Annotated in this window: 101 protein-coding genes, 4 tRNA genes and 1 pseudogene (2 of these 106 running past the window's edge); 38 read left to right on the top strand and 68 right to left on the bottom strand. The window is 66.3% G+C overall.

Features of this window, described 5'->3' with window-relative positions; translation table 11 throughout:
- Both NFL01S_RS04915 and NFL01S_RS04910 read right to left on the bottom strand, forming a co-directional pair.
- Nucleotides 1–885: the 5' portion of a wax ester/triacylglycerol synthase domain-containing protein gene (locus tag NFL01S_RS04915; RefSeq protein ID WP_062971879.1), read on the bottom strand. The gene continues 675 nt to the left of window position 1, outside the view; the window shows 885 of its 1,560 coding nt (coding positions 1–885); it begins with the start codon at nt 883–885; its stop codon lies off the left edge, out of view.
- A gap of 117 nt (nt 886–1,002) precedes the next feature.
- Nucleotides 1,003–1,200 (bottom strand): DUF397 domain-containing protein, encoded by a 198-nt coding sequence (locus tag NFL01S_RS04910; RefSeq protein WP_062972427.1) that lies wholly within the window; start codon nt 1,198–1,200, stop codon nt 1,003–1,005.
- A 475-nt stretch (nt 1,201–1,675) separates the two neighbouring features.
- Here NFL01S_RS04910 and NFL01S_RS04905 point away from each other — a divergent pair, with 475 nt between their 5' ends.
- From NFL01S_RS04905 to NFL01S_RS04895, 3 genes are read left to right on the top strand one after another with little or no spacing between them, the layout of a single operon-like run.
- Nucleotides 1,676–2,209: a DUF309 domain-containing protein gene (locus tag NFL01S_RS04905; RefSeq protein ID WP_062971877.1), complete on the top strand. Its 534-nt coding sequence runs from the start codon at nt 1,676–1,678 to the stop codon at nt 2,207–2,209.
- A 5-nt stretch (nt 2,210–2,214) separates the two neighbouring features.
- Complete coding sequence (gluQRS, locus tag NFL01S_RS04900) at nt 2,215–3,156, top strand: tRNA glutamyl-Q(34) synthetase GluQRS (RefSeq protein WP_084492411.1); 942 nt, start codon at nt 2,215–2,217, stop codon at nt 3,154–3,156.
- Between the two features lie 33 nt (nt 3,157–3,189).
- Nucleotides 3,190–3,894, top strand: a complete 705-nt coding sequence (locus tag NFL01S_RS04895; protein WP_245670522.1) for an RDD family protein — start codon at nt 3,190–3,192, stop codon at nt 3,892–3,894.
- A 9-nt stretch (nt 3,895–3,903) separates the two neighbouring features.
- On the opposite strand, the gene NFL01S_RS04890 is transcribed toward NFL01S_RS04895, so the two are convergent.
- Nucleotides 3,904–4,449 (bottom strand): DUF4190 domain-containing protein, encoded by a 546-nt coding sequence (locus tag NFL01S_RS04890; protein ID WP_062971870.1) that lies wholly within the window; start codon nt 4,447–4,449, stop codon nt 3,904–3,906.
- A gap of 37 nt (nt 4,450–4,486) precedes the next feature.
- On the opposite strand from NFL01S_RS04890, the gene NFL01S_RS04885 reads away from it, so the two are divergent.
- A complete protein-coding gene (locus NFL01S_RS04885) occupies nt 4,487–5,260 on the top strand; it encodes a queuosine precursor transporter (RefSeq protein ID WP_084492410.1) in 774 nt (257 codons plus the stop codon).
- 402 nt (nt 5,261–5,662) lie between these two features.
- On the opposite strand, the pseudogene tgt reads toward NFL01S_RS04885, so the two are convergent.
- The 5 genes and pseudogenes from tgt to NFL01S_RS04860 form a co-directional block, all read right to left on the bottom strand.
- Nucleotides 5,663–6,883, bottom strand: a pseudogene (gene tgt / locus NFL01S_RS04880) (tRNA guanosine(34) transglycosylase Tgt); the annotation flags it as partial.
- Between the two features lie 164 nt (nt 6,884–7,047).
- Entirely contained in the window at nt 7,048–8,955 is a 1,908-nt protein-coding gene (locus NFL01S_RS04875; RefSeq protein WP_062971867.1) for an ABC transporter ATP-binding protein, read from the bottom strand.
- Nucleotides 8,952–10,685 (bottom strand): ABC transporter ATP-binding protein, encoded by a 1,734-nt coding sequence (locus NFL01S_RS04870; protein WP_062971866.1) that lies wholly within the window; start codon nt 10,683–10,685, stop codon nt 8,952–8,954. The genes NFL01S_RS04875 and NFL01S_RS04870 overlap by 4 nt, the downstream gene beginning before the upstream one ends.
- On the bottom strand, nt 10,679–11,221 hold the full coding sequence (locus NFL01S_RS04865) for an RrF2 family transcriptional regulator (protein ID WP_062971865.1): 543 nt from the start codon (nt 11,219–11,221) through the stop codon (nt 10,679–10,681). Before NFL01S_RS04865 ends, NFL01S_RS04870 begins: the two co-directional genes overlap by 7 nt.
- A 15-nt stretch (nt 11,222–11,236) precedes the next feature.
- Complete coding sequence (locus NFL01S_RS04860) at nt 11,237–11,821, bottom strand: TetR/AcrR family transcriptional regulator (protein ID WP_062971864.1); 585 nt, start codon at nt 11,819–11,821, stop codon at nt 11,237–11,239.
- Between the two features lie 265 nt (nt 11,822–12,086).
- On the opposite strand from NFL01S_RS04860, the gene NFL01S_RS04855 reads away from it, so the two are divergent.
- A complete protein-coding gene (locus NFL01S_RS04855) occupies nt 12,087–14,471 on the top strand; it encodes an MMPL family transporter (protein ID WP_062971862.1) in 2,385 nt (794 codons plus the stop codon).
- Nucleotides 14,472–14,778: 307 nt separating this feature from the next.
- Here NFL01S_RS04855 and NFL01S_RS04850 read toward each other — a convergent pair whose 3' ends face one another.
- The 3 genes from NFL01S_RS04850 to NFL01S_RS04840 form a co-directional block, all read right to left on the bottom strand.
- A complete protein-coding gene (locus NFL01S_RS04850; RefSeq protein ID WP_245670520.1) occupies nt 14,779–15,498 on the bottom strand; it encodes a maleylpyruvate isomerase family mycothiol-dependent enzyme in 720 nt (239 codons plus the stop codon).
- Between the two features lie 355 nt (nt 15,499–15,853).
- A complete protein-coding gene (locus tag NFL01S_RS04845; RefSeq protein WP_062971860.1) occupies nt 15,854–16,285 on the bottom strand; it encodes a very short patch repair endonuclease in 432 nt (143 codons plus the stop codon).
- Nucleotides 16,282–17,415, bottom strand: a complete 1,134-nt coding sequence (locus tag NFL01S_RS04840; protein ID WP_174555645.1) for a DNA cytosine methyltransferase — start codon at nt 17,413–17,415, stop codon at nt 16,282–16,284. Before NFL01S_RS04840 ends, NFL01S_RS04845 begins: the two co-directional genes overlap by 4 nt.
- 279 nt (nt 17,416–17,694) lie before the next feature.
- Here NFL01S_RS04840 and NFL01S_RS04830 point away from each other — a divergent pair, with 279 nt between their 5' ends.
- Nucleotides 17,695–18,759, top strand: coding sequence for an alpha/beta hydrolase (locus NFL01S_RS04830; protein WP_084492456.1), 1,065 nt, complete (start codon nt 17,695–17,697; stop codon nt 18,757–18,759).
- 386 nt (nt 18,760–19,145) lie between these two features.
- Here NFL01S_RS04830 and hisC read toward each other — a convergent pair whose 3' ends face one another.
- Nucleotides 19,146–20,222 (bottom strand): histidinol-phosphate transaminase, encoded by a 1,077-nt coding sequence (gene hisC, locus NFL01S_RS04825; protein ID WP_062971853.1) that lies wholly within the window; start codon nt 20,220–20,222, stop codon nt 19,146–19,148.
- A gap of 94 nt (nt 20,223–20,316) precedes the next feature.
- On the opposite strand from hisC, the gene NFL01S_RS04820 reads away from it, so the two are divergent.
- The 3 genes from NFL01S_RS04820 (at nt 20,317) to NFL01S_RS04810 (ending at nt 21,349) form a co-directional block, all read left to right on the top strand.
- A complete protein-coding gene (locus NFL01S_RS04820; RefSeq protein WP_062971852.1) occupies nt 20,317–21,057 on the top strand; it encodes a dienelactone hydrolase family protein in 741 nt (246 codons plus the stop codon).
- Nucleotides 21,058–21,149: 92 nt separating this feature from the next.
- Nucleotides 21,150–21,239: transfer RNA gene (locus NFL01S_RS04815), tRNA-Ser, on the top strand.
- A gap of 37 nt (nt 21,240–21,276) precedes the next feature.
- Nucleotides 21,277–21,349 (top strand) — tRNA-Arg (locus tag NFL01S_RS04810).
- Between the two features lie 98 nt (nt 21,350–21,447).
- Here the strand turns inward: NFL01S_RS04810 and NFL01S_RS04805 are convergent.
- From NFL01S_RS04805 to NFL01S_RS04760, 10 genes are read right to left on the bottom strand one after another with little or no spacing between them, the layout of a single operon-like run.
- On the bottom strand, nt 21,448–22,602 hold the full coding sequence (locus NFL01S_RS04805) for a tyrosine-type recombinase/integrase (RefSeq protein WP_062971851.1): 1,155 nt from the start codon (nt 22,600–22,602) through the stop codon (nt 21,448–21,450).
- A 3-nt stretch (nt 22,603–22,605) separates the two neighbouring features.
- Entirely contained in the window at nt 22,606–22,797 is a 192-nt protein-coding gene (locus tag NFL01S_RS04800) for a helix-turn-helix domain-containing protein (protein ID WP_062971849.1), read from the bottom strand.
- A complete protein-coding gene (locus tag NFL01S_RS04795; RefSeq protein WP_062971844.1) occupies nt 22,794–24,497 on the bottom strand; it encodes a replication initiator in 1,704 nt (567 codons plus the stop codon). The genes NFL01S_RS04800 and NFL01S_RS04795 overlap by 4 nt, the downstream gene beginning before the upstream one ends.
- Nucleotides 24,497–25,174: a hypothetical protein gene (locus NFL01S_RS04790; RefSeq protein WP_062971842.1), complete on the bottom strand. Its 678-nt coding sequence runs from the start codon at nt 25,172–25,174 to the stop codon at nt 24,497–24,499. The genes NFL01S_RS04795 and NFL01S_RS04790 overlap by 1 nt, the downstream gene beginning before the upstream one ends.
- A complete protein-coding gene (locus NFL01S_RS04785; RefSeq protein ID WP_062971840.1) occupies nt 25,171–25,356 on the bottom strand; it encodes a hypothetical protein in 186 nt (61 codons plus the stop codon). Before NFL01S_RS04785 ends, NFL01S_RS04790 begins: the two co-directional genes overlap by 4 nt.
- Nucleotides 25,353–25,547 (bottom strand): hypothetical protein, encoded by a 195-nt coding sequence (locus NFL01S_RS04780; protein WP_062971839.1) that lies wholly within the window; start codon nt 25,545–25,547, stop codon nt 25,353–25,355. The genes NFL01S_RS04785 and NFL01S_RS04780 overlap by 4 nt, the downstream gene beginning before the upstream one ends.
- A gap of 45 nt (nt 25,548–25,592) precedes the next feature.
- Nucleotides 25,593–26,888 carry an FtsK/SpoIIIE domain-containing protein gene (locus NFL01S_RS04775; protein WP_062971837.1) on the bottom strand — a complete coding sequence of 432 codons (1,296 nt, stop codon included), beginning with the start codon at nt 26,886–26,888 and terminating at the stop codon, nt 25,593–25,595.
- Complete coding sequence (locus NFL01S_RS04770; RefSeq protein WP_062971835.1) at nt 26,888–27,118, bottom strand: hypothetical protein; 231 nt, start codon at nt 27,116–27,118, stop codon at nt 26,888–26,890. The genes NFL01S_RS04775 and NFL01S_RS04770 overlap by 1 nt, the downstream gene beginning before the upstream one ends.
- A gap of 30 nt (nt 27,119–27,148) precedes the next feature.
- The gene (locus tag NFL01S_RS04765; RefSeq protein ID WP_084492455.1) at nt 27,149–27,802 is read right to left on the bottom strand and encodes a DUF2637 domain-containing protein; all 654 of its coding nucleotides are present in this window, start codon (nt 27,800–27,802) and stop codon (nt 27,149–27,151) included.
- A 26-nt stretch (nt 27,803–27,828) separates the two neighbouring features.
- Nucleotides 27,829–28,329 (bottom strand): hypothetical protein, encoded by a 501-nt coding sequence (locus NFL01S_RS04760; RefSeq protein WP_245670519.1) that lies wholly within the window; start codon nt 28,327–28,329, stop codon nt 27,829–27,831.
- Nucleotides 28,330–28,496: 167 nt separating this feature from the next.
- On the opposite strand from NFL01S_RS04760, the gene NFL01S_RS04755 reads away from it, so the two are divergent.
- Complete coding sequence (locus NFL01S_RS04755) at nt 28,497–29,177, top strand: GntR family transcriptional regulator (RefSeq protein WP_062971829.1); 681 nt, start codon at nt 28,497–28,499, stop codon at nt 29,175–29,177.
- 58 nt (nt 29,178–29,235) lie between these two features.
- On the opposite strand, the gene NFL01S_RS04750 is transcribed toward NFL01S_RS04755, so the two are convergent.
- On the bottom strand, nt 29,236–30,069 hold the full coding sequence (locus NFL01S_RS04750; protein ID WP_062972423.1) for a class I SAM-dependent methyltransferase: 834 nt from the start codon (nt 30,067–30,069) through the stop codon (nt 29,236–29,238).
- A 366-nt stretch (nt 30,070–30,435) separates the two neighbouring features.
- On the opposite strand from NFL01S_RS04750, the gene NFL01S_RS37535 reads away from it, so the two are divergent.
- From NFL01S_RS37535 to NFL01S_RS04740, 3 genes are all read left to right on the top strand, one after another.
- Nucleotides 30,436–30,657, top strand: coding sequence for a DUF2510 domain-containing protein (locus NFL01S_RS37535; RefSeq protein ID WP_084492408.1), 222 nt, complete (start codon nt 30,436–30,438; stop codon nt 30,655–30,657).
- Nucleotides 30,658–31,480: 823 nt separating this feature from the next.
- On the top strand, nt 31,481–33,700 hold the full coding sequence (locus NFL01S_RS04745) for an MMPL family transporter (RefSeq protein ID WP_062971827.1): 2,220 nt from the start codon (nt 31,481–31,483) through the stop codon (nt 33,698–33,700).
- Between the two features lie 4 nt (nt 33,701–33,704).
- Nucleotides 33,705–34,286: a TetR/AcrR family transcriptional regulator gene (locus tag NFL01S_RS04740; protein ID WP_062971825.1), complete on the top strand. Its 582-nt coding sequence runs from the start codon at nt 33,705–33,707 to the stop codon at nt 34,284–34,286.
- A 73-nt stretch (nt 34,287–34,359) separates the two neighbouring features.
- Here NFL01S_RS04740 and NFL01S_RS04735 read toward each other — a convergent pair whose 3' ends face one another.
- Both NFL01S_RS04735 and NFL01S_RS04730 read right to left on the bottom strand, forming a co-directional pair.
- Nucleotides 34,360–35,718, bottom strand: coding sequence for an MFS transporter (locus NFL01S_RS04735; RefSeq protein ID WP_062971822.1), 1,359 nt, complete (start codon nt 35,716–35,718; stop codon nt 34,360–34,362).
- Between the two features lie 194 nt (nt 35,719–35,912).
- Nucleotides 35,913–36,638 (bottom strand): TetR/AcrR family transcriptional regulator, encoded by a 726-nt coding sequence (locus NFL01S_RS04730; RefSeq protein ID WP_062971821.1) that lies wholly within the window; start codon nt 36,636–36,638, stop codon nt 35,913–35,915.
- Between the two features lie 101 nt (nt 36,639–36,739).
- Between NFL01S_RS04730 and NFL01S_RS04725 the strand changes: the two genes are divergently transcribed.
- The gene (locus NFL01S_RS04725) at nt 36,740–37,963 is read left to right on the top strand and encodes an FAD-dependent monooxygenase (RefSeq protein ID WP_210744537.1); all 1,224 of its coding nucleotides are present in this window, start codon (nt 36,740–36,742) and stop codon (nt 37,961–37,963) included.
- Nucleotides 37,964–37,981: 18 nt separating this feature from the next.
- A complete protein-coding gene (locus NFL01S_RS04720; protein WP_062971820.1) occupies nt 37,982–38,422 on the top strand; it encodes a DUF6640 family protein in 441 nt (146 codons plus the stop codon).
- 36 nt (nt 38,423–38,458) lie between these two features.
- Here the strand turns inward: NFL01S_RS04720 and NFL01S_RS04715 are convergent, their stop codons facing one another.
- Nucleotides 38,459–39,280, bottom strand: coding sequence for an SDR family oxidoreductase (locus NFL01S_RS04715; RefSeq protein WP_062971818.1), 822 nt, complete (start codon nt 39,278–39,280; stop codon nt 38,459–38,461).
- 184 nt (nt 39,281–39,464) lie between these two features.
- The gene (locus NFL01S_RS04710) at nt 39,465–40,070 is read right to left on the bottom strand and encodes a TetR/AcrR family transcriptional regulator (protein WP_062971816.1); all 606 of its coding nucleotides are present in this window, start codon (nt 40,068–40,070) and stop codon (nt 39,465–39,467) included.
- Between the two features lie 195 nt (nt 40,071–40,265).
- Here NFL01S_RS04710 and NFL01S_RS04705 point away from each other — a divergent pair, with 195 nt between their 5' ends.
- The gene (locus NFL01S_RS04705) at nt 40,266–41,066 is read left to right on the top strand and encodes a ferredoxin reductase (RefSeq protein ID WP_062971814.1); all 801 of its coding nucleotides are present in this window, start codon (nt 40,266–40,268) and stop codon (nt 41,064–41,066) included.
- Nucleotides 41,067–41,286: 220 nt separating this feature from the next.
- Here the strand turns inward: NFL01S_RS04705 and NFL01S_RS04700 are convergent, their stop codons facing one another.
- Nucleotides 41,287–42,141: a hypothetical protein gene (locus NFL01S_RS04700; RefSeq protein ID WP_157116242.1), complete on the bottom strand. Its 855-nt coding sequence runs from the start codon at nt 42,139–42,141 to the stop codon at nt 41,287–41,289.
- A 214-nt stretch (nt 42,142–42,355) separates the two neighbouring features.
- Here NFL01S_RS04700 and NFL01S_RS04695 point away from each other — a divergent pair, with 214 nt between their 5' ends.
- A complete protein-coding gene (locus tag NFL01S_RS04695; RefSeq protein WP_157116240.1) occupies nt 42,356–42,592 on the top strand; it encodes a hypothetical protein in 237 nt (78 codons plus the stop codon).
- Between the two features lie 53 nt (nt 42,593–42,645).
- Nucleotides 42,646–42,888: a GNAT family N-acetyltransferase gene (locus NFL01S_RS04690; RefSeq protein WP_168433880.1), complete on the top strand. Its 243-nt coding sequence runs from the start codon at nt 42,646–42,648 to the stop codon at nt 42,886–42,888.
- Nucleotides 42,889–43,509: 621 nt separating this feature from the next.
- On the opposite strand, the gene NFL01S_RS34140 is transcribed toward NFL01S_RS04690, so the two are convergent.
- Nucleotides 43,510–44,286 carry a recombinase family protein gene (locus tag NFL01S_RS34140; RefSeq protein WP_084492407.1) on the bottom strand — a complete coding sequence of 259 codons (777 nt, stop codon included), beginning with the start codon at nt 44,284–44,286 and terminating at the stop codon, nt 43,510–43,512.
- Between NFL01S_RS34140 and NFL01S_RS04680 the strand changes: the two genes are divergently transcribed.
- Both NFL01S_RS04680 and NFL01S_RS36730 read left to right on the top strand, forming a co-directional pair.
- Nucleotides 44,285–44,929, top strand: coding sequence for a class I SAM-dependent DNA methyltransferase (locus NFL01S_RS04680; RefSeq protein WP_062971806.1), 645 nt, complete (start codon nt 44,285–44,287; stop codon nt 44,927–44,929). The two genes, NFL01S_RS34140 and NFL01S_RS04680, sit on opposite strands and share 2 nt — an antisense overlap.
- Before the next feature lie 144 nt (nt 44,930–45,073).
- Nucleotides 45,074–45,277 carry a hypothetical protein gene (locus tag NFL01S_RS36730; protein WP_245670518.1) on the top strand — a complete coding sequence of 68 codons (204 nt, stop codon included), beginning with the start codon at nt 45,074–45,076 and terminating at the stop codon, nt 45,275–45,277.
- Here NFL01S_RS36730 and NFL01S_RS34135 read toward each other — a convergent pair.
- The gene (locus NFL01S_RS34135) at nt 45,231–45,560 is read right to left on the bottom strand and encodes a mycothiol transferase (RefSeq protein WP_245670540.1); all 330 of its coding nucleotides are present in this window, start codon (nt 45,558–45,560) and stop codon (nt 45,231–45,233) included. The genes NFL01S_RS36730 and NFL01S_RS34135 overlap by 47 nt on opposite strands.
- A gap of 448 nt (nt 45,561–46,008) precedes the next feature.
- Here NFL01S_RS34135 and NFL01S_RS04675 point away from each other — a divergent pair, with 448 nt between their 5' ends.
- Entirely contained in the window at nt 46,009–46,416 is a 408-nt protein-coding gene (locus NFL01S_RS04675; protein ID WP_210744538.1) for a VOC family protein, read from the top strand.
- 219 nt (nt 46,417–46,635) lie between these two features.
- On the opposite strand, the gene NFL01S_RS04670 is transcribed toward NFL01S_RS04675, so the two are convergent.
- The 4 genes from NFL01S_RS04670 to NFL01S_RS04655 all read right to left on the bottom strand — a co-directional run bounded on the left by NFL01S_RS04670 (nt 46,636) and on the right by NFL01S_RS04655 (nt 48,369).
- Complete coding sequence (locus NFL01S_RS04670) at nt 46,636–47,016, bottom strand: putative toxin (RefSeq protein WP_062971804.1); 381 nt, start codon at nt 47,014–47,016, stop codon at nt 46,636–46,638.
- A gap of 194 nt (nt 47,017–47,210) precedes the next feature.
- Nucleotides 47,211–47,298 (bottom strand) — tRNA-Ser (locus tag NFL01S_RS04665).
- Nucleotides 47,299–47,354: 56 nt separating this feature from the next.
- On the bottom strand, nt 47,355–47,801 hold the full coding sequence (locus tag NFL01S_RS04660) for a nucleoside deaminase (RefSeq protein WP_174555644.1): 447 nt from the start codon (nt 47,799–47,801) through the stop codon (nt 47,355–47,357).
- A gap of 28 nt (nt 47,802–47,829) precedes the next feature.
- On the bottom strand, nt 47,830–48,369 hold the full coding sequence (locus NFL01S_RS04655) for a tRNA adenosine deaminase-associated protein (protein WP_062971800.1): 540 nt from the start codon (nt 48,367–48,369) through the stop codon (nt 47,830–47,832).
- Between the two features lie 58 nt (nt 48,370–48,427).
- Here NFL01S_RS04655 and NFL01S_RS04650 point away from each other — a divergent pair, with 58 nt between their 5' ends.
- Complete coding sequence (locus tag NFL01S_RS04650) at nt 48,428–49,396, top strand: prephenate dehydrogenase (RefSeq protein ID WP_062972415.1); 969 nt, start codon at nt 48,428–48,430, stop codon at nt 49,394–49,396.
- A 127-nt stretch (nt 49,397–49,523) separates the two neighbouring features.
- Here the strand turns inward: NFL01S_RS04650 and NFL01S_RS04645 are convergent, their stop codons facing one another.
- From NFL01S_RS04645 to NFL01S_RS04625, 5 genes are all read right to left on the bottom strand, one after another.
- Nucleotides 49,524–50,138 carry a putative glycolipid-binding domain-containing protein gene (locus NFL01S_RS04645; RefSeq protein ID WP_280507582.1) on the bottom strand — a complete coding sequence of 205 codons (615 nt, stop codon included), beginning with the start codon at nt 50,136–50,138 and terminating at the stop codon, nt 49,524–49,526.
- 112 nt (nt 50,139–50,250) lie between these two features.
- A complete protein-coding gene (locus tag NFL01S_RS04640) occupies nt 50,251–50,664 on the bottom strand; it encodes a type II toxin-antitoxin system VapC family toxin (protein ID WP_062971798.1) in 414 nt (137 codons plus the stop codon).
- The gene (locus tag NFL01S_RS04635) at nt 50,657–50,908 is read right to left on the bottom strand and encodes a type II toxin-antitoxin system Phd/YefM family antitoxin (RefSeq protein ID WP_062971796.1); all 252 of its coding nucleotides are present in this window, start codon (nt 50,906–50,908) and stop codon (nt 50,657–50,659) included. Before NFL01S_RS04635 ends, NFL01S_RS04640 begins: the two co-directional genes overlap by 8 nt.
- Nucleotides 50,909–51,041: 133 nt before the next feature.
- A tRNA-Ser gene (locus NFL01S_RS04630) sits at nt 51,042–51,126 on the bottom strand.
- A gap of 79 nt (nt 51,127–51,205) precedes the next feature.
- The gene (locus NFL01S_RS04625) at nt 51,206–52,381 is read right to left on the bottom strand and encodes a lactate 2-monooxygenase (RefSeq protein WP_062971794.1); all 1,176 of its coding nucleotides are present in this window, start codon (nt 52,379–52,381) and stop codon (nt 51,206–51,208) included.
- Between the two features lie 481 nt (nt 52,382–52,862).
- Here NFL01S_RS04625 and NFL01S_RS04620 point away from each other — a divergent pair, with 481 nt between their 5' ends.
- Nucleotides 52,863–53,861 (top strand): NAD(P)H-quinone oxidoreductase, encoded by a 999-nt coding sequence (locus tag NFL01S_RS04620; RefSeq protein ID WP_062971792.1) that lies wholly within the window; start codon nt 52,863–52,865, stop codon nt 53,859–53,861.
- Nucleotides 53,862–53,879: 18 nt separating this feature from the next.
- Here NFL01S_RS04620 and NFL01S_RS04615 read toward each other — a convergent pair whose 3' ends face one another.
- Complete coding sequence (locus tag NFL01S_RS04615; protein ID WP_062971790.1) at nt 53,880–55,082, bottom strand: cysteine desulfurase-like protein; 1,203 nt, start codon at nt 55,080–55,082, stop codon at nt 53,880–53,882.
- Nucleotides 55,083–55,252: 170 nt separating this feature from the next.
- On the opposite strand from NFL01S_RS04615, the gene NFL01S_RS04610 reads away from it, so the two are divergent.
- From NFL01S_RS04610 to NFL01S_RS04585, 6 genes are all read left to right on the top strand, one after another.
- Nucleotides 55,253–55,843 (top strand): bacterial proteasome activator family protein, encoded by a 591-nt coding sequence (locus NFL01S_RS04610; protein WP_174555638.1) that lies wholly within the window; start codon nt 55,253–55,255, stop codon nt 55,841–55,843.
- A gap of 204 nt (nt 55,844–56,047) precedes the next feature.
- Complete coding sequence (gene wzm / locus NFL01S_RS04605) at nt 56,048–56,902, top strand: galactan export ABC transporter permease subunit Wzm/RfbD (RefSeq protein ID WP_062972408.1); 855 nt, start codon at nt 56,048–56,050, stop codon at nt 56,900–56,902.
- Between the two features lie 13 nt (nt 56,903–56,915).
- On the top strand, nt 56,916–57,797 hold the full coding sequence (gene wzt, locus NFL01S_RS04600) for a galactan export ABC transporter ATP-binding subunit Wzt/RfbE (protein WP_062971788.1): 882 nt from the start codon (nt 56,916–56,918) through the stop codon (nt 57,795–57,797).
- Nucleotides 57,794–58,858: a galactofuranosyltransferase GlfT1 gene (gene glfT1, locus NFL01S_RS04595; RefSeq protein ID WP_245670517.1), complete on the top strand. Its 1,065-nt coding sequence runs from the start codon at nt 57,794–57,796 to the stop codon at nt 58,856–58,858. Before wzt ends, glfT1 begins: the two co-directional genes overlap by 4 nt.
- Nucleotides 58,859–58,983: 125 nt before the next feature.
- Nucleotides 58,984–59,700: a hypothetical protein gene (locus tag NFL01S_RS36725; protein WP_245670516.1), complete on the top strand. Its 717-nt coding sequence runs from the start codon at nt 58,984–58,986 to the stop codon at nt 59,698–59,700.
- A 296-nt stretch (nt 59,701–59,996) separates the two neighbouring features.
- Nucleotides 59,997–60,848 (top strand): SDR family oxidoreductase, encoded by an 852-nt coding sequence (locus NFL01S_RS04585; RefSeq protein ID WP_062971784.1) that lies wholly within the window; start codon nt 59,997–59,999, stop codon nt 60,846–60,848.
- A gap of 436 nt (nt 60,849–61,284) precedes the next feature.
- Here NFL01S_RS04585 and NFL01S_RS04580 read toward each other — a convergent pair whose 3' ends face one another.
- Together NFL01S_RS04580 and NFL01S_RS04575 are read right to left on the bottom strand one after the other, a co-directional pair.
- The gene (locus NFL01S_RS04580) at nt 61,285–63,183 is read right to left on the bottom strand and encodes a glycosyltransferase (RefSeq protein WP_062972404.1); all 1,899 of its coding nucleotides are present in this window, start codon (nt 63,181–63,183) and stop codon (nt 61,285–61,287) included.
- 74 nt (nt 63,184–63,257) lie between these two features.
- A complete protein-coding gene (locus NFL01S_RS04575) occupies nt 63,258–63,800 on the bottom strand; it encodes a GtrA family protein (RefSeq protein WP_084492404.1) in 543 nt (180 codons plus the stop codon).
- A gap of 98 nt (nt 63,801–63,898) precedes the next feature.
- Here NFL01S_RS04575 and NFL01S_RS04570 point away from each other — a divergent pair, with 98 nt between their 5' ends.
- Nucleotides 63,899–64,894, top strand: a complete 996-nt coding sequence (locus tag NFL01S_RS04570) for a glycosyltransferase (protein WP_062971780.1) — start codon at nt 63,899–63,901, stop codon at nt 64,892–64,894.
- A complete protein-coding gene (locus NFL01S_RS04565) occupies nt 64,891–66,411 on the top strand; it encodes a DUF2142 domain-containing protein (protein ID WP_062971778.1) in 1,521 nt (506 codons plus the stop codon). The genes NFL01S_RS04570 and NFL01S_RS04565 overlap by 4 nt, the downstream gene beginning before the upstream one ends.
- A gap of 46 nt (nt 66,412–66,457) precedes the next feature.
- On the opposite strand, the gene rfbB is transcribed toward NFL01S_RS04565, so the two are convergent.
- A complete protein-coding gene (gene rfbB, locus NFL01S_RS04560; protein WP_062971776.1) occupies nt 66,458–67,468 on the bottom strand; it encodes a dTDP-glucose 4,6-dehydratase in 1,011 nt (336 codons plus the stop codon).
- Between the two features lie 271 nt (nt 67,469–67,739).
- Between rfbB and NFL01S_RS04555 the strand changes: the two genes are divergently transcribed.
- Nucleotides 67,740–68,441, top strand: a complete 702-nt coding sequence (locus NFL01S_RS04555) for a DUF8020 domain-containing protein (RefSeq protein ID WP_062972402.1) — start codon at nt 67,740–67,742, stop codon at nt 68,439–68,441.
- 117 nt (nt 68,442–68,558) lie between these two features.
- On the opposite strand, the gene NFL01S_RS04550 is transcribed toward NFL01S_RS04555, so the two are convergent.
- Complete coding sequence (locus NFL01S_RS04550; protein WP_062971774.1) at nt 68,559–70,541, bottom strand: hypothetical protein; 1,983 nt, start codon at nt 70,539–70,541, stop codon at nt 68,559–68,561.
- A gap of 113 nt (nt 70,542–70,654) precedes the next feature.
- Nucleotides 70,655–71,695 (bottom strand): ATP-grasp domain-containing protein, encoded by a 1,041-nt coding sequence (locus tag NFL01S_RS04545; RefSeq protein ID WP_245670539.1) that lies wholly within the window; start codon nt 71,693–71,695, stop codon nt 70,655–70,657.
- 594 nt (nt 71,696–72,289) lie between these two features.
- Between NFL01S_RS04545 and rfbA the strand changes: the two genes are divergently transcribed.
- The 3 genes from rfbA (at nt 72,290) to NFL01S_RS04530 (ending at nt 74,630) form a co-directional block, all read left to right on the top strand.
- On the top strand, nt 72,290–73,162 hold the full coding sequence (gene rfbA / locus NFL01S_RS04540) for a glucose-1-phosphate thymidylyltransferase RfbA (RefSeq protein ID WP_033243851.1): 873 nt from the start codon (nt 72,290–72,292) through the stop codon (nt 73,160–73,162).
- Nucleotides 73,163–73,170: 8 nt separating this feature from the next.
- The gene (locus NFL01S_RS04535) at nt 73,171–73,725 is read left to right on the top strand and encodes a dTDP-4-dehydrorhamnose 3,5-epimerase family protein (RefSeq protein ID WP_062971772.1); all 555 of its coding nucleotides are present in this window, start codon (nt 73,171–73,173) and stop codon (nt 73,723–73,725) included.
- Between the two features lie 425 nt (nt 73,726–74,150).
- A complete protein-coding gene (locus tag NFL01S_RS04530; protein ID WP_062972398.1) occupies nt 74,151–74,630 on the top strand; it encodes a hypothetical protein in 480 nt (159 codons plus the stop codon).
- A gap of 211 nt (nt 74,631–74,841) precedes the next feature.
- Here the strand turns inward: NFL01S_RS04530 and NFL01S_RS36040 are convergent, their stop codons facing one another.
- A complete protein-coding gene (locus NFL01S_RS36040; protein ID WP_245670538.1) occupies nt 74,842–75,279 on the bottom strand; it encodes a GtrA family protein in 438 nt (145 codons plus the stop codon).
- A gap of 379 nt (nt 75,280–75,658) precedes the next feature.
- Between NFL01S_RS36040 and dprE1 the strand changes: the two genes are divergently transcribed.
- Together dprE1 and dprE2 are read left to right on the top strand one after the other, a co-directional pair.
- Nucleotides 75,659–77,134 carry a decaprenylphosphoryl-beta-D-ribose oxidase gene (dprE1, locus tag NFL01S_RS04520; RefSeq protein ID WP_062971769.1) on the top strand — a complete coding sequence of 492 codons (1,476 nt, stop codon included), beginning with the start codon at nt 75,659–75,661 and terminating at the stop codon, nt 77,132–77,134.
- Nucleotides 77,131–77,910, top strand: coding sequence for a decaprenylphospho-beta-D-erythro-pentofuranosid-2-ulose 2-reductase (dprE2, locus tag NFL01S_RS04515; protein WP_062971767.1), 780 nt, complete (start codon nt 77,131–77,133; stop codon nt 77,908–77,910). Before dprE1 ends, dprE2 begins: the two co-directional genes overlap by 4 nt.
- A 263-nt stretch (nt 77,911–78,173) precedes the next feature.
- On the opposite strand, the gene NFL01S_RS36035 is transcribed toward dprE2, so the two are convergent.
- The 6 genes from NFL01S_RS36035 to NFL01S_RS04490 form a co-directional block, all read right to left on the bottom strand.
- On the bottom strand, nt 78,174–78,335 hold the full coding sequence (locus NFL01S_RS36035; RefSeq protein WP_168433881.1) for a hypothetical protein: 162 nt from the start codon (nt 78,333–78,335) through the stop codon (nt 78,174–78,176).
- Between the two features lie 122 nt (nt 78,336–78,457).
- Nucleotides 78,458–81,826 carry an arabinosyltransferase domain-containing protein gene (locus NFL01S_RS04510; RefSeq protein WP_084492403.1) on the bottom strand — a complete coding sequence of 1,123 codons (3,369 nt, stop codon included), beginning with the start codon at nt 81,824–81,826 and terminating at the stop codon, nt 78,458–78,460.
- 481 nt (nt 81,827–82,307) lie between these two features.
- Nucleotides 82,308–84,530 carry an arabinofuranosyltransferase gene (locus NFL01S_RS04505; RefSeq protein ID WP_062971763.1) on the bottom strand — a complete coding sequence of 741 codons (2,223 nt, stop codon included), beginning with the start codon at nt 84,528–84,530 and terminating at the stop codon, nt 82,308–82,310.
- A 163-nt stretch (nt 84,531–84,693) separates the two neighbouring features.
- Nucleotides 84,694–85,122 (bottom strand): PIN domain-containing protein, encoded by a 429-nt coding sequence (locus NFL01S_RS04500; protein WP_062971761.1) that lies wholly within the window; start codon nt 85,120–85,122, stop codon nt 84,694–84,696.
- Entirely contained in the window at nt 85,119–85,343 is a 225-nt protein-coding gene (locus NFL01S_RS04495) for a type II toxin-antitoxin system VapB family antitoxin (protein WP_062972394.1), read from the bottom strand. Before NFL01S_RS04495 ends, NFL01S_RS04500 begins: the two co-directional genes overlap by 4 nt.
- A 73-nt stretch (nt 85,344–85,416) precedes the next feature.
- A complete protein-coding gene (locus tag NFL01S_RS04490) occupies nt 85,417–88,734 on the bottom strand; it encodes an arabinosyltransferase domain-containing protein (protein WP_062971760.1) in 3,318 nt (1,105 codons plus the stop codon).
- Nucleotides 88,735–88,926: 192 nt separating this feature from the next.
- Between NFL01S_RS04490 and NFL01S_RS04485 the strand changes: the two genes are divergently transcribed.
- Complete coding sequence (locus NFL01S_RS04485) at nt 88,927–89,427, top strand: peptidylprolyl isomerase (RefSeq protein WP_062971758.1); 501 nt, start codon at nt 88,927–88,929, stop codon at nt 89,425–89,427.
- Nucleotides 89,428–89,495: 68 nt separating this feature from the next.
- On the opposite strand, the gene NFL01S_RS04480 is transcribed toward NFL01S_RS04485, so the two are convergent.
- The 16 genes from NFL01S_RS04480 to NFL01S_RS04405 all read right to left on the bottom strand — a co-directional run.
- Entirely contained in the window at nt 89,496–91,040 is a 1,545-nt protein-coding gene (locus tag NFL01S_RS04480; RefSeq protein ID WP_062971756.1) for an acyl-CoA carboxylase subunit beta, read from the bottom strand.
- Nucleotides 91,037–96,568: a polyketide synthase Pks13 gene (gene pks13 / locus NFL01S_RS04475; protein ID WP_062971754.1), complete on the bottom strand. Its 5,532-nt coding sequence runs from the start codon at nt 96,566–96,568 to the stop codon at nt 91,037–91,039. The genes NFL01S_RS04480 and pks13 overlap by 4 nt, the downstream gene beginning before the upstream one ends.
- Nucleotides 96,569–96,874: 306 nt before the next feature.
- The gene (fadD32, locus tag NFL01S_RS04470; RefSeq protein ID WP_062971752.1) at nt 96,875–98,785 is read right to left on the bottom strand and encodes a long-chain-fatty-acid--AMP ligase FadD32; all 1,911 of its coding nucleotides are present in this window, start codon (nt 98,783–98,785) and stop codon (nt 96,875–96,877) included.
- A 184-nt stretch (nt 98,786–98,969) separates the two neighbouring features.
- Nucleotides 98,970–99,989: an LLM class F420-dependent oxidoreductase gene (locus tag NFL01S_RS04465; protein ID WP_062972392.1), complete on the bottom strand. Its 1,020-nt coding sequence runs from the start codon at nt 99,987–99,989 to the stop codon at nt 98,970–98,972.
- A gap of 424 nt (nt 99,990–100,413) precedes the next feature.
- A complete protein-coding gene (locus NFL01S_RS04460) occupies nt 100,414–101,406 on the bottom strand; it encodes a cutinase family protein (RefSeq protein WP_062971750.1) in 993 nt (330 codons plus the stop codon).
- A gap of 9 nt (nt 101,407–101,415) precedes the next feature.
- Nucleotides 101,416–101,952 (bottom strand): DUF732 domain-containing protein, encoded by a 537-nt coding sequence (locus NFL01S_RS04455; protein WP_062972390.1) that lies wholly within the window; start codon nt 101,950–101,952, stop codon nt 101,416–101,418.
- Between the two features lie 284 nt (nt 101,953–102,236).
- Nucleotides 102,237–104,090, bottom strand: a complete 1,854-nt coding sequence (locus NFL01S_RS04450; protein WP_084492402.1) for an alpha/beta hydrolase-fold protein — start codon at nt 104,088–104,090, stop codon at nt 102,237–102,239.
- Nucleotides 104,091–104,267: 177 nt separating this feature from the next.
- Nucleotides 104,268–105,287: an alpha/beta hydrolase gene (locus NFL01S_RS04445; protein ID WP_084492401.1), complete on the bottom strand. Its 1,020-nt coding sequence runs from the start codon at nt 105,285–105,287 to the stop codon at nt 104,268–104,270.
- Nucleotides 105,288–105,724: 437 nt separating this feature from the next.
- Complete coding sequence (locus NFL01S_RS04440) at nt 105,725–106,774, bottom strand: alpha/beta hydrolase (RefSeq protein WP_062971748.1); 1,050 nt, start codon at nt 106,772–106,774, stop codon at nt 105,725–105,727.
- A 286-nt stretch (nt 106,775–107,060) separates the two neighbouring features.
- Nucleotides 107,061–108,152 (bottom strand): alpha/beta hydrolase, encoded by a 1,092-nt coding sequence (locus NFL01S_RS04435; RefSeq protein ID WP_084492400.1) that lies wholly within the window; start codon nt 108,150–108,152, stop codon nt 107,061–107,063.
- Between the two features lie 170 nt (nt 108,153–108,322).
- A complete protein-coding gene (locus NFL01S_RS04430) occupies nt 108,323–110,299 on the bottom strand; it encodes an arabinofuranosyltransferase AftB family protein (RefSeq protein WP_084492399.1) in 1,977 nt (658 codons plus the stop codon).
- Complete coding sequence (locus tag NFL01S_RS04425; protein ID WP_062971746.1) at nt 110,277–111,203, bottom strand: decaprenyl-phosphate phosphoribosyltransferase; 927 nt, start codon at nt 111,201–111,203, stop codon at nt 110,277–110,279. Before NFL01S_RS04425 ends, NFL01S_RS04430 begins: the two co-directional genes overlap by 23 nt.
- A 1-nt stretch (nt 111,204) precedes the next feature.
- The gene (locus tag NFL01S_RS04420; protein WP_051157035.1) at nt 111,205–111,771 is read right to left on the bottom strand and encodes a phosphatase PAP2 family protein; all 567 of its coding nucleotides are present in this window, start codon (nt 111,769–111,771) and stop codon (nt 111,205–111,207) included.
- A gap of 5 nt (nt 111,772–111,776) precedes the next feature.
- Nucleotides 111,777–113,711, bottom strand: a complete 1,935-nt coding sequence (locus NFL01S_RS04415; RefSeq protein WP_062971744.1) for a glycosyltransferase — start codon at nt 113,709–113,711, stop codon at nt 111,777–111,779.
- Nucleotides 113,708–114,937, bottom strand: a complete 1,230-nt coding sequence (glf, locus tag NFL01S_RS04410; protein WP_062971742.1) for a UDP-galactopyranose mutase — start codon at nt 114,935–114,937, stop codon at nt 113,708–113,710. The genes NFL01S_RS04415 and glf overlap by 4 nt, the downstream gene beginning before the upstream one ends.
- Before the next feature lie 160 nt (nt 114,938–115,097).
- On the bottom strand, nt 115,098–115,343 hold the 3' end of the coding sequence (locus NFL01S_RS04405) for a hypothetical protein (RefSeq protein ID WP_062971740.1). Its footprint extends 363 nt past the window's final position; the window shows 246 of its 609 coding nt (coding positions 364–609); its start codon lies beyond the right edge, outside the window — the gene reads right to left on this strand; its stop codon occupies nt 115,098–115,100.

Raw genomic sequence — 115,343 nt, 5'->3', positions numbered from 1 at the left:
GGGCGGATATCCGGGTCCGGGCGGCGGAATCCGGCCGGCCGCGGTAAGGGCCGCGAGTTCGTTCCGCGCCCGCGCGGCGGCCATACCGCGCCGGACGGTCCGGACGACACCTACGGGCAATGTCACGGCGGCACGCAACGCGGCGAGCCGGACAGAAATCACCGACGGCCGCGCACCACGCTGTGTGGGCACCTGCACGGTGCCGGGCACCATCGCGGATTCGCCCGGAGACGCGAGGTCCCGTTCCGCGGGCGGACAGCGCTCGGGTTCGGCCTGCGATATCGGCTCGCCTGCTCCGCGCAGGGACAGATCCTCGTCCGGCTCCGGAGCCTCGGCACCGACGGGCCGCGCATACTCGTCTTCTGCCGTACCGGGCTTCCCGGACGACATCGGCGCGGGCCCGGGCCCCGGTGGCGTGGGCCCGGCGAACAGGGCACGAGCAATCCGCGAAGCACCGTGACCGTCGACCAGTGCGTGCGATATCTGCAGCACGACAACCGTCACCTGTGGGTCGGATACCGGACTGTCGCGGATCCCGCGGAAGATATGCACTCGCCAGGGAGCTACCTGCGCGTCGACACCGGTGCCGGTCAACCGGCCGAGGGCGGCGAGCAGTTCCGGCCAGTGTGGCCCGGGGAGCCGGTGCTGTTCGATATGCGCCGCGGTGGGCTCGGCGCGAGTCCACCGCGGATAGGCCAGGCCCATGGGGTCGTCGTGTAATCGCAGCCGCAGTTCCGGGACAGCGGCGCACCGTTGCAGGATTTCGGCGCGTAATGCGCTGTCCGTTCGGGCGGGTTCCGCGAAGCAGTAGAGCAGGAACTGGTCGTTGCGGGTTCGCCGGGACAGCCAGTACATGGTGGCGTCCGGGGCTGCCAGCGGGATCACCGGCTCGACCCTAGCCGCCGCCGCGACCCCTATCGCGAACAGGCCGAAGGCGCGCGGACAGGCAAAGGCCCCGGGCCAACCGGACCCGGGGCCGTACTGCCTGATATCGGGATAACCTCAGGCGCCGTGGTGGTCTCCCGCCGACACGCCGGACAGGAACTCGGCCCATTCGCCGGGCGCGAAGGCCAGCACCGGCCCGTTGCCGCGATCCTTGGTATCCCGGACCGCCACGTTGCCGTCTACGAGAAATGCCACCTCCACGCAGTTCCCGTCCGGGCCACTGTATGAACTTTTCCGCCACACAGCACCCGTCATATCCACCTTCACGGCACTGCACTCCTTCGCTGCGTCGATAACGATATTGATTCCTGCACAGTTCTCGAACTAGCTGGTATCCGGTAGTGACACCGAATACTTCCGATGCACGCGCAGATAGCGAGCAAATTTCCGGTTTGCCGGGTTCGGTCTATCGGACTCGCACTGTCCGCGAACACACCTGACGCGGTGACTCAAACCCCTTGTGAGCGGCCCCGCATCCGGAAGACTAGCACCTCCATGGCTAATTTGCCCATATCTTGCCAACGGGGCCAATAGGGTTGCCAATTCCGCTAAGATGCGCCATTGCCACGCAATTGCGGACTTATAAGGATGACTTTGCTCGAAAATATCTGAAATGGTCTGGACGAATGATTCCGGAAACGTCCGACGTGATTGTTACGTGATCGCTTATTCATCCTATGTCAATCCCCCTGGCGCACACTTCGCGCGCATGGAGCGCAATGATGGCCGCATGCCCGAACGCGATCGCGACGATCAGGGACGCGCCACCAATGCCCGGCCGCGCGACCGGCTGGGACGACCACTACCACCGGGTTCGCCCGGAGTTCCGCGAATCCCCGACGATCTGGACCTCCCCCCCGGCGAGGCAGTCGACTACGCACAGCAACTCCTGGACCAGGGGCTGGCCTTCAACGCCCACGAGGTCCTGGAATCGGTCTGGAAGAACGGCCCGGCCGCCGAGCGCATGCTGTGGCAGGGCCTCGCGCAGTACGCGGTCGGGCTGACCCATATCCAGCGCGGCAACCCCAAGGGCGCCCGGACACTGCTGAGCCGCGCGATCGAGCGCATCCAGGCATTCGACCCCGCCGCCGCCGGCCATCCCGCCGGGGCGCTCCCCTACGGTCTGGACGGACCGGGCCTCATCGCCCATGCCGAAGCGCTACTGGCCGAACTGGACGAACAGATCCCGGCGCGACCGGGCACACCCACCTCCCTCGCCGAACGCGCCGGGCTCATGCCCCGCCTCACCGGCGACCTACCATGACAGCGATGCCCACCGACCCCGCGCCCAGCACGCTCACCGCCGGCGCCGGCCGGTACGCCCCGAGCCCCTCCGGCGATCTGCACCTCGGCAACCTGCGCACCGCCCTGCTGGCGTGGCTGTTCGCCCGCAGCACCGGCCGTCGCTTCGTTCTCCGCATCGACGACCTCGACCGGGTGCGGCCCGGCGCCGAAGAACGCCAACTCGGTGATCTCGCCGCCCTCGGCATCGATTGGGACGGCCCGGTACTACACCAGTCGGACCGGCTGGGGCGGTACGACGCGGCCGTCGGCCGGCTCACCGAAGCCGGGCTGACCTACGAATGCTTCTGCACCAGGAGAGAGATCCAGCAGGCCGCCACCGCCCCGCACGGCCCGCAGGGCGCCTACCCGGGCACCTGCCGCGCACTCACCTCGGCCGAACGCGAAGCCCGTCGCGCCGCCGGCCGACCGGCTGCGCTCCGGCTGCGGGCGGCCCGCCCCGATTTCGAGATCACCGATCGCCTGCACGGAAGGTACCGCGGTCCGGTGGACGATCTCGTGCTCCGCCGCGGCGACGGAATCCCGGCATACAACCTGACCGTGGTGGTCGACGATGCCGAACACGGTATCGACCAGGTGGTACGCGGCGACGATCTGCTGCCCTCCACCCCGCGGCAGGCCTACCTCGCCACCCTGCTCGACCTGCCGGTCCCCGAGTACGCGCACGTTCCGCTGGTGCTGAACACCGCCGGAGGGCGACTGGCCAAACGCGACGGCGCGGTCACCCTCGCCGATCGGCGCCACCGCGGCGACTCCGTGCGCGATGTGGTCGCGCTGTTGGCTGCCTCACTGGGATTGTCGGGCGGAAGCGCGGACGAACTGCTCACCGGATTCGATCCCGGCCGGCTGCCGCGGACCCCGTGGATACTGGACCCCGACAGCTTGGTGTGCACGGCCGGCGGTCCGTAATCTGGCCTGCGACCGGGTCTTTACGATTTTCGAGTGCAGGCAGGCGACATGACCAGTGGCGGGTACGACCCCAGCAACCACCCCCAGGCCGGGCAGCCGTACGGGCAGCCGCCGCAGTACGGCGCTCCCGGCCCGTACGCGCCGCCGCCGGGCCCGCCCGGACAGCAGCCGCCGCCTCCGCAGCCCTACGGGCACCAGCCCCCGCCGCCGCCTCCCCAGCAAGAGCGGCCGCTGTATCAGCAGACCGTGCACCCGCAGCCGCAGTACGGCGGCCACCGGTACGGTCAGTTCGATCCTGCCTTCGGTGTACCGGGCAAGGTGTGGCCTCGATTCACCGCCCGGGTGATCGACAATCTCATCGTCGGGCTCCCGCTGGCGATCCTGCTGAATTTCGTCATCATGCCGAATATGAGTGGTCTGTCCGGTATGTCGGTCAGCTACGCGATCGTCTTCGCCGCCATCCTGCTGTACTTCGTCCTGATGGAGAGCCGGACCGGCGCGACGCTGGGCAAGCGAATCATCGGACTCAAAGTCGTGGCCCCCAACGGGGCACCCACCGTACCGCCGCTGGCCTCCCTGAAACGCAATGTCTACCTGGCCGTATCGATCATCCCGTGCCTAGGCTGGCTGGCCGGGCTCGCGCTGATGATCTACATGGCCGCCACCATGGACAAGGACCCCAACAAACAGGGCTGGCACGACAAACTCGCCGGCGGTACCCACGTTCTGGAGGCCTGAGCCAACCGGCTAGGACGCGGCGAAGATCAGCACCATGTACAGAACCCACAGCACGATCCAGGCGACACCGACCCAGATCCCGGCCAGCGCCATACCGCGCCCCTGCTGACCGTTGTCCCGGATCTGGCCGAGCGCGATCACGCCCATGATGATTCCGGCAATGGCCCCGATACCGCAGCCGATACCCACCAGCGAAGCGATCAAAGAGGCGATCGCCAACCCGTTGGTGCCGTTGGCCGCCGGATATCCGTAGGGCTGATAGCCCATCGGATATCCCTGCCCGGGAGGCGTACCGGGATACGACGGATTCGCGGGATACGACGGATTCGCCGGGTACGCGGGCATCGCCGGATACGGGTTGGCCTGCGGCGGCGCGGGCGGCACTCCATAGGCCGGGGGCGCGGGCGGCGGCGTGGGAGCGGGCGCCGGAGAGGAGGGATACGACGGGTAACTGGACGGTTCACCCGCGGACGGTTGTGCGTTCGCGGGATCCGACGATACGCCCGACCCCCCGTACTGCTTCCACCATTCGTCGGAGTTGCCGGGGTTCGTCATGCCTACACCCTATTCGAGAGTTTGATTGGATAGCCGGGTGGAAGACTCCAACAAACCCCCGTTACCCGGCAAGTCTGGACACCCCGCGCCCGTTCACGTGGCATTCGCCCAGGTGGCGCGGGGGTACTACACGCCGATCGTCGTATTGTTCACCGCCACACTGCTCATCTCCAATATCTGCGCGACCAAGGGCGTGCAGTTCTTCTCCGGTAGTTCGGTGAGCCTGGGCCCCCTGGAGGTCCTGCCCATCACCACCGACGCCGCCTTCTTCCTGTTCCCCCTAGCCTACGTTCTCGGTGACGTGCTGAGCGAGGTCTACGGTTTCCGGGCCACCCGGCACGCCGTGTTCTACGGTTTCACCGCCCTGCTCGTCATGGTGCTGTGTTTCGCCGTCGCGATCCACTTGCCGCCGGCGGTGTTCTACGAGAACCAGGAGGCGTTCCGCAGCGTTATCGGCACCACGCCACAGCTGGTGGCGGCCGGGCTCGCGGGCTATGTCGTGGGCCAGCTGCTCAACTCCGCGACCCTGGTGCTGATCAAGGAACGGACCCGCGAGAAGTACCTGTGGGCCCGCCTGATCGGTTCGACGGTGGTGGGTGAACTCGCCGACACCCTGATCTTCTGTTCCATCGCGGCCACGGCGATCGGAATCGACAGCTGGAGTCAGTTCGTCAACTACGTGATCATCGGGTTCCTGTGGAAAACCCTGGTCGAGGTGCTGATGCTCCCGATCACCTACCAGGTCATCGGCCTGCTCAAAAAGCACGAACCCACCTACGCCCCCCGCGAAACCACTCCCCTGCGTTCCTGATCCGGATGGTCCAGGCCATGGGCGGGGCCCGCCCCTGGTCTGGACTGACGGAGCGGAGAAGCGAAGACCACGGGTCGACAGCGCCTCGAGCCGCGGAGCGGCTCCGAAAACACAGCCCCGTCCTTTGCGAACGGCCCGCCCGCGTATCCCACCTCTCCGGAGGGTGCACCTTCCCCGGGGTGGGGCCCGCCATGTTCTGGAGCGATGGAAGCGGAGGAGCGCAGGAGTGAAGACCCGGGCCCGACAGGGCCCCACCCTCGAGACGAGGAGCGTCTCGAAAATTGCGGCCCGCCCCTACGCGAACGGTCTACCCTCGACAACTGGATTCGACCGGGAATCCGGCGCCTGCGCCGGGACCGCGACAGGATCGGGCGCACCTCGAGGCGCGGTGATCCGCCCTTGCCAGCGCCCCATCGTCTCCGCCCGGAACTCGTCGAAATACCCACCGTCGATACTGGCCCGGATCCGGTCCACCAGCCGGATCGTGAACCGCTCGTTGTGGATCGTGCACAGCGTCGAGGCCAGCATCTCCTTGGCCTTGAACAGGTGGTGGATATATGCGCGGGTGTAGTGCGCGCAGGTGTAGCAGTCGCACGTGTCGTCGATCGGGGTGAAATCCCGTTTGAACCGCAGGGTGTCGATATTGAACCGGCCGGCGTCCACATAGATTCCACCGTTGCGCCCCACCCGGGATGGGTTCACACAGTCGAAGGTGTCCGCACCCGCCTCGATGGCGGCGAACATATCCTCCGGTTCGCTGATCCCCAGCATATGCCGCGGTTTGTCCTCGGGCAGTTCGTCACAGCACCAGCCGACGATGGTGCCGAGGTTGTGTTTCTCCAATGCGCCGCCGATACCGTAGCCGTCGAATTCGGTGCCCTCGGCGCCGCGGATCTCCGCGAGGTCCCGGGAAGCCTTACGCCGCAGGTCCTCGTACTGCGCGCCCTGCACTACCGCGAACAGCGCCTGATAGGGCCGATGTGCGCGAGCGGCGGTGAGCCGTTCGTGCTCATCGATGCAGCGCTGCGCCCACTGATGGGTGCGCTGTACCGATTTCTCTTGGTAGCCGCGGGTGTTCATCAAGGTGGTGAGCTCGTCGAAGGCGAACATGATGTCGGCGCCCAGCTGATGCTGGATCCCCATGGACACCTCGGGTGTGAACCGGTGTTTCGACCCGTTCAGATGCGACCGGAAGGTGACCCCCTCGTCGTCCACGGTGGCCAGCCGTTCCTTGCCCTTGGCGATCACGTCGTCGTTCTGCACGTCGACGGTTTCCATCGCCAGCACCTTCTTGAACCCGACGCCCAGCGACATCACCTGGAAACCGCCGCTGTCGGTGAAGGTGGGGCCGGGCCAGTTCATGAACGCCGCGAGCCCACCGGCCTCGTCGACGATATCGGGGCCCGGCTGCAGATACAGGTGGTAGGCGTTGGCGAGCAGCGCCTGCGCCCCGAGGTCGCTCATCGCCTCGGGCAGCACGGCCTTCACCGTCGCCTTGGTGCCCACGGGGATGAAGGCGGGCGTGGCGACGGCCCCGTGCGGGGTCTGGATCACTCCCGTCCGGCCGTGCCGGCCGTCGAGGCGGGTACCGATACTGAAGGAGAAGCCGGGGCTGTCGGACACGCCGATATCCTCGCAGGCGGTGTCCGCCGGGCCGGAGCGAGGGCCCTGCGCGGTCACGCCCGGCCACCGCATCTGCGCCTGACTCGTTCGAGCCGTGCCGCCCCGTCCCGCGTGGTCACCCCTCGCCACCGTCTCCGGACCCGACTCGAATCAGGCCCGGGGTATCAAGCCTCGACCGCGGCCGCCGCGAACTGCGAGTTGTAGAGGCGGTAGTACGCCGCCTGCCGGGTCAGAAGCTCCTCGTGGGTGCCCTGTTCGACGATGTGTCCGTCCTCCATCACCACGATCAGGTCGGCATCGCGGATGGTGGAGAGCCGGTGGGCGATGACGAAACTGGTGCGATCACGGCGCAGTTCCGCGGTGGCCTGCTGCACCAGGAGTTCGGTGCGGGTATCCACCGAACTGGTGGCCTCGTCCAGCACCAGGATGGTGGGTTTGGCGAGGAACGCGCGCGCGATGGTGATCAGCTGTTTCTCCCCCGCACTGACCCCGGTGCCCTCCTCGTCGATCACGGTGTCGTACCCGGCGGGCAGCGAATGCACGAAGCGATCCACGTAGGCGGCACGGGCGGCGGCGAGGATATCGGCATCGCTCGCATCCGGGTCACCGTAGGCGATGTTCTCTTTGATGGTGCCTTTGAACAGCCAGGCGTCCTGCAGCACCATGCCGATCCGGGAACGCAACCTGTCGCGGCCGATCTCGGTGATATCCACCCCGTCGATGGCGATCGTGCCGGAATCGAGTTCGTAGAACCGCAGCAGCAGATTGACCAGCGTGGTCTTCCCGGCACCGGTGGGTCCGACAATGGCCACCACGTGCCCTGGTTCGGCCACCAGTGAAAGGTCGTCGATCACCGGGGTCTGCGGTTCGTACCGGAAGGAGACATCGGCGAATTCCACCCGCCCCCGCTCGGGGCGCGCGGCGGGTTCGGACACGGGATCGGGGCTCTGTTCCTCGGCATCCAGGATTTCGAAGATCCGCTCGGCCGAGGCCACACCCGACTGCAGCAGATTCACCATGGCACCGATCTGCGTGAGCGGCTGGCTGAACTGGCGCGAGTACTGGATGAAGGCCTGCACCTCGCCCAGCGACAGCTGGCCGGAGGCGACGCGCAGGCCGCCGATCAACGCGACCAGCACATAGTTCAGATTTCCCAGGAACATCGACGACGGCATGATCAGCCCGGAGATGAACTGTGCCTTGAAGCTGGACTGGTACAGATGCTCGTTACGCTCGTCGAACGCGGCGCCGACCTGCTTGCTGCGACCGAACGCGGTGACGATCTCGTGCCCGGTGTAGGCCTCTTCCACCTGGGCGTTCACGAGCCCGGTGTACTTCCACTGGTCCACGAAATGCGGTTTGGACCGTTTGGCGATCTGCGCCGTCACGATGATCACCGCGGGCACCGTCAGCAGGGCGATCAGCGCGAGCAGCCACGAGATCCAGAACATCATCCCGAGAATGCCGAGCACGGTGAGCAGTGAGATCAGCAGCTGGCTCATCGTCTGCTGCAGGCTCTGCGAGATATTGTCCACATCGTTGGTGACACGGCTGAGCACATCGCCGCGGGGTGCGGTATCGAAATAGCTCAGCGGCAGCCGGTGGATCTTGTCCTCCACATCGGCGCGCAACCGTTTGATGGTGCGGTTGATCAGGTTGTTGAGCAGATACGCCTGCAGCCAGCCGAACAGCGCGGCGCCCAGATACAACACCAGCACCAGGGTCAGCACCCGGCCGACGGCGGCGAAGTCGATCCCGGCGCCCGGTACGACCGCCATCCCCGACAGCATGTCGGCGAAGGTGTCCTGCCCCTGCGCGCGGAGGCCGGCAATGGCCTCTTCCTTGCTCAGCCCCGCGGGCAGCTGCCGGCCGACCACACCGTCGAAGATGAGGTTGGTGGCCCTGCCCAGCAGGTAGGGGCCCGCGATATTGAGCACCACCGAGACGACGCCGAGGGCGACGATGACCGCCACCAGCACGCGTTCCGGTGCGAGCCTGCCCACCAGCCGCTTCAGCGAGGGTTTGAACGATTTCGGTTTTGCATCCGGGGCGCCCGGCGTACCCGGTCTCATCGCGCTTCCTCCACACTCAGCTGGGATTCCACGATCTCCCGGTATTCGGCGCAGTCGCGGACCAGCTGATCGTGGGTGCCGAGCCCGACCATGGCGCCGTCCTCGAGTACCACGATCTGGTCGGCGTCGCGGATGGTGGCGATCCGCTGGGCCACGATGATCACCGCAGCGTCCGCCGTTTCCGGCTGCAGGGCAGCCCGCAGCCGCGCGTCGGTGGCGACGTCCAGTGCGGAGAAGGAATCGTCGAACAGGTACACCCGCGGCCTGCGCACCAGGGCGCGGGCGATGGCCAGCCGCTGCCGCTGCCCGCCCGAGACCGTGGTGCCGCCCTGCGCCACGGGTGTTTCCAGGCCCTGTGGCATGGCCCGGACGAAGTCGGCGGCCTGGGCGATCTCCAGGCACCGCCACAGTTCCTCGTCGCTTGCGTCCGGATCGCCGTAGCGCAGATTGCTCGCCACGGTGCCGGAGAACAGGTAGCTCTTCTGCGGCACCAGCGCGATCCGGGTTCGCAGCTCGTGCAGGTCGAGGTCGCGGACGTCGGTGCCGCCGAGCAGGACGGCGCCCTCGGTGGCGTCCATGAGCCGCGGGATCAGGTTCAGCAGGGTGGTTTTACCGGCGCCGGTCGATCCGACGACGGCGGTGGTCTGCCCGGGGTCCACCCGGAAGTCGATGGTGCGCAGGACCGGCTGTTCGGCGCCCGGGTAGCTGAATCCGGCGTCGCGGACCTGCACCTGGGCGGGGTCGCCTCGGAACGGCTGCGGACGTTCGGGGGAGCGCACCGACGATTCGGTGTCCAGTACCTCGGAGATGCGATCCGCCGAGACCGCGGCGCGCGGCGCCATCATGGCCAGGAACGAGGCCATCATGACCGCCATGAGGATCTGCATGATGTAGGACAGCAGCGCTGTCAGCGATCCGATCTGCATCTCCCCGGCGTCGATCGCTTTACCGCCGAACCAGATCACGGCAACCGAGGTGACGTTGCTGATCAACATGACGGTCGGGAACATCAGCGCCATCAACCGGCCGACCCGCACCGAGATATCGGTGAGTTCGGTATTGGCCACGTCGAAACGCCAGACCTCGAGCCGTTCGCGGACGAACGCGCGTACCACCCGGATACCGGTGATCTGCTCGCGCAACACCCGGTTGACCTCGTCGAGCCGGGTCTGCATCAGGCGGAACGCGGGCACCATCCGGGCGATGATCAAACCCATACTCAACGCCAGCGCGGGCACCGCGATCAGCAACAACCAGGACAGGCCGAGATCCTCGCGCAGAGCCATCACGATGCCGCCCACGCACATGATCGGTGCCATCACCGCCACCGTCGAGGCCATGACGACGAGCAACTGCACCTGCTGGACATCGTTGGTGTTGCGGGTGATCAGCGACGGCGCACCGAACACTCCTACTTCACGAGCCGAGAAGGTGTTCACCCGGTGCAGCAGCGCGGCACGCAGATCGCGACCCGCACCCATCGCGGCCTGCGCGGCGAGCAGCACCGAAGAGGCCGAGGCGACGATCTGAACTCCCGATACGGCCAGCATCCGCAGGCCCGCGGTCCAGATATAGCCGATATCCCCTTTGGTGATGCCCTCGTCGATCAGATCGGCGTTCAGGCTGGGTAGGTACAGCATCGCGATCACGGAGATCAGCTGCAGCACCACGATCCCGGCCAGCTGTTTCCGGTACGGGACGAGGAAGTCGCGGAGCAGTCTGATCAGCATGATGACCGAACGCTACCGTCTGGTTTTACGGATCGCCCGGCAATTTCCGGTGGGTCCGGTGGCGCCGGATCGCCGGGTTCACGGCGGGCCCAGGCGCCGGGGTCGGCGGTGAGGTCCGCCACGAAATCCGGTAGTGCGCCGCCGGCGATATCGGCCAGCGTCACGTTTTCCAGGACGGCCCGGATATTCACCCGTAACGCGATCCATACCTGCTGTAGCGGTTCGGCCGCGCCCGGATACCGCACTTCCTCGGGCCGCAGCCCGCGCACCGACGCGAGAGGTCCCTCGACCGCGCGGATCACATCGGCGATCGAGATGGCGTGCGCCGGGCGGGCCAGCCGATAGCCACCGTCGGGTCCGCGCCGGCTCGTCACCAGTCCCGCCCGGCGCAGCTCGGCGAGGACGCTCTCCAGCACTTTGGGCGCAATCTGCTGGCCGGCCGCGATGACCTCCGCCTTCACGGCCGTGGCCTGATCGGCTGCCGTGATCTCGAGCAGTGTGCGCACGGCATGGTCCACCTTCGCGGTGATGTGCACGACCAACCTGACCTTTCATTCCGCCAGCGCCGCGAGCGCGGCGTCCAGCAGCGTCGACTCCACCACATCATCCCCCGCGTCCGGTGCAATCTCGCTCGAAATCAGGGCGACGGTCACCACCTCCATGGCCGCACTGGCCCGCAGCAGCTGCACCGGTGTGGGATCGCGCCCGGCCAACCAGTTGCGGACGACCTTGTGGGCGTCCACGATCACCGGATACTGATCGGCCACCGCGTTCACGATGGCCACCGCGTTGCGAACCATCATTTCTCCGGCATCCCGGTTCCGGATCATGGCCCGGATATAGCGGCGCAACACCGCGCGGCGGCCTTCGGCGTCGGGTGCCGGCATCGCTTCGACCTCGTCGGCCATTGCGCGTAGTTCGTCCAGTAGTGGGTTGATGACCGCGACCAGAAGGTCGAGTTTCGATGAATAGTGATAGTAGAGCGACGGTTTTGTGATTCCGACCGCATCTGCCACTTCCCGCAGGCTGGTCTGCTCGAAACCCTTGTTCACGAACAGTCGCACGGCGGCGTCCAGGATCGCCTTCTTGGTGTCCCGACCTGCGGTAACGTGATGGTCAGTTCGCTGATTCGCCATGCTCGGTCCTCTCGTTCTCCCGGCCGCCGGGCGCGGTAGGCCGCCGGAAGTCGAGCTTGTTCCTCCGTTTAACCTACCGGTAGCCTACCTACCGTACGGTAGATACAAGGCGTCCACCGTGTAGGCGGATCCATACCGATCACGCGATCCGAGGTAGACCCCCGTCCGCGCGATCCGGTCCGCGAAAACGACGTCGGCCGTCAGTTCGTCACAGCAGAAGCACATACGACCAAACCGTTTCGGCCTCGCCTAGGAGAAATCCCTCGTGTCCGTATTCCTGTACAGATGGGGAAAGTTCGCTTTCCGCCGGAAATGGATAGTGCTGCCCGTATGGGCACTGATACTCGTCCTACTCGGCGGGGCCGCCGGCGCGCTGGCCAAACCGTTCCAGGACAGCTTCGAAATGCCGGGCCTGCCCTCGGAACGGGCCACAGCCATCCTCGAAGAACATATGCCGCAGATGGCCTCGATGTTCAGCATCGACGCCGTCACCGGTCAATACGTCATCGCCGCACCGAGTGGCACGCTGACCGACGAACCCAATATGACGGCACTGGACGCGCTGGTCCAGCGGCTGAACGAACTCGATATCGTCGACCACAGCGAACCGGTCGTCAACCCGGTCACCGCGACCGTGATGATGCCGGCCAGCCAGGAGGCCGCCGCGGAACAGGCCGCGGCAGCGGCCGGTCTCGAACCCGGCCGAGCCCCGCCCATGCCGGAACCGAACTGCCTCGACGGTCAGAACTCTCCTGACTTCAAAGCGTTGTGCGGTGGCGCCCCGCTGAACGTGCTCAGCGAAGACCGGCCGCAAACGGTCGCCGTGATCGACGTGAAGTTCACGATGCCGACCTTCGCCGATATCACCGAGGAACACCGGCAGGCCGCCGAGGCCATCGCCCAAGAAGGCCGTAACGCCGGGCTCACCGTCGAGATGAGCGGCGCCATCGCGCAGACCCAGCCCGAAACGGGGCAGGCCGAGATGATCGGTATCGGAGTCGCGCTGATCGTCATGATCATCGCCTTCGGTGCCATCGTGGCCGCCTTCGTCCCGATCATCACCGGAATCGTCGGCGTCGCCTCCGCGGGCGCCCTCATCCTGACCGGCACCTCATTGACCGAGGTCCCGACGTTCACGCCGATCCTGGCGTCGATGATCGGCCTGGCACTGTCCATCGACTACGCCCTGTTCATCGTCTCCCGGTACAAACACGAACTCGCCGTCCAGGATTCACCGGAGGAAGCCGCGGGTGTCGCGGTGGGCACCGCCGGTTCGGCCGTCGTCTTCGCCGGGCTGACCGTGGTGATCGCACTGCTCGGCCTGTCCGTGGTCGGCATCAGCTTCCTCACCGCGATGGGTGTCGGCGGCGCCCTCGCCGCCGGGTTCGCCGTACTCGCGGCCACCACTCTGATGCCGGCCCTGCTCGGCGCGCTCGGTAAATCGCTGTTCAAACCGAAACTGCCGCTGATCGCCCAGCACGATCCCGAAGACGACACCTCGGTCACCAACGGGATGCGTTTCGCGCGGCTCATCGCCCGGGTACCGGTGCTCACGCTGATCATCAGCGCGATCGTCCTCGGCGCGCTCGCCGCCCCGGCAGCCCAGCTCGAGCTCGGCCTGCCCGGCGGCGACAGCATGCCGGAGGACTCCTCGGTCCGGAAGGCCTACGAACTACAGACCGCGGGCTTCGGCGAGGGCAAGAACGGCACGCTGGTGGTCGCGGTCGATCTCTCCGAGACGCCCACCGAGCAGCGCGATGCCGCGCTCACCGCACTCCGGGATCAACTGACGGGCTACGAGGGCGTGGATTACCTGAGCGTCGCGCAGCCGAGTAGGGACGGCCAGGCCGCGCTGTTCCAGGTGGTACCCGAAACCGGGCCCAACAGTGCGGAAACACAGAATCTGGTCGAACACGCCCGCGATGCCGAAGCCGCACTGCGGGATCAGTACGGCATGGAATACGGCATCACCGGTCAGACGGCCATCTACGCCGATGTCAACAGCGTGCTGCTCGACAGCATCATCCCGTACATGGCCATCGTCGCGGTGGCGGCATTCATCCTGCTGCTACTGGTGTTCCGGTCGATCCTGGTGCCACTGACCGCCGCGCTCGGCTTCCTGCTCTCGATGGCCGCGACCTTCGGGGTCACGGTGCTGATCTTCCAGGAAGGCGCCTTCGGCCTCGTCGACGACACCCATCCGATCATCAGCTTCCTGCCCATCGTGCTGATCGGGCTGGTATTCGGTCTGGCCATGGACTACCAGGTATTCCTGGTGACCCGGATGCGCGAGGAATACGTCCACGGCAAGGAACCGAAAAAGGCCATGGTCGACGGCTACCATCACGGCGCCCGCGTGGTCGCCGCGGCGGCCATCATCATGATCTCGGTCTTCGGCGGTTTCATGCTCTCGCCCGACATCACCTCCAAATCCATGGGCTTCGCCTTGGCAGCGGGCGTTTTCTTCGACGCCTTCCTGGTGCGGATGGTGCTGATCCCGTCACTGCTGGTGTTGCTCGGCAAATGGGCCTGGTGGATGCCGGCCTGGCTGGACCGGATCCTGCCCGATATCGACGTCGAAGGGACGAAGCTGCGCGAACTGCAGGAACGTGCCAAGACGAAGGCAGTCGAGGAACCCGCCGGGGTCTGATACAGGCGATACGCAACCGGCCGGCACCTACACGGGTGCCGGCCGGTTCTGCTCGGTACGGACCCCCAGGCATCTATCGCTGGGTGCCGGACGCGGTAGCCGCACACCGCCGCCCGCAGTGCGCTGTGCCGCATTTCCCACAGCCGCAAGGTCGGCGGCGGCCGACCACCGCATCTGCTGCCCTGGATCAGCGGGACATGTGCTCGGCCCAGCAGGAGCCGGGCACACGACTCGACACCTGCCGGCCCTGCACGGGCCGACGTCGGCGGAGACGCCTTGTCCAGCGCAGACCAGGGTATGCCGCGGGTCAGCGCCAAGCGGGCAGCTGCGGGAGCTCCGCGGGCAGAGTCTCGTCCGCACCGCGTCCCAGTAGCCAGGCCAGCAACGCTGCGGCCGGTGCCGCTACCTTCCGATCCGGGGCACCGGTGCCGACGATCGCGCCGAAACCGGTATCGGTCGCCCGGATTTCGAACGGTTGCCCGTCCGGGCGCGCGCCCAGATCGGCGGCGACCTCGGCGAGCAGTTCCGCTACGAAATCCGCCGGCCAATCTGCCGGGGTGTAGCCGGCATTCAGGTCCACATGGTGGATCAACAACTCCTGCAACCGCATCCAGGGAATCCGGTGCGCCGGCAACGGCCGCCCCTGCCGCGTGCGAACTTCCACCTGCCACTGCTCGGCAGTCGGCACTCGAGCCATCCCGATCAACCGATCCGCCGAGTCCACCAGATCGGCCCGCTGTTCGGCGAGCGGACGCGGGGCACCCAGCTCGATATCGGCATCGCGCAGCGCGGCACTCGCGTATTGCGGCGTCTCCACTCCGGTATGCGCCCAGAGCAGCAGATTGACCAGGCTGTCGGCATTACGCGAGATATGCGCGAGTACATGCCCCCTGGTCCAGCCGGGAAGCGCGGACGCGTCGGCGAGCGACGCATCGTCGAGCGTATCCACAGTCGCAAGCAATTCGGTGGTCGCCGCGGCAACCGCCGCCATCCGCGTGGTGAGCGATTCGATCAGATCCCTGGGCACGACACCGACCCTAATGCCGCCTTCTCGGACTTCCGCAAGAGTCTCGGCCCGGACCACGAGGGCAGCCAACAGGGTGCACCCCACTACTGGGGTGCACACCGTGATCAAGCACCGCGCCGACGCCTCTGGGCGCTACCGGCCGCGGTTCCGCTCGCCCGCACGGCCGTCCGGATCTGCCCTTTTTGCGCACGTACACCCGTTCGACCGTGTTCACATGTTCCCCGATGTGTACCAACCGCCGACCGACGTCCAGGCGATAACAGCGACCCCCCAGCTCGGCCCGGAAGTTCATACAAGGTTGCCCTGCGCCCAGCCGCCGCCCGGAGTTGTACCGACCTCAGCTGCGGAATTCCGCTCAGGACTCCAAGGCCGTCTGCACGCGGTCCGCCGCGCACACCGGGTCTTCGTGCTCCCATATCCGAACCACCTGCCAACCCGCAGCGGTCAAGGCCGCGTCGGTGGCCCGATCGCGTGCGACATTGCCGGCCAGTTTCTCCGCCCACCACTCCGCGTTGTTCTTCGGGTCGGTCGCATGGACCGGGCAGCGATGCCAGAAACACCCGTCCACATACACCGCGACCCGGCGCCGCGGAAACACCAGATCCGCCCGCCGCCGCTGACCACGGATCGGGGCCCGATCCACGAAGTAGCGGATACCGCGCCGGTGCAGTTCGCGCCGCAATGCCAGTTCCGGCGCGGTATGCGCCCGCCGCTGCCGCGACATCCGCGCGCTGGTCACCGGATCGGTGGCCGGGCGGTGGCTGCTGCGGGCGGGTTCGCCGGTCATGCCGCCGAACCACCCATCCGCACCAGATGCGCCTGCACATCGTCGAGGAAACCAGCCGGGAAACGCAGGGTGCCCATCCCGGTCCGGCGCAGGAAACCGGCCGTGGCCCGCGCCGACAGCAACCGGGTGTCGGTGAGAAAGAACCGCAGATCCTCGTAGGGTTCGTGGACCGGCCACGGCGACAACGGCACCTCGAACGCCTGCCCGGCATGTCCCCACGCCGCCCCGGGCCACGGGCTTCCGGGCGGTAGCGGAATATGCCCCGGTATCGGTTCACCCGGCATCCGCAGCCGCGACCCCACCCACGACGCCATCCGCACACTCACCGCATTACCCACCAGCCGCCAGCGCTGACCGGGCCGGAAACCGGGCACCGCCAGCGCCGGCTCGGTCCAGCCGGGAGCGAACCCCTGGAGGCGTTCACCATCGGTGATCCCCGGCGTGACGATTTCCCCGGACGGCAACCGCACCGCCGGCGCGCTCGGAATGCCCAGTCCGGACCCGCCCTTGAGGGTCGGCACAGCGTTGACGACCCAGCCCAGGCCGCGCACACCCTCGGTCCAGTAGAAACCGCACGGGTCGGTCTCGACACAACCCAGTAGTCGCGGTCCGGCGTCGTCGGCGAACAGCACGGTGCGCGGGTCCTCGGTCCGTGAGGCCAGCATGAGCACCCGATTGCGCCGCTGCGGCAGGCCGAATGCCCGCGCATCCACCACCCGGTAGGCCCAGGTGTAGCCGAGTTCATCGAGTGCATCGGTGATATGGCGCATGGCCGCACCGCGACCTAGTTGCAGCATGAACGGCACGTTTTCGATCAGCAACCAGCGCGGTCCGCGTTTACGCCGGACCAGGCGGAACACATGGTCGACCAGACTGGATTTGGTTCCGGTGATCCCGGCGGTGCGGCCGGCCTGGGACAGGTCCTGACACGGGAACCCCGCTGCTACCAGCTCGGTTTCCGGTGGCAGCGCCCGCAACCGGGTGATATCGGTGTGGAGTTCGGCATCGGGAAAACGTGCCCCCAGTACCGCCCGCGCACCGGGTTCGATCTCGCACAGCAGCGTGCTGTGCCAGCCGTGCGCCGCCAGTCCGAGCTCCAGCCCTCCGATCCCGGCGAAAAGCCCCACCATCCGCGCGCCCGTCACGAGGTCCTCTCTCCATCCGGTCCGGCTCCCGAAGCGAGATTACTCCGCGCGTCCGGCGGGTCCGCCGGGTCCGGGTGAGCACCGGCACACCGGCCGGCCGACCCGCGATGACCGGTGCGAACGATACGGCCCCCGTCCGCGAGTCGATCGTCACCACCCGAGATCCATTCCGCGGCAATACCATAGAAAACGCTGGTCAGAGCATATAAATAGGCGTCTTTCGGTATTCCGGTGCACACCGCCGGGTCTGGCAGTATGGGCGCCATGAGGTATCGCGTCGGCCTGGCCACCGTCGTATCGGGCGCCGTCGCCCTGTGCGGGGCTGTCGCGCCGGGCGCAGCGCACGCAGACCCCGACGGACTGCATACCGCGCCCGCTCAGCCCGGTACCGGCTCGGCGGAGGACCCCGGACCGGTCGAACGCCCGGAGGCGGTCCGGGCGCCGCGGGCCGCCATCGTGGGCGTCCAGCCGGTGCACGAACGCCTGATGCGGGTATTCGTCGATTCGCCGGCCATGCACCGCACGGTGCAGGTCATGGTCCTGCTACCGGCCGACCGCAGCAAACCCCGCCCCACCATCTACATGCTCGACGGCCGCAGCACCCAGATCGACAGCAACAACTGGCTCGACCGGGGCGGTGCCGCGCAGTTCTACGCCGACAAACCGGTGAACGTCGTCTTCACCGTCGGCGGCCCCGCCAGTTTCTACACCGACTGGCAGCGCCCGGACCCGGTGCTCGGAATCAACAAATGGGAGACATTTCTCACCGAGGAACTCCCCCCACTACTCGACGCCGAATTCGCCGGCAACGGTCGTAATGCCGTGGTCGGAACCTCCATGGGCGCCGAAGGGGCCATGATGCTGGCCATCCGGAAACCCGAACTCTATTCCGCCGTCGGCGCCCACAGCGGCTGCTTCTCCACCGGCACCGACCTGGGCCAGGCGCAGGCCCGCATGGTGGTCACGACCTTCAAAGGCAACCCCGAGAACATGTTCGGCGCACCCGACGATCCGGCCTGGCTGGCCCATGATGTCACCCTGCACGCGGAAGCCCTGCGCGGTAAGAAGCTCTACCTCTCCGCCGGCAGCGGACGGCCCGGTGTGCACGATGTGCTGACCAACCCCGAGACTCCGGTGAGTGTGCTGATGGGCGGCCCCCTCGAGGCCGCCACCGATTTCTGCACCCGCCGGCTGGCTCAGCGCCTCGACACCCTCGCTATCGACTACACCGCCCACTTCCGTCCACAAGGCACCCATTCCTGGCCGTACTGGGCCGACGAACTGGTCACTTCCTGGCCCACCATCTCCGAGGGCCTCGGCATCGCCTGAGCCGCCTCTCACCACTCGGCTCGGCCGCCGGTGGAGGTGCTACACCGGCCTCCTGGCAGGACGAGGCCATTGCGGGAGCCGGGCGCCGACGGCTCCCAGCATGCGGATTGCCCCGGTCACGGACACTCTGATTACGACGCCACCGCGGACACCAGACCGTGCCGACGGATCCGAAGGGGCTGTGATCCCCCTCCGGCAGCGACGTGCAGGCTACGCAGATACGAAGCCCTTCCCCTCGTCGCCGCATCCACTCGACCGCTGGTCGGGTATCTGCCGATCGTACAGTCGGCGGCACCGGGATCTGTTTGCTCTGCCGGCCCGCCCGTAGCTCACGGGCGGGCCGAGGGCGCGGACGACGCCTGCGTGGCAGGGCTCGGACGGTGCCGTCAGGCGCCCACAAAACGCGCGACAGTTTCCGCCGCCGTGGCGAATCGCAGGAACAGGTCGTTCTCGTGCGGATCACCGGCGGTGACCCGCACACCTTCGCCCGCGAACGGCCGGATCAGCACCCCCGCCGCCGCGCTCGCCTCGGCGAACTCGGTCGTCGCCGCGCCCAGCTCGATCCAGACGAAATTCGCTTCGCTCGACGGCACCCGGTAGCCCGCGGCCAGCAGGCCCGCGCGCATCCGCTCCCGTTCGGCGATCACCGTGCCGGTACGGTCCAGCAGTTCGTGCCGAGCCTCCAGCGATGCCATGGCCGCCGCCTGTGCCACCCGGCTCACGCTGAAAGGGATATGCACCTTCAGCAGCGCGGCGATCACCTCCGGTGCGCCGACCGCGTACCCGACCCGCAGACCGGCCAATCCGTAGGCCTTCGAGAAGGTCCGCAGCACAACGACGTTCGGCCGTGTCCGTCCCAGTTCCACACCGTCGGGATGGTCACCGGGAATGCGCAGGTACTCGTAGTACGCCTCGTCCAGCGCCACCAGCACGCCGGCGGGTACCCGGTCCAGGAAACGGGCCAGCTCTGCCGCGCCGACCGCGGTACCGGTCGGGTTGTTCGGATTGCAGACGAACACCAGCCGGGTCCGGTCGGTGATCGCGGCCGCCAGGGCGTCCAGATCGTGCACATGGTCGCGTAGCGGCACCGTCACCGCGGTCGCGTTACCGACCTGGGTGATGATCGGGTACGCCTCGAACGAACGCCACGCGAAAAGCACTTCGTCGGACGGATCCCCGCAAGTGATCTGCACCAGCTCCTGGCACAGCGCCACACTCCCGCAGCCGACCGCGACCTCGGCCGGCGTCACGCCGAGAAACTCCGCGAGCGCTGCTCGTAGTTCGCCGGATTGATTGTCCGGATAGCGGTTGGCCAGCTCCACCGCCTCAGCGACGGCTTTGCTCGCGGCAGGCAACGGACCGACGGTCGTTTCGTTGCTCGCCAGTTTGACCGCGCCGGGATGGCTGCGGCCGGGAACGTACGCCGGAATGGAATCGAGGTCCGGCCGGATGTGCGCGGTCACGTATCGAGCTTAGTTCCGATCTCGATCGTGCCACGTTCGGGCTGTTCACCTGCCAGTTCTTCCCGCTCCGCGGATATCGCCCTACGCTGGGAACATGTCGGGCACTTATGACGATATTGCGCCCCTGCGGCGCCACGAGCCGGAAACCCCCGGACCCGATCAAGAGCCGACAGCGGCCGCCACCAGCCCCGCTACCGACGAGCACGTGCCCATCACGGTGATCGAACCGGAAGGCTATGCCCGTGGCGGGATCGTGCTGCTCCACGAATCCCGTGAGTTCACCGGATCGTTGCTGGAGTTCATGCGCGCCCTCGCCGGCGAAGGCTGGCTGGTGGTCGCGCCGAACCTCTTCCACCGGGCCACTGCCTCTTCGGCCGGGGTATACGGCGACGAACTGTTCGAAGATTTCGACGCCTGCTTCGATTGGCTCACCAATCGCGGGGTCTTCCCCGACTGCATCGGCGCCCTCGGTTTCGACACCGCCGGCACCGCGGCGTTCCTGGTGGCGACCAACCGGCCGATCGGCGCCGCGATCAGCGTGGCCGCCCGCGGTATCACCGCTCCGCTGGCCGACCAGGCCGAAGCCCTCGTCACTGCCGCCCCCCGGCTACAGGCTCCGTGGCTCGGCCTGTTCGGCGCGGAATCGACCACTCCCGCCGACGAGATAGACCAACTCCGCGACGCCACTGCCCGCGCCGCGGTCGCCAGTCTGGTGGTGACCTACCCGGGTCTGCTGCACCGCGCCGACCAACCCGGCGACGACGAGGACGACGCCGACGAACTCATCGACTCGCAAACCCGCATCTTCGACTGGTTCGACAGCCACTTACGCTGATCAACCAGCCGTTTTGCAGTTTCACACCAAGCTCGGGTAGCCTTTCTGCTCGGCGGTTCGAAAGGACCGGTGCCCTCGAAGAGAAGGCTCCAGGAGGCGTGCCAGAGCGGCCGAATGGGACTCACTGCTAATGAGTTGTCCCTTCACGGGGACCGGAGGTTCAAATCCTCTCGCCTCCGCCACACCCGGTTCACCGGGTGACAACTGAATAACGCGTACGCGCCCGTAGCTCAACGGATAGAGCATCTGACTACGGATCAGAAGGTTAGGGGTTCGAATCCCTTCGGGCGCACAGAGAACAGCCCCCGACCTGCAAAAGCGGATCGGGGGCTGTTTCGTGGTCTCGATGAAGAGACCGGAATCCCATACTTTGCCCGTACAAACGAGCCCTTACTTTCCTCCTGCGTACCGGTCGAGAGCGCTCCGGACATCCGGGCCCTGTGTCTGGCGCTGGAAGTAGTGCTGCTCGGTGGTGGACAGCTTCGAGTGCGACAGCTGAGCCTGAGCCTCGGCCGGCCCGAGGTCATCACGAACCACCGTCGCCACAGTCCGGCGGAAGCTGTACGGCGTGACCCACCCCAACTCATCGGGAAGCGCTGCCCGCAGTGACCGCCGGAGATTTGCCAGGCTCATCCACCCGCCGTCACGGTTGGCGAATACCGGTCCTTCTGGGTCGGTGGCATCGCCGAACAAACCGGCCAGTGCTTCGACGGCCAGTTTCGGGAGGATGACGGTGTGATCAGGAGCGCCGCCCTTGCGCTCATCCTGCCGATGGACCGCCTTACCGACCACTCTCCCGTGATCCAGCGTCGTCCCTGTGAGCGTCATGGTCGGCGGGTCGCCCAGCAGGTCCACGTCACACCACCGCAGCCCCAGCACCTCATTCGGGCGGCACCCGGTCGAGGCCATCACGTCGATGAACTCCAGCAGCAACCGCCCCGGACGAGGCCCACTGACACCCGGCCGATCGCGATACGCCTGCACTGTCGAACGAACCACCGCAAACTCATCGGGTGTCAACGCACGCGCCGGCGCCGCCTTGCTTCTCCTGCGGGTTACCTCCCGGATCGGATTCACCGTCAGGATGTCGTACCGGACCACCGTCGAAAACATGCCGGTCAGTACCACCCGAAGAATCTGCGCCCGCGAAACCGGAATCGTCGCCAGGTACCGCTCAGCACGACTCGTCGAGAGCTCACGCACCCGTAACGCGCCAAGCTGAGACTCGCCGTATTTGTTCCACACCCGGCGATAGTCGTCGCGTGACTGCTGCTTCAGCCTGTCCTTCGACGCTATCCAGACCTCGAACAGTTCCGACAACGACGTCCGCTCAGTGATCGCAGCGCCATGGACAGGTGTAGTCCGGTTCTTGAGATGCCGCAGCAATGACCGCCGCGCATCTTCCTCACTCGAACCGGTCCGCTCAGCCTGCCGACGACGCCCGTCCTCATCACGGACATACGTGGACGCCGCATACCGGCCGGGCCCCACCTTCTTCACCGTGATCTTCCCCCACTCGCCAGGGGCCATGCGCTGTCTGGGCACTGGTCAAGCCGCCTGATCCAGGCCAGCGATGTAGTCGGCGATGGCTTCTTCGGTGACGAACCGCCGGCGCCCGATCTTCACCGACCGCAGCGCCCCCGAGCTGATCAGCTCGTAGTACTTGCTGTGGCCGACCGGAATGCGCTGCCGGACATCCTTCTCCGTGAGCAACCGTGCCATGGTGGTTTCCTCTCTCATGCCGCTACCGGGATTGCCGAAGTGTCTTGGAGTGCAGGTGGACCGGCCGCGAGCAAGGCCCGGGTGTATTCCGCACGCCAGGTTTTGCGCTGGGCAATGGCCGCCATGATCAGGTGATCCCGTGGCGGTGCCGACCGGTCGCCGGGTTTGACCACCGACAGTTGCAGGTGGGAGGTATCCGGCTTGACGATCCCGACCGAGGCCAAGAGTTGCCGAACGAACTCGGCGCGGTCGGCCTTGTGATCGGGAAGGGTCTTGTTCGACCATTGCCGCGAGACAAGGACCCGGCGACCGGGCAAGCCGAGGGTGTCGCGGCGGTGCGCCTTTCCCTTGCAGCGACCCGAAACCGTCTTCTCGGTCGCCCCCCGCGGGACGATGCCATAGCGCAGCCAGACCGGGCACCGAGGCGAGCACGGGGTGTGCTGCAACTCGGCATGCAGCCGCTCGTAGTGCCGGCGAGTGCGGTCGGAATCGGTATCCAGAATGTCGCTGATGGACTTGGTCAAGTACTTGGTGACGTAGCCGACCGCCCGATTCGCCTTCTCCCCCGGCACGAAACCGCGGATATCCGCACGGTCCATCTGATCCCCGAACCGCACCACATGCGCCGGTTCCAGGTCCTCCACGTCATCCAGGAGGTCTTGCACGTCATCGAACCCGAGTAGCGCCGAACCAGTGCCCGGATCGGTGAAGGTCATCTTCGCCGGATCCCAGACGGGGACGATATCGCCGGGAAAGACCTCGCTATCGCGATCGTGCGAGGGCCACCACACCTGGTGATAGGTGGCCGCGGTGACCTGGCGGATGAGGTCACGCGACACCGTGCCCCGGATCAGAATGTGCAGATGCGGTGCGCCGCGTTTCTGCGGTTCGACGGTAGCGAAGTACTGGATGTTCCAGCCCACCGCACGCCGGAGGTTTTGTATCCAGCGGTCGAACAGCGCGGAGAAGTGCACGACATCGCGGGCGGCACGCTCGTAGTCGTAGGAGTCCGGGTCCCGAGGGGAGCCGTCGCCGACGACTTCGCCCTTGTTGTTGGTCGCGCCGTCCCGGTTGATCGCCCCGTACGAGGGCATCGTGAGCGTGATGAACATCGACGGCTGATGCCCGCCGGTGTAGGTGCGCCCGACCGTGGTTTTGGCGACCTTGAGCCGCGGCAGGTTCGGTGCGTCCTGGCGCCGGCGAGTGGACCGAGCACGCCGCGGTTTCTTGTCCTTGTCGAGGGCGGGCAGTCGGCCGCGAAATCCGGAGGCTTTCATTTCCTCGTCGAGGTCGGCGACGATTTCGCGGACCCCGGACATCATCTCTTCGTCACCGTCGGCTTTGGCCTGCTGGTAGGTCTCGAACAGATCCGACCGGGCTGCCAGCAACGCTGTCTGATGCTCCGTGGGTTCGGTTTTCTCGTTTTCGGGTTCGTGGTCGAGATGCCAGCCCTCTCGGCACTGGGTGATCCGAAGGAACCGTGCCTTATCCGCACACGCCGGGCACACAGAGGCGACAGTGGACTTGCACGGGGCACCGAGATAGGAAGCGGTGCCGGTGGTGGGGTCAATGGCCCGCATAGGCAGGGGCCGGATGCAGATGTGTTCTTGTTCGGCGAGGTTCTGTGCGATATCCCGGAAATCCGGCAGGCTACGACGCTGGGCCGCAGTCTGCCGGGCACCAGGCCCCTCGTGCAGAACCGAGGTAGCAACACTCATCAGGCGGAAGCTCCTTCCGGTTTGATCCAGTGGTCCACGCGAGGCAGGAGCACGGTGTCGGCGAGGGCGTCACCGAAGCGGAACCGCAGCTCGACGGTGGCGGGGCCGACAATCGTGGCGTGGCACTGCTCGGCCTTGAACGCGTGGGCGATGGTTTCGGCGCGGTTGTCGTAGTCCGCCGGGCACTGGCCTTCGAGCATCCGCAGCCGCACCCGGTCCGTGCCCTTACCGATCTCCACGCCAGCGAGGCGCGGTGTCACAACGCGGGTTTGGGTGGTGACCGTGAGGTGGCAAGCTTTCATCAGGCGCACCCAGTTCCGGCGATACCGCCACCAGGTCAGAAACCGGGTCCGGGCCCGGTGAGTGATCCACCGCTCGAACATCTCCGGACTCCTGCGTCGCCACAGCATGATCACCGCAGCGAACGCCACCCCGAGCGCGATCCCCGAAGGCCACCCGAACACCACACCCCCGGTGATCGCGAGGCCGATCGGGACCGAGATCGGCGGGAACAGAATGGCCCAGTGGATCGCGGTAGCGAGACCGGTGACCAGGTACCAGCCCGAGTTCAGGACCACGAGTCCGAGCAGGTCGAACGGGTCGCGGCGGGTGCCATTGGTGGAGATGGTGGCAGTGGAGGAATCGCCGTGGTTGGTGGTCGAAAGGGTCAGGCTCATGACTGGTTCTCCGGCTCGAACAGGGCCATTTGACCGGGTCCGGTTTCGTCGGGCTCGTAGTGATAGCAGTGGGGGCAGTGCCACATCGACGACCAGAACCGCGACCATGCCAGCGATTTCGGGGTGGGTTTCACGATCATCGGTGTGCCGCATTCGCAGACCTTCGTGGTCTTGCTGGTCATGCCGCCCACCCCGAACCATCGGTGTCGTCGTTGTCGTTGGTGAAATCCCAGCCGGGCACCGAACCGGTTTCGGCGAGCATGTGCACCGCGACCGATACCGGGTCATGGCCGGCACGTTCGAGGGCACAGCGGCGACGGCTCGCGAGGTCGATGACATCGGCGGGGGCGGTGACAATCAGGTGGCGAGACATAGGGGTAGCTCCGTTCCAGGGTGGGGATGGCTGTGGATAGATCAGTCAGGCCGCGAGCGGGCCCTGTTCGTCGCCGAGGTCGTCCGGATCGAAGCCGGAGTAGTCGGCCTGCGGGGAGAGATCCGGCTGTGCCGGGGAGTACTGCTCGACGATGCGGTCGGCGTCGTTGTCGGTGACCCAGTAGGCGCGGACCCGCACGAACGCGGTAGTACCGTCTTCGCCGACGTAGCCGACACCGGGTGTGTGCTCGGAGATCTCGTCACAGCGCGCACCCCGATCCCGGGCACCCTGGCCGTGCACCATGGCCGTTTGGGTGGGTTCGTCCAGGCGCAGGCCGATCCGGACCGGGAACAGTTGCCGGTTGGGCATGGTCTCTTTGGACGGGTCCTGCAACGCAGCGACCACCGACACCGCAGCAGCGCGGCCCTTGGACAGCAACAGGCCGGTCAGGCGGCGGAACTCCTCGCGTTCGTCACGGTCGGCATACGACGACAACGACGCGGCCTCATCGATCATGACCAGGACCAGCGGCTCATCCACCGAGGGAACGAGTTTGCGGATACCGGCCTGACGCATCCGGGCCAGCCGGTCGTCCATCTCCTGGACTGCTTCGGCGAGCATGGCCAGGATGGAAGCGGCGTCCACAGCGAAGCGGGTGAACAACCGGTCTTCACCGCGCCCGAACTCCGCCCCGCCCTTTGGATCAGCGATCCGCACATCCACCAACCCGGCCTTGATTGCGGGACCGACGCCGTTGAGCAGCGACCACAACACCGAACCCTTACCCGAACCGGTGGCACCGGCGAGCAGGATGTGCCCGTAGAGCACCCGCAGCTGCCACACGTCATGGTCCTCGGTAACCCCGACCGGCACCGCTTCCAGGTCCACCCCATAAGCGAGCAGATCAGTGACCGGGGCGGAAACGGCGAGGGTATCGACGGTGCGTAGCTCCAGGTGCACGAACCCCGGCGACGGGGACGACACGACCACCTCCGGGACCGCGAAATAGTGCGCGAGGGCGTCACGGGTGGCGTCGTTGTTCCAGTCCTTGAGCGATTGGCCGCCCAGCATCTGGACCTCGACCAGCATCCCCGACTCGGTGAGTGTCGCGGCGGTGACGTTGGGAAACCCGGTCTCCCACGAGCCGAGTTTGAGTGCCGGCCACATCAGCGCCAGCTGTGCGGCGTCGGTGACGATCGACGCAGCCGGGGCGAGATCCACCGGCATCGAGGCAGCAGCAGGAGCGGGCTGTTTCACGCCGTCCAGACGACGCCAGTGCCACAGGGTGAACGCGGTCACCGCGGCGGAACCACCCATGATGAACAGGTCGGGCGATACCATCACGCCACCGCCTTCACCAGGTCGACCCGGTAGGTGTTGTCGTGTTCGGTCAGCGCTGCGCCAAGTTCGGCCAGCAGCACCCGAGCTGTGTCGATATCCAGCGAGAAATCGGCATCCCGGTCGAATCGCACCGTCACATCAGCGGAAGTCAGGTAGTCCCACTGGTGCTCACGGCCGTAGCGAAAAAGGCGGGAAGGCCGGTATTTCACGGTCGGACGATCCTCGATCATCCGAGTCATGCTCATGTGGACAGTCATCGGTTACACACCCCCAACAGGGACAGCGATCGGCAGCATGGCTTGGACCGGTCGCGACGGACGAGACGGAGAAGACGGCACAGGTGCCGGAACAGTCGGGGCCGGATCAGGAACCGGCGCAAGAGGGACCGAGACAGGCTCGGACTCGGGTTCAGGAACCGGAGCCAATAGGGGTTCCGGCGCCGGTTCGGTGAGTGCAGACGGCAAAGCCGGTTCGGGCTCAGTCACCGGCACGAGTCCGGGGACGGCCTGAGCCTGGGCACGTTGACGGGCACCCACCCGGAACAACAGGGCCAGCCCATGGGTATCGACCAGCAGCGATATCGGAGCCACCGCCGCTACCAGGGCCGCAGCCCACCCCGGTAGAGGATGACCGGCCGCGACCGCGTGAACAGAGTTACCGGCGACCGAGACCAGCGAGCCGACCACCAGCACCCCGAGGAAGAAGTTTCGTTCGGACTTGTGCTGCGAGCAGACCAGCAACCCGAAGGTGGCGAGCAGGATCGTCCCGTCCACGATCAGCGGGAACAACCACGCATCATCGGCAGGCATCCGAGCCAGGCGGGCGAGGTCTTCCAGGGTGGAGAACGACAGCCGGAACGCTGCCGCTCCCACGCCGAGGATGATGAGCGCGGCGGACCAACGTGCAAGACGCATGCCCGCCGACTGATCCGCCGCCCGCATCACGCCGCCTTACCAGCCGGACGAGCCGCACTCGCGTCGGCCGCAGCCTGCTTGGAACCCGAGTTGTCTCCTGCGATGCCGGTAGCCCGGATGTTCCAGCCGATGCTCTTGAACTCGCCCTGACCGGTGACCTTCGGCTTTACCTGCAAGCCCTCCAACACGATCGGACGCATACCCCGAGCGATTTCGGGGGCCGAGGGAACCGGCTGCTGATCCGCCACGAACACCAGGTCGAAACTCGCCTGCTTCGCGTTCGGGGCCGCCGGATCGGTGACAGTGGCTTTCCACAGCCGCTTACCGGTCCCGTTACCCTCCGCATCCAGGTCCAGACGCTGACGCTTCGGCGCATTGCGGTCGGAGTTGAACTCCGTCATCGGCTCGATCTCGCCGAGCAGGAACAAACCCATTGGGAACGCGTCATCGAACGACGGGGTGAACCACAGATTCTTCATAGCCATTTCAGGGCCCCTTGCTTCGTAGTGTTTGAAGTGCGCTTTCACTGCGCATACACAACAACGTATACGTAGTTGCGTATACACACAAGGGTTTTGCGTATACGCAGTAGCAAGGGGGGTTTACGGGGGACGTCGCAAAGGCGCGTAGTCTGGGCGTGTGTATACGCAGTTGCGTATCGACAGAACAGCCGATACGAGCGAAGGGGTAATCCATGACTGAGCCTGCGTACGTCCGGATCGCAGGAGAGATCGCGCGCGACATCCGCAGCGGTGCTCTACCCGCCCGGACGCAACTACCGAGTTACGCGGAGCTGGCGAAGCGGCACAACGTCTCCGAGATCGTCATCCGCGGGGTCAGGGACCTACTCCTGAGCCAGGGCCTGGTCTACACGATCGAACGCCGCGGCTTATTCGTCGCGGCCCGACCGACATTGGTGCGGATCTCACCCGAACGGCAGATGGAGGACCCCGAGGTGACCTTCGGGAACGAAGCGGCCGGCGGAGACGACGAGGTCCGCATCGAGCGCGAGTCGACGATCGTGCAGGCGGATGCCGAACTCGCCGAAACCTTCGGCATCGGTCCCGGTGACGACATCGAGCACATCACCGTAGCGGCTTCCGAGTACGGGAAACCGACCTCCATCTCCGACAGCTACCAGCTTCCCGGTACGAACATCGCCGAAGCCGAGCAGCTGGAGGAAATATTGGCCGATCGGCCGCCCTCACCCGCACATGCAGTCTGGCTCGAAGTCGCATCCGGAGAACTGGTGAAGAACGTCCAGCAGCGGTTCCTCAAGAACGATGGACAAGTACTGATGATCTCCGACGTGTCCTATCCGAAGGACCGCTACGACTCCTTCGTGTTCCGCATGAACCTCGAGCCGCAACCCTGACCCACCGCAACAAATATGGCCCGGTCCCATCGCGGACCGGGCCATGTTTCGTATGGAGCTACGGTTGCCGAACCCAGCCTTGCGCGACGTCGGCGAGGTTCCACCAGGACACGTACTGGTCGTCGACACTCTCCATCGACCAGTCCGACGCCAGCCGATCGAAGAACGCATCGTCACCGGTCTTGCCCCCCTTGGGTTCGCCCATGAACACCAACCGCCGGCCACCGCGCGACTCGAACAGCTCCAGAGCTTCAGAAGCCATCGTGTTGCCCCAGCCGGGCGGCCAGCACAGGAACAACACCGAATCCGCATCCAGTTCGGCGTCGAATTCATCTAGACCCCCCACCGGGAACCAGACCGCAGGCTGGCCCGGCGTATCCGGGAAGGACGGGTTTGCACTGGTGTCCGGCGGCTCGGAATCGAACGCCTTCACCGGCACACCCTTCTCTGCCAGTAGTCGCGCCCAGTACCCACGACCAGCACCCAACTCGACCACCGTGCGCCCACCACTGAACGTCCTTACCCAATCCAGGGTCTCCGGGGAGGGAATCGCGTACGCGTACGCAGCCTGCAAGATGGTCTGCACGAACCCCAGCCGCACACTGCCATTGGCGCTTCCGCCGTTGGCCGCCCTCCGGTCCCCGTGAGCGCTGACAGCTGGGCCGACGATCTCCCAGTACGGATTGCCGAACTCTGTCGAACCGCCGGTCATGTAATGCACGAACCGCAGGTCGAACGCCGCATCCGCCTCCGGATTACCGGTGCCCGAGAGCATAGGAGCCGTATCCAGGTACTCGGCGACCTTCGGATACTCCGCCGTCAACCGTGGCCCATCGTCGAGCAACGCGGCCAGTTCGGTTCGACGTTCAGGCGTCAGCACGAGACCAGTCATGCTCTCGATTCTTCCGGCACACATCACGTTCCGCGAGTGGTTGCCGAATTTCGCCATACAGGATCAAGGGCGACGGCGCTGCGCGCCGCCGCCGCACTACGCCACGCAACCGGCGCCCTGGCTGCGCTGGCGGGCACCGGGCGCGGCGGTGCGTCGGCCGCACGCTGCACCGTCAACGCCCGACCCGAGATGGCTGATATTCGATAACCGAGAAGTGTGGGCACGACGAGAGCCGTACCCGACTTACCTCCCGCAGTCGCACACGAATCGGCCGGCACTCTGCCCGGTCAACCGGCTGTGGTCCGGTCCTTGGAACCGATGACTGATCTCGCCGAGGTGCCAAGCCGGGTGAAAGGATGACGACCCATGGGCACATTCAGTATCTGGCACTTCGTCATCCTGTTCGTTGCTTTCTTGAGCCTGGCTGTGGCCGTAGTAGTCGTTGTGCGGGTGACAAGGTCAGGTCGGCCTCGTCAACCGCAACCACCGACCGCGGTCCAACCAGGCTGGTACCCCGATAACCTGAATCCCGCGCAGCTGCGCTGGTTCGATGGGTATCAGTGGACTGATCAAGTCCAACAGCGCTGACTTCGCTCATCGCCAAAGCATCTGCGCGACCTTCGGCCGCGTGGCCCTGCTGGGTGGTGGCCTGCATTGTGTTCCCGCGTCCCTCCACCGTCAAGAGCGCCTACGGCGTCACTACGTGATGGCTATCGCCACTCTTGACCGCGGAGCCTCTACGCGAGAAGGGCAGGCCCTATCGGGGCAGGCGGGTAGCCAGCCCCACCTATGCGCAGACCACCACCCACCAGGGCCATGGACGGGGGCACGACTCGATGATCCCCTACTTTTCCCGTACAAACGTCCGCGGACAAGCCCGAACGGAAGCGGACCCGAAAACGGTGACCGGTGCCCAAATCTGTTGCCACACAACGCCAGCGATGGACGCGGGCGGACAGTCATGTACGCGCGAATGGATCAGAAGGTTAGGGGTTCGAATCCCTTCGGGCGCACTCCACTCGATGACCGGCCCATGCCCATAAAGGCGTGGGCCGGATCTCGTTTCGCCATATTTCACATGGACGCAGGCTCCATACCGCGGCCGGGCCTCGTTGCCTGACACGCCACTACATCCTGGGGAACCAACCGAATCGGGCGACCTCTAAAACAGTGGCGTTCGGCGCCGTGTCCGCGATGTCGTCGAGCAAGTCCTCGACTTCGGAGACCGACCCCGAACACGTCAGCTCCGCACCTCGTCCGCAAATCGCCTGCGGTCGTCGGCCGGAGCGGTCAGTTCGTTCAGCGGCCCGGGTGGCGGAGCCGGGCCGGACAGACGTAGCCGAGACCTTGCCCGTCCACAAAATGGAAGTTACTCTCAAAAAACAGTGACTTCCAAAAAAGAGAGGCTGTCATGTCGGCCCTGCTCTATCGGATCGGGCGGTTCAGCTTTCGCGCTCGACGACTCGTTCTCCTGTCCTGGGTGCTTCTCGTCGCCGTCCTAGGGGTGGGCGCCGCGACTCTGGCCGCGCCCTCCGCGACGACCTTCAACCTGCCGGGTACGCAATCCCAGGAAGCTTTCGATCTGCTCGAGGAACGGTTCGCCGATCTTCCGCTCGACGGCGGGTCGGCCCAGATCGTGTTCATCGCCGAGAACGGCTCGGTGACCGATCTCGCCCAACGGCAGAAAATCGACGAGGTGGTCCGGGCGGCAGCCGGGGCACCAGAGGTCGCCGCTGTAACCAGCCCCTTTCAGAACGGGCTGATCTCGGCGGACCAGCGGATCGCGGTCGCCGAGGTGACCTACGCGGTCTCCTTCGAGACCGTGCGTGATTCGAGCCGTCAGGAACTGATGGAACTGGTCGAACGGAGCAGTTCCGCCGATCTGCGCACGGCGGTGGGCGGCGACGTGATGGAGCTGATGCCGGATGTGAGCAAAGAGCTCCTCGGACTGCTCGTGGCCGCCGTTGTGCTGGTGATAACCCTCGGATCGCTGGCTGCCGCGGGCATGTCGTTGATCGCCGGGGTCACCGGCGTCATGGTCGGCCTCCTGGGCATTCTGACAGCAACGGCGTTCCTGGATCTCGGTGTCACCACTCCGATCCTGGCGCTCATGCTCGGATTGGCCGTGGGTATCGACTACGCGTTGTTCATCGTCTCGCGCTACACCCACGAACTGTCCCGGAATCCCGACCCGGAGGACGCCATCGGCCGGGCGGTGGCCACGGCGGGATCCGCGGTGTTCTTCGCCGGTACGACCGTGGTGATCGCGCTGACCGGACTGAGCGTGGTCGGTATCGGGCTGCTCACCGAAATGGGTCTCGCCGCGGCGGTGACCGTGGCCGTCGCCGTGCTGGTGGCGATCACCCTGCTGCCGGCGCTCCTCGGATTCGCCGGGCGCCGGGTCCTGCGGCGCGGGCGGCGAGAACAGTCCGCCGACGCTACTACCGAAGCCACAACGGGCCGTACCCTGGCGTCGCGCTGGGCCTCGCTGACCACGCGGCGGCCGGTGACAACCCTCGTCGTGGCGCTCCTCGGACTCGGCATCCTGACTCTTCCGGCACTGGACCTGCGCCTCGGCGTGCCGGATCAGGGGACCTACCCGGAACACACCACTCAGCGCCAGGCCTACGACGCGGTCTCCGAAGGTTTCGGTCCGGGATTCAACGGGCCGCTGCTGGTCGTCGTCGACCTGGCCGGCGCGGCGCATCCCACCGACACCGCACAGCGGGTCCATACGGAATTGGCCGGGACCGAAGGGGTGACGATGGCCGCGCCCCCGGAGTTCAACCCGGCGGGCGATACCGCGATCATCGGCGTCGTCCCGCGGGGCGGGCCGGACAGCGAGGAAACCGAGCAGCTGGTGCAACTGCTGCGCGGCAGCGTCACAGATACCGTGGAGGAGTTCGGTGCCCGGATCGCCGTCACCGGAACCGCGGCCATCATCATCGATTTCAGCGACCGGATGGCCGATGCACTGTTGACCTACCTCCTGGTGGTCATCGGCCTGTCGTTCGTACTGCTGATGACCGTATTCCGCTCCGTCGTCGTCCCCCTCAAGGCGACAGTGGGTTTCCTGCTCAGTCTGGGCGCGACCTTCGGCGTCATGGTGGCCGTATTCCAGTGGGGTTGGCTGGAATGGCTGGGTATCCACACCACCGATGTCGTGGTGAGCATGCTTCCGATCTTCATCATCGGTGTGGTGTTCGGGCTCGCCATGGATTACGAGGTGTTCCTGGTGACCCGGATGCGGGAGGAGTACGTGCACGGCGCCTCACCGACCACGTCGGTCCGGGCCGGTTTCGGACACGGTGCGCGGGTGGTCTCCGCGGCCGCGATCATCATGGTGAGCGTATTCGCCGGTTTCGCCTCCGGGGATGCGAGCGATATCGTGCAGATCGGTGTAGCTCTGGCGGCCGCGGTCGCCGTGGATGCCTTCGTGGTGCGGATGACCATTGTCCCGGCGGTTCTCGCGCTGGTCGGAGACAAGGCGTGGTGGCTGCCGAAATGGCTGGACCGGATCCTGCCGGACCTGGACGTCGAGGGCCGCAATCTCGGCGGCGGACCCGAGCCGGATACCACCGAGGAACTCGCCCATTCGTTTGGCCGGCCGGTCGAGGGTTCGGCAAAATGATCCTATGAGTACCGGTGGCCTGCGAGAACTGAAGAAGAAGCGCACGCGCGAAGCCATCCAGGATCACGCATTGCGCCTCTACCGGGAGCAGGGGTACGCGAACACCACGCTGGAGGAAGTGGCGGCGGCAGCGGAGGTCTCACCGAGCACGCTGTTCCGCTACTTCCCCACCAAACCCGATACGGTGTTGTTCGACCGCGTGGACCCCATCTTCCTCGAGAAGTTTCTCGCCGAGCCCGCCGGCCTCTCGCCGATACAGGCCGCACGTAACGCCATTCTCGGTGTCCTGAACAGCACGGACATCGATATGGCCGCACTGGAAACCATCCGGATGAAACTCATCGCCACCGTGCCGGAGCTCCGCGCGGCCGTGGTCACGAAGATCGAGACGGATCTGCCGCCGTTCATCGAGGCTTTCGCTCAACGCGTCGGCCGCCGGCCCGATGATCCGCTGGTCCGGTACTGGACAGGTGCCGTCGCGGGTGTGGCAGTGATGGCCTATCTGCGTGCGGTCGACAACGACGAGGACATCTACGTCGTGGTCAACGAGGCACTGCAGTTCCTGGAGGACGGTATGCCTCTCTGACACAACAGAACCGCCACCCGAGACCTCTTGTGGGGGCCCGGGTGGCGGTTTCGGTGGCGCAGCGCCCGCTGGGCTACCGGAAGGCGCTGCCCTGTTCTCGGTCGAGCGCCGTCTCACTCTTGTTCTTCAAGGCGAAGAGATACACGAGCAGCGATGCGAAGACGACGACGGTCACGTACACGATGAACAGGGTCACGTGGCCTCCGTTCTTCGCGGCCTGGTAGATCATCGGCGCGGTACCACCGAACGCCGAATTCGCCAGCGCGTACCCGACACCCACGCCCAAGGCCCGGATATGCGACGGGAACAGTTCGGCTTTGACGATGGCATTGATGGAGGTGTAACCGGTGAGGATGATGTAGCCGATACCGGTCACCAGCACGGTCGCCGCGATCGAGGTCGCGTCCTGGAGGTAGGTGATGAGGAACCAGGTGTAGGCGACACCGCCGGCGCCGAAGAACACCAGCACGGGTTTGCGGCCGACCTTATCGCTGATCATCCCGCCGACCGGCTGCAAGAGCATGAGGAAGATCAACCCCGTCAGGTTGATCCAGGTGGCCGTCATACCCCGGTCCCCGAACGCGGTCTTGATCATGGCGGGGGCGTTCACGCTGTAGACGTAGAAGGCGAGGGTGCCACCCATGGTCACCAGGAAGCACAGCACCAACGGACGCCAATGGTTGCCGACCAGCTCCCGCAGCGATCCCGATTCCGAATCCTCACCCCGCTGTACGGCTTCGAGCTGCTCGGTACTGAGCGATTCGTCCATACTGCGACGCAGCCAGAACACCACCACCGCGGCGATACCGCCGATGAAGAACGCAATACGCCAGCCGTAATCGGAGATCTCCTGCTTGTCCATGAACAGTTGCAGCACCAGCAGGGTCAGCTGGGCGAGCACATGACCACCGACGAGGGTCACGTACTGGAAGGAGGAGAAGAAACCGCGGCGTTCCCGAGTGGCGGCCTCGGACATGTAGGTCGCCGAGGTGCCGTACTCACCGCCGGTCGCGAATCCTTGCACAAGCCGGCACAGGATCAGGATCACGGCGGCACCCACACCGATCACCTCCCGCCCCGGCACCAGCGCGATCACCAGCGAACACGCCGCCATGAGCGAAACGCTGAAGGTGAGTGCCGCGCGCCGGCCGTACCGGTCGGCGTAGCGGCCGAAGAACCACGACCCCACCGGCCGCATGAGGAAGGTGACGGCGAAGATCGCGTACACGTAGACGGTGGAGTTCTTATCCGCCGAATCGAAGAAATGACTTTCGAAGTACGAGGCGAACACCGTGTAGACGTAGACGTCGTACCACTCGACGAGGTTGCCGGACGATCCGCGCAGGGTGTTCCAGACGGCGCGGCGGGTCGACGCCCGCGAGGATGCCGGTTCGCCGGACCCGGCCGGGTCCACGGTAGTGGTTTCGGACATTCGCGCTTCCTCCCGTTCGCCAGTGCGCGCCGGCGTGCTGCCCGCGCCGCTGCAGGCTCAGTCTGCAGGCCGGAAACCGGATTCGGAGCAGACTGCAGGATTTCCGGACAGCACAGGCGCCCCACACCGCCGGAATCTCGTCGGCCGGTACGGACGGGCAAGCGGTCGGCGCACCGTCACCGCGGCCGGCGCGGCTATCGCGTGTCCGGCGGCGGACCGGAGTACGCGAAGCCGAGCAGTCCGGACAGGTCGCGCAGGCATTCTTCGTATACGGGTTCGAGGTCGCTGTACGCGAAGTCCAATTGGCGCAGCACCTCCATGCACAGCAGACCGTAGAGACGGATCCAGCAGGACAGGAACACATGAGCTGCCTCGGGTGGCAGCCGGTTGTCGATGGTGGCGCAGTATTCACGGAGTTGCCCGCGCAGCGAGCCGGGAAGTTCGGTGGGTACCGGAAACGGCTGTTTTTCCCATAGCTCGACCGTCAGATCCAGTAGGACCCGTTCGAACCGCACGGCGGCCTGATGCCGGACCGACTCCGGCCGCCGCTGGCGCGCGCCGACCGGGCCGGCGAAGATCCAGCCGAATTCCGCCGGATGGGCAACCGCCCAGAAACGCATTGCTCGGCATACCGCCAGAATTCGCGCACCCACGGTGCGATCACCGGCCGCGTCGCGGGCATCAGCCATTTCGGCCGCCAGTTCGTCGAAGAAAGTAGCGGTCACCGCGCCGACGAGCTCCTCGTGACCGCTGTAGTAGTGGTACAGCGCAGGGCCGCTCATTCCCATACGCCTGGCCACCCCGTTGATCGTTACCGCACCGGACCCCTGTTCGACCAGTAGATCCCGTGCGGTCTGGTGGATTTCATGCAGGGTTGCGGCTCGCAGCCTGGCCTTCCGGCCACCGGCGGGCACCGTCATACTCCCGGCCTCCTTTCACCCTTGACATATTACACACTCTATGGATGCTTAATACTACTAAGTAAACCGAAGCGCTATAAGGAGATGATGGTTGTGCTGTATTGGATTCCGGCGGTATTGCTGCTGGTGACAGCGGTGTGGTGGCGGCAGTCGAGAAGGGCGCACCTGCGTGGGCTCCCGACTCCGTCGTCCCGGAAAAGCCCGAGCGCGGGACAGCAGCCGTGAAGGCAGTGATCGTGGGCGGCGGTATCGGCGGGCTCGCCACCGCCGCGGCCTTCCACCGGCAGGGCTGGGATATCGAAGTACTCGAACGCGCTTCAGAATTCGCGGAAGCCGGAGCGGGTCTGACCATTCAGCCCAATGGATTGCGCGCACTCGACCTGCTCGGCATCGGCGATATACGCCGGATAGGCCGAATCGTCGACCCGCCTTCGGGAATACGCGCCGAGAACGGAACATGGCTGATCCGCAACGATGTCGACGCACTGAAACACCGGTTCGGACAGTGGGTCACGGTGCACCGCGCCGACTTGATCGAACTACTTTTGAAGGCGATTCCTACGGATAACCTGTGCCCCGGCGCCGAGGTCCAGCGGATACACCCGGACGGCACAGTCGCGCATACGGCAGGGACGACCTCCGGCGACCTCGTCATCGGTGCGGACGGTCTGCGCAGCATCGCCCGCCGCACACTGTGGCCCACCGGCCCGGAGCCCCGCTATGCGGGCTACACCACCTGGCGCTTCCTCGCCGAGGACCCAATCGTTGCGGAGAGCGTGGAAACCTGGGGCCGCGGTGCACGATTCGGCCAGGTCCCGATGCCGGGCGGACGCGCCTACTACTATGCGATGGCAAACGCGCCGGCCGGGTCGAGGCTGGGCGCACCGGATCTACGTGAACGTTTCCGAGAATGGCACGATCCGATTCCGGCCCTGCTGGCGGCCGTCGACGACGAGACAGTGCTACAGCACGACACCTATGAGTTGCCGGCTCTCCCCGCCTTCGTGACCGGCCGGGTCGCGCTACTCGGCGACGCCGCCCACGCCATGACTCCCAACCTCGGTCAAGGCGCCTGCCAAGCGCTCGAAGACGCGGCCACTCTCGTCGAAAAGGTCACCGCGCTCGGCATCGCCGAGGGCCTCACGGCCTACGATCGGGCTCGACGAGCACGCACCCGGATGGTGGTCCGCCGCTCCCGGCAGGCCGGTGCCCCCGCGCACTGGACCAATCCGGTCCTGACCGCGCTGCGCGACGCCGCTCTCCCCCGCCTTCCCGGCGCAGTCTTCGGGCGTTCCATAACTCCCGCCTACGCATGGCCGAACTGACCCGAGCAGAGGAACCCGATGAAGTATTCCCGCGTAACACTCGCCGCGGTCGCCGTGGTCACCATGACCGGCGCCGTACTGGCCGACCTGGTGGTTCCCCCGCTGGCCGCACAACACGCGTTCAACGACAACTGGCCGCCGCACGCCAAATTCCACGACGCCCAGTACATGGTGATGACCGTGCTTCTCGGCCTCATCGGTCTCGTCCTGCTGCGCAGTGGACCGAACCTCCGCGGTCGTGTGCTGTGCGCGGCCGCGGTTCTGTCCACGCCCTGGATCGGGATGATCGCCGCGCTCGGATTCCCCGGGACCGCCACCTACGACCCCGAGTTCCGCGAGGAGACGCTGTTCATCCTCGGTCTGCACGGACAGGTCGCCTTGGCGATCATCCTGCTCGTCGCCGTGGGTGGCGCGGTGTTCGGGATACTGCGTGTGGACTCCACCGCGCGATCCCGGTGACCGTGCCCGGGAGTCGCAGAATGGGCCCGTCAGGGGTCAGCCGCGCATCGCCGCTCGCATTGTCGCGACGACTCCACCGTCGACGAGCAGGTCGGTGCCGGTGACGAAGCTACTGGCGGGGTCGAGGAGGTAGGTGGCTGCCGCGGCGATGTCTTCCGCGGTGCCGATGCGCCCGGTCGCGGACTGTTCGATCATCTGCCGCATCCGCGCTCCGGACTCGCCGGCGAGTTCGTCACGACCCTGCGCAGTGGAGATCACGCCCGGGCTGATCGAATTCACCCGGGCGCCGGACCGGCCCCATGCCCCCGCGGCGGCCTGTACGCGGATAGTCGCGCCGCGCTTGGCAATCGGGTAGGCCAGCATCGGATGCAGCGCGGGTTCCGGGTTCAGGAACGGCAGGCCGGCCAGTTCCGCCGTCGGCGTCGCCGCCAGCGCCGTCTCCTGCTCGGCGGTGAGCTGAGCCAGATGCCCGGCCATACTGGCGATCACGACGCCCGCTGCACCGCGGGCCATCAGTGGTGCGAATTCGTCGAGCACGTAGGCCACTCCGCACAGATCGACCCGCACGATCGCCTCGGTGGACGCTTTCACCGGAGACACTCCCGCGGTGTGCACGAGATGCCGGATCGGCCCGGTGGCGGCGGCCGCGGCCGCGAGCTCGGCCACTGATGCCGGATCCCCGGCGTCCACCTGATGGGTACTCACCTCGAACCCCTGCTCGGTGAACTGCGCGGCCGCCTCGGTCAGCAGGCGTTCGTCGAAATCCGCCAGAAACAGGTGCCGGCCGCTGCCTATCCGGGCCGCGACGGCCCGTCCCATACCCCCGACACCGACGACAACGCTGACATCCGTCTTCATCTCGCTCTTCCCTCCGAACCGATTACGCGATGAGGCGCACTGTAACTCGGGGCGCCCGGGGCCCGGGGCCGTCTCCGGCTTTCTTGCGAACCACTTCGGAGCCGACCATCGGCAACCTCTCCCGGCACCCGACTGTGCTGGACATGCGGGGCTGGTGGAGATAGAGGACGCTGCCGGCTCGGTATCAGCCGGTCACCATCGGAACCACGTAGGTCCGGGCGAATTCGCCGAGTTGTTCATCGGATTCCAGCGGGACCAGGCCGGAGGGGCAGAGGATGAACGAATGCACCACCCGGCACACCAGTTCCGCGCGAGTGAGCAGGTCGGCCGGTTCGACGAGAAGGCCGGAGTCCGCGGCGCGGCACAGGGCGGTGTGGGCGGCGGCGACCGACATCGCGAATACGGGACCACCCTCGATGGTGAGTTTTTCCAGGATTCGCTCCGGTTCCACATCGAGCATGCGCCGGACGAGAACGTGTTCGCGCCATCGGGTGATGATGGTGACGAAGATATCGGCGATCATGTCGTCGAGGCGTTCATGGCGGGTGGATATCGCATCGACCTCGGTGAGTACCGCGGCCACCTCGCGGCTGACCACGGCCTGGACCACATCGTCGCGTGAGCCGACGCGGCGGTAGATGGTGACACGGTCGACTCCGGCCTGGCGGGCGATATCTTCGATCGTGGTCTTCTTGACCCCGAACTCACCGAATCTGATCAACGCCGCGTCCAGAATGCGGGCTTCGATACCGTCCTGCAGCCCTGGGGACGATGTGTACGCGGCGGACATGAGCTAACGCTAGCAAGAGCGCCGTCGGCGCAAACACCTATCGGCCAGGACGCAAACGCCTATCCTGCACTCGCAATATTGCAACATTGCCATTAATTCTGTTGCCATGTAGATTCGCCGAATGGTGCAGACCACCCAAGCAGCCGCTTGTTTCTCGCTGGTGCGTCTTCCGCTCCGACTATCGGGGCACAGCTGATGGGCACCCAGGCACCGGCTCGCGGCCTACAGATGATCGGCGCGGCAGTCGACGCCTGCCGATCGATATTCGTGACACATCGGCCGGCATCGGTGCTGCCGCGGTCGAAAATGCTCTGGCACAGCGGATTCAACCGTCGGCTGATCGTTGCCGCCATCCAGCGGGAAGCAGCCGATGTGGTCGCCGTGGTCCTGGTCGACTCCGAGGGAGATCCCTTACCGGCCTGGCTTCCCGGCGCCCACCTCGACGTCTTCCTCCCCTCCGGCCGGCAGCGGCAGTACTCGCTGTGCGGGAATCCGCGCGACCGCTCCGCCTACCGGATCGCCGTACGGCTCATGCCGCACGGCAACGGCGGCTCGATAGAAATCCACGAAAACCTGCGCAGCGGAGATATTCTCCGCGTCCACGGCCCCCGCCACACCTACCCGTTCGTCGACGCCGACGACTACCTCTTCATCGCCGGCGGTATGGGCATCACCGCGCTCCTGCCCATGGCGCGGGCGGCGGGGCGGCGCGGCACATTGATCTACACCGGGCGCTCCGCAGACTCCATGCCGTTCCGAGACCAGATGCCCGGCGCCGAGATCCGGCCCGACGACGAATTCGGTAGCCCGGATATGTCCGAGCTACTCGCCCGTGCGAACCCGGGTACCGCCGTCTACGTCTGCGGCCCCCCTCCGATGCAGGAAGCCGCAGCCCGCCTCCTCCCTCGGGTGAACCCCACATGCTCCTTGCATCTGGAGCGTCATCAGGCGCCCCGCGCCCACCGCGCGGTAGCGGCGGACCTCACCGAAGCATGAAAAAACCTCCGACCCGGTTGCCCGGATCAGAGGTTATGGCGGTGGCGGCGGGATTTGAACTCTTCTCACCCCCTGGTAGCAGCCCCTAAACTGCGCTGACCTGCAAAAACACGCTATTCGGGTTCAATGCAGATCACCGGGTATCAAGTAGCGTTGGGGGCAAAATGTGGGCAGCGGTCGGTGGCTCTCCCGGCGAGTTCGTCCGGCTGAACGGCGTGAGTCACACGGGTACGGCGCCGACTCGTTTTGCGAGCTTGCCCAGATCACGGGTCGTGAGGTCGCGCCGGGCGCTGCGGAGCATGAACCCGACGACCTCGCGGACGTGGCCCATGTTGCGGACCTTCTGCGGTGCCGCGTGTTCTGCCCGCAACAGGGCGTGCAATGACCGTTGGTAGTCCCGGCGCAGCGCATGAGCCCGGCCGACTTCCACGAAGTACTGTGCCCGCCGCCCCTCCGAAGGCAGTTCGTCCGGGGCGAGGGTTGGCGCGAGGGTGAGCACCTGTTCGGCGTCGCGCCGCTCCATCGCGGCCGACAGCCGCCACAGCGCGACGTTCGCCGGGCCGAACGTGGGATTACGCAGCAATGGCGTGCCAGGCTCGGCGCCGGCGAGCTTGGCGGTGTGCTCGGCCGCCTCGGCGAAGTGCGGTTCCGGGTCTCCGCCCACGGTGGCGGTCGCCAACCCCGCCTGTAGCCGGAGCATGCCGGAGTGCTCGACATCGCCCACGGAGCGCGCAGCGGCGCTCAGTTCATCGGCGGCGGTCTCCGCGTGTCGGAGCGCGGCACGCAGCCCGCCGGCCCGAGTCATGAGCATCTGTGAGCGCGTGAATGCGGCGGCGGCCAGTGCCGCAGTACTTCCAGTGCTCCGCGCCGCGGTTTCCGCTGCCTGGGTTGCAATCCACGCCAGGGAGCTATGCCCGAACCGGCGCAGGACCGACGCGGAGGTGATCGCGGCGGAGGCGAGCACATCGCCCGCCCGGTCACGCTCGGCGCCCTCCGCGCGGTCAATGGCCTGGTACGCCGGGGTTCCCGCGTTGGTGCTGGCCTGGTGTTTGTTCTGGCCGACGCAGTGAATCACATCATCTTGATAGGTGCGACGCGGGCGCATCATCTTGGTAGCGGTGCGTCGCAGATAGCGCGTCACGCCAGGTGACGCAGGGCCGAGCGACGCGGAATCGGCGCCCCGACACTACTGGACATGAGTCCAAATCGCGCCGTTTCTGACCACCGATAAGTGACCCGAATCGGTGGTCTTACTGCGTTGATCGCTGCGCGCGAATACGTTGTCGGCCATGACATTGCCGAAGGTCGTGCTCACCGAATACACGTCGAGCGATCTGCCGATGTTGCGTTACTGGCGGGAAGACGAGGACGTGTTGCAGTACGTCCACGAACTGGAGCATCAGGAGAGGGACGATGTGCCCGGTTCCAGGGTGAGCGCAGGCAAGTACATCGCACGGCCGAGGATGCGCCGCATGGTGCGTGACGTGGCCACCGAGACGGTGGTCGGGTTCGTCTCCGTGCAGTGACCGGATGGGCCGAGCAGGAAGGGGCCCCGGTGACGCCGCCCTTCCATGGTGGCGTGAACATCGTCATCGACCCTTTGCGGCAGGAAAAAGGTCTCGGGTCGGCCGCGCTCAAAGCCGTGTTCGATCATCCGGAGCTCGCGGACGTGGTGACATTGGGCGGGTCTGTCGATGTCAGGAACACGGCGAGCCTTGGGATGCTGCGCAAACTGGGCTATGTGCCGTCCGGTCCCGCCGTGCAGGGCATGATCCCCTTCACGATCCCGGGCCCGGCGGAGCGAGTCCACGGCCGGCCGTAGCAGAAGGCGCCGGAAAGCCTTATGCCGCAATGACTACTGCGGTGGAGATCTGCTTCGATTGGCGAGATGGGACCAGAACTACTAACAGGACTGATCGGTGTGGCAGGTGCGCTGGTCGGCGGCTTGGCAACATTCAGCGGAACCGCATTCAACGCGAGGTCTACGCGGAAGCAGAGCCTCGCCGACCGTACCCATGCTGTGCAGGATCGCCGATACGAAGCTCACCGCGACTACATCCGGGGAGTTGCTCAGTTTTACGAGGCGGCGCGTGGAGTGCGTACAGCCCTATTGGGTGGGCAGAACGCGGAGGAAGCGCAACGCCTGCATGAACAGGCGTACAGCGCACTCCGAGAATTCGAGAGTGCCGCAGAGTTCGCCGGACCTCCCGCCTTGAATGAAAGCCTTCGTGAGCTGCAGGCTCAACTCAAGGCCTACTCGATGCAGGTCGACGCATGGGATGAGGCCGAGGCGGAATTCATGTCCGAGAGCGGCGAATCTCTCGACAGTGAGCAGCGCCTCCGCTTCGACTCTTCCTGCGTATCCGCGTGGGAAAGGCCCAAGTATCCCGGGAGCGCTATCTCTCTCGAGCCCACAAGGTGTTCTCAACCTGATACTGGCGGCTCACGCTTTCGTGGTCAGTTCCGGCACGTACTTGTACAGCGTGGTCCGCGATACCCCCAGCAGTCGAGCGATCGAGGACACCGACTCGTCCGGGCGGGTCAGTAGCGCGCGTGCCTGGCGGATCTGTTCCTCGCTCATGGCCGGTGGCCGGCCGAGGCGTTGCCCGCGGGCCCGGGCGGCGGCCAGGCCTTCGTGGGTGCCGTCGACGATGAGCTCGCGGATGAACTCGGCCAGCGCGGCGAAGACGTGGAATACCAGGCGCCCGCCGGGGGTGGTGGTGTCGAGTGCTTCGTGCAGGGACCGGAACCCGATGCCGCGGCGGCGCAGGTCGGCCACGATCGAGATCAGGTCCTGCAGGGAGCGGCCGAGCCGGTCGAGGGAGGCGACCACGAGGGTGTCGCCGCCGCGCATGTAGTCCAGGCACTTCGCGAGCTGCTCGCGCTCGATGTTCTTGCCGGACTTCTTGTCGGCGAACACCTTCGTGCAGCCGGCCGCCTTCAGCGCCCGGGTCTGCGGATATGGCGTAACCCGCTGGTAGAGGGCGGGTTCTACGCGCTGGGTGCTGGTCAGGCCGGGGGTTGTTGGGTGATGCGGTCGCGGTAGATCCGGTATGCCTTGCGGTCGGCGGCCGCGGTGCTGCGTGCGAGGGGGTTCGGCGGCGGCCAGCAGTGCCTGGTGGATGTGTGGTGGTGCGGTGACGTGCAGGCTGCAGCCCTGGCCTCGCCGTATCTGCCGGCCGTCCACGAGGTCGTGATCATGGAATATCGTGCCGGTCATGACCACGAATGACTGGTTGGCCGACACCCGAACCTCTTATGACACGGTCGCGGTCAGCTATGCCGACCAAGTGCGCGGCGCCCTCGCCGGACACCAGTACCTTCGCGCGGCTCTGGCGTTGTTCGCCGACAGCGTGCGGGTCGCTGGCGGCGGGCCGGTCGCGGACGTCGGCTGCGGTCCCGGTGAAGTCACCGCCCACCTGCATGAGCTCGGTGTCGACGCCTTTGGTGTCGACCTCTCCCCGGCGATGATCGACGTGGCTCGGCGCGACCACCCCGGCCTGCGGTTCGAGGTGGGCTCGATGACGGACCTGGACCTGCCCGTCGCTTCGGTGGCCGGCCTGCTCGCCTGGCAGTCGTTGATCCACATCCCTGACGACGAGGTGCCGACCGTGTTCGGGCACTTCCACCGAGCATTGCGGCCCGGCGGACCGCTGCAGCTGCTGTTTCACGTCGGCGACGAGTCGTTGTTGAAGACGGACGGCTATGGCGGTCACCCGATGAATGTCCATGTCCACCGCCGTCAGCCTGACCGGGTGGCATCCTGGCTGCGCGATGCCGGATTCGTGGTCGAGGCTCAGATGCTGCTCGACCCGGACGCGAAAGCTCAGCAAGCGATTCTTTTCGCACGCAGTAGGTCCTGACTTCTGCATCTCGGGCATCGGATCCGGAGCCGATGCCCGAGATGGACGCCGACACTGCGCTATGCCCTCGGCGCGACCGTCCTGGCCACGGACGCGCTCTACACCCTGCAAGCCCTGTGAATCCCGCCCGAGGCGGCAAGAGATGTGAAGCGGGTGAGGGGGTCGTGGAACTGGGTGGTGCGGGCGACGGATCGGCGCCCGGTCGGAAAATGCATCGAATTATGGACATCGGCGGTGGTCGGCGGCGAGGATCTGTTCGACGAGGATGTCGGCATGGCCAGCCTGGCGGGCGAGTTCTCGATCATGTGCGCGCAGATCCAGGAAAAACTGACCGCACCGCGCCGGTAGTGAACGAACATATCGCCCTCGACCGCGGTGCGCGCGATCGCTCGTGAGCGTTCGGCAGCGGTTCGTACTCCGCGATCGCTTCCTCCAGAGTCTGCATTGGCGGGACCACCCAACTCTGGTCATCGCCCCAGGCATACCCGTCACACTGGGATTCCTCGACCCCACCGATCGTGCGCTGAAACCAAATACGCTCCGCGGCCGCGCAATGCTTGATTAACGCGATCGGCGTGGTCAGCGACGGAACTAGACGCCGTCGGCTCTGCTCATCGGTAAGCGGCCGCACCGCTCGGACCAAAGCCCGGCGGTTGTGGGCGAGGACAGCTTCCCAACGGATGCGCGCCCCGGCGCTCACTGCCTTCCAGGTCGGACAGCTGCGTGACCGCGCCGAGGCCGGTGAATCAAAGTCGGTGCCGGCCGGCGAGTTCGGAGTCACGCGCCAGACGATCTGCAACTACCTACGCGCTTCGGCAACGCAAGGACTGATTTGACCTCCGATGCGTCCGAATGGGGCCTCATAGCCCCCCGCCCGCGCCCGCCGGCGGTAGGTTCAGTTCGAGTTTCTGTCGTGGGCATGCCCGGCGACGGTGCTAGGGTGGGCGCCATGACTGCCGGGTCGGCTATATGCCGTGAGCGGGAAGGTTTCCCGGCGGCTGTTTGATTGCGTGGCGGGCCCGCGGCCCGCCTTCTTTTGTGGCATCCCGATATCGAATCCACAAAAGAAGGAGTCTCCTATGTCGCATCCGCAGGTGGATGTGCGTTTCGACCACACGATCATCGCCGCCCGGGACAAACAGGAGTCCGCACAATTTTTCGCCGACATCTTCGGCCTCCCCGAACCGCTGGAAGCAGGACATTTCGTCGCGGTGTATTTGACAGACGGGCGGGTGCTCGACTTCGCCGTACCGCCGATCGATTTCCCCGGGCAGCATCTCGCATTCCTGGTCAACGATGAAACATTCGATCACATCATGGAGCGAATCCGTGCGCGCGGTATCACGTACTGGGCCGGCCCCATGATGCAGGGGCCGGGCGAGATCAACACCAACCACGGCGGCCGAGGCGTGTACTTCGACGATCCGGCCGGGCACCACCTCGAAGCACTCACCGCCCGTTATGAGGGCTACCCAGCCCTGACATGAGGCCGCGGCTGCGCCGGGGCCTTCCCGGCACAGCCCGGAACCCCTACTGTCCCGACAGGGGGTTCCGGTAGTAACCGCCGAAACAACGGATATGCCCGTTCTACCTGGTTGGTGCAGCCGCAAAGAAGAGGTTGAACGGGTCGGAGCGGACTCCCGGCAGTGCTCCCATCAGGAGATATGTCATATCCGCCCGATTTTGGCGGATACTACAACCGGCCGCTATTTCATCTGATGATGAACTCCGACTACCCAGCACTCGGGCGTCTCGTGGACGGGCCCGCGATCGGTGTGCTGGAGCCCTACACGCTGGCCGGCGCCGAGGTGTCGGCTTCGCCCTTCGCAGTACGCCAGGTCGTCTCGGATCTGGCCGGTGAGTGCCTGCCGCTCCACGTTTTTGACCTCGGTCAACCGCATGTTGGTGTGGTCCAGATCGTCCGGCACCCGTTTGGACGCCGTACCGCTGGCAGATTTGATCGACTCCTTCGTCTTCGTGGGATCGATGCCGGCGCGGGCTTCGGCTTCGGCGCCGGCCAGCTTGTTGCGGCGTGGCTGATCGGCGCGGGTTCGTGGGGGCGGGTGTTTGAGCTGCTTGTCGAGCACCGGCTGGAACTTTGAACCGTCCTGGACCTGGTGGAGACCAGAGTCTCCAGCCAGTCCAGGACGGTTCACCCCAGGCGATACACGACGCGTACGCCCCGCCGGAGTGTGGGCAAAATGTGGGCACTGAGCCCGCGCGAGAGTTCTGCGGGGAAGAAAAAAGCCCCTCACCTGGCAATTCAGGAGAGGGGCGTAAGCGGTGGCGGAGGGATTTGAACCCTCGGAGGGGGGTTACCCCTCACACGCTTTCGAGGCGTGCTCCTTAGGCCGCTCGGACACGCCACCGCCAGTCACAATACCGGACCGGTCGCCGATCCTCTAAATCGGGCCTCGACCTGCGCTTACCCACCGGGGCGACGCTGCGAGCGGAAGAACGTATCGAGGATCGCCGCACATTCGTCCGCCACGATTCCTCCGCGAACCTGGGGGCGGTGGTTGAGGCGGCGGTCGCGGACCACGTCCCACAGCGACCCGACCGCACCCGTCTTGGGCTCCCACGCGCCGAACAGCAGCCGATCCACCCGCGCCGCGACCAACGCGCCGGCACACATCGTGCACGGTTCGAGGGTCACCGCCAGGGTGGTCCCGGTGAGCCGCCAACCGTCGCCGTGGACCGCCGCGGCCCGGCGCAGCGCCAGTACCTCGGCGTGCGCGGTGGGGTCGCCGGTGGCCTCACGCGCATTGGCGGCGCGGGCCAGCTCACGGCCTCCGCTGTCGAAAACGACGGCGCCGACCGGTACGTCCCGCGGATCGGCGGTGCCGGCGGCGGCCAGCGCCGCCCGCACCATCTCGGCGTCGGAGAGCGGGCCGCTCACCTCAACGGGGCAGTTTGTCGAGCACCGCGGAGAACTCCGAGGCGAACCCGAGCCGTTCCGCGATCATCGCGAGCTGCTCGTCCGGGTAGAGGTCGGTGTCGGCGAGGATCACACTGAATACCGGCTCGGGGAGACCCAGATCGGCCAGAATGCCGAGGTCACCCTCCTCCCACGGCTCGGTATCGTCCAGATCGTCGGGGTCGATATCGGGGATCTCGATATGCAGTTCCTCCAGGACATCGGCCGCGATGTCGTAGTCGATCGCCGCAGTCGCGTCCGACACCAGTAGCTGCGTGCCGCTGGGAGCCGGCCGGACCACGATGAAGAACTCGTCGTCGACGTCCAGGAGTCCGAAAACCGCACCGGATGAGCGGAGTGCTTTGAGCTCGTTCTCCGCGGCGGACAGTGTGGTGAGCGCGGCCGTGGTCAGCGGACTGCATTTCCATGTACCGTCTTCCCGGACAACGGCCACCGCGAACCCCTCGACGTCGTCGTAATCGTCCGACGTCGCCCTGTTCGTGCCCGAGCGCTGTGCTGCCATGGGCGCAACGGTAGTCGGCTGGAGCCCGTTAGATGAACTCGTATGCGAATCTGTTCCGGTGACGGCTGACAACCATACGGCGCTCTGTGTTCTCGGGACGGGTTTGATCGGCGGATCGCTGCTGCGTGCGGCGGCCGCGGCGGGCTACACCGGCTGGGGATACAACCGATCGGCGCCGGGCGTGGCGGCCGCCCAGAAAGCCGGTTTCGACGTCTCCGATGACCTTGCGGCGGTGCTGGGCCGCGCTGCCGAAACCGATGCCCTGATCGTGGTGGCCGTGCCCATGCCGGCGGTCAACCCGATGCTGGACGCGATCGCGCAGTACGCGCCGCAATGCCCGCTCACCGATGTAGTGAGTGTGAAATCCCCGGTCGCGGCCGCGGTGCGCCGGTACGGCCTGCAAGAACGCTATGTGGGCGGGCATCCGATGGCAGGTACTGCCGAATCGGGTTGGCAGGCCACCGATCCCGGCCTGTTCCGGGGCGCCGCCTGGGCAGTGGGCGTCGATCCGGGTACCGACCCGCACGCCTGGACACGGGTCGCGCGGCTGGCCCTGGACTGCGCGTCGGTGGTGGTACCGGTGACGGCCTCGGAGCACGACCGCGCCGTCGCCCGGATCTCGCATCTGCCGCATGTGCTGGCCGAAGCGCTGGCGGTGGCCGGGGCACGCGGCGGCGATCTCGCACTGGGGCTGGCAGCGGGTTCCTTCCGCGACGGCACCCGGGTCGCGGCCACCGCGCCCGACCTCGTGCGCGCGATCTGCGAACCGAACTCCGACGCGCTGCTCGCGGTACTCGACGAAACACTCGCCGCCCTCACCGAAGCCCGGGAGGCGCTGAGCGCGCACACTTCACTCGACGAACTCACCACCGCCGGGCACGCGGCACGGCAACGCTACGAATCCGCGCGACGCTGGGAGATCACCGATATCGAACCGGGTGCGCCGGGCTGGCTGGAGAAATTGCAGGACGCCGGCCGGACGGGCGGAGTGATCACCCGCCTTGACACCGGGTCGGAGCGGAACTGACCCGCGAGCGCCGTAAACGCCTCGGCGGTATCGGCGGCCTGCCGGCCCATCGTTCCGCTCGCCGTCGCCGAGCGGTGAGACCCGGGAATCGACATTTCGGTACTTTGCGGAGTTCCGAGCCGCGCGGTCAGATTCGCTCGGCCAGGCCCGGATAGTCGAGTACGAAACCGTCCGGGTCGACCGTGAGCGTCGCACTGGACACCGGCGAGAGCACACTGATCCCGTCGCCCGCGCTGCTGTAGGTGAGATCGGCTTCCTGCACCGTCAGATCCGGCAGGCCCACATAGACCACCGGAACCTGGACATCCTCCATTGCGTGCTGCAGACCGAAACGCCGGATCGGCAGCGTATTGAAGAACGGGCTCAGCACCACATCCGCGTCCAGCGCCCCACCGAACGTCGAGCGGACATGGGCGCCGGTGGCGTCGATGAGCCAGTAGTTCTCCTCGTCGCGCGCGATCGACGCATGCCGCTCCCCGGCCGCGGTCGTACTGCGCAGCGATAACCGCCTGGTCGCCCCGTTCTCATCGGTGACCAGGTCGTAGGAGGCGCTGAACGCGGGATGCTCCCCGCAACCCCCACCGATGATGCGGCCGCTGGCCCGGATCCGGTTGCCGTTGAGGGTGACGCGAACCGATTCCATCCGCGAGGCGTCGTGGGAGCGCCAGGTGAGTACAGCGGGCCACCGCACCGGCGCCGGCACGGTGCCCGGACCAGGGGTTTCGTCGCTCGTTTCTGTCACGTGTCCACCGTACGCAACCGCGTGGCCGACGGAGCGGATGCGCGCGGCGCCGGGCAGGGTTCGGCCCCGCGATAGTGCGGCAGGCAGCAACCCGTAGCGGCGAGGAGTCCATTTACACCGGGATAACGTTCAACAGCGGGCCGAGTCCCTTGAAGTCGTCAGGATTTCGGGTGTACAGCGGGAGTGCGTGTTGGAGTGCGGTAGCGGCTATCTGCAAATCGGCCACCCGCCTGCGTGGCTTACGCCCGATCTGTTCCACGAGCAATCCCAATGACCCGTAGACCAGGGCCGTCTCGTCGTCGAACGGTAGCGGCGCAAATGACCTCACAACCCACTGCAACTGGAGTTGACGCTGCGCCTTGCGCACCGCGTCTTTCGTTGCGTGCACCCCCGCTGCTAGTTCGGCGAGGCTGATGGCGCTTATCGCTGCCTCCGCATCCTCGGGCAGTGTCTGGTGCACCTCCGGATAGTCGATCAGCACCGAGGTATCGAGCAGGACATGACGGGGTACGGCAGGTTCACTCATCTTCGGGCATTTCCTGGTCGATCAGCGAATCCATTTCCGCACGCCATTCGCCGTAGTCGATACGCGGCAAATGGGCGGACGTGCGGGCGAGTTCGGCGATCGGGACGAAGGTTCGCTGAGTCAGCGGCTTCAACTCCGCGACCGGTTTGCCGTTTCGGGTGATCGTGAAGCTCTCGCCGCTCTCGACCGCAGCGAGGACTTTGCCACTGTCATTGCGGAGGTCCCGTTGCTGGATCGTTCTCATATTCCCAGCGTACCTTCCTGCTACAGCATGTACACAATGCTACGGCGGAAGCGTGCGGAATCTCAGAGCCGTGACAGGGGGTTGGCATCAGGCGCGGTGGCCCGGCCGAAGCGATACGGGCCACCGGCGGAAGCGGAGACGGAGGGATTTGAACCCCCGGTCGCTCTCACGACTCTCGCTTTCAAGGCGAGTGCATTCGGCCGCTCTGCCACGTCTCCAGGGCCTCGATGTTAACCGATACCCCCGGGCGGAACCGAAATCCGGCGGGTACTCACCGCTGGTTGCCGATGCCCGGGTTCAGCGGGGAACGGCGAGCAGATCGCGGGTGACTCCGGCGAGGTCGGCGCAGCCGGACAGGCCCATGGCGGAATCGAAATCGGCGAGCAGCAACCGCAGTGCGTGCCGGACTCCGGGCGCCCCGGCAATACCGAGGGCGTAGGCCCAGGGGCGGCCGTAGCAGACGGCTTTCGCGCCGAGGGCGAGCGCGGTGAGGATATCGGAGCCGGTGCGGATACCGGAGTCGAAGAGCACATCGGCGCGGTCGCCGACGGCCGCGACGATCGGGCCCAGCGCATCGAGAGCGGCGATCGAGTTATCGATCTGGCGGCCACCGTGGTTGCTCACCAAGATCCCGTCCGCGCCGGCGTCCACGACCAGGCGGGCGTCGTCGGGGTGCAGGACGCCCTTCACCGCGATCGGCAGATCGGTCCAGTCGCGCAATTTGGCCAGATCGGCGGGTCGCAGGGTGTGGTTGCCGAACAGGCCCACCCAGGTGAGGATCGCCATCCGCATGGCATCCTCGCTCTCCTCGGGCGGGGCCGGCAGTTTGGCGCGGAAAACCGGGTCGGACAGGTAGTTCGCGATACCTTTACCCAGCAGGAACGGCAGATGAGCGAGCTCCAGGTCGCGTGGGCGCCAGCCGAGCGAGGGCGTATCCACGGTGACCACGATCGCCCGGGCACCGGCTCGCTCCGCGCGCTGGACGAACGACCGGGCCAGCTCGTCGTCGGCCGGCCAGTACAGCTGATACCACCAGTCCCCCGCCACCGCACCGACTTCCTCGACGGTCGACGAGGACGCCGTGGACAGCACACTGCCCACCCCGAGTTCCTTCGCGACCCCCGCCACCACGACCTCGCCTTTTTCGTGCAGCAATTCCAGCACCCCGACCGGCGCGGTGAGCACCGGCGCGGCGAGTTTCGTGCCCAGGACCTCTACAGCGGTATCCCGGGTGCCCGGGCCACTGGTACCACGCAGCATGCGCGGCACCAGCCGGAACCGTTCGAACGCGGCCAGATTCGCGGCGGCGGTGCGTTCACTGGACGCACTGCCGGCCACGTAGGCGAAGGCGCGCGCGTCGAGCAACTCCCGGGCCCGGCTCTCGAACCCGTCCGCCGTCATCGGCAGTTCGGGGACCGCCCCGCCCATTCCCTGGAGGTAGATCTCGTTCTGGAAGTCGATGAAGCTGCTCACGCACGCACACGCTAGCCCCGCCGAGCCGATCCAGGACGCATATGGTCGAGGCCCCTTGCCCTGACGCGGCGCCCGCGACCACCCCGCCTGTATACGAGTGGGCAGCTCCGCACGGCACCAGCTGTGATCGCGCACGCAGCGGGGCCCGCACTGCTCGGCAGCGCCGCATCCGGTGCGGACGGGGCAGTCTCCCTGGTCACGCCGCGTCGCCGGAACCCCCGCAAGCCGATCCCCTATCCCGTGCACAGGTCCGCGACGGCTTTTGCCCACGGTGTGGACGCGGTGCCGGACTCCACCCGAACGAGAACCTGCCGACCGTCGATGCCGGCTGTGTCGCTGTCACCGGTTGGACCTCGCTGTGGGTGCTTGCAGCGCCGCCATGCGGACCGCTGACCGGTCACGCCCTCGTACCACCGCGAGGAATGACTCGCCAACTGGTAGGCGGGCGCCCATTCGGTGGTCGCTGTTGCACTATGGGGCGATGCGCGCGATCAATTTGAACGGTTTCGGTGGGCCCGAGGTGATGGAGTGGTCGGACGCACCCGACCCGGTACCCGGGCACGGTGAGGTGCTGATCGAGGTGGCGGCGGCCGGGGTGAACCGGGCCGATCTGCTGCAGCGCCGCGGTTTCTACGCGCCGCCGGCCGGGACGACACCGGTTCCCGGGCTGGAATGTTCCGGTGTCATCGCGCAGGTCGGCGACGGTGTCCACGAATGGTCGGTGGGCGACCGGGTGTGTGCGCTGCTCTCCGGCGGCGGTTACGCCGAGAAGGTCGTGGTGCCCGCCGGTCAGGTGCTGCCGGTGCCGGACGGCCTGGATCTGGGGTCGGCGGCCGGGCTTCCCGAGGTGGCCGCGACGGTCTGGTCGAATCTGGTGATGACCGCCGGTCTGCACTCCGGCCAGCTGCTGCTGGTGCACGGCGGGGGCAGCGGTATCGGCACGCACGCCATCCAGGTGGCGCGGCAGCTGGGCGCCCGGGTCGCGGTGACGGCGGGCTCGGCGGCCAAACTCGAACGCTGCGCGGAACTCGGGGCGAACGTCCTGATCAACTACCGCGAGCACGATTTCGTGGAGATGATCCGCGCCGAGCACGGTCTGGGCGGGCCGGGCGCCGATATCATCCTCGACAATATGGGCGCCGCCTATCTGGGCCGCAACGTCGAGGCGCTGGCCCTGGACGGCCAGGTCGTGGTCATCGGGATGCAGGGCGGGGTGAACGCCGACCTGAACCTGGGCGCGCTGATGGCCAAACGGGGCACGGTCCGCGCGATCAAACTGCGCGACCGCCCGGCCACCGGACGCGGCAGCAAGGCCGACATCATCGCCGAGGTACGTGCACACGTCTGGCCGCTGCTGGAGAAGGGGGAGATCGTCCCGGTGATCCACGCCGAGGTGCCGGTGGCCGACGCGGGTCGCGCACACGAAATGCTCGACGAACACGAGACATTCGGCAAGGTGATCCTGCGGGTCGGTAGCTGACCCGGTGCGCCGCGGGCCTCAGCCGAGGGATTCGAGCGCCCGCCGGAACAGATCGATCTCGCGCCGGGTGGTGTACGGCGCGAGACCGATCGTCACCGCACCGCCTTCGTCGTTGACGCCCAGCGCGTCCAGCAACCGGCTGCCGCCGTGCGAGCCGGCGAGCACGGCGATCCGTTTATCGGCCAGTTCGGCCGCGATCTTCTCCGCCTGCATACCGTCGATGGTGAAACTGACCGTCGGGATACGGGTGGACGCCCGGCCGATCACGGTGAGACCGCTGATCTTGTCCAGCGTGCTCATCAGATGGTCGAACAGCTGGTCGTGGTAGTCCTGCAGGGAGGTCACCGAAATCTCGAGCCGCTCCCGCCGGGTCCCCTCGGCGCGTTCGTCCAGGCCGGCCAGGTAGTCGATCGAGGTGGTGAGCCCCGCCAGCAACGCGTACTGGTGCCCGCCCACCTCCAGCCGTTCGGGCCCCTTCGCGTACGGGTTCAACGCCATGGACGGGATCCGGTCCAGGAACGCCGGATCCCGGAAGACCAGCGCCCCGACCTGCGGGCCACCCCAGCTCGGACCACTCAGCGCGACCACGTCGGCGTTCAGGTCTTCGATATCGATCAGCGCGTACGGCGCCGCACCGACCGCATCGGCGACCAGCAACCCGCCCACCTCGTGTACCCGTTCCGCGGCGACCCGCACCGACGGCGCCGACCCGACGATCGGGGAAGCCGCTGTGAGGGCGACCAGCCGCGCGGTGGGTCCGATGAGCTCCTCGAACTGCCAGGCCGGCATTTCGCAGGTTTCGATCTCGACCTCGGCCCAGCGCACATGCGCGCCGTACCGGTTGGCGATACGCAGCCACGGGGCAACATTCGCCTCGTCGTCCAGGCGCGACAGCACGATACCGGTGCCCAGTCCCAGCCGGGAGCTCAGCGATTCGGACAGCCAGGACAGCAGGACCGCGCGGTCGGGCCCCAGTACGACGCCGCTCGGGTCGGCGCCGACGAGATCGGCGACGGCCACCCGGGCCTCGTGCAGGATCTCCGCGCTGCGTTTGGCCGCACCGTGCCGGCCGATATGGGTGAAAGACGACGAGCGGAATCCGATCGACACCGCGCGGGAGACAGAATCCGGAACAAGCATGCCCGCCTGCGGAGCCAAGTTGATCCAGCCGTCGGCCAGGGCGGGGATCAGTCCCCGGACCCGCGCGACGTCGTAAGTCATGCAGGCCACTTTAAGGCCAGCGGCCTCCGCTCGGTAACCCTGGTCCGGCCCGGTGCGGGGACTTGCCACCGACGGCGGGGCCGACTTGCCGCGGACGGCGGGGCCGGCACGACCCGCTCTACGACCACCGGCTTTAGCACGTTCGGCGCGAACACGACATGATGGGGAACATGACGCAATCGGATGACGCATCGGAACCCGTTGTCGTGATCGGCCCCGAAGGCCGCCCGCTGGTGTTGCCGCCGGGTGCCGCGTCGAACGCGTCGTACTCCGGCGCGGAGAACTCCACGGGCGACGAGACCGAGGGCGACCGCACCGAAACGCTCGCCGATATGGTCGAGCAGCCGGCCAAGGTGATGCGGATCGGCACCATGATCAAACAGCTGCTGGAGGAGGTGCGGGCGGCGCCGCTCGACGACGCCAGCCGCACGCGTCTGGCCGAAATCCACAAATCCTCCATCCGGGAGCTGGAGCAGGGCCTGGCCCCGGAGCTGCGCGAGGAACTGGAACGGCTGGCTCTGCCGTTCAGCGAGGACGCCGTCCCCTCGGATGCGGAACTGCGGATCGCGCAGGCACAGCTGGTGGGCTGGCTCGAGGGGCTGTTCCACGGTATCCAGACGGCGCTGTTCGCCCAGCAGATGGCCGCGCGTGCACAGCTCGAACAGATGCGCCAGGGCGCCCTGCCACCGGGTATCCACGCCGGTGAGGGCCGCGGCGGCCAGCAGGGGCACTCCATCGGGGGCACCGGGCAATACCTCTGAACGCGGTGGTGTATATGCCAGGCGTTACCGGATCGTATTGCCGGGGTAGTGTCGTGCACCGTGCCTGCAGCTTCCGCTCGCCCCGACCTGGTAACCCCTGAAGATCCGGCGAGCACCGACGAGAGCTCGGTGCGCGCCGACCACACTCCCGCCGCAGATGAGAAGCCCGTGAGTTCCGAGCAGACCCCGGTAGCCGATACCGATATCGCCCAGGTGACCGCCCCGGCCCCGATCGAGCCCGATTCGCAGTCCTGGGCCCGGGCCTGGCGCGATATCCGCGAAGGGTTCGGTCAGCGCGAACTATGGCTCTCGCTCGGCTGGCAGGACATCAAGCAGCGCTATCGGCGTTCGGTGATCGGCCCGTTCTGGATCACCATCGCGACCGCTGTGCAGGCCACTGCCATCGGCATCCTGTACGCGGCGCTGCTCGGTCAGCCGCTGCAGGAATATCTGCCGTACGTCGCGGTGGGCCTGATCGTGTGGAATGTCATCAACGCCTCGATCATCGAGGGCGCGGATGTGTTCATCGCCAACGAGGGCCTGATCAAACAGTTGCCCTCGGCGTTGAGCGTGCACGTGTTCCGGCTGGTGTGGCGGCAGATGCTGTTCTTCGCCCACAACCTGCTGATCTACGTCGTGGTCCTGGCCCTGTTCGGGGTCTGGCGCGATCTGCACTGGACGGCGATCGCGGCGCTACCGGCGCTGGCGCTGTTGTTCCTGAACGCCATGTGGGTTTCGGTGCTGTTCGGGATCTTCAGCACCCGATACCGCGATATCGCGCCCATCCTCGGCAGTATGACGCTGATGCTCTTCGTGCTGACCCCGGTGATGTGGAGCACCAAGAGCCTCGAAGCCCAGGGCGGCGAGGTCGCCGAACGGGCCCGGATAGCCGAGGTCGTCCCCACATACCACTACCTGGAGATCGTGCGCGCGCCGCTGCTCGGCGACGATCAGAAGCTGTACCACTGGGCGATCGTCGGCGCGATCACCGTGGTGGGCTGGATCGCCGCCGCGATCGCCCTGAAGAAGTACCGTTCGCGCGTGCCCTACTGGGTTTAGGAGTCAGCCGGTCATGACCGATCAGGTGAGTATCGAAACCCGCGACGCGTGGGTGGAATTCCCGATTTTCGACGCGAAATCGCGGTCGCTGAAGAAGGCGTTCCTGGGCAAGGCCGGCGGGTCGATCGGCCGCAACCAGTCCGATGTTGTGGTCGTCGAGGCCCTGCGCGACATCACACTGTCACTGAAGGAAGGCGACCGGGTGGGCCTGGTCGGCCACAACGGCGCCGGTAAATCCACCCTGCTGCGATTGCTGTCCGGTATCTACGAACCGTCGCGTGGCAGCGCGCGCATCCGCGGGCGAGTGGCGCCGGTGTTCGATCTGGGTGTCGGGATGGACCCGGAGATCTCCGGGTACGAGAACATCATCATCCGCGGCCTGTTCCTCGGGCAGACCCGGAAACAGATGCTGGCCAAAATCGACGAGATCGCCGAATTCACCGAACTCGGCGAGTACCTGTCCATGCCGCTGCGCACCTATTCGACCGGTATGCGAGTCCGGCTGGCGATGGGTGTGGTGACCTCCATCGACCCCGAGATCCTGCTGCTCGACGAGGGTATCGGCGCGGTCGACGCGGAGTTCATGAAGAAGGCCCGGATCCGGTTGCAGGAACTGGTCGCCCGCTCGGGCATTCTGGTTTTCGCCAGCCACTCCAACGAATTCCTCGCCCAGCTCTGCGATACCGCGATGTGGATCGATCACGGCCAGATCCGGCTACAGGGCGGAATCGAAGAAGTTGTCCGCGCCTACGAGGGGCCGGACGCGGGTAATCATGTGGCGACGGTATTGCGTGAGCTGGAGGCCGAGAAGACCGGTGGCTCCACCGCCGGAACCGGTGAGCCCGAGCCGCAGTCGGCCGACAGCGAACGAGAACTGGAGAACAACCAGGTATGAGCGAGTCAGGCCCGGAGGGGGCGGCCAAACGTGACCACGCGGAGCCCTCGCTCACGCCCGATGAACCGCGCACGATCGAATCGGGCGGCTCGGAGACGGTAGCGCAGGGCAAGCAGGCCGCGGTGCCGACGGACCCCGCCGCGGCGGTGCTGCCCGCGGCCGACTACAGCGCCGACGCCACTGTCGTGGCCGTGGTGGTGACGCATAAGCGGCGGGATCTGCTCGCCGAATCGCTGAAAGCCGTGGGGACCCAGTCGCGTCCGGTCGATCACCTGATCGTGGTCGACAACGGGAACGAGGGCGAGGTGGCCGAACTGGTCGCCGATCAACCGGTACCGACCACTTACCTCGGTTCGGCGCATAATCTCGGCGGCGCCGGTGGGTTCGCGCTCGGTATGCTGCACGCACTGAGCCTCGGTGCGGACTGGGTGTGGCTGGCCGACGACGACGGCCGTCCCGACGGGCCGGAAGTACTTGCCACGCTGTTCGATTGCGCACGCCGCCACGATCTCGTGGAGGTTTCGCCGGTGGTCTGCGATATCGACGAACCCGACCGGCTGGCCTTCCCGCTGCGCCGCGGCCTGGTGTGGCGGCGGCGGCGCTCCGAACTCGGCGACGACGATTTCCTGCCGGGTATCGCCTCCCTGTTCAACGGCGCACTGATTTCGGCGCAGGCCGTGGATGTGATCGGCGTACCGGATCTGCGGCTGTTCGTGCGCGGTGACGAGGTGGAGGTCCACCGGCGTCTCGTGCGTTCCGGATTACCCTTCGGCACCTGCCTGCAAACGGCCTATCTGCACCCGAACGGTGCCGCCGAATTCAAGCCGATCCTGGGCGGGCGGATGCACACCCAGTACCCGGACGATCCGGTGAAGCGCTATTTCACCTACCGCAACCGCGGGTACCTCATGTCGCAACCGGGTATGCGAAAGCTGCTGCCCCAGGAGTGGATTCGTTTCTCCTGGTTCTTCCTCGTGACCCGTCGCGATCCGGCCGGATTGCGCGAGTGGTTCCATCTGCGCAGCCTCGGCCGCAACGAGCAGTTCCAGAAACCGGATTAGACCCGGACCGCCCATACTTCTCATATCGGTCAGTCGATATGTAATAGGGGTTGACGGCGGATGCGAGAGTTTCCTCCCCAGCAGGTAGGTTCGGCTGGCAATCAGCATGATTCGGGAGGAGATCGATGAGTTACCCCGGCGGTCAGCCGCCACAGGGAATGCCCGCACCCGGCCAGTACCCGGCGCCGCAACCACAGTTTGCGCCGCCGGCACCGCATCCGGGCGGGCAACCGCAGCAACCAGGGGGACCACAGGGGCAGCAGCAGTGGGGCGTGCCGCCGCAAGGATTCGGGCAGCCCTCCGGGCAACCGCCGTTCCCGAGCAGTCCGCAACCCCAGCCGGTGGGGCAACCACAGTTCCAGAGCGGGCCGTACCCGCAGCCCGGGCAGCCGCAGGCACAGTTCGGGCCGGGCGGGCAGCCGGGGCCGTACGGTCAGCAGCCGGGGCAGCCGGCGCCGAACGATCCACCGGGCATCACGGTGGATTGTTCCTACACCCCCATAGAATTCCTGCTCGCGATCACCAAACCGAAAATTTTCGTGAACGGGCAGCAGGTGCCGAATACGCGCTGGGGGGCGAACCATATCCCGGTGGGCCCCGGTAACTACCAGGTGCGTGTGGTGACACCGTGGTTGTTCGATATGGGTCCCGCCGAGACTCCGGTTTCTGTCCAGCCCGGGCAGGCGGTTCGGTACTACTACCGGGCGCCCGCGATCATCTTCATGAACGGCGCGATCGGGCCGGTACCGCAGAAGACGCCCGGCATGGTGGTGATGTATGTGCTGTGGGCGTTCATAGCGCTCATGTTCGTGTTCAACATCGCCATCATGGCCTCGATGTGATTCGGCGCGAGGCGCTCTGCGGACCGATATCGGCCCGCAGAGCGCCCGCGTAACATCCGAAGTCTTCGTGATTCCGTAGTTCCCGCGCAAGTCGTGGGCACGCACGCACGTGATTGCCGGAGGTCGCGTGATGCGGCCGTGGCCGCGGGGCCACGGCCGTACAGCTACGCCCCGCCGACCTGCAATGATCGCGCGCCCTCTGGGCAACACCCGGCCGGTTGCCTACGCTCGAACCGCATGCGCCGGCCGCGTTGTATATCGCGCGACGGCGGCCGCGACGACAGAAGGGGCAGGCTATGACGGCAACCGGAGACAAACCACTGAGCGGGCGGACGATGATCATGTCCGGCGGCAGCCGGGGCATCGGCCTGGAGATCGCCAAGCGGGCCGGCGCCGACGGCGCAAATATCACCCTCATCGCCAAAACCGATCAGCCGCATCCCAAACTGCCCGGCACCATCCACACCGCGGCGGCCGAGATCGAGGCCGTGGGCGGGACGGTACTGCCGTTCGTCGGCGATATCCGGCTCGACGATTCGGTGGCCGAGGCCGTCCGCCGGACCACCGAGCGCTTCGGCGGGATCGATATGGTGGTGAACAACGCCTCCGCCATCGACCTGTCCCCCACCGACGCACTGGCGATGAAGAAGTACGACCTGATGCAGGACATCAACTGCCGCGGCAGTTTCCTACTGTCCAAACTCTGCATCCCGGAGCTGCGCAAATCCGCGGCGGCCGGCCGTAATCCGCATATCCTCACCTTGTCGCCGCCGCTGAACCTGGACCCGAAATGGGCGGGTTCTTCCCTGGGCTACACGATCGCCAAGTACGGTATGTCGCTGACCACGCTGGGCTTGGCCGAGGAACTGAAACCCGACGGTATCGGCGTGAATTCGCTGTGGCCGCGCACCACCATCGCCACCGCCGCGGTGCGCAATCTCCTCGGCGGCGAGGAGATGGTGAGCACCTCGCGGACCCCGGATATCTACGCCGACGCGGCGTATCTGGTGCTCACCTCACCGGCCGCCGAAACCACCGGAAATTTCTTCATCGACGACGACGTACTGGCCGCCCACGGCATCACCGACCTCGACAAGTACCGCGTAACCCCCGGTGACGGCCCGCTCAGCACAGATCTCTTTCTCTGATCGCCAAGCGGCGCCCACTCGCTGCTACGCGTCAATGGACTCGATGTGCCCCTCGGCCCACCTCGCCCGGCCGACAGGCGGCTGTCACCGCCTGCTTTCCGCGCGACCTGGGCCGAGATCGCCGAGTATCCCCGGCCGCACCTTGCCGGTCGAGGTCGATCGCTGCCCGCCGCATGTATCGCCGGACCGGACGATCGGTGTCGTAACCGAGCGAGGCCGACGGGGTTCGTGAGCCGGTATCGACGGGCGGGGTGGCCCGCCGGGAGTCGCCGGACAAGTCTCCCAGCAGTGCGGCAACTCCCGCTTCTCGACGATCGGATGGCGGGCACAGGCGAGCAGTCCGCACCGCGGCGGCGGGCAACCGACTACACGGATCTCCGCGCGCGCGAATACCGACTGTCACGGGTGGAACCGCCTCGGTTCCACCCGTGATCAGCTACTTCCCGTTGATCCCGTACAACCGCTCCCAGTTCTCGCGGCTGGTGAGCTCGGCGTGGGCGCTGCGATAGCGCTCCTGCAATGTCGGCAGTTCTTTGCGCAGCCGGCGCAGGACCCGCAGCGTACGCAGCAGCAGGGCGCGCGCCCGCGCCTTGTCGCGCTTGCGTACCCGTACTCCCGATTGCGAGGCGTCGGTGACTACCACATGGTCGAACAGCGAGACATGCCACCAGTGCGCGTCCTCGCGGGTCACTCCCATGAGCCCGTATTCCACCCGGCCGGTCCACTGCTGGATCGCCCGTTTGATCAGCACCGCCAGTAGCCGGCTGGGTTCGCCCCCGGCCCGGCGTACCCGGATATCGGCGGAGTTCACCGTCGGGGTGGCGGCGGGATGTTTCACGGTTTCCGGGTAGTCGGCGCGGCTGGTGCGGGCCCGGCGCAGCACCTCGGTGCCACCGTCACGCAGGATCTGCGGGCCCTGCAGGAAGTCCTCGATACCTTGCAGCGTGGTGTGCGCGAGACCGTACTGCATCCCCACCAGGTACTCCCCGATATTGCGGAGCAGCTGCCGGGAGACGGTGCCGGCATCCAGGTCGGCGTGCATGGCACTGACGATCAGCGAGTTACGGGTGCTGAAGTAGCGGGCCCAGTCGTCGAAATCCTTCCAGTAGAAGTCCGCGTGCCAGACCGCCGCGTTCGGCAGGGTGACCGTGACGAACCCGTGCTCGCGGGCACGGACCCCGTATTCCACATCGTCCCACTGGAAGAAGATCGGCAGCGGCAGCCCGATCTTCTTCACGACCTCGGCCGGGATCAGGCAGGTCCACCAGGCGTTGTAACCGGCGTCGACGCGGCGTTCCTGGTTCTTCTTGAGCATGCTGGTGTTGCGCAGCGCCTTGGGCACCTTCTGGCCGTGCATCAGCTTGTCCAGGTGCACGTCCTCCGCGCCGACGTTCAGATAGTCGGGGTTGAGCAGAAACAGCATCTGGGCGCCGACCAGGGTCGGTTCCACGGTGAGGTTGGCGAAGGCCTGCAACCGGAGCACGGTTTCGGGTTCGCACAGAATATCGTCGTCCATGAGGATGACGTCGGCGTGTTCGTCGGTGGCCGACACCTCGTACAGCCCGCGGGTGAAACCGCCGGCGCCGCCCAGGTTGGGCTGGCGGATATAGCGCAGTTTCGCGCCGAGCACGGGCCGGGTTTCCTGGTACCGCGGCTGGTTCTCCACCAGGTCGGTGCCCTGGTCCACCACATACACCGCGTCGAGGGCACCGAGTACGGTCTCGTCGGAGGCCAGTGCCGCGACGGTTTCGGCGCAGTCCTGGGCGCGGTTGAAGGTGCAGATCGCGATGGCCACCGGGCGTACGGTGGCGGGCGCCGGCGCGGTCCAGGTGAGGTCCGAAACGGCCAGTTCCCCGCCGACGGCATCGAATTCGAGCCAGAGCGCACCGCCGTCGACGAACTGATCCAGCGGGGCGGTCAAGGTCACCTGCCCGCCGGCGGTGACCTCGGTGCTGCCGACGATGCGGCGGTGCCCCGCGATATCGGAGGCGACGATCCGCACTCTGGCGTGTTTGCCGACGTGCAGCGTCATGGTCGCCTGTACTTCGGTCACCACGGTCCAGCGCTGCCAGTAGCTGGCGGCGAAACGGCCGAAGTAGGTGTTGGTGTGTGCGGTGGCGCCCTTTTCCAGGTGCAGGCTCATCCGCTCGCGGGTGGCTCGGCCCTTGACGACCGCGTACAGCTCGTCGCTGATCTTGGATGACGGTCCGGTGAAGATGCCCCGGGCCAACACCAGCCGGTCCGGTGCCCGATGGTGTTCGGCGCGCAGCGACTCCGGCGCGGCCGCCGAGTGTTCGTTCGTCTCGCTAACGGCCTGCATAGCCGACTGGTCCATGAAGTCCTCGAAATCCTTATGTGCCGACGGGACCGACATGTCCCGGAATACGGTTCGCGGCGCGCCCGAGAATATCAATCAGCCACGCCGGTCGCCCGTTCGGTCGTTTCCCTATCGCCTTCGCCGGTAAACACGAACTTGTCATAAGCCCAATACCGGAACACCACCGCAACGATCTGACCTATCAGTGTTCCAGAAATATTGTCGGCCAGCGGGGTGGACAGATCCAGCACATAGCGGGAGAAACCCAGGCACCCCAGCTGCAACCCGATGGCGATCACATTGATCAGCGCGTACATCACGTATTCGCGGGCCGGACTACCGGTTTGCTTGTGCGAGAACGTCCACCACTTGTTGCCGAAGTAGGTGACCACGGTCGCCACCGCGATCGCGATGATCTTCGCGGGCAACGGGACGTGGAACATCAACCCCTCGCCGCCCCAGGCACCGAAGTTGAACACCAGCAGGTTGTAGGTACCGGCGTCGACCAGGAACCCGATCACCCCGACCACCAGGAACGCCGCGCTCTGCCGTAACCCGGCACGCACCCGGGCGACGAGCGAACGGGGGGCCGGCGCGCCGGTGTCGACCACGGCCGACGACTCACCAGATGACACGCGCCGACGGTACCGTAGTGACCTGAGCCATCGGTCACGACACCGACCCGGTACTCTCCCGGTGTTCCCATATCCATCGATTTCGAGGATTTGACCAGGTGGAGTCCACCGTTCTGCGCGTTGCTGCCGTGGTTCCGTGCCACAACGAAGAAGCGTCGGTCGCCAAAGTCGTCACCGACCTCAAGGCGGCGGTGCCGGGAATTGTCGTGTATGTGTACGACAATCTCAGTACCGATGCCACAGTCGAGAAAGCACAGGCCGCCGGCGCCATCGTGCGCAAGGAACTGGCCAAGGGCAAGGGCAATGTCGTACGCCGCGCCTTCGCCGATATCGAGGCCGATGTGTACCTCATGATCGACGGCGACGACACCTACGACGCGGCCGCGGCCCCGGAAATGATCGAAACCCTGCTCTCCGGCCCCTTCGATCATGTCCTCGGCGTCCGGAAGCAGGATGTGGGCGGATCGGCCTACCGGGCCGGTCACGAAACCGGTAACCGGGTCCTCAACGGCGTGGTCGGCAAGGTCTTCGGCGAAAACGTCGAGGATATGCTGAGCGGGTTCCGGGTGTTCTCCCGCCGCTTCGTCAAGAGTTTTCCCGCCGTATCCCGGGAATTCGAGATCGAAACCGAACTCACCGTACATTCGCTGCATTTGCGCGTTCCGAAAGCCGCGGTGCCGGTCGGCTTCCGGGATCGGCCCGCGGGCAGTGAAAGCAAACTGCGCACCTACCACGACGGATTCAAAATCCTGGCCCTGATCTTCGGCCTGGCCCGGCACGAACGGCCGGTAGCGTTCTACGGCCTGTTCGGCACCCTGAGCTGGATCGTCTCGGTGGTCCTGACCATCCCGATCATCGCGGAATACTACGAATCCCATACCGTGCCGCGCTTCCCCACCCTCTTCCTGGCGTGCACACTGCTGCTGGTGGGCTTCCTCGCCTGGACAGCAGGGCTGATCCTGGACGGCATCCGCCGCTCCCGGCACGAGGCCGCCCGGCTGATCTACCTGCGCTACGAGGCGCCGGCCGCGGCACAACCGGCCGCTTCGACCGGCGAATCCCAGCCGGATCCCGTGGCCGGGGATGTCCGTTGACCGCCGATACCGAGACCCGTCCCGCCGGAAACGAGCGGGCCGCGGGCAGTAGACCCCTGTCTGCTCCGGCCCGCGCGGGCCGCGCCGTGGTCCACCGGGCCGGTCCGGCCACCGTGGCCTTCCTCCTGCTCGCCGGGATCTTCGGCCTGGTGTTCGCGGTGATGAGCCCGCCGTTCTGGGGACACGACGAACTCACCCAGTTCGGCCGTGCCTACCAGGTGTCGCAGGGTGGACTGGGCCCCACCGCGATCGAGGACGACCGCGGTGTCGCCTACGGCGGTGAAGTACCGGCCGCCGTGGAAGCGCTCATGGGATTCGCGCTCGACGACTACACCCACAACCCGGGCGAGCCGTTCCCTCTCGTCGCCGACCCCGGCGCCTACCAGCGGCTGAGCGACGCACCGGTCACCGATGAGCAGAAGACGGTGTGGTTCACCAACACCGCGGCGTATTCGGCCGTGCCCTATATCCCGAACGCGATCGGTATCTGGACCGCCGACCTCGTCGGGGCCGATGCGGGCACCCTGGTACGCCTCACCAGGCTCGCCGGTCTGGCCTCCTACCTGCTGGTGGTCGGTTTCGCGCTGTGGGCGCTGCGGGCGCACCGCATCCAATGGCTGGCGTTCACCGTGGCCGTTCTGCCGATCGCAGTGTTCCAGGCCGGCACCATCACCGCCGACACCCTCACCAACGCGCTCGCCCTGCTGGTCTCCGCATTGCTGGTCAAGGGACTGTTCCTCGGGGACAGGCTGGGGCGCACCGAAACGGCCGCGGTGATGGCCTGCGCCGTTCTGCTGCCGCTGTGCAAACCGACCTACATCCTGCTGGCCATGCTGGTGGTGCTGATTCCGGCCGAACGGATGGGCCTGACCGGGTGGCGCCGCTGGGTCACCTGGGTCTGCGCCGGCCTGGGCGCCGCCGGTTTCGCTGTGTGGATGAAGATCGCGGCACCGACCGGCGAGGGCACCAGCCTGATGCGCCCGCAGCACCAGTGGTACACGGTCGACACCGGTGAACAGCTGATCGGCATCCTGACCGACCCGTTCGGTTTCCTGCGAACCTTCTGGGAGAGCATTCTGCGCCGCGATCACGAATGGTTCACCGAATTCTTCGGTGAACTCGGTTTCGCGTACGTGAATGTGCCCGCCACCGCGATCGTTGCCTGCCTGCTGGCACTCGCCGTGAGCGTCGGGACGGCCGAACGCTTCGCCCACCCGGATTTCCGGCGGACGCTGGTGGTCGCGCTGACCATGGCCGCCAGTGTCGCGATGATCTACGTGACGCTGTACATGTCGTTCACGCCGGTCGGCTACTACATCATCGACGGCGTCCAGGGCCGGTACTTCATTCCGCTGGCAATCGTGACGTTGGTGGTGCTGTTGCGCTGGATGCCGTTGCGGCTACGCGGCCCCGACGATCGTGAGCCGGGGCGGGGCGCCGCGGTGACGATCGTGGTCGCGGCGACGATCGCACTGGTTGCCACGGTCGCGAAATATCACATCTACGTCTGGGCGTAGGTCTGCGGCGCCGCCTCCGGCACTGTGGGGTGAGCCGGGGCGGCGATCAGGGGGCGGCGATCGTCCGTTCGCCGGCTTCGGCGTAGGCGCGTTCGGTGGCGGCTTTGACCGGGCGCCACCAGGATTCGTTGGCCCGGTACCAGGCCACGGTGGCGGCCAGACCGGTCCGGAAATCCGCGTAGCGGGGGCGCCAGCCGAGTTCGTCGCGGAGCGTGCTCGCATCGATGGCATAGCGCTGATCGTGCCCGGCGCGGTCGGTGACGAAATCGAAATCATCCGGGGCACGACCGAACTCGGCCAGCAGCAGTTCGACCACTGTGCGGTTGCCGAGCTCGCCGTCCGCGCCGATCAGATACGTCTGCCCGATCCGGCCACGTTCCAGCACATCCCATACGGCGCGGTTGTGATCGTCCACGTGGATCCAGTCGCGGATCTGCTGCCCGCCGCCGTACAGGCGCGGCCGCACGCCGTCGATCAGATTGGTGATCTGGCGTGGAATGAACTTCTCGACATGCTGATACGGCCCGTAGTTGTTGGAGCAGTTCGACAGGGTGGCCCGGATCCCGAAGGACCGTACCCAGGCGCGAACCAACATATCGCCGGACGCCTTCGTCGCCGAATAGGGACTCGACGGGTTGTACGGCGTGCGTTCGGTGAACGCGGGATCGCCGGCAGCGAGATCACCGTAGACCTCGTCGGTCGACACGTGGTGGTAACGCACCTCATGGCGGCGCACGGCCTGCAGCAGGGAATACGTGCCGACGATATTCGTCTGCACGAACGGCCACGGTTCGGTCAGGGAATTGTCGTTATGCGATTCGGCGGCGAAATGGACCACCGCGTCCACCCCGCTGACCAGTTCGTCGACCAGATCCAGATCGGCGATATCGCCGTGCACGAAATCGATCCGGTCGGCCACCGGATCCAGCGAGGAACGATTACCGGCATAGGTGAGCGCGTCGAGGACGGTAACCGTCACCTCCGGCCGTTCGGTGACGGTCTGCTGGACGAAGTTGGCTCCGATGAACCCGGCCCCACCGGTCACGAGAAGACGCACCCATCCACTCTACGTCCGGACCACATGGTGCGGGGCATTGCGCTCGCGGCACGGCATCCGGCGTCGGCACCGCGGGACGGGCGAGAACAGCACCCTCGGCAATCGGGAAGACAAGAGACAGAACACCTTCCGTACTCCCGTGGCTGAGAGCACTACGAAAGTAAATCTAAGGTAAATGCCCGGATCCGTCCGTGCGCCGTTACACCACCGGCCGGTCGGCTCCGTTCGGTTCCTTGCGCTCTATCCCAGCACTCCCACACGAGGTGATCACATGCTTGTCAAAAACAGTGCCGCGATCGCGGGGCTGCTCGCTGCCGCAATCGGTATCACATCCGGCGCCGCCCAAGCGGCGCCCGCGTCCGAGCCCGCAGCTGTCGGCTTCAGTGCCGAGGTCGTCGAGGATCGGGCGGTCGTCACCACCGATTCCGGGTCCATGATGGTCGACGATGGAGTACTGGAGATCGAAGCACCCGATGGAACCGTACTGGCAGGCGCACCGCTGACCTTCCGAATCGACGACTTCGAGTTCCCGATCACTGCCGAGATCTCCGGCCATACCGCCACACTCACTCCACAACTGGATCCCACCCAAGCGGTGTACCGGCCGGTCGCCCTTCCTCACCAGGAGACGGCTCCCTGGAAAACCCCGTACGACCGGGAAGTCGCGGCCTTCACCCGGCTCAAAGACACGATCGCCACCGGCGCGGCCATCGGCACCCTCGTCGGCGGACTGGGTGGCGCGGGCCTCGGCTGCGTACTCGGCGGTATCGCCGGTGCGACCGTGGCCGCGGCGACCATCGTCGGTCTCTTCGGCCCGTTCGTTCCGGCCGCGGTGGTCGGTTGTCTCGGCGGAATCATCGCCGTCGGCGCCCTGGGCACGGTGGCCGGGCAGCTACTGATCACCGCACCGGTGACCATCGGAGCGATCATCCAATACGTCACCACGATCAACGAGCCGTTCCCGGTGAAATAAGGTCTCCAGCAGCAACGACGTCCGCTCCCGACGTACCTGTTCCTGCTCGTCGGCCGAGACGGCCCGGTCCAGGTATCGATCCCGGGCCGGGCCGTCTCGCTCCGGCGGCAACGGGTATCAGGCGGTCAGCCGATCCGCCCCCCAGCTGCGGTGCACATAGCCGACGACCCGGTCCAGTTCGGTGCGGTCCACCGACGCCAGCTCTCCCGGCTCGAGGGGGTCGAAATGGAAGATGTAGAGCCGGGAGGCGAACTGTTCGAACGGCAGCGAGGCCTCGCCGAAACGTTCGCCGTGGCCGGCCGTCCCCACCACGACCCCGTCGCCCCAGTCCTGACCGCTGTCGTTGTTCGGGTTGTAGAAGTAGACGCGCATCCGGTCCTGCGGATCCAGCGCGACCCGCAGGATGGTGATCGCATGCCAGCCCACGAACCGGGCGGCGCTGTCGGTCACCGCGACTCCGGCCGGCTGGGGGTGGATCAACGGCTGGTTGCCGTTGTGGAACGGGTGGTAACTGGCATAGAAGTGGCGCAGGAACTCGTCCAGATCGGTGAGCTGCCCGGTGGCCACATCGACGTTGATCCGGAATCCCCGGCCCGACCACCAGCCGTGGAATTCCGGGTTCACCCAGCGGTGCGGATCGCCTTCGCGGTCGGCGCACTGCCTGCCCATTTCCGCGTATATACGGTCCAGATGCGGCACCACCAGCAGCGATACCGGATCCAGGTCGACCGGCAGTTTCGTGGCGACCCCGCCCACGCTGTCGCGCGAGGAGATGGGCCGGCCTTCGAAATGCATGACGACCTCGTCGTCACGCGCCGCCCAGGCCAGCGTTTGCAGCAGATAGTCGGGGTCGTTGTAGGCCCACATCGACAGTGCGCGGGCCGACTGGCAGGTCGGGTTGTCGCCCTGACCGACGCCCAGTGGCAGCCCCAGGATGGACAGCATGCCCGCGAGCAGGCGGGCATGCGGGTCCGGATCGGCACCGAATGCCTGGGTGAGCCGTTCCTGCGAGTACGGCGAGAGCTGCAACGCGAGCTGCCGCCACAGCGCCGGGGCGACCGGCGGCTGGTAGAGGATCCCGCGTTCCAGCAGCAGCGCGATCCCGTAGATGCACTGCGCGGTTTCGACGTGCACGGCATCGGCGATGAGGCGGCGGACCAGTTCGTGGTAGCAGAGCAGGCATTCGCGTCCGGTGCTGGACAGGCCCAGCGCCTCGCCCAGCAGGTACTCCCCCTTGCCGAGCAGGAAACGCACCAGCACCGCGTGATACGGGGAGACCAGTCCGGTGTCGTGCATGGATCGGGCGAAACCCGCGGTCTCGTACGCCAGCGCGCTGTCGTCCATGGATTCGAGGCGCTCCCGGTAGACCTCGACACCCGGATCCTCCCGGCACGCCTCGGTGGTGCCGTAGAGACTGCTGATCAACCGGTCGGCACCGAGTCCCGCGGCGCCCAGATCGATATCGGGGTTGGTCCGGGCGACGGCGATCTGGGTGATCATCCGCTTCACCGGTTCCACCTGGATCGGCCGCTGCCGCAGGATCCGCCAGATCTCGTCGACCAGGTTCTCCAGCACCTTCTCGTAGCCGATCTCCTCGACGAGATGGCGTAGCAGTTCCCGCGAAACCTGGGCCATCCGGCCCTGCTGCGCCCGCTCCGCCTCGGTGGGGGGCGTGAACAACAGGGTCAGATTCATGGCCAGCACCTGGGACAGATGATGGTTCGCCTGTTCGGCGGAGATCATCGGGTGCACGTACTCGCCCTTGGCCACCGCCAGCAGCCGTAGATTGCTCACCGTCTCCAGCACCACGGTGTCGCCGTTGGCGCTGCGCAGCGAACCTGTGCTCAACGAGGGGATCAGGATCTGCGGCTGTGCCCAATCCGTACCGCGGAACAGACCGGCCGATTCCAGCCGCGCCGCCCGTGCCCGTACGGCCGCGCAGCCGCCGGGCAACAACAGTACTCGGCGCAGCGCCGCGAGAACCCTCGACAGCTTCAGGTGCTTGCCGAAATCGCTGGTGTCCGCGAGCAGCTGCGTCGCGTCATCCAGCAAGGCCAGACGTCTGTCGAGGGTCGCCCCGTCACCGCTGAGTGGGGTCAAATGAGGATCCTCCCCGTGATCAGTGTCTATGGCGTATGAGCAACGGCTGCGTGGCTACGCTGCGCTACCGCCTCCGGGCCCGGAGTCGCTCCTACGCGAAACTGCCGAACGAATCAGATGTAGAAATCGAGCTCTTCCTGTCGCTTCAGCAGATCCCGCAGAGTGTACGGGTCGTCACCGAAGAAGTACAACAAGCCCCAATGATTGCCGAATGCGGTACGTTTGGTCACTTTTTCCGTCAGCGGCTCCGCGAGCTCGTGGGTTTCGAAATATTCGTGGTCCTCGGTCTCGTCGGGCACCGACAACTGACTGACCACGCGTCGCCGCGGATAAACCCCGAAACAGCCCGCGTGCCCTTTCGCATCCTCCACTTCCCGCGGAAAGAAGTTCTCGATCTCTTCCTCGGTGGTCTTCGGATCGAAGGCCAGTACGAGGGCATGATAGGCGTTGAACCCGTACGAGCGCTCCAGCAGTTCGAACACCTTGAATCCCGGCGGCCGGTAAGCGACCTCACCGAAGTACATCTCACCGTCGCTGGTGACGAAATATTCCGGGTGCACGAAGCCGAACTCGATATCGAAGGTTTTCACCAGCCGTTCGACCTGACGAGTTATCTCGGGGCGGAACTTCTCCAGTTCCGGCGTTGCGGGTACGAATACAGAATATCCGAGGGTGACGTACTCGGAAATGTTCAGGAAGCATATCCGGCCGTTGTGGATCCATGCCTCCACGGCGAATTCCCAGCCGTCCAGATGTGATTCCATGAGGACCGGGAACTCGTCGTCGGGGATCGTATCGATCTCGTCCGGAGTCCGGATAACCCGATGCCCGAGGCAGCCGGCCTTGTCGAACGCCTTGACATGGATGGGGTCGTTGGGATCCCCGTCGAGCTTGAGCAGGGTCTGGTTCACTCGTTTCAGGAACCGGATCACGTCATCGCGTTCGTGGGCTTCCTCGAATATTCCGACGCGGATTCCGCCCAGCTGCGCGCGCCGCTTCATCAGCGCTTTGTCACGCAACAGCATGGCCTGCCCGAAAAGGCGAGGATTGTCCATCAGCACCGAATTGATGGCACCCGCCCATTCGACGGTTTCCTCGAAGATGGGAATGGCGACGTCCACTCCCATATCCTGTAACGTCTCGGCGATTTCCATCGACCGGTCGTTGAGCCGTTCGAAATTCCAGGGAAGATAAGGTATGCCGTTTTCGGCGCAATAGTCCGCCACCCACTCCGGCGCTACCACGACGTAGCGCCGGTCGAACCGATCCACCGCTTCCACGGCATTCAAACTCCAACCCAGCAAGGCAACGTACCCCTTATCCGGGTCGTACTCTTCATCAGTTTTCCGAACTCTGGATTCTGATGCCGAAATCGACAAAACCTCTCCCCTCTCGACCACTTCTACTGCTCGCTGAATCACGAGGGCGTCGGTTCACACACGAAACTCCGGCCACACCGCCGGCACAGATATCGGGCCGCTACCGAATCCGCGTCGAAAGTTCGAATTCGCCGTGGACCGGAAAATGTAACGCCCTCATTTCCACCGAGTACCCGATGTTTCCGGAACGAAACCGGCGGACGGGCCCCGGAGCGCCCGGACCACACCGAAAGCGCCGCGGCCCCACCGGTATCGGACCGCGCGGACCGGCCTTGATCCCGGGCCCCCGACCGCCCGCACGCGGCCGGCGGGCCCCGGGGAGCCTGCCGCACGCGCGCCACCGCATCGCGACTGGCACACTGACCGAACATGCGCGGAATCATTCTGGCGGGCGGCACCGGGTCACGGCTGCATCCGATCACGCGCGGGGTGAGCAAACAGCTGGTCCCGGTCTACGACAAGCCGATGGTCTACTATCCGCTGTCCACCCTCATGCTGGCCGGTATCCGGGACATCCTGGTGATCACCACACCCGAGGACGCCGAATCCTTCACCCGGCTACTCGGCGACGGATCGCAGTTCGGCATCTCGATCAGCTATGTCGTGCAGCCGGTTCCCGACGGTATCGCGAAGGCCTTCGTGCTCGGCGCCGGCCATATCGGCGGCGACTCCGCCGCGCTGGTGCTGGGCGACAACATCTTCCACGGCCCCGGCCTGGGGACCAGCCTGCACCGGTTCGCCGATATCGACGGCGGCGCCATCTTCGCCTACCGGGTCTCGGATCCGACCGCCTACGGTGTCGTCGAATTCGCCGACGGCAAGGCGATCTCCATCGAGGAGAAACCGAAGGTTCCACGCTCGAACTACGTGGTGCCGGGGCTGTACTTCTACGACAACGACGTGGTGGAGATCGCCCGCGGCCTCGTTCCGTCTGCGCGCGGAGAGTACGAGATCAGCGATATCAACCGGGCCTATCTGGAAGCGGGCCGACTGGGTGTCGATGTGCTGGCGCGAGGCACCGCCTGGCTCGACACCGGCACCTTCGATTCGTTGCTCGACGCCGCCAACTATGTGCGCACCGTCGAGGAACGCCAAGGTTTGAAAATCGGCGTGCCGGAGGAGGTCGCGTGGCGGATGGGCTATATCGACGACGAGCAACTGTGCCTGCTGGCCGACCCCCTCACTCGCTCCGGTTACGGTAAGTACCTGCTCGATCTGCTCGAGCACGGACGGAGTTGGTGAGTAGGTAGATGCGGATCAGTGAGATGTCGGTCCCCGGCGCCTGGGTGTTCAGCCCCACGGTCCACGGCGACGATCGCGGCTGTTTCGCCGAAACCTTCCGCGCCGCGGAGTTCGAGAAGGTCACCGGCCGGCCGTTCGATCTGCGACAGGTCAACACCTCGGTATCCGCAGCCGGGGTGTTGCGCGGGATCCACTACACCGACGATCCGCCCGGCCAGGCGAAATACGTTACCTGCGTCCGCGGCGCGTTCCTGGATGTGGTGATCGATCTGCGGGAGGGATCACCCACCTTCGGCCGCTGGGACAGTGTCCTGCTCGACGATCGCGACAGGCGCTCGGTCTTCATCTCCGAGGGGCTCGGGCATGCCGTCCTGTCCCTGGCCGACGATTCCACCCTCACCTATCTGTGCTCGCTCGAATACAGCCCCGAATACGACCACGATCTGGACGCCTTCGACCCGGATCTGGCCATCGACTGGCCGGCGGCCGATCGCGACGGGCGACAGCTCACCTATCTCCGCTCACCGAAAGACGCGGCGGCACCGCGACTGCGCGACCGCTGACCGCCCGCACAAACCGGGCCGGCGGCGGAAATGCCACGCAGAACCCGGCCGCGAGCGCGGTTTCCGCCGGATTCGCCGAGCGGACGGTTCGGCGGTAATGTCGCTGCCCGGTGGTTCCGTCGCGGAACCACCCCCACGGTGCCGGTGAAATCACCGGCCCAGGCGCCCCGGCTACCGCCGGGCCGGTTCTCGGGGGATTCGTCCACTGACTCACTGGCCGCACCGGGATCCTCCCTGGATTCCGCCCGGGAAGCCGACCGTGACCAGGTATAGCGGTGCCGGCCGCTGCTATTCCCCCGTGGAAAGGAATGAGACGTAGCCGACAGTCGAAAAAATTCGCTGGAACGGCGTAACGCCACGGGGACCCGGCACCGATACGACCCATGAAAGCCGGAGCTGATCTATACCGGGGAATGGAGATGACAGTGCGTACGACGTTTTCGACTTCCGTCTCGGCGGGCGCCAAGTCCGCGGCCGCGCGGGACTACGTCCAGCGTGGCTGGACGGTCGCCGAAACGACCAACGGCCTGTGCCTGATCACCGATGCCGACCTGTCCGCCGTCGAGGTCACCGGGGAGTTGGCCGCGTCGGTACGCCGGTACCTGCGCGCGAACAACCTGACCGGTCCGGTCATCGAGATTCCGGGCGCCGAGCGCCGCGAAATCCATCTGGTCACCGGTATGCGCAAGGCCGAGCGTGCCGTCGAGGCGCTGCGCGCGGCCGGCGCGGTCGTGCACACCGACGGTGACGGCATCCCGCTGCCGCCCACCCACCTCTCGGCGGGTTCGGCCAGCTGGGGCGTCGCGCCCGACGAGTCCCGCTGGATTCCGCCGGTGGTCGCCCTCGGCGCGGCGGTGCGTAGCGCCCTGGCCCGGCGCCCGCGCCGGTTGACCAGCGTCGCCTGAGCAGGCCCCAACAGACTGATATCCGCAAAACCCCGGTCGTCGCGTACGACCGGGGTTCTCGTCGTCCCGGAGCACCGCCGGCTTCCGTCCACCGGCCGGCCCGGCGGTGCACTTCCTTGCCGAGCCGGATGGGCGCCTTCGGCCAGCAGTCCGGCGTGCCACGCCGGGACCTTTCCGGGGTGGGTAAGGCCTCGATCGGCGCCGGGCGGGATCAGCGGATGCGGAAGATCACCAGGCGCTGCACCACGAAGTTGATGACCGTCGCCGTGCCCTGGGCGATCACATAGGCGAGGGGTACCCGCCACCAGAGGCCTTCGCCGATGGCCTCGTAGAACACCCAGTTGATGCCGACCTGCACAAAGAAGGTCAGTGCATAGAGCACGACCACAGCGATGAAACGTGCCCTGCTGGGCGGTGCGTTGAAGGTCCATCGCCGGTTGATCAGATATGCCGTCGTGGTGCCGGCAATGAACCCGATCGCCTTCGCGATATTCACCGGCAGTCCGGCCACCTCGAGCAACAGCCAGTACAGCCCGAAATCGACCACCGCCGAGAGCGCACCGGTGGCTACGAAACGCACCAGTTGCGTCTTCAGACCGATCTGCGTGCTCGCCTCGTCGAGGGCCACCGGCGCGAGACCGGCAGTCACCTGCTCCCCGGGCGAGAGGGAGGCATCCCCGGTTTCCCCCGGCGCTACCCGGGGTCCCCGGCTTACGGCATTGCTTTCAGGGGCCACCGCCCGAAATCTACTTGCCGAACCCCACCTACGGGACCTCTGGGTGCCCAAGACAGCCGAACTATCTGTACTAGCTGTAAACGGTAACCCCCCCGGGTTGGCCCGCCCTGGTCTGGACTGACGGAGCGGAGGAGGGAAGACCAGGGGTTGATAGGGCCCCACCCTCGAGGCGCGGAGCGCCTCCGACATTACAGCCCCGCCCTTCATGGACGGCCAACCCGATAGCAGGGTTCGATAAGCCCTCGCCCCGCGACACCGCAGGCGGCGCAATGTTGCAGTAGCCTCTATCCCGATGTCCACGAAAGCTCCGACCTCGACCCAGTCGGCCGGTACCGAGACCCCGGCGGCCGGCGAACCCGATACAGCTGTTACCGGGTTCGCGCTACCCACCACCACCCGGAAACTCGCCGGATGGGCTCGTACCGCCGCGACCACCGCCGAGGTGCTCTCGACGAGCGACCCGGAACTCATCGCCGAAGCGGTCGCCAAGGTCGCCACGGACAACGATGGCAAACCGGCCCATCTACGGCGCGGTGTGATCGCCCGCGGTCTCGGCCGCTCCTATGGCGACAATGCGCAGAACGCGGGTGGCCTGGTGGTCGATATGACCGCGTTGAACAAGATCCACCGGATCGACCGGGACAGCCGGTTGGTCGATGTCGATGCGGGCGTGAATCTCGACCAGCTGATGAAGGCCGCGCTGCCGTTCGGACTGTGGGTCCCGGTTCTGCCCGGCACCCGGCAGGTCACCGTCGGCGGCGCCATCGGCTCCGACATCCACGGTAAGAACCATCACAGCGCGGGCAGTTTCGGTAACCATGTGCGGTCGATGCAGTTGCTCACCGCGGACGGCACCGTGCAGACCATCAGCCCGAAGAAGAACGCCAAACTGTTCTGGGCCACCGTCGGCGGCTGCGGCCTGACCGGCATCATCTTGCGGGCCACCATCGAGATGACCCCGACCGAAACCGCGTACTTCATCGCCGACGGCGATGTGACCTCCGGCCTGGACGAAACCATCGCTTTCCACAGCGACGGTTCCGAGGACGAATACGAGTACAGCTCGGCCTGGTTCGACGCGCTCAGTCCGATGCCGAAACTCGGCCGGGCGGTGATTTCGCGCGGTTCACTGGCCAAACTGGACCAGCTGCCGAAGAAGCTGCAGAAGAACCCGCTCGGGTTCACCGGGAAAACCTTCCTCACGTTCCCCGATGTCTTCCCGAACGGGCTGCTCAACAACAAGACCTTCACCCTGGCGACCGAGGTCTGGTACCGCAAGGGCGCGACGTACCGGCAGAAGCCGCAGAACCTGACGGCCTTCTACCACCCGCTCGATATGCTCGGTGAATGGAACCGCGCCTACGGTTCCCGCGGATTCCTGCAGTATCAGTTCGTGGTGCCGCCGGAGGCCGTGGCGGAATTCAAGCAGATCCTCATCGATATCCAGGCAAGCGGGCACTACTCGTTCCTCAACGTGTTCAAGTACTTCGGTGAGGGTAATCAGGCGCCGTTGAGTTTCCCCATGCCGGGCTGGAACGTCTGCCTGGACTTCCCGATCGCCCCCGGCCTCAACGAGTTCGTCACCGAATTGGACCGGCGGGTCCTGGAATTCGGCGGCCGGCTCTACACCGGGAAGGATTCGCGTACCACCGCCGAAACCTTCCATCAGATGTATCCCCGGATCGACGAGTGGATCAAGGTGCGCCGCAGCGTCGACCCGACAGGCGTATTCATGTCCGATATGGCGAGAAGGCTGGAGCTTCAGTGATCAACGCGGTAGGCAATCCGCAGTCCATTCTGCTGTTCGGCGGGACCTCGGAAATCGGCCTCGCGATCTGTGCGGAATACCTGAAGAAGGGCCCGGCCCGGGTGGTCCTGGCCGTGGTGCCCGGTGATCCGCTACGCGATACCGCTGTGGCGCAGATGAAGGCGGCCGGTGCGAACCAGGTCGATGTGCTCGATTTCGACGCGCTCGATACCGCCGCACACCCCGAGGTTGTCGAAAAGGCCTGGGCCGACGGCGATATCGATGTCGCAATCGTCGCGTTCGGGTTGCTCGGCAATGCCGAGGAACTGTGGCAGGACCAGCGCAAGGCGGTCCAGATCGCGCAGATCAACTACACCGCCGCGGTATCGGTGGGCGTGCTGATCGGCGAGAAGATGAAGGCGCAGGGCTTCGGCCGGATCATCGCCATGTCCTCGGCGGCCGGCGAGCGGGTGCGGCGCTCGAATTTCGTCTACGGCTCCACCAAGGCGGGGCTGGACGGTTTCTACCTGGGCCTCGGCGAGGCGCTGCGGCCGTTCGGGCCGCGAGTGCTGGTGATCCGGCCCGGTCAGGTGCGCACCACCACGACGATCGAGCACTGGAAGGCCACCGGCGCCAAAGAGGCTCCGCTCACGGTGGACTCCGAAGAAGTGGCGGCGCTGGCCGTCGCGGCTTCGGAGAAGGGCAAGGAGCTCATCTGGGCGCCCGGCGCATTCCGGTACGTGATGATGATCCTGCGCCATATCCCGCGCCCGATCTTCCGCAAACTTCCCGTCTGACGGGGCGGTGACCCGGGCGGCGAGACAGCAACAGGAAGCCGCGGCGGAGATGCGCCGTCGCCGTGCCGAACGGGCCTGAACGGACCGGCACCATCGTTGCGCCTGTCCGGAGCAAGTGCCTCGGCACAGCTCATCCCGGTTCACTGCTTCCGTCGACCCGATCGGTAAAGCTCGAGGGCCGTCGCGCCGGATCTACTCCGGCGCGACGGCCCTCGTCGTATTTCGGTTCGCCCAGCCCATGGATGTCCAGGCCGGGTTGGCTCTCATACTCGCGTCATCCGCTGTCCGAGTTCCCGGCGCAGCACCTCCTGAGACGGCAGTCGCCCGAGGACGCGTAATACCGTTGGTCGTAGTTCTCGCTGCTCCTCATCGGTGAGCAAGCCGACGAGATCGCGCAGTTCCATATCTTCGAAGGCCGAGGTCATGCGACCCAGGGTACGGCGTGAGTCCGGGTTCGTCATCCATTCGGGAATTCCCTCACCTGGAAATAAACCGGACTGTGAGGTAACACACATGATTGACGAGTTTCGATGTAGCGCACCGTAGTTCAACTCACCTTGATGGGTGCGTCGGTCTCCAGACCGTTGCGATTGCGCTGGGTGACGGTCAGTTCCGCGGGCTGCGCACCGGGCCGGTACGGGGTGTACCGCTCGAGCGAACCCCAGTCCCGCGCCCAGTCCTCGGCGAGGTAGGTGGCCACCGAATCCGCCTGCAGGAGCAGTTCGGTCCAGCCGAGCGGGCCACCACCGATATGGTCCTGCCAGGCGTTGGACGCGTCCGATCCGGTCCGGTCCGGCAGGATGCGCCAGCGCGGCACCTCCGCCACGCCGTTTGCGTGGTCGAACGGCCGCTGGCAGCCGAAAGCAAGCCCGACGTGCCAGTCCAGCAGCACCGGATCGGTATGCCCGACAACCGAATCCAGGGTTGTCAGGCGCGGCAAGCGGGGTGGGGTGACGGCCAGCCACTGGCGGCTGGTGATGTCGTTGTCCACCGCGACCAGCCGGACGGCATTCACCTCGGGCGGCAACTGGTCCAGCGGGACCCGCAGATTGCGCCAGGACGGGTTCGGGCCGATATCCAGCGGAGTCACCGAGCCCAGTACCTCCATGGTGCCGTCGGCGGCTCGCGTGCCGTATTCGACGGTCAATTCCTGCCCATAGGTCAGCACTCCATCGGCGTCTATCGATTTGATCCGGCCGGCGGCGGTTATCGTCAGCACCCGGTAGGCGGGGTCGGCGCGCATCTCGTCGGTCAGGTCCAGGCGATACCACTGCGAGGTCAGTTGCGCCTCCTGCTGGTCGCCGGTGTGATAGCTGCCCAGTACCGGGGTGCGGGCGGGGTCGAGACCGAACGGCAAGGCGACAGTGGAACCGTTGATCCCCGGTTGATCCTCGGTGCCGCCGCCGGTCCCGGCGCCGGTGGTGTCGGTGGTCTTGTTCTCGGTATCGGATTCGAGCGAGTTCGCACTGCCGGAGACGGTTTCCTCCGCATCCGCGGTGAGATCGCCGGCCACTCCGTCCGGCGTGAAACCGGTGGTCTCGGTTTCGGGATCACCGGAGACCAAACCGTTGGCCGGGTCGCCCTCGTACGGCTGCAGCAGTGAATCGGCAGTATCCGTCTCCACCAGCACCTCGTCCGCCAATCCGCACGGGTCACCGGCCAGCGCGCGGACATTCGATTTGGCGATCGAGTACGCCGGGTATTGGGCTGCGGCCGCCTTGGTCAGCGAAGCGATCTCGAACAGCACCATCAGCGCCGCGGCGACGGTCAACGGCGCCGATGCGTAACGCGACGAACGGGACGGCGGACCACTGCGGTACGGCGCCCGGTAGTGCAACCACAACGCCACCAGCAGCGCGAGCACGCTGAGCCCGAGGAACAGTGTCGAGAAGCCCTTCCCCGCGATCAGTGGCGCCTTGTCCCACCACGGGACACCGTAACTGGACACGTACCACCAGCCGTTCGACCCGGTGAAGGTGATCGCCAGCAGGAACAGCACGGCGGCGGCGAACAGCGCGCGGTTACGCGGCGCGCGAATACCGTTGGTGCCCACTGCCACCGCGGCCAGTGCCGCGAGCGAACCGGCCAGGCCGGCGTAGACGCCGAAATGATGGGTCCATTTGGTGGGGGTGAACATCATCAGCAGCAGCGAGGCGAACACGATGCCGAGAACGCGCACCGACGGCCCCCGCGCGGTACCCGGGATCCGGCCCTTGCGCAGTACCTGCAGAATGCAGACCAGCAGGCAGAGCAGCATCAGCAGCACACCGAAACGCCGGGCCAGCGAACCGTCCGGGGAGAGCATGAGCAGCGAATCCCAGCGGGTGCGCTCGTCGAACCACGCGACGTTCGGGCCGACCGCGGTGCGTACCCGGGTGGCCTCCAGCACTGTCGACAGGGTCTGGTCGGCGAAAATCACCACGAGTACCAGCGTTCCGGCAGCCAGTCCGGGTGCGAGCAGACTCGCGTACCGTCCCACCGCACCCCATACACTCCCGCCCTGCCTATTCGGCATCGGCGAGGATCCTGCGTGGTCACGCTCCGCTACCGCATCCGGGCCTGGTCCGCTCCTGTCGGCACGGGCCCGTTTGATGATGATCTGCAGAACCGGGCGGGAACCCGCGATCAGCGCGGCGATACAGATGAGCCCGGTCGGGCCGGCGGCCAGCGAGAACGCCGCGATCAGGATCGCGACCGCTGTCGGCAACAGCCGTGCGGTGGCGATGGCACGCTCGATCGAACACCAGGTGAGCAGTGCACCGGCAGCGATCAGCGGTTCGGGCCGCAGACCGTTGTCGTAGGGCAGCCAGAACGCCAGGAACACCAGCCCGGCGGTCCACAGCGCGACCTGGTTACCGCGTACCCGGGCGCCGAGCCGCGGCAGCACTTCCCGGCTGATCACCAACCAGCAGACGATCCCGGCGAGCAGCGTGGGCAACCGCATCCACGGGCTCGACTCCGAGATCCGCGACATCCACGCCAGCACCTCGTACGACCAGCCGAACGGCGCCTCCGGCACCCCGAACCAGCGGTAATAGTTCGCCAGATAACCGGACTTCTCCGACACCCTGGCCATGTTCAGGATGTAGCCGTCGTCGGAGGTGTTGGCGCCGATCACATGCCAGCCCACCAGCACCCCGAGGACCGCGCCGTCGGCGAGCCGGAAGCGCCACCAGTGCGACGGCAGGAACCGGCGGGCGCGGCGGCCGTCGCTGGTGTCGAGCAGGTGCAGGGCCAGCAGCGCCAGCATGGTGAACACGACCGCGCCGATGATCGCGGCCATTTTCAGCAAGGTCGGCGAGGAGGTGAAACGGGAATCGATATCGGCGTGCAACCGGATACCGCCGAGCTGCTCGGCGGGCAGATCGGTGAAGACGCCGACCATTTGCGGCCGGATATCCCGATCCACCTGGGTGCGCAACGGAGTACCGTCCGCGCGGACGGCACCGGTGAGCTCGGCGGTGGTGGAGGCCGCGGTCGAAACCACCGACAGCGATTCACAACCGGCCAGTTCCGCACGGTCGGCGGACAACAGCGGTACATCGCGCAACACCACCGACAACGTGTCGCCCGATATGCTGACCCGCAGACCGCGGGCCGACGATTTACCCGATTCGTCGGGAACCGTCGCCACCACCGTGCCCTCGGCGGCGGCCGCTACCGGGCACGGCACCGTGAGATCCAGCCGCAGCGGCTGATAACTCACCAGTGGCGCCTCGACGTCGGTCGCACCGGCCTGCGGCCAGTCCAGGACCGTCTGGTCCTGCCGGACCGGCAGCACCGGCGCCAGGATCGCCAGCACGAACCCGAGTAGCCCGGACACCAGGGCCAGCAAACGGATACGGTTCAACGCTCGGGGGGATCGTTGCGGTCGCACGGGGCTCGACTCTAATCGGCGCAACCAGGCGCAGCGCATCCACGGCCGTGCACGGCTCGGCGGGGCACCCGGAACGAACCGGACGGCATATCGGTCGATTCGCGGACACATTGCCTACGCGCGCGGTCCCGCAAGCAAGCGTGCGACCGTGACGCAGCGCGAACAGTGCTGCGCCGATACGCCGGGTGCAGCCGAAACCGCCCGACCGGGCGCGAACCGGACACAGGCACCCACGGCCGCGGCAGCCATCACCCGGGCGGCGGCACCAGCAGATAGCAGATGGCGCGCTCGTCACTACCGACCGGCGAGCCGGGGCGAGGTCGCGCACAGCACTGGAGCGAACCGGACGGCCCAGTCAGGGCGGCGCCGGTGAGGGCAGCGCCGGGGTGGCCACGAGGCTGTTGCCGCCGAGTTCGAAGGAGTCGGCGGCAGGCGCGGCCGATATGATGCCGTACTCGGTCCGGCTCAGGCACACCGCAAAAGGCGAATGCCCTAGTGTGCCCGGGCCTCGCCCAAGAACTCAGCGCTTCACCACGATGAGGCTGAACGGTCCGATATCGGTGGTGGTGAATCGGGGATCGTCGAACAGGGCCGCCGGGAACGTGACGGTGTAACGGCGGACGTTGGGGTCGTTGGGATATACGTCCGCCGCCAGCCGCAGCGTGTAATCGTCGCCGCTGCGGCGGAACAGGAAAGCGTCGGGGCCGCGCCAGGGTGCGGCGGCCATCGCGTCGAGGAGTTCCTGCGGCGTCTCCAGTTCGCTCCAGGCCTCGACGGTCGCGGACCGATCCGCATAGTCGGCCAGCGGATTCGCGTAATGCGAAGTCAAGCCCTGGAATCCGAAGTACGGGTAGTAGGCGAGGAAGGTGGTGTCGCCGGTGAGCAGTACGTTCTCCGACGGTTCGCGGCCGGTCTGGTCCCGCAGGGCGTCGTCGATGTGGTGGTAGTGCCGGACGGCGGCGGGGTCGCGCTGGTCGGCGCGGTGTCCGTCGCCGTCGGTATCGGTGTAGGCGGTGGTGATCTCGGGAGCCAGGATGTGCGGAATGTTCTGGCAGTAGGCCAGCGCACCCACGGTCGCGAGCACGATCGCCACCCAGCGGAACCGTGCCGGTTCGTTCAAGGCTTGATACACCGCCCGGGCGCCCTCCACGAACCCGAACGCGCCCGCCGCGGCCAGCAGCACCAGCAGCACAGGTTCCAGCCGGAACGACAGCAGGGTGGTTCCTGCCACGGTGGCCAGCATCGACAGCAGCGACCACAGATAGACCGCGATCACCCCGAGCCCCAGGGATTGCGCCCGCCGCGAGGAGCTGGCGCGCAGCACCAGCCAGATCACTCCGACCAGGCACAGGCCGCCGAGCAGTGAGAACTCCGCCATCGGCAGCGGCATTTCGGACCCGGCCTCGGGCAGATAGTGGAAGGCGCCACCGGATTCCAGCTTCGGGTTGTCCAGCATCCGCAGCAGGAAGGGCACGAACACCGGGAGTCCGACCAGTGCGGTGATCACGCCCATCACGACCAGCCGCAGCAGCGGCGCACCGATCGCACCCCCGATCCCCTGGACCTTCTCCCCCGCAGCCCCCTGCTGTGCCGCGATGCGCCGCGGTGTCCGCGCGGCGTAGCGGGCCCGGACACCCAGCCCGGCCGCGACCACCGCCATGAGCACCACGGCAAATACCGCGAACGCAAAGTAGAGCGTGTAGAACGTGGCCGCGAGGCCGAGGAACAGCCCCGTCCCCAGCACCGCCGCCCAGCCGCCTGCCGTGGCAGCACCGGGTAGTCCGGCGGTCTTCCCGGCCGCGCCGGAATCCCGCGCGGCCGTAGCACCGGTCGATCCCGCAGCGGACGGGTTCTCGTTGCCGACGCCGTGTTCTGCGACGGTCCGTCGATCCGCCGGATCGGCGGGCGCAGCTGCCGGCTCAAGGGTATCGGCGGGATCTGTCGTTGCGGTACCCGCTACCGGTTCATCAGCCGAGCGGTCCAGCACCGGTGCCCCGCTTGCGGACGAGGTCGGGTGTACGAGTTCGGCCGGGCGGTACAGCGCACCCCACGCCATCACCAGTACCGGCGGGATGAGGATGGCGATTACGGCGCCGTAGGCCTCCGGCGCGGCATAGGTGACCCCCACCGCGGTGATCGCGGCGGTCACCCCCACTGCCCAGTCGGCGCGGATCAACCGCGACCACAGCACCAGCGAGACCACCGCCGCCACCGCGATCGACCCGATCGCGTACGGCTTGAAAACCTCCCAGCCGTCCATCCCGAGCACATTGGCGACGCGCCCGCCGAACCAGAACCAACCGGCCGGGTAGAACGGCGGCAGGTCCGCGTAGGTCATATCGCGTAGTGCGGCGCTGTCGGTGAGCCGGGTCAGGTATTCGGTGCGGAATTCCTGATCGACCGAGATCCCGAACAGGTACAGCTTCGTCGCTGCCAGCGGCAGCCCCAGGGTGACGGTGACGAACGCCGAGATACCGGCCCAGGACAGTAGTTTCGCCCACCGGCGGGCCCGTCGCAGCCGCAGCAGCGCGATCGATACCGCCAGCAACACCGTGGCGCCGACCTGGCCCACGGTGGTCAGCGCCCGCAGTACGTTCGAGGAGTTGAACGCCGGCCAGTTCACCAGCGAAAACGCGAACAAACCCACCGCGACCACCAGCACGGCGACCACTGTGGCCAGTACCGCCTCGCCGATTCCGGCCCCGACCTGGCGCCCCACACGCGCGCCACGACTCGTCGTCATCGGCGTACTTACCTCCGGCTCCTGCTACACGAACTGGCCGTCGGTCAGCCTAGTGGAGAACCCGCCGTGCCCCCTCGCTGCCGAACCGCGCCTGGGGCGTCGCCGCGGCCATTGGGTCGTCGCCGTGACAAGGGCAGCTCGACGGCCGGCGAGTGAGTTGGGTTCAGCCGACGGGCCCGCGCGGCCCCTCGTGCACGTTGGTCTGTTGGAGCTCAGCCGATAGCCGGGTGGCGGCTACGAAATCCGCATCATCGTGAACGATTACCAGGCCGTGGTGGGCAGCAGTCGCACAGATTTGCAGATCGACCGCGGAAAGGCAGCGGTGGCTGCCGCGTTCGGCAGCGCGATACTGCACGTTGCCGATCCACTGACCGGCCGATTTGGGAACCGCAACGTCCCGGTACAGGGTATCGAACATCCGGCAGTGGTCCGAGTACTCCTTCAGGTTGCGGGCCGACGTCAAGAACTCGGACCGCTGCGGATAGCACGAACGAAAATCACCGTCAGCGAGAGTTGCTCGCCAACATTCCAGGACCGATCGGTCCCGAAGTATGCGCCACAGCGCCGAAGAATCGATCAGGTAGCCGGTCACCCCTCGTATGCCCGCTTCTCGGCCGCATGTGCGGCTTCCGCGCCTTCGATATCCCAGTCACGCGCGAGCTCGAAGTAGTAATCGACTGCGGCAGCCCGATTCATTCGCTGGTTGTATTGCCGCAAGGCCTCGGCCACCGCTGCAGTTTTCGTCTTGTGCCCACCTAGCCGCTTCGCAGTTTCCAGCTCTTCCTCGTCGATGTCGATATGGGTTAGCGACACAACACCCTCCTGTACATTTTTCATCCAACCGGGCAATGAAATTGTACAACAAGGCGAAGGTCTCACCCGGTCATCAGTACACCCGCAGCATCCCCGGATCCCACAGACCGCTCCGAGTGGCGGTGCCGGTCTGCAATTGGGCCGGGACCGCGTCGTAGTACTGGTCGTAGCGTTCCAGCGTGCCCCAGTCACGACCCCAATCGTTCTTCAGATAGGTCGGGATGGTGGTGGATTTCGCCAGCATCTGGGAGAACCCGAGCGGGCCACCGAATTCCTGGGCCTGCCAGGTGTTGGTGGAACTCACCGCCAGCGGGCGGTCGGGCAGGACACGGAACTTCGGCACCTCGGCGACACCGTTCTCGTGCCGGAAGGGACGCTGGCACGGGAACTGCAGGCCGACCGCCCAGTCGAGCAGGATCGGCTGATCCGAACCCAGGTAGTCGTTGGCGGTTTGCAGCGTGGGTACCCGCGGCGGCGTGAAGGCCAGCCACTGGTCGCCGATGAGGATCGGGTCGTTGGCGACGATACGCACCGCGTCGGCCTCGGGAGCGATCTCGTCCAGCGGCACCCGCAGGTTGCGCCAAGACGGCGACGGACCGATATCGCGCGGTACATAGGTGCCGATATAGCTGACCGAGCCGTCCGGCTGCCGCTTCCCGTAGTCCACGGTGAGCGATTGCCCGTACTGCATGACGCCACTGTCGTCGTAGGACAGGATGCGCCCGGCCGCGGTGACCACCAGCAGCGGCTGCTCTGGGGAACGCTGCGGCAGTTCGTACCAGCTGGAGGTGACCAGCGCGGGCTTCTGCACACCTTCTTGGTAGCTGCCGAGAATCGGCGTAGTGGCCGGGTCCAACCCGAACGGCAGAGCCACCGTGGAGCCGTTGACGCCGAGCGCGCCCTGGCCGCCGCCGGTACCGGCGTTCTGACCCTCCGCGAACGAGGCGCCCACCGACTGGTTGGAGGTGTTGCCGGTGCCCGGTTTCACCTCGACCGCGTCGGCCGACAAATCGTCGGGGACCCCGTTCGGATCGAAACCGACAGGGTCCACACCGGCCAGCGGATCACCGGGGTTGGTGGGCGGGTTCGCCGGGTCGATGATCGGGTTCAACCGGCCCGCGTTGGCGTTCACCTCGACCAGCACATCGTTGGCGAGCCCGCACGATTCACCGGCGAGAGCGTCGATATTGCCCCGCGCCAGCGAATAACCCGGGTACTGCGAATAAGCGCCCTTGGCCAGCGACAGCACCTCGAACAGCACCATCGCCGCGGCCACCAGGGTCAGCGGTATGGCGGCGAACTTCCGGACCCGGCGACCGCGCACCGTCCGGGTGGAATCCGGCGGTTTGGCATATCCCTCCCGTAGTACGTGCCAGCCCACCAGCAACAACGACAGCCCGAACAGCAGCAGCATCACGGTGTTGGACGAGATACCGAACAGCGAGATCCGTTTGTCGAACCACGGGACTCCGTAACTGGAGACGTACCAGTAGCCGTTGATGCCGGAGAACGCGAGCGCCAGTGTGAACAGCAGACCGGCGAGGAAGATCGCCCGGTTCTTGCGCGCGCGCAGCGCCGAAGCCGACACCGCGACCGCTGTTACCGCCGCCAGCGAACCCGCGATACCGGCGTAGGCGCCGAAGTGGTGGGTCCACTTGGTCGGTAGGAACATCATGAAGAAGATCGTTCCGATGACCACGCCCATCAACCGCCAGGTCGGGCCGGCGGCGATACCGGGGACCCGGCGGCGGCGCAGCAGCACCAGCATGGTGGTGAACAGGCACAGCAGCATGACCAGGAACGCGAAGCGGCGCGCCAGCGACCCGTCGACGGTTTCGACGAACAGGTAGTAGTAGCGCAGGTAGTCCTCGTACCAGGCGAGGTTCGGGCCGGCCAGCTGCCGGACGCGGTTGGCCTCCTGGATCCCGGCGAAGGTCTGATCGCTGTAGACCACCGTGAGCACCAGGAATCCGGCGGCCGCCAGCGGCGCCAGCAATGCGGCGGTGCCGTGTTCACGATGCCGTTTCACGATGATTCGGGTGATCGGCCGGATACCGGCCAGCAGCGCGGCCACACACATGAGACCGGTCGGGGCCGCGGCCAGCGTCAACGCCGCGACCACCACCGCGACGGCGGCGGGGAGCAGGCGCGCGGTGGCGATGGCCCGCTCGATCGACACCCAGGTGAGCAGCGCACCCAGCGCGACGATCGGCTCCGAACGCAGACCGTTGTCGAAGGGCATCCAGAACGCCAGGAACACCAGGCCACCGGTCCACAGCGGCACGCTGCCGAACCGGGCCCGGGCACGCGCCCCCCGCAACCCGTTCCCCAGACGTGGCACCACCTCGCGGCTGAGCACCATCCAGGACAGGATCCCGCAGGCCAGGGCGGGCAGCCGGACCCACGGGCTGGCCGTGGAAACCTCCGCGAACAGCTGGATCACGTAGTAGTACCAGCCGAACGGCGCCTCCGGGACTCCGTACCAGCGGAAGTAGTTGGCCATATAACCGGCGTCCGGTGCCACCCGGACCATGCTCAGGATGTAGCCGTCGTCGGAGGTGTTGGCGCCGAGGAAATGCCAGACCAGCAGGGTGCCGACCACTCCGCCGTCGGCGAGGGTGGGTTTGAGCCAGTTCGCGGGCAGGAACCGCCGGTGCCCGCGCCCGTCGCTGGTGTCCAGCCGGGCCAATGCCACGAGGGCGAGCACGGTGCACAGTACGGCCGCAATCATGGCGGCGAGTTTGATCCAGGTGGGGCTCGAGCTGAACCGGGTGTCGATGGTCGACTCGAGGCTCATCCCGGCCGGGACATCACCGGTCATATCGGTGAAGATGCCCACCATCTGCGGTCGCAGATCACCCACCAGCTGTCCCGCGTTGGGCGCGCCGGTCTCGCTGACCAGCCCCTCGAACGCCGCCGTGGTGCGCTCGTTGTCGGAGCTGATGGTGATGGCCGAGCAGTTCGCCATCTCCGCCCGGTCGGCGGTGGCCACCACCGCGTTACGGTCCACCACATCGACCGAGGTGTCCGAGACCCGCACGAACAGCGCCTCCAGCGCCGCCCGGTCCCCCTGCGGGGGTGCGGTGGCCAGCAGCATGCCGCCCTCGGGCGGCAATTGGTTCACCGCCGAACACGGGATGGTCGCGGTGAGGTCGAGCGGAACCTGCGACATCAACGGGGCCTGCGTATTGGCCAGGCTGTTGTTCTGCGGCCAGGTCAGCGTCGCCGTGGTCTGGGTGACCGGTAGGAACGGGGTGGCGATCGCGAAGAGCGCACCGAGTACACCGGTGACGATCGCGACGAGACGCGCCACCCGGAAATCCCTCGGCGTAACCTTGCGCCCCGGATCCGGCGGCGTCTTCGTCAGTACTGCGGTGGCGACTTCTGGCACGCTGGCATGCTACTTGGGTGCGCCGCGCCCGGCCCGCTGATACCCCGGCGAGTACCCGGCCGAAAAGAAAACGCTCAGGCGAACAGGCATAAAAACCATCGGAACGGGGTAAAGAGGGGCGGCTGGCACAATCGGCCCGGAAATCACCCCCTTATGCGCGGGGTACAGCGGCGGTAATGGAAAGGTAGGGGCATGACCAAGGTGAATCTCGAGACGAACTACGGAACCATCGGCCTCCAGCTGGACGAGGTGAAGGCGCCGGACACCGTCCGCAACTTCGTCGAATACGTCGAGTCCGGACACTACGACGGCACGATCTTCCATCGCGTGATCCCGGGCTTCATGGTTCAGGGCGGCGGCTTCGACGGTCAGATGCAGCAGAAGCCGACCAAGGCGCCGATCCAGAACGAGGCCGCCAACGGCCTCAAGAACGACAAGTACACGGTCGCCATGGCGCGCACCAACGACCCGCATTCGGCGACGGCGCAATTCTTCATCAATGTCGCCGACAACGATTTCCTCAACCACACCCAGCCGGCGGGGCAGGGGTGGGGTTACGCCGTCTTCGGCGCCGTCACCGACGGCACCGATGTCGTCGACGAAATCGCGAAGGTGTCCACCTCGTCGCAGGGTATGCACCAGGATGTGCCGACGGAGAACGTGGTGATCGAATCCGCGTCCATCGTCGGCTGAAATCGGGTTCCGATCGCGGTTCGGGTCGCGCCGGCGCCGTTACCCGGCGCGCCCCGGACCGTATCCCGTCACAGCGGCAGCAGATGGTGTTTACGCGGGTTCCGGATCACCGTCTTGTCTCGCAACAGCTGTAGGGCGCGGCGCAACTCCAACCGGGTCTGTGCCGGTTCGATCACCGCATCGATGAAACCGCGTTCGGCCGCCACCCACGGCGTGGCCACGGTGGCGTTGTAGAAATCGACCAACTGCTGGCGGACGGCCGCTTTCTGGTCCTCCGGCGCGGCGGCGATCTGGCTCGCGCCGATCAGGCTCACCGCACTCTCCGCGCCCATCACCGCGATCCGTGCCGTGGGCCAGGCGAGGTTCACATCGGCACCGCACTGTTTGGACCCCATCACGGCATACCCGCCGCCGTAGGCCTTGCGGACGACCACGGTCACCTTGGGTACGGTGGCCTCCACGAACGCGAACAAGAACCGGCCACCACGTTTGATGACGCCGATTTTCTCCTGTTCCACACCCGGCATGAAACCGGGAGTGTCGACGACGAGCACCAGCGGGATCTCGTAGGCATCGCACAACCGGATGAAATGTGAGGCCTTGTCCGAGGCGCGGGCGTCGAGGGCGCCCGCGTACACCATCGGCTGATTGGCGACCACGCCCACACTGCGACCGTCCACCCGGGCGAAACCGGTGATGATGTTCTTCCCGGCTTCCGCCCCGTATTCGTGGAAGCCGCCGTCGTCGAAGATCCGCAGCAGGACGTCGTGCATATCGTAGCCGGCATTATCGGAATCCGGGACGAGCGAGTTCAGTTCCCGGTCGCTGTCGGTGATCTCCGGTTCCAGCCCCGGATTGATGACCGGCGGCTGCTCCTGGCAGCTGGTCGGCATATACGACAGGTATTCGCGCACCCAGGCGAAAGCCGCGGTCTCGTCCGGCGCGATGTGATGAATATTGCCGTACTGGGCCTGCGCGTGTGCGCCACCCAGCTCTTCCAGGCTCACATCCTCGCCGGTGACCTCACGGATCACCTTCGGACCGGTGACGAACATATGCGCCGATTCCACCGCCACCACGACATCGGTGTTGATCGGCGAATACACCGCGCCACCGGCGCAGTTGCCGAGGATCATCGAAATGGTGGGCACCATCCCCGACAGCGGCTCCTGCCGGGTACTCAATTCGGCGTACCAGGCCAGCGAGGACACCGCCTCCTGCACCCGGGCACCGCCGGAATCGTTGATCCCGATCATCGGGCAACCGACCTTCGCGGCGTACTCCATGATCGCGGCGACCTTACGGCCGAACATCTCGCCCACCGACCCGCCGTAAACGGTCTGATCGTGGGAGAACACGGCCACCGGGCGGCCGTCGACCAGCCCGTGCCCGGTCACCACACCGTCCCCGTACAGCGCGGCCGGGTCGCCGGGCCGGCGCACCAGCGCACCGATCTCGGTGAAACTACCCGGGTCGAGCAGCATATTGATCCGGTCACGGGCGCTGGGGATCCCCTTCCGCACCCGCTTCGCCACGCCGGCCTCGCCCGCCGGTTCCTGGGCGAGCTCCAAACGCTGCCGCAGGTCGGCGAGTTTTTCGGCGGTAGTGCTCACTTGCTCCCTTTCACACCCGATGAGTCGATCCGGGCGAGTTTAGCCGTGAGGTCCGCGCCGATTTTCCCGATCCTGGGCTCATCGATGATCTGCAGATGGTCGCCGGGGATATGGACGACCTCCAGGTTCGGCACGAACTCGTCCCAGCCGCCGTTGGGCTGACGCTCGGCAAACCGGGGTTCGAGCTCGATCATGCCGTCGTGGTAGCGGTCGGCGAGATAGAGCACCACATCACCCTCGTAGTGGCTGGGCTGTACCTGCTGCAAAGCCTGGTTCTCGATCCAGGAGGTGCGCTGGTGTTCGATCACGCCACCGGGGATCTTCGCTCCGGTCATCTTGATCAGGCTGGACACCATTTCGAACTGTTCTTCCGGCGTGGCATCGGCCAGTTCGCGCAACTGCTGGGGGTCCAATTCGCCTTGTACCCCGTAGGTCTTCTGGGCGAAGGCCTGGTAGCGCTCCATCCGGCGGAGGCTTTCTCCGGAACTGTTGTCCTGCGGTTCACTCGGGATGGCGAGATCGATCAGGCCCACAACTCGCACATCGGCGCCCTCGGCGCGCAGCACCTGTGCGACCGCCATGGCAAGAACCGCACCGAGCGACCAGCCGTACAGCACGTACGGACCTTCACCCTGCAGTTTCCGCAATTCCGGAATGTACTGCCGGGCACGTTCTTCGATCGAGCCTTCGACTCGTTCGAACCCGTACATCGGAGTCTCGGCGGGCAAACGCTTCAACAGCGGTTCGTACACGAGAGTGTTACCGCCCGACGGGTGGAACACGAACACCGGAACGGCCCGCGACCCTTCGGGTCGTGCTCGCAACGGCCGCACGAACCCGTCCACATCCGCACCGCTGTCCTGCAGCGTGCGCACGATATCGGCGAGTTGTTCGATGGTTTCGCAATCCAGCACATCGTCGACGGTGATCTCCGCCCCGACCCGCTCGGTGAGTCGTTCGGCCAGCTTCTCGGCGGTGTCTTCGTCCAGGATCGGCAGGGTGTTGAAGATCCCGCCGGCCGATTCGCCGGTGATCGTGGCCCAGGACGCGTAGGTCAGCCGTTCCGCGGCGTCACGTGGCGGAACATTCTCCTCATCCGCGGCACCGGCCGCCTCGCCACCGAATACCGCCGCACCTGCGACCGGGGTGGGTTTTGCCGCAGCTTGCGGCGTGCCCCCCGCGACCGCCGGCGGGGTCGCGCTGCGCCCGGAGCCGGTTTCCGCAGTGGCACCACCGGATTTCGAACCGTTCGAGGCTGCACCGGAATTCGAGTTCGCGGCGGCGCCGGAATCCGTTGTTCCGGCAGCGGCGCCGGTGTCCGGACCGGTTGCGGCAGTCGTGTATTCCGTGTTCGTGGCCGCACTGTCCACAACCGAGCCGGAAGCGGCTGCACCGTTCGCTTCGGTATCCGATCGAGTTGCTTCGGCAGTGCTGTCCGCCGCCGGCTCGGTGGCGGCGGTTCCCTCACCGCCCGACGCCTGGTTCAAGGCCGCGACGGGATCCTGTCCCGATTCCATGGCCGCCTTGGCCGCCTCGACGAAGTTGTCGTCCACATTGAGCGCACCGGATTCCCCGGCAGCCTGCTTCTCGGCCATTTCCCGCACCTCGTCGCGGTGCTCGATCGCATAGCGCAGCACCTTCCCGACCTCGTGCAGGCTGGCATCGCGCACCGCCGAAACCTGGAGCTGCGGAATATCGAATTCGTATTCGACCCGATTCTTGATCCGCATCGCCATCAGCGAATCGAGGCCGAGTTCCATGAGCGGGATCTCCATCGGCAGATCCTCGACGGCGTAGCCCATGGATTCGGCGACGATGAGCGCCAGCCGTTCCTCCACGGTCTGGCCGCTGTCCGGGTTCCAGCGGTCGCCGAAGCCGGCGGTGTCCACCGCGTCCAGGACCTCGGGTTCCGTAGTGACCGCCGGGGCAACTGCCGCGGATTCGGCCGGGGCCGGGATCGCCCGGTCCGCACCGGAGGTGATCACCGCGTCGAACAGCAACCGGAACTGCGCACCTTCGCGCGCATGCACCTGCACCGATGCGCCACCGGGGTGTGGGGTGAGGGTGGTGGTCAGCGTCCCGGTCGCGGGCAACGGCGCGTGGGCGATACTGGCGCCCACGTTCACATCGGCCAATACCTGCGCGGCCGCTGCGCGTACCAGCGCCGGCAGTCCGTCCACCGCCGCGGCCTGTACCTCCCATACGTGGCGGCCGTCCGGCAGCGCCACCGAGGCGCCCGGCACCCGCGCGCTGCCGCCGGTGGACAGCGGGCTCACCTTGGGCCAGTAGTGCTTGCGGACGAACGCCGTACGCGGGATATCGGCGTAGGGCCCGGCCGGAACCAGCGACGCCAGATCCACCGAATGGCCGTGCACGTACAACTGTGCCAGCGCCGTGACCACCGCGGCGGATTCGTCCTCTTTGCGTTTGAGCGTGGGGATGAGCTGGGCGTCGTGCAGCCCGGCGGCGAAGGTGGTGCCGAGTACCTGCATGAGCGCCACCGAGTTCGGGGCCAGTTCCAGGAACGTCGTGATCCCGGCGTCGACCGCCCGTTTCACCGCATTGGTGAAGTACACGCTGTGGCGCATGTTCTTCACCCAGTAGGCCTCGGTGTGCACCGGGTCGTGACCGGGTGCGTAGTACTGCTCCTTGTCGACCGTCGAGTACAGCCCGACCGTCGGTTTCGTCGGCTCGAGCCCGGCCAGTTCGGCGGCGAGTTCACCGAGAAGCGGATCCATCTGCGAGGTGTGCCCGGCGCCCTTGGTCTGCAGCACGCGAGCGAACTTTCCGGCTTCCTCGACCTTCGCGACAATCGCCGCGACCTGATCCACCGGGCCACCGATGACGGTGTTGGTCGGCGCCGCGTAGACCGCGACCTCGATATCGGGGTAGTCGGGCAGCATGGCGGCGATATCCTCGGCGCTCAACTCCACCAGCGCCATATTGCGGACGTCGTCGTCGGTGAGCATCTGCTCGCCCTCACGCATCAGGCGGGAACGCGCGCAGATCACCCGCACCGCGTCCTCCAACGGCAACCCGCCGCTGATGTACGCACCGGCCACCTCGCCCTGGGAATGGCCGACGATCGCTGTCGGTTCCGCGCCGTGCGCGCGCAGCAGTGCGGCGAGCCCGACCTGGATGGTGAACGTCCCGACCTGGGAGGTGCCGATATCCCAGTCCTGGGCGTCGTCGAGCATCAGCTCGCGTACCGAATAGCCGGCCTCGTCCTCGACGAGTTCGTCGACCTCGTCGACGGTGCGGCGGAAGATCGAATTCTCTTGGTAGAGCTGTTTACCCATTTTCCGGTGCTGGGCACCGAACCCCGCCATCACCCACATCGGCCCCTCGGCCGCGGGTGCGTCGGCGGTGAACACCCCGGCGCCCGGTTTACCCGCGGCAATCGCCCGCAGCCCGGCCACCGCCTCGGCGTGATCCTTCGCAAGCACGACCCCACGGGACCGCCAGTGGCTGCGTTTGGCCAGCGCACGCGCCACATCCGCCAGCGGAGTTCGCTGTCCCGCTTCGCTTTCCAGCCAGTCGGCCAGATCGGCGGCGGCGCGCCGACGGCGCGAGGGCAGGTAGGCGGAAACAGCCAGGATCACCGGCAGCGGTTCGGCGCGATCGGCCGACCATTCGGGTTCGACGGCGCCGGTTTCGGTACCGGACTGCGCCCCCGCCTCCGAAACGGACACCACCCCGGCAGCAGCGACCGCCTCGGCTTCGGCCACCACGTCGGTGGTCTCCGCATCGAGTTCGGCGGCCTCCGCCGAGCTGTCGACCGGCACATCCGCCGCGGCGACCGGAGCGACGTATTCCTGGACCACCACATGCGCGTTCGTCCCGCCGAATCCGAAACCGGAGATGCCCACGGTGGCGGTGCCGCTGTAGCGCGGGAACGGGGTCGGCTCGTCGACGACCTTCAATCGCGCTTGTTCGAACGGGATATACGGGTTCGGTCCCGCGTAGTTGATATTGGCCGGCACCACATCGTGCTGGAACGCGAGGATCACCTTGGCCAGGCTCGCGGCGCCCGCACCGGATTCCAGATGCCCGAAGTTGGTCTTGGCCGACCCCAGGAGCACGGGCGTATCGGCGGCACGACCTGCGCCGACGACGGCGCCCAAGGCCTGCGCCTCGATGGGATCGCCGACCAGGGTTCCGGTGCCGTGCGCTTCGACGTAGTCGACCGTGGAAGGCACGATCCCGGCGTCGCGGTAGGCACGCCGCAACACATCGGCCTGAGCCTCGGGGTTCGGAGCGATGAGTCCATTGGACCGGCCGTCGCTGTTGACGGCCGAGCCTTTGACGACCGCGAGAATGTTGTCGCCGTCGCGTTCGGCGTCGGCGAGCCGCTTGAGCACGACCAGACCCGCCCCCTCGGAGCGGACCATACCGTCCGCGTCGGACGAGAAAGCCTTGATCCGGCCGTCCTTTGCGACCGCGCCGTTCTTGTCGAAACCGAGCGTGGTCATAGGGATGAGCAGCATATTCACGCCACCGGCCAACGCCACATCGGCGTCACCGGCGCGCAGCGCCTGCACGGCCTGGTGAACTGCGACCAGGGTCGAGGAACACGCGGTGTCCACTGCGACCGACGGTCCGCGGAAATCGTAGAAATAGGACACACGGTTGGCGATGATGCTGCTCGCGCTGCCCATGATCTTGTACGCCTCGGCCGATGCCGGCACGTTCGGATCGTTCTCACCGAGGCTCATAGCCGCGATCAGCTGGAAATCGCTGGTCGAGGTCCCGATGTAGACACCGACCGATTCCCCGCGCAGATCACTGGCCGGGATATGCGCGTGCTCCAGCGCTTCCCAGGTCAGTTCCATCATCAGCCGCTGTTGCGGGTCGATCCGCTCGACCTCGATCGGTGACATCGCGAAGAATTCGGCGTCGAAATCGGTGACGACGTTCTGGTCCAGATAGCCACCGCGGGTATTGCCCTCGGCCACGGCCTGCGCCACCTGCGGTTCGCTGAGGAATTCCGCCCAGCGTCCTTCGGGAAGATCACGGATGGCATCGCCGCCGTTGATCAGAAATTCCCAGGTCGAGTCCGGGGTGTCCCCGGCCCCGGGCAGCCGGGTGGACAAGCCGACGATCGCGATGTCGTGCGCGTCCCCGGGGGCGTAACCGGCGGTGTAGTACTGGTCGTCGAGGGCTTCGAGAGTGACTTCCGGAGGTCCGTTGACGATCACATCTGCCAGCGAAGCAATGGTCGGATGCTGATAGACGACGGTAGCGTCGAGTACGACGCCGGTGAGCTCCTCGATTTCGCCGCCGAGTGCCAGCGCATCGCGCGAGGCGAGCCCGAACTCCTCCATCGGCCGGTCGACGGTGATCTTGTCGACCGACTGGCCGGTGGCCTCGGCCACCCAGCGCCGTAACCACTCCCGTAGTTCCGCCACCGATATCTCGGATTTCGCGGCACCGGACCCGGCCGCTGCGCTCGTCCCGGCGGTATCGCCCTCCTGCTCGACGGGAAGGTTCTCGGTCGTATCCGGCGACGTGCCCTCGTTATCAGCCATCAGTCCTCAAGCTACCTGTCTGTATGCGGTGCCTGGCAACAGCCTGCATCGCAGGGATGGGTGGACGGCAACCGCCGGCGCCGCGGTGGTCACGATGCCACCACCTCCGGCGCACGACACGGGCCGCTGGGTTTCGTTCGGCCTCCCACCTGCGCCGATGCAGGTGAACACCGCGCGATACGGCGCTCGGCCGCCGCGCCGGTGGGGTGGTTCCGCCGCGTATGCGTGATCACGCTGCGTTACCTCCTCCGGCACTACGCTCAGCCGCCTATCATCCCGGACGCTGCGCCACCGCGTCGACCGGGCTCATTCCTCGGGTGCATCGGGGAACGCCTGCTGCGTGTAACCACCGCGCAGCGTGCCCTCGATATATGCCGCCTTGCAGGCGCGGCGCGCGATCTTCCCGCTGGAGGTACGCGGGATCGAGCCCGCGGGTACCAGCAGCAGGTCGCGGACCGTGACACCGTGGCGCTGGGAGATCGCTGCCCGGACTGCGTCCGCGATAGGCATCGGATCGGCCTTACCGGCGCCGGGGCCGCGTTCGGCGACGACGACCAGTTGTTCGGAGGCATCGTCGGCGTCGAATTTCAGACCCGAATGGCTGCCCTGCGCGAACACCTCGGCGGGGAGCTGGTTGGCCGGGACCGAGAAGGCCGCGACGAACCCGGGCCGCAGGGCGTTGCTGGCTTCCTGCGCGGAGAATTCCAGGTCCTGCGGGTAGTGATTGCGGCCGTCGACGATCACCAGGTCTTTCACCCGGCCGGTGATGTAGAGCTCACCGTCGAAGTACACGCCGTAGTCGCCGGTGCGCATCCAGTTCGCGTCGGCCGCGCTGCCCTCGGCGTGGCTGCCTTCGGGCAGGCGCTCGGTGACCTTGTTCCGGAAGGTCGCGTTCGTTTCGTCCTCGCGGCCCCAGTACCCGATACCCATGTTGTTGCCGTGCAGCCAGATCTCGCCGACATGCCCGTCGGGCTGCTCGCGCGGCGTACCGTCGACCGATTCCGGATCCACGATCACGGCCCATTGCGAGCGGGCGATATAACCGCAGCTGACCTGGGCGATCGCATTATCCGAGCCCGGTTCGACCTTCACCATCCGGCCGGCGTTCAGCTCGGCGCGGTCGACATAGGTGACCTTGGCCTCGTCCTCTGCCTTGGTGGCCGAGACGAACAGGGTGGCTTCGGCCATGCCGTAGCACGGTTTGATGGCCGTCTTCGGTAGGCCGTACGGGGCGAACGCCTCGTTGAACTTCTTCATCGACGAGGTGGTCACCGGTTCGCTGCCGTTGATCAGGCCGATCACATTGGACAGGTCCAGCGATTCACCGTTCTTCGGCAGCCCGCGCACGGCGGCATGTTCGAACGCGAAGTTGGGAGCGGCGGCGAAGGTACCCGCGCCGTCGGAGGCAGCGGCGAGTTCCTTGATCCAGCGGTACGGCCGCCGCACGAACGAGGCCGGCGACATGATGGTGATGAACTTGCCGCCCACGGCGGGCAGAATCACGGTCAACAGGCCCATATCGTGGAACAGCGGCAACCAGGTGACACCGCGCGAATTCCAGTCCAGATTGATGGCGTCGACCATCTGTAGCAGGTTGGTGCCGACGGCGCGGTGGGTGATCTCCACACCGGCCGGAGTACGCGTGGACCCCGAGGTGTACTGCAGATAGGCGATATCGTCCACCGAGATATCCGGCCGCACCCAGCTCTCCCCGACACTGTCGGGAATCGCGTCGACGGCGATGATGCGCGGGCGCTGCGCGGCCGGCAGGGAACGGAAGAACTGACGCACCCCGGCCGCAGACGAACTGGCCGTGAGAATGGCCGACGGTTCGCAGTCGCCGAGCACCGCATGCAACCGGTCGGTATGGCCGGGCTCGTCGGGATCGAACAGCGGCACCGCGATCGCGCCTGCGTAGATGGCGGCGAAGAAGGAGATCACGTAGTCCAGGCCCTGCGGTGCGAGTACCGCCACCCGGTCACCGGGTTTGGTGACCTGCTGCAGTCGACCGGCCACCGCGCGCAGCCGGACCCCGAACTGTTGCCACGTCAGCTCATGTACCTCACCATCGCGTTCGCGCGAATAGTCGATGTAGCGGTACGCCAAGGTGTTCGCGTCGTTACGGGTGTGCTTCTCGACGTGGTCGACCAGGGTGCGATCATCGGGAATGCTGATGTTCCCGTTCTCGTCCAGGTAGTCGTCGAAAGTCTCGTCCATTCCTTCTCCTCCGAGGCGCACGCCGCAACGGCACGATCACCGTTATTTACTGTGTGGCCCCGACTCGCTTTCGCCGCGGTGCTCTCATCCGAGAACTTTCCCGCGGGTTCGGTGTGCGGTCTGCGCGGTGACCGCTATCGGCTAGATGTTCTCAAACCAGAGACATGTTACAGAGATGAGCTTCTCACTCCTCCCGGAGCAAGGGAATCACCGGCGCGAAAGCGTCCATCTGGGTCGGGTAGATGCCTATATAGGACATGCCCGTGAGTTGGCGCACCCGCCGCATCTGGTCGGCGATCTCCTCGAACGTGCCGATGGCCACATACGGGGAGTTCAGGATGTCGGAGACAGTGAGCTGAGTATCCACCTCGAGGTCGGGAAGCTGACCGCGGTCCAGGGCCGCAAGGGCCATTTCCGCCATTTTCTCCCGGTCGTCGGTGATGACGATCGCGGTGACGGCCCAGTTCAGCTCGATCTGGGAGAACCGCTCCCCGGCGGCTTCCTTGATCAACTCCACCTTCTCGATGGTTTTCTCGAGCGTGATGCTGGACAGCAGGCCCTGACCTTTCGGCGTGGTGACCGGTACCACCGAGATGATGTCGGCGTGTTTGGCGGCCAGCTTCAGCATGCGCGGACCACCGCCACCGGTGCACAACGGCGGCCGCGGGCCCTGCCGCGGCCGTGGCGTCCCCTTGATGCCGCGCACCTGGTAGTACTTGCCCTCGAAGGTGCATTCCTGCCCACGCAGCAGCACATCGAGGATGCTCAGCGTCTCGTCGAGTTTGGCCAGCCGGATCCCGGGGCGGTCGTAGTCCAGCCCGGCGGCGGCGAATTCGTCGGCCTTCCAGCCGGCGCCGATGCCCACCTCGAGCCGGCCTTTCGACAGCACGTCGATGGTGGCGAGGTCCTTGGCGAGCACGACCGGGTGCCGGAAGCCGTTGGCCAGCACCGAGGTGCCGAGGCGAATCCTGTCGGTGGCCTGGGACAGCGCGCCGAGGGCGGCGATCGGACCGATCTGGTCACCGAGATGATCCGGCACCACGAAGGTGTCGTAGCCGTACTCCTCGGCCTGCTGCGCCGTTTGGATGAACTTGCGGGCGCCACCTTCCTGCTTGTTCCCCTCGCCTGCGGCGGCGAAGCGGAACTTTCGCAACGGAGTGCCCAGCGCGCTCAACTCATCCACCGGTGCGGCGGCTTCTGTCATGAACTCATGCTCCTGGATATCGGAAGTCACTGCGTATCCCGGCCGGCGCAGGGCCGGGACGCGCGATCACCAGCGCACTTTACAGCGTGACGCGGGGGAAGGAACACGCTGCGTGCGGTGAATTGTCACAACACGCCGCCCGCACTTCGCGGGTCCACCGCAACAGCGGCTCACCAGGGACAATTTGGCCTACTCGAGCCGAACCGGCCGCGCCGGGTGTCTGGGTCGCCGCCGCCGTTTCGCCGTCGGCGGCGCAGTCCACCGCGGGACCGCAGGGCTTGTCCGTGGATTCCTGCATCGTGCCTGGCCACGACGTGGTCGTACGGAGTACGCCGCCATGCGCCGGTCGCCTTCCCGACACGGTGCGGACTCATGCTGCTGCTTGTGGTACCCCCGCGCCGCAACACTGCCCCGAACGATCGCGTCATGAATGCGGCGGCTGCGGCGCGCCTTCGACCAGGCCGACAGCCCAGTTCGCGGCCCACTGGGTGGCCGTGGTGCCGTCGGGTTCCACCACGAAGTTGTGATAGAGGCTGTGCACGGGGTTACCGACAGCGGCCGTGAGTGTGCCCAGGCTGCCGACGATATTGGCGGGGCTCAGCGCATTGCGCGGTGCGTCACAGATCAGGTCGCCGGGTGCGCAGATCGTGTAAACACGGTCGGCGATTTCGCCGAAACCTTCCTCACGCGCCCCTGTCATCGTGATCCCGGGCACGCTCAAACCGGCGAGCGCGACCTCCGCGCCGATACCGGGCGGCGGGGTACCCACCTGAATCGGTTGCCCCGGTCCCGGCTCACCGGACCGACGGCCGTCGGCGATCAGGGTCACCCCGAGTACCCGGTCCGCCGGTACCGGGCCGTTGCCCTTACCGATCTGTTCGGCGATATCCCCGGCGATCACAGCGCCCTGCGAGAACCCGGCCAGCACATACGTGGTGAGCGGGCATTCTTCGTGACGCTGGGTCAGGAAATCGAATGTCCGCCGCGTGCCCTCGGTACGCGAGACGTTGTAGGACGCCTGCCCGTCCGGCGGAAACGCCACCGGATTGGAGAACTGCGCGACGTAGGGAACCGTGTACACGTCGACTCGGTCGGTCGGGAACTGTTCCCGTACCGGATCGCTGATGTTCAGCATCAGCGAAGCCGGGTTGGCCGACGGGTTGTAGGGGTCGTCGGTACTACTGGACTCCCATGTCCCCGGTACCGAAATCATCTGCACGTCCGGGCAGCTCGCCGGCTGACTCGTCGGTTCCTCCGGTCCCGGCCCCGGACCGGGCCCGGGCGGTGGTTCCCGCAGGCAGCCTGCCAGCAGATACCACAGCAATATCACGATGACGAGCCCCGCCACACCGAGCGCGAGCAGCGTCAGGCAACCCGCCGACCGCGACCGACGGGCTCCGGAACGTCCCCTACTCATCGGCAGCCACTAGCAGTAGTGCGCTTTCGCGGTATTGATGTAGATCTGTCCCGCCTGCTCGACCGGCATCTTCGCGGGATCGAACGCCGCGTCCGCACCGGCCATCGCGGTCACCCAGGTGAGCATGGCCGGATCCGGAGTGCCCTGCGCCACCTGACTGCACACATAGGAGCCGATACTCAGCGCGGTATCCGGGGTCGACGGGTTCACCCCCTGTTTCGCCAGCTCATCGATATACGTCTGTTCCTTGGGGCCGAGCTCCGCAGCCGCGGGTTCCTGGGGCTCCACCGGCGCGGGACGTTCCATTTCCTCCGGGGGCGCCTCCGGAGCGGCGCTCTCCTCCGGAGGCGGAGCCGGAGCCTCGGGCGCCGGCGTCTGTTCTCCCGGCGCGGGCGCCGGCGCCGAGCTCTCGGACGATGCGGCGGCCGGGGTCGACAGCGTCGGGGTGCTGGTCGCGGTCGATTCCTCGTCGCCGCAGCCGGCGAGCAGTCCGGCAGCCGCCACGGCCGCCACCACACCGAGCATCGTGCCTCGGGTCCGATACATACATTCCATCCTGTGTTCCGGCGCGCCGTTGCGCGCTGGTTCACGGCACCCGTATCGAGCGCCGCCGAACCACTGGTTTGACCGTAGGGTTACGTCAGGCCCGGCGAGGTAGTCGCGGGCCGCGACCACCGAGGGTAGTACCACCCATCGGATGCCGCTGCGTTGTGCCTGACCACTCAGTGCATATCGGTCGTCTATGACTGTGGCGGCTGCCTCGTTCAGTCAGTTCTCCCCCACGACCGGCCCGACCGCGGCGCCCTCCAGTTCGATAGGTCCGGTGTGGGTCAGCGCACTTCAGCACGATTGTCCCGGACAGTGATCACGCCGTGCTGGAAGTTCTGTTGCACCCCACCGGGGATGGCGAATTCGTCACTGATCGGAAATCCCAGGCGGCCGTTCTCGAATCCCGCGTCGCGCCAGGCGTCCATGATCGGGCCGTTGCGGACCGCCCAGGCCCCCGAGAGCGGGCTCCAGTAGATGTTGCCGCCCTCGAACCGGCTGTACCTGCCGAAATCCTTCAGCGGGAGTTCGGGAGCCGCCGGGAAGCCGAGCCAACTGTTCTCGAAACCCAGTTCGGCGTATTTGCCGAGGATGAGTCCTTCCACCCGGTGGGCTCCGGTGGCGGGGCTGAAATAGAACGGGCCACCTTCGAAGGGTTGCACCGCACCGTCGCGATGTGGTGTCCGCGCCTCCGGCCCCACCGGATATTTCGCCGGCCCACCCTCATAACCCTGGCGTCCCCATTCGGCCAGGATCGCACCACGCACCATCTGCGCACCGGTTTCGGGTGTCCAGTACAGCGATCCGTGCTGGAACGGCTGGTAGCGGCCCCGGCCGTCCGGCAACGGTGTTTCCCCGCCGATCGGCAGGCCGAGTGCACCGTGCGGTCCGTCCGCGGCCTGATAACCGCCCCCGATACGACCGGCCACCGGGTGCGCGCCCGCCTCGGGTGTGAAGAAGACCCGGCCGTGCAGAAAATCCTGGGCCACACCGCCCGGCACCCGGTATTCGCCGGTGAGGCAGGCGCCGAGCCAGCCGTTGCCGGCTGCCACCTCGGCGATGGCACCACCGACAGCGCATTCCGGTTTCGCGGCGGGCACACCGAGTGCGGCGGCGGCCTGAGGCCAGGACTGGCGCAGTTCGAAATCCCAGTAAGGCCAGGTGTGGGTACCGGCGGAACGGTACTTGACGGTCGCGGGGATGCGCAGCTCGTGCAGCTTCGAGACGAAATTCTGGGAGGTGATCAGGGATAGTGTTTCCAGACCCATCCCGAACATATTCGGGGTGACCCCGGGGATCTCGGATCCTTCGTCATGTTTCCCGGAAGCGCCGGTCCCGCTGGATATATAGAGGGATTGGCCTTTCAGGCGGTCGGCGAGGTACACCGGATCGTGTTCCTGCCATTGCGGGCTGTCGGGCGGGCCCCACATCGCCGCGGCGTCGAATCCGCCGGCGTCGATCATGGCGAGCCGTATGGCCTGCGGCATACCGGTACTCGTGGTGGTGAGGAAACCGGAGTAGGAGGCGGCGAATTTCGCGAAATCGTTGTTGCGGGCGGACAGGAACATCGCGGCGGTGCCGCCCATGGAGAGCCCGGCGATTCCGCGGGTATCGGTAGCGCGCCATCGGCTTTCCAGCAGGGGCGGAAGTTCCTTGGTGAGAAAGGTTTCCCACTTGTAGTTCTTGCCGTTGTCGGGTTTCAGCCAATCCGAATAGAAACTGGCCTGTCCGCCGACCGGCAGCACAGCTGTGACGTTCTTGTCGGCGAAGAAATCGACGGCGCCGGTTTCGGCGATCCAGCCGCTGGTGTCGTCGGTGGCGCGGAGCCCGTCGAGCATGTACAGCACGGGGAACTTCGCGCCGGGCGTGGTGTTCCAGTCCCGTGCCAGCAGCAACCGCACCTGGATGGGTGTACCCATGGCAGGCGAATTCACCCAGATGGCGACATGCCGGTCGGAATGCCAGACGATATTGCGGATCGTCGCCGGTGCGGCGGTCGCGGTGGGCTGGGCAGGTGCCGGAGCCTGGGCGAAGACGAAAGGCAACACCAGCGCGGCCGCCAGTACAGCGAGACCGCGCCGGGCGCGGACACCGGATCGGCCGGTCGAACCCCCTCTAACGCGTTTCTTCCCTGCCACACATTGTTTGTACCGCCGTCACCGGCGGATTCCCGGTAGACGCGCGGACAGCAAATCAGTTGCTCACCCTCGCGACCCGGAAAACAGCAACGGCGCCACCTGCTCGTATTGCTCTGCAGGTGGCGCCGTTGCGCGGTGCTATCGGTTCAGCGGCAACCGATCAGCGTGTCGTTCTTGTCACCAGCCGTTGGTGGAATCCAGGAACATCTTGCGGGAGGCGAAGAGCTGGCTCTCCCAGTACTTCCAGGAGTGGGTGCCGACGTTCGGGAAATCGAAGTGGGCGTTGATGCCGAGCGACTTCAGCCGCGACTGGAAGGCGCGGGTGTTCACCAGCGACAGTGCTTCCAGTGCCATGGCGTTACCGGTATTGAACGCACCGATCGCGCCCGCCGGCTTGTCGTGCGGGCCCGGCAGCCCGCTGGCCGCCGAGATGTACATCGGCAGACCGCGCAGCTGCGGCGCGAAGACGAACGGGTCCATGCGCAGCCACTGCGGGCTCCACGGGGCGGCCATCGAGTCGACGTTGTAGCGGCCCGCGTCCAGCATGGCGATCCGGATGGCCTCACGCATACCCGGCGCCGAGATGTTCAGGTAGCCGGAGTAGGCAGCGGCCGACTTGAACTGGTCCCGGTGGTAGGCGGCCAGCGCCAGCGCGGCGCTACCACCCATCGACAGGCCCGCGATCGCGTTGTTGGTGCGGGAGACACCGTGGCCCTCGAGGAAGGCGGGCAGCTCCTGGGTGAGGAACGTTTCCCACTTGTAGGTGAACTTCTGGCCGTTGGTGTTGCTGGGCGAGTACCAGTCGGTGTAGAAGCTGGACTGGCCGCCGACCGGCATGATCAGCGAGATGTTGTCGTTCGCGAACTGCTCGAGCGCATTGGTCTCGAAGGACCAGGCGTTGCGGTCTTCGCGCGCGCGCAGACCGTCGAGCAAGTAGAGCCCGGCGTTACCACCGCGCGCCGCCCACTGCACCTGGACCTTGATGGGGCCCATGCTGGAGGGAACCATCAGTTCCTCCACGCCCGCCCGGTGGACCGGCGCCGCCGGGGAGGCCACGGCGGTCGGAGCCGCGATACCCGCAGCGACCGGTAGCGCGAGTACCGCCGCACCGATTGCCAGAATCCGGTTACGCCAACCGCGAGGTGCCCGGGACCGCCCTATACTTCTCTTCGGGCCGGCTGCCCTGCCGAAACGCATGAATTCTGCTCTCTTTCTGCTGTTGTGGTGTTGTACGCCACCGCTGCGCGGACAACACCCCGTTTCTCCTCGGCGGCGCCGGCGGCCGGTCCCGACCAACCATCGGCCGACAGCGCTACAACGATCTGGTCACAGATGCGCTCGCTGGACCTTATTCGACCTCATCGAGCCCAAGCAAGGCCGTGCTGATCGGATGGCCGAAATCCGCCGCGAGAGCGTTGTGATCGCCCCGTGACGATACCTTGCCGAGCCGTTGATGTCTCGGTGGGCCGTGATATTCCTCCGTTATAGAAATCGCCCTCTGACCGGGGTTGTGTAACGGAATACGAACCATGGGCGAATTCCCATCGACAGCAGTGTGCCCGCCACCGAGAAGTCTCGGTGGCGGGCACACTGCTGTGGTCGCGGAGACCGGTCCCGACCTCCGCGACCGCCGGTTATCCGATATTCGCGGACAAATCCGGAATCATCCGATGTACTTCGGCTTCCCAGTAGGTCCAGGAGTGGATACCCGCCGGTGGGAACGAGTACGTGACATTGTTCGCACCCAGCGACATCATCCGTAGCTGGAAAGATCGGGTGTTGGCGAGCGCCAGCGCCTCCAGCGCCATTCCGTTCACGGTATTGCCGTTGAATCCGTCGGCCGGGGCGGGCAGCCCGCTACCGGCGGATATCCATAGGCGGGTGTTGTGGTCACGTAGCAACGGCGCGAAAACGAACGGATCCATTCGCAGCCATTGCGGACCCCACGGCGGCGCCATGGAGTCGACGTTGTACCCACCGGCATCGATCATGGCCAGCCGTATGGCCTCACGCATACCCGGCGCGGAGATGTTCAGGTAGCCGGAGTAGGAACCGGCGAAACTGAACTGGTCCGGGTGATAGGCGGCCAGGGTCAGCGCGCCACTACCGCCCATCGACAATCCGAATACGCCGTTGCGGTACGGGTTGAACCCGAGCCGGTCGCGCAATGCCCAGCGCAAGTGCTGATTTATGAACGTTTCCCAGGCGTACCGATAGCTTTTGCCCGGTCCTTCGGATATCACGTTGAGTGCGCCGGACCCCGAGGACGAACCGGTTGGCGGCGCCCCGAAGAACGAACTCGGCGCATTCCAGTCGGCGTAGAAGCTGGACATACCGCCGATCGGCATGACGACGTTGATATTCCAGTCGGTGAGCGCGTCGGCGACATTGGTGTCGAACTCCCAGCCGCTGTGTGTCTCGGGGGCCCGCATACCGTCCAAGGCGTAGACGACGCGGTTGGTGTTGCCGTCCTTGGCCCGGAAGATCCGTGACCTGATCGGGCCCATCTCGGGGGAATCGACCACGAAATCGAATCCCCGGGGGTTGGGTGCCGCCTCGACCGGGGCGCCCGCATCGGACAGCGACACCGCGAGCGGGGCGAGCAGTGCCACGGTGATCCCCAGCGCCCAACGACCGATCCACCGCCGGGATCGGATCGATCTGAGCCTTCGCGCACTTCGCATTCGACTAGACCTTTCGCCTGGACAGCCGGACAGCAAACCACGAGCTACGTTACCGGCCCCATATCGGATACATAGACCACAGCACCCGTTGGATGCGGGAGCCGTTATCTGAATACATGTTCCTGGTGTATCAATCGACCAGGTACATGTTCATGTTGCCAGATAGTGGCGCAGGTCACGTGCATACGCGAGGCGCGGCTGCGATTTCGCTGCCGCACACCCAGCCGGCGGGCGCGGCAACGCTTCCGCAAAGCAGACCACCGGGTCCGCTCTCCGGGGACCGAGTTCAGCCGATATTCGCCGACAGGTCCGGGATCATCCGATACACCTCGTCGGTCCAGTACCGCCAGTTGTGCACGCCGACGGCCGGGAAGTCATAGGTGACGTTCTGGGCGCCCAGCGACATCATGCGGGCCTGGAACGCCCTGGTGTTGACCAGCGCCAGCGCCTCCAGTCCCATGGCGTTCACGGTGTTCACATCGAGCCCGTCCGCAGCCGCGGGCAGCCCGCTCCCGGCCGAAATCCAGAGCCGGGTGTTGTTGGCGCGCAGCATCGGTGCGAAGACGAACGGATCCATCCGCAGCCACTGCGGGCTCCACGGTGGCGCCATTGCGTCGATATTGAATCCGCCGGCGTCCAGCATGGCTACCCGCAGGGCCTCGCGCATACCGGGGGCGGAAACGTTCAGGTAGCCCGAATAGGAGGCCGCGTACCGGAACTGGTCCGGATGGTATGCCGCGAGGGCGAGTGCCGCACTGCCGCCCATGGACAGCCCGAAGACGCCGTTTCCATTCGGGTTGAAGCCGAGCCGGTCGCGCAACGCCCAGCGCAGGTCGCGGGTCAGGAAGGTTTCCCACTTGTACGTGTTGGACCGGCCCAGCCCGGCCGCCGAACCCGAGGCCAGCCCCGAACCCGAATCCGCTGCCGACCCGCTAGCGTCGCCGGCGCTACCGGAACTGCCGAGGCCGAAGAAATTGCTCGGCGCGTTCCAATCCGCGTAGAAGCTGGAGCGGCCGCCGACCGGCATGACCACGTTGATATTCCATTTGGTGAGCTCACGCGCGACATCGGTATCGATCTCCCAGCCGCTGAGATCGTCGCGGGCGCGCATGCCGTCCAGGGCGTAGACCACCCGGCCCGTATTCCCGTCCGCGGCCCGGAAGATTCGCGATTTGATCGGCCCCATCTCCGGGGATTCGACCCAGAAATCGAACCCGAAAGCGGGATCGAAACGCGCCGCTGCCGGAGCGTCCGGACCGGCGACCGACATCCCCACCGGCAGCAGTACCGCCAGGGAGAACAGCGCCGCTCGTTTCAGCCGGTTGCCCAGCCGACCCGGGGGGCCGGTCCGTCGGCCGCGGCCGATAATGCCTCGCATTACTCCCACCCTCCGTCGTGCGACCCCTCGATCGCGTGGTCCGACGCCGGTCCCCGGCTGCGTGCGTGCCGAGAACGGACGCCAGCACAATAGCGTGGCACGCCGACAGCCGCCCGCCGGGAACCCACGCCGATCCGGCGGTGCCGAAAGGCTATCGGTGAAAGGGCAGCTCAGCGCACCGGCGGTACGGGATCGACCAGGCCACAGCGTTGAATCTCATACTCCGGGACGCGATCTATGCGGTAGGAGGCGAAATCGAAGGCGTTCAACAGATTGTGTTTGAAGCGTTCGAGGGTCAACGGGCCCTTGTAGGACAGTTGCAATGCGTGGGTCTGTGGACAGGACATGGCGACGTGGGCCTGTTGCACCCAGTCCTCGTCCATGTACCAGGGCAGCCACGGTTTGCGGTCCACCATGCCGGTTTCCACGATCACCCAGTCCGGATAGAGGCTCTTGTCGTGACCGATACGGCCGTCCTCGAGTCGTTCGGTATGCGCGGCCAGCGGGAATGCCAGGCCCATCGGATCGATGACCCGGACGTCCAGCGGGACATTCATACTGGTCATACCGAGGTTGAGGAAGTAGACCGTATGCCCCGCGCCGCCCGGCGGAATCGGGATCGGCGGCGGCGCCACGTACCAGAACATGAACGAGGGCGAATTCAGCAGCAGGCCACCGTCAGGCGTGTTCTCGATGGTCTCCACCATGGGCCGCATCCGCGCGTAGTCGAGGTAGTCCTCGGCCCGGATCGGATGGTCGTGGCCGGTGTTGAGGACGTAGTAGATGCGTTCGTCGACGATACCGGAATCATCGATCTTGGTTCCGGTCTGGATCGCGGTGGTCCCCGAGGCCATCAGCGCCCAGACCACCGTTCCCGCCAGCGCAACCACGAGCAGGCCGAAGGCCGGGGCGTCCCGGCGCGTCAATGCCCGGACCCCACCCTCGGGCAGCCGCAGTGGCAGCACTGCCACCGGCAGCAGGAACAGGAACAATTGCGGCAGCAGCATCCGGCCGTGCATGAAATCGCCGCCGACCCGCAGAGCGTAGACAGTGAGAATCGCGGCGGCGCCCAGCACCAGCACGACCACCGCGGCCGGAGTCCGCAGCCGTTCGCGCAGCCGCCGGACCCGCCCGGGCTTCGTCCCCGCCGGGTCCTGCTCCGCGGCAGGGTCCACGACGACCGGTTCGGAGCGATACACCCGCGCCGCGACCAGGGCCGCGATCAGCAGAATCGCCAGTGGCACATACAGGTAATACGGGCCCGCGAGGTCCCAGAGGTAGGTGAAACCCTGCCCCCACTTGGCCCCGCCCGCGTCCTTGGCGACAGCGGTGTTCGGATACGGCAGCCCGTAGTAACCCATCCGCCAGATCTGATAGCACAGCGGTACGGCGCCGGCCACGGCGACGATCAGCCCGCGCAGCAGCCACGGCCGCAACCGTGCGGCCGGCATCGGGGCGAAGAAGATCAACAGCAGGGCCAGTCCGCCGACCACCGCCATCTCCGGGCGGATCAGCGGGGCCAGACCCGCGAGAAACGCCAATCCCAGCACCCCGGGTACGCCGGGGCGTTCGGCCTTACTCCAGCGGATCAGCAGCAACCACAGCAGCGCGATCCAGCAGATGACCAGGCCGTTCTCCAGGCCGGAGGTCACGTAGTCGCGGGCCGGGGGGACGGCGATATAGGCCAGCGCACCGGCCGGCAGCAGCAGCGTCGACGAGGCCGGGCCCCACAGCTTGCCCGCACCCAGCATCGCGAACACCAGCGCCAGCAGCGAAAGTGTCAGTGCGACACCCAGGACGACATACTCGAGCCGGGCCTGGGTCACCCAGCTGAAGAACCACACGATGTAGGTCCATGCCGTACTGGTGTTGGTCTCCACCCGCTCACCCGGATTGAACACCGGACCGTTACCGGCCAGCAGGTTGCGCACGGTACGCAGGACGATGAGACCGTCGTCGGCGATCCAGCGCCGCTGCCAGCCGCCGAATGCCAGCAACGCGACGGTCGCCACGATCCCACCCGCGAACACCGCGCGCGGTATCCAGGCGGGACGCGCCGACGAGCGGGGCTGCTCGGTGGCAGCCCGCTCGCCGGTCTTTTCTTGTTCGGCTACCGCAATCTCGTCAGAAGAGATAGACAGCGACACCTACCGCTCCGATCCAGGCAATGGCGAGCAACTGCAGTACGCGGTCTCCGAAGGCGATCTCTTCCGGCTCCCCCGCTTCACCACCGTCGACATCCACGGCGTAACGCAGAATCGCGATGGTGAACGGGATCATCGAGAGAGCAAACCACTCCGTATCTTTGGCCGCGCCCTGTTCGAATGCCCACAATCCGTAGAAGACCACGACCGCCGTGGCAGCCAGGCTCCAGGTGAATCGTAGGTAGGTCGGGGTGTAGTACTCCAGGGATTTGCGAATCTTGGCCCCGGTCGAAAGCGCCAGCTGTAGCTCGGCATACCGCTTACCGGCCGCCATGAACAGCGACCCGAAGGCCATGATCAGCAGGAACCACTGCGACAGCGGGATTCCGGCGGCAACACCGCCGGCCACCGCGCGCAACAGGAATCCCGAGGACACGATGCAGATATCCAGGACGGCCTGGTGCTTGAGACCGAAGCAGTAGGCCAGCTGGACACCGACATATACGCCGATGGCGGCGGCGAGCTGCCAGTTCGCCACGAAGGACAGCCCGATCGAGCCGATCAGCAGCACCGCCGCCAGCGCGAAGGCCAGGTTCACCGGAACCACACCGGCGGCGATCGGACGAAACCGCTTGGTCGGATGCGCCCGATCGGCCTCGACGTCCATCGCGTCGTTGACCAGGTAGATACCCGAGGCCGCCATACAGAAGACCACGAACGCGATCGCGACGCTGCCGAGCACATCCAGATCGGTGACCGAGCCGGCGGCCATCGGTGCCGCCAGCACCAGGACGTTCTTCACCCACTGGCGCGGGCGTGCGGCCTTGATCAGGCCACCGACCAAGGTCTTGGGTGGTCCCTTGACCTCGGCCTCGGCCAGATCGACGCCGGTGGGCTCTTCACTCATATCAGGCAGCGCCTTTTCGTCTTGTACGGTCACTGTCGAGTCTCTTTTCGGCGGCGAGCAGGACGGCGGCGGACGCGGCGCCGAGCGCGGAACCGGCGATCACATCGGAGGGGTAATGCACCCCGAGAACGACCCTGGACAGCAACATCGGCGGTACGAGCACCGCTGGCAAGGGTAGCCCGGTCAATTTTCCGAGCAGCACCGCCGCCGCCGTTGTCGAGGTCGCATGCGAGGACGGGAAGCTGAGTTTGCTCGGCGTACCGACGTTGACCTGCACCGACGGCGCGTGCGGTCGGGGGCGGCGCACTATGCGCTTGATCACGATGGACGCGGCGTGCGCGCCGACGGCGCCGACGGCCACCCCGGCCCACTGCCGCCGGCGGGGCTTGTCGGCAAGTGCACCGGCCGCGGCGATCGCGACCCAGCCGAGCGCATGCTCACCGAAATGCGACATACCGCGCGCCGCCGAGATCACCGGCGGGGTCGCGATGGCACCCTGCACCGCCTCGATGATCTTCACCTCGGGCGGGGCCTGCCCGGCGGCCGAATCCTGCAGGCTCGGGTTCATCGCATTCACCGCTGGGTCTCCGCATAACCGTCGATTCCGAAAACCTTCTCCCACGCTGCGGTGCCGGTGAGTTCGGCATGCGCAGCACGATAGCGCTGCCGCATCTCCGGCATCCGGTCGGCGAGTTCCTTACGCAACCGCAGCGCTTCGCGGAGCAGCCCATAGGCCTGCCGCGGATCCCGCTTCCGGTACACCACACCGCGCCCGTCCGCGGTGGTGACGGTCACTCCGTCGACCTGGGAGAGCAGGAACCAGCGCGCGTCCAGGGTGGGCACATTGAGCTGCGGGCGTTCGTGATGCTCCGGATGCGCCGGCCGCAGATTGTTCAGCACGCCTTTGCCGAGCCGCACGATCTTGGCGATCGGGTTGGCCGGTTCGCCCACCGCGCCGACCCCGATACCGCTGGCCAGCGGCAGTTCGGTCGAGGACGGCAGGGTCACTGCGTCCGGATACTGTTTGCGCAGTTCGTGCACCGCGCCCAGCGCGCTGGGCAGCAGTTCGAAAAGACGCTGCGGACCGGCCAGGAAATCACGGATCGCCAGATTCTGGACGGCGACCGTCGAATATTCCAGGCACAGCAGATGTTTGATGGTCGCCTTGATCGTGTGCGCAATCATGGCGCGCCCATTACCCGGCTGGTACAGCGAGGCCACCACCAGGCGGTTGCGCAGATGGAAATACGCCTGCCAGTCGATGGCGTCATCCTTATCGCTCCACGCCATATGCCAGACCGCGGCCCCCGGCAGGGTGACCGTCGGATAACCGGCTTCGCGGGCCCGCAATCCGTATTCGACGTCGTCCCATTTGAGGAACAGCGGCAGCGGCTGCCCGAGTTGTTCGGCCACCTGCCGCGGAATGACGCAGGTCCACCAGCCGTTGAAATCACCGTCGATCCGCCGGTGCAGGAGTTTCGAATTGTCCCGGTCGCGCAGCGGGTACTTCGCGAAATCGTGGTCGTATTCGACATTCGGCGCCGCCGACCACATGAAGATATTGCGGTCGACCACCTCACCCATCACATGCAGGTGCGAACGTTCCTGCAGGTTGAGCATCTGGCCGCCCACCAGCACCGGAGATTCGGCGAAACGAGCGAAAGCCAGGGAACGCAGAATCGAATCCGGTTCGATCTCGATATCGTCGTCCATGTAGACGATGTATTCGGCACTGGTCGATTTCAGCGCCTCGTACATCACCCGGCTGTATCCACCGGACCCGCCGAGATTCGGCTGATCGTGAATGGCGAGCCGGTCGCCGAGCACTGCGGCGGCGGAGTCGAAACCGGGTTCGTCGACTACCTTGCGGGTGCCCTGATCGGGAATGATCACCGCGTCGATCTGCGCCAGCACCAGCGGGTCGGCACCGAGCGCGACCAGCGTTTTCACCGCATCGGTGGGACGGTTGAAGGTCGGCATACCGACCGCGATACGGCCCTCGCCGGGCGCTTCGACCGGCGCGTACCAGCCGCCGGACACCAGCGTCACCGCGGTATCGGTGGTGATATCGAACCAGAGCCAGCCGCCGTCCTCGAACGGCCCGAAATCGGTCTCCAGTTCGAGCGTGACGGTTTCGGCGCCCGGCGCCACCGCGAACTCCTGGCCTTGGACGTGGATACGCGAGCCGTCGGCCTTGGATCGATACATATCGACCCGCCCGTGCCCGGCGAGCTCCAGCCGCAGCACCACCGAATCGAGCATGCTCCAGCGCCGCCAGTAACTGGCCGGCAGCGCGTTGAAATAGGTGCAGAACGACACCTCGGACTCCGCGCCCACCGAGAGCGAGGTCCGGGTTCCGGCGTGTGCGCGCCGGGCGTTGGTCGCCGACTCTTCCAGGTAGAGGGTGCGCACATCCAGCGGCTCACCCGGGCGGGGCAGGATCACCCGCTGCAGGAGCGATTTCGCACGGGTGGCGGACGCGCTGTGCGTCAGTGATGCAGAGGTCATACGTCGTTGTTCTCCTCGGCCAGCGGTGCACCCGATTCCAGATGCGGCCGCAGCACATTGTCGAACATGTTCAGTGCGCTCGCGATGGCCATATGCATATCCAGGTACTGGTAGGTACCGAGGCGGCCGCCGAACAGAACCTTCGCCGCAGCGGTCTCCTGCTTCGCCAGCGCGCGATACGCAGTCAGTTTGGCTCGGTCTTCAGGGGTGTTGATCGGATAGTACGGTTCGTCGCCGGTCTTGGCGAAACGTGAGTACTCGCGCATGATGACCGTCTTGTCCGTGGGGTAGTCCCGCTCCGGATGGAAATGCCGGGGTTCGATGATGCGGGTGTAGGGCGGGTCGGCGTCGTTGTAGTTCATCACCGATGTGCCCTGGTAATCGCCGGTCGGCAGCACCTCGGTCTCGAAGTCGATCGTGCGCCAGCCCAGCTCGCCCTCGGCGTAGTCGAAGTAGCGGTCCAGCGGGCCGGTGTAGACGACCGGGGCATCCGGGTTCTGTGCGCGCAGTTCGTCGCGTACGTCGAACCAGTCGGTGTCCACCCGGACCTCGATCAGTTCACTGGCCGCCATGTTCTCCAGCCACTTCGTGTACCCCTCCTTGGGCAGGCCCTCGTAGGTGTCGTTGAAGTAGCGGTTGTCGAACGTGTAGCGGACCGGCAGCCGGGTGATATTGCCGGCCGGCAGCTCCTTGGGGTCGGTCTGCCACTGCTTGGCGGTGTAATCGCGGACGAATGCCTCGTAGAGCGGGCGTCCGATCAGCGAAATGGCCTTTTCTTCGAGGTTCTGCGCGTCGGCGGTCTCGATCTCGGCGGACTGCTCGGCGATCAGCGCACGGGCCTCCTCCGGAGTGAAATACCGGCCGAAGAACTGCGAGACCAGCCCGAGCCCCATCGGGAACTGATAGGCCTGGCCCTTGTGCAGGGCGAAAACACGATGCTGATAACCGGTGAACTCGGTGAACTGCGTGACATAGTCCCAAACCCGCTTGTTCGAGGTGTGGAACAGATGGGCACCATATTTGTGGATTTCGATCCCGGTTTCCGGTTCGGGCTCCGAATAGGCGTTACCGCCGATATGCGGACGGCGGTCCAGCACGAGGACTCTCTTGCCGAGTAAATTCGCGCTGCGCTCGGCGACGGTCAGCCCGAAGAAACCGGAGCCGACGACGATCAGGTCGAACTGTGCGTTGTTATCTGAGTTACCCGGAGACGATGCGGCGGTCACGGGAGCCCAGCGTATCGGAAGCGTCTCCCGGCGCCAGTCGGGATCAGCAGGCGGATGGTAACGCCAGGTGAGACGGGTTCCGGCCGTGGCCGCCACAAAAAACGTTCGCCGGGGCCGGGTCGAGGACCGGCCCCGGCGAACGGGTGTGCGGATTACCGGCTCAGTAGCCGTAGGGGGCCGGCCCGTAGCCACCGGCCATCGCGGGCGCCCGCCCGGCCTCGATCCACCGTTTGGTGGAACCGAGAGCAGCCAGGACCAGGGTCCCGAGCGCGAAGAGACCGGCGATGATCGCGGTGATCCCGAATCCGAAAATCGAGACGATGAGGAACGCGACACACGCGACGATCACCGTGGTCCGGCCGGCGCTGCTCCGCTTCAGCAGCATGATCCCGCCGACCAGTAGGGC

Source organism: Nocardia flavorosea NBRC 108225 (genome assembly GCF_001613385.1).
In the GTDB taxonomy this organism is placed as follows: Bacteria; Actinomycetota; Actinomycetes; order Mycobacteriales; family Mycobacteriaceae; genus Nocardia; species Nocardia flavorosea.
This window is presented reverse-complemented; position numbering and strand designations above follow the sequence as displayed.

Bases quoted from the DNA above. Each gene is read 5' to 3' on its own strand.
- NFL01S_RS04910 (WP_062972427.1), bottom strand. From the start codon at position 1,200: ATGACGGGTGCTGTGTGGCGGAAAAGTTCATACAGTGGCCCGGACGGG.
- NFL01S_RS04905 (WP_062971877.1), top strand. From the start codon at position 1,676: ATGCCCGAACGCGATCGCGACGATCAGGGACGCGCCACCAATGCCCGG.
- gluQRS (WP_084492411.1), top strand. From the start codon at position 2,215: ATGCCCACCGACCCCGCGCCCAGCACGCTCACCGCCGGCGCCGGCCGG.
- NFL01S_RS04890 (WP_062971870.1), bottom strand. From the start codon at position 4,449: ATGACGAACCCCGGCAACTCCGACGAATGGTGGAAGCAGTACGGGGGG.
- NFL01S_RS04875 (WP_062971867.1), bottom strand. From the start codon at position 8,955: ATGAGACCGGGTACGCCGGGCGCCCCGGATGCAAAACCGAAATCGTTC.
- NFL01S_RS04870 (WP_062971866.1), bottom strand. From the start codon at position 10,685: ATGCTGATCAGACTGCTCCGCGACTTCCTCGTCCCGTACCGGAAACAG.
- NFL01S_RS04860 (WP_062971864.1), bottom strand. From the start codon at position 11,821: ATGGCGAATCAGCGAACTGACCATCACGTTACCGCAGGTCGGGACACC.
- NFL01S_RS04845 (WP_062971860.1), bottom strand. From the start codon at position 16,285: ATGACCGGCGAACCCGCCCGCAGCAGCCACCGCCCGGCCACCGATCCG.
- NFL01S_RS04840 (WP_174555645.1), bottom strand. From the start codon at position 17,415: ATGGTGGGGCTTTTCGCCGGGATCGGAGGGCTGGAGCTCGGACTGGCG.
- NFL01S_RS04830 (WP_084492456.1), top strand. From the start codon at position 17,695: ATGAGGTATCGCGTCGGCCTGGCCACCGTCGTATCGGGCGCCGTCGCC.
- NFL01S_RS04820 (WP_062971852.1), top strand. From the start codon at position 20,317: ATGTCGGGCACTTATGACGATATTGCGCCCCTGCGGCGCCACGAGCCG.
- NFL01S_RS04800 (WP_062971849.1), bottom strand. From the start codon at position 22,797: ATGAGAGAGGAAACCACCATGGCACGGTTGCTCACGGAGAAGGATGTC.
- NFL01S_RS04795 (WP_062971844.1), bottom strand. From the start codon at position 24,497: ATGAGTGTTGCTACCTCGGTTCTGCACGAGGGGCCTGGTGCCCGGCAG.
- NFL01S_RS04790 (WP_062971842.1), bottom strand. From the start codon at position 25,174: ATGAGCCTGACCCTTTCGACCACCAACCACGGCGATTCCTCCACTGCC.
- NFL01S_RS04785 (WP_062971840.1), bottom strand. From the start codon at position 25,356: ATGACCAGCAAGACCACGAAGGTCTGCGAATGCGGCACACCGATGATC.
- NFL01S_RS04780 (WP_062971839.1), bottom strand. From the start codon at position 25,547: ATGTCTCGCCACCTGATTGTCACCGCCCCCGCCGATGTCATCGACCTC.
- NFL01S_RS04775 (WP_062971837.1), bottom strand. From the start codon at position 26,888: ATGGTATCGCCCGACCTGTTCATCATGGGTGGTTCCGCCGCGGTGACC.
- NFL01S_RS04770 (WP_062971835.1), bottom strand. From the start codon at position 27,118: ATGATCGAGGATCGTCCGACCGTGAAATACCGGCCTTCCCGCCTTTTT.
- NFL01S_RS04765 (WP_084492455.1), bottom strand. From the start codon at position 27,802: ATGCGTCTTGCACGTTGGTCCGCCGCGCTCATCATCCTCGGCGTGGGA.
- NFL01S_RS04755 (WP_062971829.1), top strand. From the start codon at position 28,497: ATGACTGAGCCTGCGTACGTCCGGATCGCAGGAGAGATCGCGCGCGAC.
- NFL01S_RS04750 (WP_062972423.1), bottom strand. From the start codon at position 30,069: ATGACTGGTCTCGTGCTGACGCCTGAACGTCGAACCGAACTGGCCGCG.
- NFL01S_RS37535 (WP_084492408.1), top strand. From the start codon at position 30,436: ATGGGCACATTCAGTATCTGGCACTTCGTCATCCTGTTCGTTGCTTTC.
- NFL01S_RS04745 (WP_062971827.1), top strand. From the start codon at position 31,481: ATGTCGGCCCTGCTCTATCGGATCGGGCGGTTCAGCTTTCGCGCTCGA.
- NFL01S_RS04740 (WP_062971825.1), top strand. From the start codon at position 33,705: ATGAGTACCGGTGGCCTGCGAGAACTGAAGAAGAAGCGCACGCGCGAA.
- NFL01S_RS04735 (WP_062971822.1), bottom strand. From the start codon at position 35,718: ATGTCCGAAACCACTACCGTGGACCCGGCCGGGTCCGGCGAACCGGCA.
- NFL01S_RS04730 (WP_062971821.1), bottom strand. From the start codon at position 36,638: ATGACGGTGCCCGCCGGTGGCCGGAAGGCCAGGCTGCGAGCCGCAACC.
- NFL01S_RS04720 (WP_062971820.1), top strand. From the start codon at position 37,982: ATGAAGTATTCCCGCGTAACACTCGCCGCGGTCGCCGTGGTCACCATG.
- NFL01S_RS04715 (WP_062971818.1), bottom strand. From the start codon at position 39,280: ATGAAGACGGATGTCAGCGTTGTCGTCGGTGTCGGGGGTATGGGACGG.
- NFL01S_RS04710 (WP_062971816.1), bottom strand. From the start codon at position 40,070: ATGTCCGCCGCGTACACATCGTCCCCAGGGCTGCAGGACGGTATCGAA.
- NFL01S_RS04705 (WP_062971814.1), top strand. From the start codon at position 40,266: ATGGGCACCCAGGCACCGGCTCGCGGCCTACAGATGATCGGCGCGGCA.
- NFL01S_RS04695 (WP_157116240.1), top strand. From the start codon at position 42,356: ATGACATTGCCGAAGGTCGTGCTCACCGAATACACGTCGAGCGATCTG.
- NFL01S_RS04680 (WP_062971806.1), top strand. From the start codon at position 44,285: ATGACCACGAATGACTGGTTGGCCGACACCCGAACCTCTTATGACACG.
- NFL01S_RS34140 (WP_084492407.1), bottom strand. From the start codon at position 44,286: ATGACCGGCACGATATTCCATGATCACGACCTCGTGGACGGCCGGCAG.
- NFL01S_RS04675 (WP_210744538.1), top strand. From the start codon at position 46,009: ATGTCGCATCCGCAGGTGGATGTGCGTTTCGACCACACGATCATCGCC.
- NFL01S_RS04660 (WP_174555644.1), bottom strand. From the start codon at position 47,801: ATGGTGCGGGCGGCGCTGGCCGCCGCCGGCACCGCCGATCCGCGGGAC.
- NFL01S_RS04655 (WP_062971800.1), bottom strand. From the start codon at position 48,369: ATGGCAGCACAGCGCTCGGGCACGAACAGGGCGACGTCGGACGATTAC.
- NFL01S_RS04640 (WP_062971798.1), bottom strand. From the start codon at position 50,664: ATGAGTGAACCTGCCGTACCCCGTCATGTCCTGCTCGATACCTCGGTG.
- NFL01S_RS04635 (WP_062971796.1), bottom strand. From the start codon at position 50,908: ATGAGAACGATCCAGCAACGGGACCTCCGCAATGACAGTGGCAAAGTC.
- NFL01S_RS04620 (WP_062971792.1), top strand. From the start codon at position 52,863: ATGCGCGCGATCAATTTGAACGGTTTCGGTGGGCCCGAGGTGATGGAG.
- NFL01S_RS04615 (WP_062971790.1), bottom strand. From the start codon at position 55,082: ATGACTTACGACGTCGCGCGGGTCCGGGGACTGATCCCCGCCCTGGCC.
- NFL01S_RS04610 (WP_174555638.1), top strand. From the start codon at position 55,253: ATGACGCAATCGGATGACGCATCGGAACCCGTTGTCGTGATCGGCCCC.
- wzt (WP_062971788.1), top strand. From the start codon at position 56,916: ATGACCGATCAGGTGAGTATCGAAACCCGCGACGCGTGGGTGGAATTC.
- glfT1 (WP_245670517.1), top strand. From the start codon at position 57,794: ATGAGCGAGTCAGGCCCGGAGGGGGCGGCCAAACGTGACCACGCGGAG.
- NFL01S_RS36725 (WP_245670516.1), top strand. From the start codon at position 58,984: ATGAGTTACCCCGGCGGTCAGCCGCCACAGGGAATGCCCGCACCCGGC.
- NFL01S_RS04585 (WP_062971784.1), top strand. From the start codon at position 59,997: ATGACGGCAACCGGAGACAAACCACTGAGCGGGCGGACGATGATCATG.
- NFL01S_RS04580 (WP_062972404.1), bottom strand. From the start codon at position 63,183: ATGGACCAGTCGGCTATGCAGGCCGTTAGCGAGACGAACGAACACTCG.
- NFL01S_RS04555 (WP_062972402.1), top strand. From the start codon at position 67,740: ATGCTTGTCAAAAACAGTGCCGCGATCGCGGGGCTGCTCGCTGCCGCA.
- NFL01S_RS04545 (WP_245670539.1), bottom strand. From the start codon at position 71,695: ATGGAAATCGCCGAGACGTTACAGGATATGGGAGTGGACGTCGCCATT.
- rfbA (WP_033243851.1), top strand. From the start codon at position 72,290: ATGCGCGGAATCATTCTGGCGGGCGGCACCGGGTCACGGCTGCATCCG.
- NFL01S_RS04535 (WP_062971772.1), top strand. From the start codon at position 73,171: ATGCGGATCAGTGAGATGTCGGTCCCCGGCGCCTGGGTGTTCAGCCCC.
- dprE1 (WP_062971769.1), top strand. From the start codon at position 75,659: ATGTCCACGAAAGCTCCGACCTCGACCCAGTCGGCCGGTACCGAGACC.
- NFL01S_RS36035 (WP_168433881.1), bottom strand. From the start codon at position 78,335: ATGACCTCGGCCTTCGAAGATATGGAACTGCGCGATCTCGTCGGCTTG.
- NFL01S_RS04510 (WP_084492403.1), bottom strand. From the start codon at position 81,826: ATGCGCTGCGCCTGGTTGCGCCGATTAGAGTCGAGCCCCGTGCGACCG.
- NFL01S_RS04505 (WP_062971763.1), bottom strand. From the start codon at position 84,530: ATGACGACGAGTCGTGGCGCGCGTGTGGGGCGCCAGGTCGGGGCCGGA.
- NFL01S_RS04485 (WP_062971758.1), top strand. From the start codon at position 88,927: ATGACCAAGGTGAATCTCGAGACGAACTACGGAACCATCGGCCTCCAG.
- pks13 (WP_062971754.1), bottom strand. From the start codon at position 96,568: ATGGCTGATAACGAGGGCACGTCGCCGGATACGACCGAGAACCTTCCC.
- fadD32 (WP_062971752.1), bottom strand. From the start codon at position 98,785: ATGGACGAGACTTTCGACGACTACCTGGACGAGAACGGGAACATCAGC.
- NFL01S_RS04465 (WP_062972392.1), bottom strand. From the start codon at position 99,989: ATGACAGAAGCCGCCGCACCGGTGGATGAGTTGAGCGCGCTGGGCACT.
- NFL01S_RS04460 (WP_062971750.1), bottom strand. From the start codon at position 101,406: ATGAGTAGGGGACGTTCCGGAGCCCGTCGGTCGCGGTCGGCGGGTTGC.
- NFL01S_RS04455 (WP_062972390.1), bottom strand. From the start codon at position 101,952: ATGTATCGGACCCGAGGCACGATGCTCGGTGTGGTGGCGGCCGTGGCG.
- NFL01S_RS04445 (WP_084492401.1), bottom strand. From the start codon at position 105,287: ATGCGTTTCGGCAGGGCAGCCGGCCCGAAGAGAAGTATAGGGCGGTCC.
- NFL01S_RS04440 (WP_062971748.1), bottom strand. From the start codon at position 106,774: ATGCGAAGTGCGCGAAGGCTCAGATCGATCCGATCCCGGCGGTGGATC.
- NFL01S_RS04435 (WP_084492400.1), bottom strand. From the start codon at position 108,152: ATGCGAGGCATTATCGGCCGCGGCCGACGGACCGGCCCCCCGGGTCGG.
- NFL01S_RS04425 (WP_062971746.1), bottom strand. From the start codon at position 111,203: ATGAGTGAAGAGCCCACCGGCGTCGATCTGGCCGAGGCCGAGGTCAAG.
- NFL01S_RS04420 (WP_051157035.1), bottom strand. From the start codon at position 111,771: ATGAACCCGAGCCTGCAGGATTCGGCCGCCGGGCAGGCCCCGCCCGAG.
- NFL01S_RS04415 (WP_062971744.1), bottom strand. From the start codon at position 113,711: ATGACCTCTGCATCACTGACGCACAGCGCGTCCGCCACCCGTGCGAAA.